Below are 112983 nucleotides of genomic sequence, written 5' to 3'. Positions count from 1 at the left end.
CATCATGTCGTCCGGGGAGGGCGCGCACAGCAGCCAGACCGTCCGCGGCGGCGGCTCCTCGATGGCCTTGAGCAGCGCGTTGGAGGCGCCCTCGGTGGCCCGGTCGGCGTCCTCGAACAGGACCACCCGCCAGCGGCCCAGCGTCGGCGCCCCGGCGGCGCGCAGGATGAGCTGCCGGGTGTCCTTGATGCCGTAGGACAGGCCCTGCGGGCGGACGGTCTCCAGGTCGGGATGGGAGCCGATCATCACCTGGTGGCACATGTCGCAGTGGCCGCACCCCCGGTCGGGGCAGAACAGCGCGGCGGCGAACGCCCGCGCCGCCTCCTCGCGACCGGACCCGGGCGGCCCGGTGAACAGCCACGCGTGGGTCATCCCCGTCCCGGCGCCCCCGGCCAGCAGCTCCGCGGCCCCGTCGGCGGCGCGGCGGAGCGTCCGCGCCGCGCGCTCCTGGCCCACAAGGTCATCGAAGACTCCCACGCCGTCCAACCTACCGCCGGGGCCGCCCAGGTCAGTCGCGGATGGCCGGCATGGTCCCGGTGATGTCCTCGGACTCCCGGGGCACCGGGTCGGGCAGGATCTCACGCACCCGGTCGTGGATGGCGCCGGAGATCTCCTCCTGCGTCAGGGTGCCGTCGACGACGAGATAGCGGCCGGGGTCGGCCGTGGCCAGCGCGCGGAACTCGCGGCGCACCCGCTCGTGGAACTCCAGGGGCTCGGACTCGATCCGGTCGGCGGCCCCGCCCAGGCGGGTCAGGCCGACCGACGGCGGGGTGTCGATGAGCACCGTCAGGTCGGGCACCAGCCCGCCGGTGGCCCAGGCGTTGATCCGCGCCACCTCCTCCGGCTTCAGCGACCTTCCGGCCCCCTGGTAGGCGAGGGAGGAGTCGACGTAACGGTCGGAGATCACCATCGCCCCCCGGTACAGCGCGGGGAGGATGACCTTCTCCACGTGCTCGGCGCGGTCGGCGGCGTACAGCAGCGCCTCCGACCGGGCCGACAGCCCCTGGTGCACGGCGTCCAGCAGGATCGCCCGCAGCCGCATGCCGACCTTGGTGGAGCCCGGCTCGCGGGTCTGGACCACGTCGAAGCCCTGGTCGCGCAGCCAGATGGCCAGCAGCCGCGACTGGGTGGTCTTCCCCGACCCCTCGCCGCCCTCGAAGGCGATGAACATCCCGCGCGGCGGCTCGGTCCCCTCCGGCGCCGGCCGCTCGCCCCGGAACGCCGCGATCAGGTCGGTGACGATGGGCACGCCCCTGCGGTCGTCCATCTGCCGCAGCGCGAGGAGGCCGACGGCGACGGCGAGCAGCGCGCCGACCAGCAGCACCAGGTTGGAGCCGTCGAACCGGTAGACCGGCTCCTGCTCGATCCTGATCACCCGCTCGCCGAAGAGACCGGCCAGCGTCGGCACGACGGCGACCACCAGCAGCAGGGTGACCCGGGCGAGCGACTGCAGGAAGGAGAACGTACGGCCCCGCAGGCCGTCCTCCACCTCCAGCCCGATCATGGTGTAGCCGATGATCCAGGCGATGCCCGCGCACGCGCCCAGCGCCACGGTCAGCAGGGCGACGATGACCAGGTTGTGGATGAGCGCGATCGCGGCGAGCACGAACCCGGCCGTGACGATCGACAACCCGAACAGCCGCCGCCGCGACAGCTCGCGCAGCAGTCTGGGCCCGAAGAACATGCCCGAGGCCATGCCGACGAAGACCGCCCCGAACACCACGCCGTAGGCCGCGTCGCCGCCGCCCAGCGCCTGCACGTAGATCTTGGCCACGCCGACCACCGCGCCGCCCGCGGCGAACGCGCCCAGCATGCCGATGACCAGGCCCCTGATGAGCCGGTCGGCGCCGATGAAGCGCCACCCCTCGAAGATCTGCCGCAGCACCGACGGCGTGGCGGCGGTCCCGTCGACGTGGTTGCCCGGGATGTCACGGAGCGTGAAGATGAGGAACGCCGAGACCAGGTAGGCCAGGGCGTTGATGATCAGCGCGAGGTAGGTGTCGCGGTCCTCGAAGTACGGCACGACCGTGCCCAGGGCGTCGTCGGCGACCGACAGCACGGAGAACAGCAGCGCCGCCACCGGGGCGGTGCCGTAGGTGACCAGCAGGTTGAGCTGGTTGGCCTCCTCCAGGCGCTCCTTGGGCACCAGGTTCGGCACCGTGGCGTCCTTGGCCGGGACCCAGAACAGGTTGACGCACTCCACCATGAACGTGGCGATGATCAGCCACGAGTAGTTGGCGCCGGTCAGGGGGATCGACAGCACCAGCGCGAAGCGCAGCAGGTCGGCGGTGAACATCGTCAGCCGCCGGTCGAACCTGTCGGCGAACGCGCCGGCGAGGGGGCCCAGCACGATGGCCGGCAGCATCTTCACGACGAAGACGCCGCCGATGGCCAGGCTCTGCGTCTTGTAGCCCTCGGCCGCGGTGAGGTTGCCCGCCAGCGCGGTCAGCGCCAGGAGGTTGAGCCAGTCACCCAGGCTGCACACCGACATGGCCGTCCACAACTTGCGGAACGGGGCGTTGGCCAGCACGTGAGGGGGCTTGCGGCGCGCGGTGCTCCGGCCGTGGGAGGTCATGATGTCAGCGTATCCAGGTGTTCGCCGGGCTGGGGAAGACACGAGCCAGACTGATATGTCCGGCCGCCCGTCGCATGAGAGTAACGCCTCCCCCTGCTCCCCGTCGGCGGGCCGCGCGCAGAGGGGTTCAGGCGCGCAGTTCGAGGAGGGTGATCTCCGGAGACGCGCCGACCCTGACCGGCGGGCCCCAGAAACCCGCGCCGCGGGTGACGTAGACCTGGGTGCCGTCCACCTCGCCGAGCCCGGAGACCACCGGCTGCTGGAGCGGGACGACGAGGTTGAACGGCACCATCTGGCCGCCGTGGGTGTGCCCGGACAGCTGGAGGTCCACGCCGTACCCGGCCGCCTCGTGCGCCTGGACCGGCTGGTGGGCGAGCAGGACCGTGGACCGGGACCGGTCGCGCCCGCCGAGCGCCCGCTCGAAGTCGGGGCCGTCGTCCACGGTGGCGCCGGTGACGTCGTTGACCCCGGCGAGGTCGAGTACGGCTCCCCCGTGGGCGATCTCGACGCGCTCGTTGCGCAGCGGGCGGATGCCGAGCCCGCGCAGTTCCTCGATCCACTCCTCGGGGCCGTTGGCGGTGTAGTACTCGTGGTTGCCGGTGACGAAGTAGGCGCCGTAGCGGGACTCCAGGTCCGCCAGCGGGCGGGCGAGCGGGCCGAGTTCGGCCACCGTGCCGTCGACCAGGTCGCCGACGACGGCGACCACGTCCGCCTGGAGCGCGTTCACCATCCGGACGATGCGCTCGGAGTGCCTGATGCCGGTGAGCGGGCCGAGATGGATGTCGCTGACCACCGCGAACCGCAGACCGGACAGGCGCGGGTCCAGCCGGGGCAGCGTGACCTTGACCGACTCGACCACCGGGTCGCCCAGGGCCGTCCGGACGCCGGCCCCGACCGTGGCCAGGGCCCCGACCCCCGCGACGGCGGCGGCCGTACGGGCGATGAACAGCCTGCGCCCGATCGCCTCCGGCGCGACCTCCGGCTCCGCGGGGGCAGGCGGGTCTTCCACCCGGTCCCCGTCCTCGGAAGGCGCGGGGACGGTGGAGGCGGGAGCCGGGCCGGTCGCGGTGAGGGCGGCCGTGGCGACGGGAACGGCGTCGGGCCGGACGGCGCTGGAGGCGGCGGCGCGGCGGCGCTCGGAGCGGCGTACGGCCAGCAGGGCCAGTGCCCGGGGGATCTCCAGAACCACCAGGAACACCAGCAGGTAGAACATCAGGGCGATCCAGAAGAAACCCGGCCAGGCCAGGAAGTGCCCCCACTCGGTTCGGGAGCCGATGAGGGTCACCGGGACGAACGCGCCCAGGCCGATCAGGACCCAGGTCAGCACCCGGCGGGTCCGGCCGGGGACGGTGGTGGCCCTGACCAGGCGGCGCCAGAGGTAATAGTGGATCAGCACCGCCACGCTGAAGACCAGTGCCACGAAACCCACGACTGCCATCTCCCGCCCCGCCCTGAACGCCTGCCCGCCGTACCCGGGCGTGTTGGACAGAACGCCGGGAACGGCGGATGCGTTCCCACCGGCCCTGAGAGGGCTCTCAGCTCGGGCGCCGCGGCCTGTACGGCCGAGCCCAGGCGCCCGTGCGATCAGGCCCCGGCGACCGTACGGCCGGGGCCTCGCACCCGTGCGGTCAAGGCCCCGGTGCCCGTACGGTCAGGCCTTCGTGCCCGTGGTCCTGCTGGTCTTGGCGGCACCGGCCTTGGTGGCCGTCTTGGCGGCGGTGGTCTTGGTGGTCTTCGCCGCGGTGGTCTTGGCACCGGTGGTCTTGGCACCGGTGGCCCGCGGCTTCTTGGCCGCCGGTCCCCGCTCGCGGCGGTCGGCCAGGAGCTCGGCCGCGCGCTCGGTGGTGATCTGCTCGACCTCGTCGCCCTTGCGCAGGGAGGCGTTGGTCTCGCCGTCGGTCACGTACGGCCCGAAGCGGCCCTCCTTGACCACGATCGGCTTCTTGGAGACCGGGTCCTCACCCAGCTCGCGCAGCGGAGGCGCCGCGGCGGCCCGGCGGCCACGGGTCTTGGGCTGGGCGAACAGCTCCCTGGCCCGCTCGATCGTGACCGTGAGCAGCTCGTCCTCCGAGCCCAGCGACCGCGAGTCCGTCCCCTTCTTGATGTAGGGCCCGAACCTGCCGTTCTGCGCCGTGACCTCCTCGCCGTCGATCTCCCCGACCGTCCGGGGCAGCGAGAGCAGCTTCAGGGCGTCCTCGAGCGTGACGGTGTCCAGGGACATCGTCTTGAACAGCGAGCTGATGCGCGGCTTGGGGGCGTCGGACTTCTTCGTCCGCTTCTTCGCGCCCTCGGCCGGCGCGGGCTCCTCGGGCAGGATCTCCGTGACGTACGGTCCGTAACGGCCGTCCTTGGCCACGATCGCGTTCCCGCTGACCGGGTCGCGGCCCAGCTCCCGCTCCCCGCTCGGGCGGGCGAACAGCTCCTCGGCCATCTCCGCGGTCAGCTCGTCGGGCGCCAGGTCCTCGGGGATGTTCACCCGGGCGCCGTCACGGTCGAGGTAGGGACCGTAGCGGCCCACCCGGATCATGATGTCGGTGCCCCGGATCGGGAAGGAGCTGATCTCCTTGGCGTCGATGTCGCCGAGGTCGGTGACCAGCTCCTTCAGGCCCTCGTCGCCGTTGTCGCCGAAGTAGAAGCGGCGCAGCTCCGGCACCCGCTCGGCCCGGTCGTTGGCGATGTCGTCGAGGACCTTCTCCATGTCGGCGGTGAAGTCGTAGTCGACGAGGTGGCCGAAGTGCTGCTCCAGCAGGTTGACCACGGCGAACGCCAGGAACGACGGCACCAGGGCCGTGCCCTTCTTGAACACGTAACCCCGGTCGAGGATCGTGCCGATGATCGACGCGTAGGTCGACGGGCGCCCGATCTCCCGGTCTTCCAGCTCCTTGATGAGCGAGGCCTCGGTGTAGCGGGCCGGCGGCTTGGTCGTGTGCGACAGCGCGGTGAGGTCGGCCGCGGTGAGCCGGTCGCCCTCGGTCAGGGCCGGCAGGCGCTTCTCGGAGTCGTCACGGTCGGTCGAAGGGTCGTCCGCGCCCTCGACGTAGGCCTTGAGGAAGCCGTGGAAGGTGATCGTCCGGCCGGAGGCGCTGAACTCGACCCGCTCGCCCGCGCTGGAGGTGCCGCCCACCTTGACGGTGACCGACTCGCCGACCGCGTCCTTCATCTGGGAGGCCACGGTCCGCTGCCAGATCAGCTCGTACAGCCGGAACATGTCACCGGTCAGGCCCGTCTCGCCCGGCGTGCGGAACTCCTCGCCCGAGGGGCGGATCGCCTCGTGCGCCTCCTGGGCGTTCTTCACCTTGCTGGCGTAGACGCGCGGCTTGTCCGTCACGTACGCCGCGCCGTACAGCTTGATCGCCTGGTTGCGGGCGGCGGCCACGGCGGTCTCCGACAGCGTGATGCTGTCGGTTCGCATGTAGGTGATGAACCCGTTCTCGTAGAGCCGCTGGGCGACCTGCATGGTCGACTTGGCGGAGAAGCCGAGCTTGCGGCTGGCCTCCTGCTGCAGCGTGGTCGTCCGGAACGGCGCGTAGGGCTTGCGGGTGTACGGCTTGCGCTCGACGGAGGTGACCGCGTAGGCCGTGCCCGCCAGGCGACCGGCCAGGGACCGGGCGGCCTGCTCGTCCAGGTGGAGCACGTCGGCGTTCTTCAGCGTGCCGGTGCTGGCGAAGTCGCGCCCCTGGGCCACGCGCCTGCCGTCCACGCCGGTCAGCATGGCGGTGAACTCGTGCGGGACCTCGTCGCGGCCGGTGTCGAACAGCGCCTGCAGGTCCCAGTAGTTCGCGCTGGTGAACGCCAGGCGCTCGCGCTCGCGCTCCACGACCAGCCGGGTCGCCACCGACTGCACGCGCCCGGCCGACAGCCGGGGCTTGACCTTCTTCCACAGGACCGGGCTGACCTCGTAGCCGTAGAGGCGGTCGAGGATGCGCCGGGTCTCCTGGGCGTCGACCAGCCGCAGGTTCAGATCGCGCGGGTTGGCCACCGCGTCCTGGATCGCCCGGGGCGTGATCTCGTGGAACACCATGCGGTGGACGGGGACCTTGGGCTTGAGCACCTCGCGCAGATGCCAGGCGATCGCCTCGCCCTCACGGTCCTCGTCGGTCGCGAGATAGAGCTCGTCGGCGTCCTTCAGCAGCTGCTTGAGCTTGCTGACCTGGGCTCTCTTGTCGGCGTTGACGACGTAGAGCGGCTCGAAGTCGCTGTCGACGTTCACTCCCAGGCGGGCCCAGGGCTTGCTCCGGTCCTTGTCGGGGATGTCGTCGGCCTTCTGGGGGAGGTCGCGAATATGCCCGATGCTGGACTCCACGACGTAGCCGCGGCCGAGGTACCCAGCGATGGTCTTCGCCTTGGAGGGCGATTCGACGATCACCAGGCGGGTTCCGCCGGCGTTGCCGTTCTTGGCTGGCACGCTGCTTCCTACCTCGCTGTTCGCATTGGTTCCCCGTTAACTTTCCCTCAGGGTTACCCGATCTGGATCCGGGACACTCCCAAGGAAAGCCGCAAGGACGCAGAATAAGGCCCAATGAGTGCCGACGTCCCCCAGCCCCACCCCTCGGAGACTAATCGCTGTGCTCGACTACTCCTACTTGGTTCTTCGTCTGCCACGCGGCACCTCCCGTGACGTCGCCCGGCAGATACTGACCGAACACGCAGAATACGGCGGATGGGAACTCGACCGTCTGCGACTGTATCCCGACGGTCGCCGGGACGTCCGGTTGCGCCGCAAGGTCATTCGCGCGACCAGGACGATGTGACCACGGATACGGCCCCGGGTATGGCTCTGCCCGTCCCGGGCCGCGCCCCCGGAACGGGCAGAGCGTCTGCGCATCCCCTCCGTGGCGGAGGGGTCGGCTTCCGCCGGGACGGGATCACTCCCGCCTAGATGGTGTGGCCGGCCCCCGCCGAGACGGCGGGGGCGGCTTCCGCCGAGACGGCGGGGTCAGCTCCTGCTGAGACGGAGGCGGAGACGACGGGCCATCGCGAACGTCGCGGCGGAGGCGGAGGCGAGCCCGCCGAGCACCAGGGCCAGCAGCGAGCCGGAGTTCATCCCGGCCAGGGACGCGGGCTGCTCGGCGCTCATCAGGCCGAGGTCGTCCAGGGGCAGGACGCCGTCGGCCGAGAGGGAGGCCGCCCCGTGGTCGTCACGGGCCTGGCCCGGGGCGACGGGGAGCTCGGCCATCGGAGCCAGGTCCTGCACGCCGCCGACGACGGGCAGGGCGGGCCCGTTCGCCCGCTGCGGGAGGACGCCGGTGTTCGCGGCGCCGCCCAGAGCCGGGACGACGGGCAGCGCGGGCATCAGCCCGCTGGTGTGGTGCTTGCCGGACTTGGCGCCCCAGTCACCGCCGTAACCGTGCCCGGGGTGGGAGCCGCCGGGGTGCGAACCGCCCAGGCAGCCCGCGGCGGCGTCGCCGAGGGCGGCCACGGCGTTGCCGCAGGCGACGATCGGGGCGCTGACGGGGGCGGTGAGCTGGTTGCCGCTCGCCGCGCCGTAGCGGCCGTCGGTGGTGTTCCCCTTGCCGTGCCAGCCGTTGTGCGAACCGTGGTTGTAACCACCGGAGCCGGATTCGGAGCCGCCCTTGCAGCCCGAGAACGCCTCGCCGAAGACCGAGACCGAGTTGCCGCAGACGTCGACGGGGGCGTTGACCGGGGCGTTGACCTGGTTGCCGCCGCCGACCGAGGACTCGCCGGAGGTCCGGCCGCCGCCGCTCTTGCCGCCGCCCTTGGTCGACGCGCCGCCCTTGCAGCCCGCGTCGGAGCTGCCGAACAGCGACACCGCGTTGCCGCAGACGTTGACCGGAGCCTTGATCGGCGCCTCGACCTGGTTGCCGCCGCCGACCGAGGACTCGCCGGAGGTCCGGCCGCCACCGCCGCCGCTGCCGCCGCCCTTGGTCGACGCGCCGCCCTTGCAGCCCGCGTCGGAGCTGCCGAACAGCGCCACCGCGTTGCCGCAGACGTTGACCGGGATGCTGACCGGGGCGTCGGCCTGGTTGCCGCCGAGCACGCTGTTCGCCCCGGAGGTCCGGCCGCCCATGCCGCCGCCGCCGCTCTCGGCGGAGGCGCCGCCCTTGGAGCCCGCGTCCGCCTGGCCGAAGACCGCCAGGCCGTTGCCGCTGATGTCGACCGGCAGGCTGATCGGCAGATCGAGCTGGTTGCCGCCGCCGGCCGAGTGGTCGCCGTCGGTGTCGGCGACGGCGGTGCCGCCGCCGAGGACCAGGACGCCCAGCGCGAGCAGCGCCGCGGAACCCGTGCTCTTAACCCGTGTACGCATGGTTCAGTTACTCCTTGGAGTTCTTCAGGGGGAACCTGACATCTCGTGCGCGGCGTGCGGGGGCATGCGGGATCTCGATGGGAGAGCGCGCAGCGGACACCCGGCGACCGTCACGAGAATGGGGAGTTGCTCATCACCCGGGCATGGAGCGGCTCCTCATGGGCGCGCAGCCCGCGGGACGCTCCGCCCGACCGGCCGCCCGACGACAGCGGGAACGGGACCGGCCGAGAAGGAGGGATCAGTCGGGTGAGATGGAAGGGTCGTCCGCCGCTGTGCGGACGACAGGGGGAAGCACGCATGCCCGCGGGACGCAGTGCGCCCTCAGCTGCGGGTCATAGACGAACCGTGCGACATCCCCCACACTCGGCCCGGAAAGGCCGGATCCACCGCCGGTCTGAGGCACGAAGCCGTTGGAGCCCGCGCCGGGGTCAACGGTGGACGGTGCCGGGGAATCCGGCGTCGACTGGCGGGTGAGCCCGTCGACACCTCGCCCGGCCATCGCTTCGGCGTTGCCCGCCGCCGACAGTTCGCCGCTCTCCGTGGGGAAACCGCCGGCCTGGACGGCCGGCTCGGAAGGGGTGACGGCAAGAACGTCGGAAAGGGCTGCTCCCGCTGCCGCGGTGGTGTCCGCGACCGCCGGAGCAGTGCCGAAGAGCCCGAAGACGACGGCGAGCAGCCAACCGGCGGCGACCATGCCGCCGATCGCGAAGACCCGCCTGACCACCTGCCGGACGCCGGTCGCGAACCGCGCCGTCCGGTCGTCCCGGCTGGAGGTCACGTCGCCACCGAGGACGGCCGCGGGCGCACACCGCGTGACGGCGGGCACGAGAGCCCTCCACCGTCTGTGCGGCGTGCGTGCCACGCGACCTCCCGGAATTCGGTGCCGGGACCGCATGGCACGGCCCGGACGTTCAACGGAGAGTTACGTTAGCACCACGTCCTGTCAGTGCAATGGATTTCCGGAGAACGTCTCAGCAGGCGTCCAGGAAGCGGTCAAGGACCCGGACCCCGAACCGGAGCGAATCGACCGGCACCCGCTCGTCCACCCCATGGAACATCCCCGAGAAGTCCAAGTCGGCCGGCAGCCGCAGCGGCGCGAACCCGAATCCGCGCATGCCCAGCCGGCTGAAGGCCTTCAGGTCCGTGCCCCCCGACAGGGTGTACGGCACCGCCAGCGCGCCGGGGTCCTCGGCGACGAGCGCGTCGGCCATGGCCCGTACCAGCGGCCCGTCGAAACCGGTCTCGATCGCGATGTCGTGGTAGACGAACTCCCTGGTCACGTTGGGCCCGAGGAGTTCGTCGACGGTCGCGAAGAACTCCTCCTCGTGACCCGGCAGGAAGCGGCCGTCGACATGCGCGGTCGCGGTCTGCGGGATGACGTTGGCCTTGTACCCGCCCGCCAGCATGGTGGGGTTGGCGGTGTTGCGGAGCGTGGCGCCGATCATCCGGGCCAGCGGGCCCAGCTTGGCCACGGTGGCCTCGGCGTCGTCGGGGTCGAACTCCAGGTCCAGGTTCGCGGAGACCTCGTTCAGGAAGGTCCTCACCGTCTGCGTCAGCCGCACCGGCCACTCGTAGCGCCCGATCCTGCCGACGGCCTCGGCCAGCTCCGTCACGGCGTTCTCGCTGTTGAGCATGGAGCCGTGGCCGGCGCGGCCGTGGGCGGTCAGGCGCATCCAGGCGATTCCCTTCTCCGCCGTCTCGATCAGATAGAGCCTGCGCGCCTCGTCGATGGAGACGCTGAAGCCGCCGACCTCGCCGATCGCCTCGGTGCACCCCTCGAACAGGTCCGGGTGCTTCTCCGACAGCCACTGCGCGCCGTACGTCCCGCCGGCCTCCTCGTCGGCGGTGAACGCCAGCACGACGTCCCGCGGCGGACGGCGGCCCTGGCTGAGGCGCTGCCGGACGACCGCGAGGATCATCGCGTCCATGTCCTTCATGTCGACCGCGCCGCGTCCCCAGACGCAATCGTCGGCGATCTCCCCGCTGAGCGGGTGGTGGGTCCAGTCGTCGGCGTTGAAGGGGACCACGTCGAGATGCCCGTGCAGGAGGAGGGCGTCGCGCGAGGAGTCCTCCCCCGCGATGCGCGCGACCACGTTCGCCCTGCGGTCGTCCGACTCCAATATGCGCGGTTCCAGCCCGACCTCGGCCAGCTTCTCCGCGACGTACTCGGCGGCGGCGCGCTCACCGGGCCCCGCGTTGTCACCGGCGTTGGTCGAGTCGATCCGGATCAGATCACGGCACAGCTCGACGACCTCGTCCTCACCATTGAGCACGGTCATGTCGACTCCTTCGGTTTGGTACGGCTTGCGCCCTCCATCCTGCCGCCGCGGGCACCCGTCCGGCATCCCCGCCCGACCTCGGCGGTTACCGATATGACGTGCGCTCAAAGGTTTGCTAACCTAGGTCCGCCGACGAGGGATGACGGTCTCTCGTGCAGGCACCACGTCCGGGTGGCGGAATGGCAGACGCGCTAGCTTGAGGTGCTAGTGCCCTTTGCGGGGCGTGGGGGTTCAAGTCCCCCCTCGGACACACACTGTGGTACGTGCTGGGCCTGGCCTCGACCGCGACAACTCTCTCTGAGGGGTCGTAGACGAGGTGCAGGCCCATCTGCGTGTAGAGGTCGTTCTTGTCGGCCGGGTCCGCTCTCATCAGTAGCTCGGCGGCCTGTTCCAACTGCGGGATCATCTCCATGATCCCCTTCTCTGTGATCTCCCGTTTCCTGGTGACCGTGCGCATCCGCCCTTCGGCCCGCATGCGCTCCGTTCGGGTCTCGGCCATCCACCTGCCGACCTCCTGCGGGTCTCCGCCGGCATCCAGGACCGAGCGGTAGCCGGCCATCCGCCGGTCGCAGTCATCGATCGTCCTCTTGGCCGCCTCGACGATGATGTGGTCCGTCTCGTCGCTCTGCGCCTCCACGAGCGCCTGGACGGTCTGGCGCAGGTTCGCCGGAGCGAAGATCCGACAGATCCAGGGATCCAGCTCGGCGATGATCTGGTCCTCGCGGACATTGACGCGCGGTTTCCGCTCTGCCGGACATAAAACGGCGTGAGTCGCTGGAGGGACTCCGCGACCGGGAATGTTATGGAGAGGACACGGACCGAACCACGGGCGTACCGGGCAACGGTCCCGAGTGCAAGATCCGCAAGAACGATCTGAACACCTTCCTCGCTAACCATGACATACCTCAGCAGCGGGCGGATGTGGCGAAACTGAAGGCGGAGCTCGACTCTCTCGCGACCGATCACGCCACCGCCGAAACGGAACGCGCGGCGACTCTCAGCGAGAAGATCGCCGAGCATGTTGAGGAGAAGAAGCGGGCCTACACCGACATCGGTCTGCTGGACCGGTGGGAGGCTCTGGGCACGGTCGCCGGCCAGAGCGGCATGGTCAACTTCGCCCACTGGTTGTTGCGCATCATCTTCGTCCTGCTCGATTGCATGCCGATCATCTCGAAGATGCTGAACGGCAAGACCGAGTATGACCGTCTTCTCACTCAGGAGTTGCGCGCGAGCTCGGCATGTCATGAGGCTGAACTTCACCACCCGGCAGACGACCGGCAAGTACGAGATCAGGCTGCGTGAGGAGGAGCGCCGGTTGAAAGCCGAGCGCGGCCGGATCGACCGAGATCAGCGCGTCGACGAGGCATCTAGGGACGACGAAATCGACCGCCTCGCCCGCACTTTTATGACTTCGATGCCTACGCAACGATAACGACCGGCGCCTCCCCATCGTGTGGCGCTTGCCACGACCAAACCTCTCTCGGTTCGATCTCCACACTACGAGGGACAGCCCATATGGGTTCTTCCCACTCAAGATCATTTAGCGTGTCCGCGGGCAGCCTTGCAATTGATGTACGTGATTACGTACTCTCTCAGGAGAGGGGAGGTACGATGCACCCGATGTCCGCGAGCGAGTTCCGCTCGAACCTGGCAGCGGCTCTGGACCGCGTCACCGAAGATCTCGACGAGATCGTGGTGACCCGGCCCAACCGTGAACCCGCCGTCGTGATCAGTCTGCGCGAGTACGAGTCCCTGAAGGAGACGGCCTTCCTTCTCGGCATTCCCGCCAACGCCCGCCACCTCGCCGCGTCCATCCAGAGTCTGCGCGGCGGCCAGGCTCAGCCGCGCGAACTCATCGATGACGGCGGCCAGGAAGGCGAGTGAAGATCCTCTTCACACCGGAAGCCTGGGATGACTATCTCTGGTGGCAGCAGAACGACCGCGTGACCCTCAAACGACTGAACCGGCTGATTGAAGACATCTGCCGCAACGGTTACGAAGGCATCGGCAAACCCGAGCCTCTCCGACAGAACCTGTCGGGCTTCTGGTCACGCCGAATCACCACCGAACACCGCATCGTCTATGCCATCGAAGCCGACACCGTCCAGATCATCGCCTGCCGCACCCACTACGAATGACCGGATCGGCCCCCGCACCCTCCCGTCTCTGAGTGACCATAGCGACCGACTCCTCCGGGAACCGTGCCCCTATCGCCTCAAACCAGGGATGGTGTCGCTGCCAGCGTGATGTCGGATGGGGTTCTGATCTCGAACGTATGATTTGCATGCGACCGGATTCCCCAGGCACGGTCGGCCGATCCCGTCGGGCGTCATCCCCAGGACCGGGAGGACGAGCCGAGCCGACACGGTGAACGACATGTACATATCGAGCGTGTCCATCCTCGGACACCATGATCATTCATGGGATCGCGTAGTCATGCGAGATCGAGCTGACGCTCGGGTGGTTTCCGCCCGGGCGTTTTGTCTTTCCCCTGCTCAGCCCGCCCTGGTCCCGCCTGCGTGGGCAGCGGCTCACAACGCGGGCAGCGATTCACAACGCGGGCAGCGGCTCTTCTCCAGGTCCGGGCAGTCCAGGTGGGAGGCCACGATCCGGGCGTCGTACATCTCCTCCGGATACGCTTGCAAGGCCTGTTCCCAGTGGCGGCGGGCACCGGACAGGTCGCCGCGGGCCAGACAGAGGTGGGCGAGCCCTTCGTTCGCCCGGGCGACGTGCCGGGTGGCCCGGTGGCGGTCGGCGAGCGCCTGCGCCTGGCGGAACAGGTCCTCCGCCGTGGCGTGCCGGCCGAAGGCCGTCAGCGTCTCGCCCAGGACGTTCAGTGCGGCGCACTCCAGGTCGTAGAGCCTCGACCTGCGGGTGAGCGTCAGCGCATCGCGCCCGTACGCGAGTGAGACCTCCAGCTCACCGATCGACCGATGGCAGGAACAGAGCCCCACCAGGGTGAAAGCCTCGCTGTACAGGTTGCCGACCGAGCGGCCGGCGGACAGGATCTCCTCGAACTGCGCGATCGCTTCGTGGTTCCTGCCCTGCAGATGCAGGAGCATCGCGATGTTGCCAGCCGTCAGCACCTCCGTCTGACGGGTGTCCCCGGCCCGGTCCAGCATCTGGGTGCGCCGGAAGTACCGCAGCGCCTCGTCGAACCTGCCCAGGTCCCGGCAGATGACGCCCAGATTGTTGGCCAGATCGGCCTGGGCGCCCTCGTCCCCGATCTCATCCGAGATGGCCAGCGCGGCCGAGAAGCTGGATACGGCCTCACCGAACTGGTCGTCGTTGGCGTGCATGATGCCCAGCAGGGTGAGCTGCCGTCCCTCGCCGGCCTTGTCGCCGAGGTTCCGGCTGATCTCGATGGCCTGCTCCAGCAGCTCACGGCCCTTCGCGTTGGCGCCGCGGGCCCGGTGGACCGAGGCCAGGCCCGCGAGGCAGGCCGCCTCGCCCGGCAGGTCCTGCTGTCTCCTGGCCGCCTGCAGTGCGCTCGTGTACAGCTCCAGGGCCGCACCGCCGTAGTTGGTGTGGCTGAAGTACGGCCGCAGCACGCAGGCGAACTGCCAGGTGTGCGTGATCCAGCCGTGCTGGCCGGCGTACTGGGCGGCCCTGACCAGGTTGCGGTGTTCGACATCGAGGACCCGGAGCGCATCCGTGTCCGCCCGGCACTCCTTGACCTGCATCGGCAGGTGTGCGACCTCCAACTCGAACGTGTAGGGAGCCGCGGCTATCGGCCGGCACCACAGAGAGGCCGAGTACAGGTAGTAGTCCAGGACGCGGTGGATCGCGTCCTGCTTGCCGGCGTCGTCCTCGAACTGGTCGAGCAGTTCCCCGGAGCAGTCCCGGACCAGGTCGTGGAACTCGTAGCGCCCTGGGACGCGCTGAAGCAGCAGGTGATTCTCGAACAGCACCTCCAGGTCGCGCTCGGCCTCCTCCAGGCCGCAGCCGGCCAGGGCCGCCGCCGCGTACGCGTCGAAGTCGTTGCCCGGATGCAGGCTCAGCAGGCGGAACATCCTGCGCTGGGCCTCGTTGAGATAGCGGTAGGAGACCACCAGGGCGCGCATCACGCTGCGGTCCCCGGCGACGAGGAATTTCATGCGATGCTGCTGATCGCGTAACCGTTCCACCAGATGGGCGACCGTCCAGCCCTTCCGGTCGCGCAGCCGTGCGGCGGCGATTCTGATCGCGAGCGGCAGTTGGCCGCAGAGCCGCACCGCCTCGTGCACAGCCTCCGGTTCCGCCTCGGCACGATCGGCGCCCACGATCGAGGTGAAGAGGTTGACGGCCTCGTCGAGCGGCATGAGGTCGAGGGAGAGGGACAGGGATCCGTCGAGAACCGTCAGACGGCGACGGCTGGTGATGATGACCAGCATGCCGGCCGATCCCGGCAGCAGGGGGCGGACCTGCGCGATGTCGGCGGCGTTGTCGAGCAGGAGCATGGCCCGCTGCCCGGCAGTCCTGGCGCGCCACATCGCGCTGCGCCCTTCGAGGTCCGGCGGTACCAGCTCGGGGGGAACGCCTCCGTCGCGGAGCAGCAGCTCCAGCGCATGGGCGGGGGCGAGCGGCTCCATGCCGGCGCTGAAGCCGCGCAAGTCGACGAAGTACTGGCCGTCGGGGTACTCACGCGCGAGTTCATGGGCGAGATGGACGGCGAACGTCGTCTTCCCGACGCCTCCCATGCCGTCGATGCCCGAGATGACCAGGGCGCCCGGGGGGCGGCCCCGTACCTGTCGCAACACCTCGTCGATCTCGGCCGCGCGGCCGGTGAAGTCCCCGATGTCGTGCGGCAGGTAGTTGGCCGGACCCGGCTGCTCGGCCGGGGGGTGCAGGGCGGTCTCCCGCCCGGCGGCATAGTCGGCGTCCAACGTGCCGCTCAATATCTGCGCGTGGATGTAGCGGAGCTGAGGTCCCGGGTCCACGCCCAGTTCCTCGGCGAGGATGCGTCGCCCGTTGTCGTAGGCCGACAACGCATCGGCTTGCCGTCCGCTGCGGTAGAGCGCCGCCATGAAAGTGGCCCGGAGCGACTCCCGCAGCGGATGTTCGGCCACCAGCTCCATGAGTTCGCTCACCAGCGAGCCGGCCTCGCCCAGTTCCAGGCGTAGCGCCATCAGCCGTTCGACGACGGCCAGCCGGTCCTCCTGCAGGCGGGCCGCGATGTTCATCAGCGGCCGGCTCTGCAGTCCCGCCAGGGCCGGTCCGCGCCACCATCCCAGCGCCTCCCGCATCAGCCGGACGGCCTCACCGGGCACGCCGGAAGCCTCGGCCTGCTCGGCGCCGCGGATGGCGGCCCGGAAGCGGTACAGGTCGACCCACGTCTCGGGAACGGTCATGCGGTAGCCGACGTCGACGGTCTTGATCTCAATGGCGCCGCCCAGAGGCGACAGAGCGCGCCGCAGGGAACCCATCACGTTGTGAATCTGCTGCCTGGCCGACTGTGGAGGAACCTCCCAGAGGAGGTCGACGAGGCGGTCGAAGGGCACCATGGCGTTCGCGTTCAGCAGCAAGCCGGCCAGCACCTTGTCGGAACGCGAGCCTCCGAGGTGGAGGAGACGGCCGGACCACTCCACTTCCAGCGGGCCCAGGATTCGGAAAACGGCACCGCGGTCGTCAACCTCACCCGGCCGGGACATTCCACTGCTCGCCGATTCCCGCAGCTTTCCCCCCGATTACTTCTCTGCGCTATATATCCATAAATGGCCATACAGCATACCAAAATATTTAAGATCTCGCAATAATCGACAGGGGCCGCCAATCAACGCCTGTCGAGTAGATATATAGTACAAGTAGGTGCATAGTAGTGGTTTAGTAGTAGCCTCCCACATACTGGACGGCACAACAGCCCGCCTCCGCCCCAAGCCGGGCAGGCCGATCCGGCATCCGCCGTCCCGAGGCCGCGAGGAGAAGCCCGCACACCTGTCGCACACCCGAAAAGTAAACGTTTCCAACGAATTCCATAAATGACATACGGTATGATCAATAACGCTGCAGGGCCCGCCGTGTAGCCGAAACCCGGGAACACAAAGAGGACCAGGCAGCTCAACCGAGATTTCCGATGACAAATCTCGACCTCTTGCCCGGTCAGAAGTCAATGAACGAGAAAAAAGACGGTGTTCGTAATGAAGAAATTAACGGCAACCCTGATCGCCACCATTACGGCCCTGCTGGCCATCGCCCTGGCCGGAAGCACCTCGGAATCGACGACGGTGCCGGTCAAACCGCTTTCCGGCGCTGCGGGCATGAGAGCGCTGTAAGCCCGGAAAATGATTCCGCGACCGCCGGCCGAGCGTTTCTGAGAACCGCTACGGCTCTGTTCCTGAGCATGACCGTCGCGTTGGTCGCACAGTTGCCCGGGGAGTTCACGCCCGATTGGCTGCGGCCGTACGGACACGCATACCAGGTCGTCTGGCCGCAGCGGTGGTACTTCTTCTCGAACGCTCCGGAGTCGGAGGCCGTCGTCGCCTACCGCGTGAACACGGCTCGTGCGGACATGGAACCCGCGACCTGGTTGCACATGTCCCATGAGAACCTGTGGGGTCTGCTCCGGGTCGCCGACAGCCAGATGGTGGAGGCCGCATATCTGGCCCGGCGGATCCCGGCCGCGCAGTGGTCGGTCTGCAACGGGTCCCCCTCGCGCGACTGCCGTCACGAGAGCCTGAAGCAGGGCGTGCACGCCCTGGTCAACGACTTCCCACGGCCCACGCTGTGCGGAGTCGTCGTGCTCGCCTACGAGCGGCCGAAGCAGTGGACGCCCGGGGGCCGCTACGGCGCCGACGCGCGAGAACCCGCCAGGGTGTCCGCTCAGCGGCTGGATTGCGTCCGGTGACGAAGGTGACCGGGAGAGTGACGAAGGTGGCCGGGAGACTGGCGGCGCGCTTCGAACCCACCGGCCTGCCGATGGCGCTGGGACGGACGGTCATGTCCCTCGCCCAGTTGTCGGTCCTCCTCTTCACCCCCGACGCCGTCCTCTTCGCAGCGGTGCCGGGCGACCCCGCAGGCGTCGGCTGCGGAGGGCTCGCGAACCTGTCGCTGTGGTGTCTGACCGGGACCTCACCGGCCGCCCTGACGACGAACCGGATCATCGCCATCGTCGTCCTCATGGCGGTCGCGTCCGGGTACCGGCCCCGGTGGACCTGTGTGCCCCACTGGTATGTCACCTTCGGCCTGAGCATCGGCCTGACGATGCCGGACGGGGGCGCACGGGCCGCGCAGGCGGCCACCATGCTGATCATCCCCCTCTGCCTGGCCGACCGGCGTACCTGGTCGTGGGCCGGCCCGCCGCCGGAGATCCCGCCCGCCTGGCGAGGCGCTTCCTACGCGGCGCACCTGGCGCTCCGCTGCCAGATCGCGATCATCTACACCAGCGCCTGCCTGTCCAAGCTCCTGTCGCCGAGCTGGCGGAACGGCACGGCCATGTACGCGATCTCCAACGATCCCTTCTACGGAGCGCCCGACGCGCTCCACGAGCTCCTCGCCCCGCTCTTCCGCTCCTACGCACCGCTTGCGGCGCTCACCTGGTCGGTGCTCGCCGGAGAGCTGGCCATCGCGCTGTGCATGCTGGGGCCGGCCCGGCTGCGTCGCCTCGGCCTGACCATAGCGATCATGTTGCATGCCGCGATCATCGGGGTGATGGGCCTGTTCAGCTTCGGACTGATCATGATCGGCATCGTGACCCTTTCCTGTGCCGGACCGGTGACATCCGGCGATCCCCTCCCGACGAAGGGACCTCCCCATGCCCGTGGACATAGCCCTGCTCGATCTTGAACGGGCCTCCCAGGCGGAACTCCTGGGCCAGTTCGAGCTGGCCCGGGCGGCTTTCGCGGTGGATCGGCCGGACGCGCCGCCGCCGACGTTCGACGAGGTCGTCGACCGGCTCAGGATGCGGCCCGCCGGCATCGGGCGCAAACGTCTGTGGACCGCACACGACACGGGCGAGGTGGTCGGTCTGGCCGTCGTGCTCTTCCCGGAGGCGGAGAACACCGGACTTGCCGTCATGGAGCTCCGCGTTCATCCCCGTTCCCGCAACCGCGGCGTCGCGACACGGCTTCTCCAGGAGGTGCTTCCGATACTGCGGGCCGAGAACCGGCAACTGGTCACCGGAATGGGCGTGACGGCGGGAGGCGACGGGGAACGCTGGGCCGCCGCGTGGGGGTTCACCACCGTGCAGGGATTCGTCTTGCAAGTCCTCACCATCGCCGACGTCGATCCTGCCACCTGGCGGGTTCCCGTCCCGGCCGGTTACCGGCTGGAGCGCTGGCGGGGCACCGCTCCGGAGGCGCTGCTCGCGTCCTACGCGGAGGCACGCAGCGCCATCCACGACGCTCCCACCGGGGAGTCCAGCTACCGGCAGCCGGAGTGGACCCCGGAACGGGTCCGTGCGGCCGAGGAGGAGGCCCGGCGGCGCGGGGCCGAGCTGAGTACCGTCGTCGCGGTGCACGAGGCGACCGGCGCGGTGGCCGGGCTGACCGAGATCGAGACGCATCCCGGCCAGCCGGATCTGGCCTTCCAGGCCGATACCGCCGTCCTGGCCGGGCACCGGGGGCGCGGGCTCGGCCGGACGGTCAAAGCCGCGATGACGCGGTGGCTGGTGGCCGAGAAGCCGGGCATCGCCAGAGTGGCCACCACCACCGACGCCGGCAACGTCCATATGATCAGCGTCAACCACCAGGTCGGCTACCGGACGACGCGCACCATGATCGACGTGGAGGCGCCTCTGGCCACGCTGGAGGCGGAACTCAGGAAGCGGTCGCACGCAGACTGGTCCTGAGGGCTCGATGGCGAGTGCCGCCGGCGGCTCCGGCAGCTCAACCGAGATAGTCCTCCGGCCCGCCGTCGCGCACCGTGTCCAGCGTGACGCAGTGGAAGCCGCCGCCCAGGACCCGCGCGTGCCGCAGCGTGTGCGGGATCACCGTGATCCCGCGCTTCTCCATCGCGGCGATCAGCGCGGTCTGATCGGCGTCCACGATCGCGTGCTCGGGGTCCACCATGAGCAGGTTCATCCCCACCCAGGGGGTGCTGAGCGTGTACGGCAGCGCGGGAACACGCCGTTCCTCGATCGGCGGGCACCAGAGGACGTCCCAGCCCCTCAGCGGCTCCGGGATCGTCTCCGGCGTCACCCGCGCGGGGTTGAGCAGGACCAGCCCCGGCCGCAGGAAGGCGATCGTGCTGTCGATGTGGGTGCCGTTGTACAGCCCGCGGATGGGATGCACCCGCACGTCGCCGAGGAGCCTCAAGGTCGATTCCAGCCAGCGCAGGCCCAGTTCGTTGCCGCTGCGCGAGACCTGGTAGAAGACGTCACGGCCCAGGCGCAGCACGTTGGCCGCCTCGAAAGCGGGTTCGGCCTCGCCGAGGGCGGGCAGCCCGTCCTCGTCGACCAGGTAGAGCTCGTCGCGAAGTTGCGGCTTGGGGGCCGACAGCCAGTTCGCGCCGCGCAGCAGGTAGTCCTGGAACAGCGGGCGCATGCCGAACAGCTCGACGTAGCGGGCCCGCATCGGACTGGGGACTCGATGATGGTCGAGCCGACGACCAGTGCCAGGTCACGCGGGCAGTAGGAGCTGCGGCCCCGGGTGCGCCAGCCGGGATTGCCGTACTCCTGCCCGTGGTCCACGGCCGGGGGCTGGTGCACGGTGACGCCCAGGCCGCGCAGGACGGCGGCCAGCGCGGCCAGGTCCTCGTTGGACTCCTCGATGACGTGCCGCGGGAACAACCCCGCCTCGATCTTCGCCAACTCTGCGGGACTCAGGTCGGGATAGCAGTTCAGCCAGGCCGACGGGTCACTCTGTGCCGGAATCCGGGAGTGCGTGGCGTCACCGACGACGACCTCCCGCAAGGCGGTGAACTCGTCCCAGGAGTTGACCACTGCCCGGTCGGAGTCAGGCGCGACCGGAGCATAGCCAGCAATAGTCATATGTCCTCACATGCTGAAAAAATGGGCAATCTCAGGCGGCGGCGTCGGCCGACAGCAACCGCAGCCGTCGTTCGATGTCGCGTGCCGACTCCACGCCCCGCGCGACGATCGTGTAAGTGATGTTGCCGTTGATCGGCACGTAGTCACCGGTGAACAGGACGCCGAGCCGGGTGTCAGGGTCGTAGGCCAGCCCGCTGGCGTAGAGCCGTTCGAGCGCCTCGGGGAACGAGGTGCCCTTCAGCACGCGGCCGCGCTCCAGCAGGACCCGCTCGTCGCGGTGCTCCTCGCCCACGATCCGCCGGGCGACGTTGACGTGCAGGTGGGTGGAGGCGGTGAGGCGGCCGTTCGTCTCGGTGAAAACGATCTGCCCGTCCCGGGTGAGGATCGCGTCCGCGCAGATGTTCCCGCGGTAGCCCATGAGCCGGAAGAGGTCGCACAGCCGCCGCCCCTCCTCGACCAGGGTGGCCAGGGCCTGCGGGGAGACCGACACCGGCGGGACGATCTCGCCCACCGCGATCGGGTCCATCATGATCTCTCCCGAGCCCCGCAGCTCGCAGCCGTCGCCGGTGGCGTCGAACTCGGCGTAGACGGTCACCGAGCCGGGGAAGAACCGTTCGATCACCAGCCGGTCACCCTTGCCGCCGGTGAGCCACTCCCAGCGCTCCTCCAGGTAGCCGGCGACCGCCGCCTCATCCGGGAGGACGACCACATTGGGTGCGCCCGCGGCCTGCACGCCCGGTGCGGGGCTGAGGATCTCGTTGCCGAAGCCACCGCCGCCGAACTCCCGCTTGACCATGACGTCATAGCCGTCGCCCAGCAACCCGTTGATCGTCCTCTCCGCGTGGTGCCGGTTGCCGGTGACCACGCCGGGTGCGATCGGAATGCCCGCTCCGGCCGCGACCGCCCGGAAAACCGCCTTGCTGTTGACCAGGACGTTGCCGCCTTCGGCGATGAAGGCGCAGCCCGGCAGCGCGCCGTCGATACCGACAGAGGTGACCAGCTCGGGGATGGAGATGTCGGCGTAACAGGCGATGACGCCGTCGATCGTCCGCTCGGCGGCCACCTTGCGCAGTTCCTCACGGAACCCCTCATCGGCCAGGCGGTCCGGCGAGAGCAGGTCGCCGCCCAGCACACCGGGCGGGGGAACGAGGATGGACAGCGAGGACGCCGGGACGCCGGTCGTCGCGACGACGTAGCCGAGGAACGCCGGGTCCGGCTCCGCAGGCAGGATCACGACGTCGCCCTCCTGGGCGTACCACAGCAGCCGCTGCGCTCCCCAGCCGAAGGCTTTCTTCATCTCATCGGACAACTCCGCGAGATCGCCCACGATCTCCTCGGTGCAGTTACTGATGATCAATGTCGCCATTTCATACTCCGGTAGTGGTCAGATCGTCGGGTGTGCGGGCGGGCGCGGGCCGGCCGAGGAGGAAGAGTGCCGCGAAGACGCCGAGCGCGGTGATGCCGAGGGCGGAGACGAGTAGCGTTCCCCGCGCTCCGAACAGGTGGACGGCCGGTGCGCCGAGCATCGCGCCGAGCGGTACCGAGACGCCCATCACCGAGCCGCGCGCCGCCAGGAGCCGCGGCAGGATCTCGGGGGCGGCCAGGCGCTGGAACAACGTGGTGGTGACGGTGGGGAAGGGCCCCCAGATCACTCCGCACAGGGCGAACGCGGCCCAGGCCACCACCGTGGGGACGCCCAGGCCGAGCGGGATCAGTCCCAGGCCGAATCCCAGCACGATGCCGATCGTGGTCGGGATGAGCGGCCACTTCTGCAGGTGCCCCGCGACCAGGGCCCCCAACACCGCGCCGGCGCCGAAGGCCGTGTAGAACCCGGCGAGTGTGGCCGCGGAGGCGTGCAGGACGTCCACGACGTAGAGCGGGATGGCCACGGTCACCGGCCCGTAGAAGAAAAAGAAACCGAACGACAGGGCGAAAAGGATGACGATGTGCCGGTTCCTGTAGATAGCCCGGAATCCCGCCGCCGGCGAGGCGCCCGCCTTCACGCCCTGGCCTCCGGCTTCCGACGGGATCGCGAAACGGTAGGTGGCGGCCAGGGACGCCGAGGTCACGGCGATGATGGCCATCACGTGTTCTGGTCCGCTGTGGGCGATGACCGTGGCGGCCAGCAGCGGGCCGAACACCGTCGACAGCTCCAGCATCACGTTGACCAGCGAATTGCCCGCCAGGTGGTGCTGAGCGGGGAGCAGCTCCGCCAGCATCGTGTATCGCCCGGCCTTGCCCCATGCCGTCAGCAGTGACCCGATGCCCAGCAGGGCGATGTACAGGCCGATGCTCAAGCCGCCCAGCGCGGAGGCGAGGGGAATGGCCGCGAACACGGCCGTTCGCAGCAACGCGTCCCAGCCGGCCAGCTGAGGCCCGCTGCGGCCGTTGAGGAAGCGCCCGAACAGCACCCCGCCGAGCGCCCCGGGCAGGATGTGCGCGGTGATCGTGGCCGCGAGCCAGGCCCCCCTGGTGTCGGCGGGTGCCAGCTCCAGCGCCAGCCAGCTCACCGCCACGGTGGTCATTCCGCCGCCCAGGGCGGAGACCCCCAGCCCCGGCAGCACGCGCCTGAGAAGCGGATGGGTGATGACCGGCCAGTACGGCGATTTGCCGGCCGTCCTGGCCAGAGCAGCTCTGATGGACATCGCCACGGTGTCTACTTTCTTCGTATCGCTGGAGCCGGCCCTGCTCGCGCCCGGGGTTCATCCCATTCCTGCGGGAGCGGTCAGACTGGATGTCCGGTATCCACCGGACATACGCCCGCGCGAGAACATGATGAGGATGAGCACCCGCGTAAGAACGTGATGAGGATGAGCACCCCGCAAGAACGTGGTGAGGATGAGCACCCCGCAAGAACGTGGTGATCCTGAATCAATGCGCGCCGGCGGGGCGGGCGCATTCCCCGCCTCACCGGCGCGCTCTCATGCCCGGCCCTCACCGCTCGATGTCGAGCCGGCCTGGTATTCATGTCCTAACCGGCGAACGGCAGCTTCTTCACGTGCGGCACCTCCTTCCGCGTCAGCGGCAATCTAGGAGCTCCGCCTACCGGCCGACTACTGCACGACTACCGGGAGAATGGGCGCTGCCCGGCCTCGGCCTTTCTCGGTGAGTTCCACCGGATTCGATCCGGTGAGGCGGCCGGTAGACAGCGGTTAGCGGTCTGGTAGCAGCCGCGCGCATTATGGTTCCCGCCGATGGCGACCAGGACGAATACCGCTGATGCCCCGCGCACCCAGTTCAGCCCTTCAAGGAGTCACCATGGTGATGACCACGACCGGCAAGCCGAGTCTTTCGACGCGAGAAAGTGAGGTCTTGCAGCTCCTCGCGGATGGGTGCACCTATCAGCAGATCGCCCACCGCCTGGGGATCAGCGTGCATACCGTCAACACCCACCTGCGGAGGATCCGGGCCAAGAGCGGGGTGTGCACCAAGGTCGAGTTGGCCAAACTCGTGTTCACCGGAAGAGTCCAGGCGCAATGATGCACCCGTTTCTCTGAGAAAGGCTCCGGAGGACAGCGGCGTTCACGCCCGACCGGCCCCCGGAGCCTTTTCAGGATTCAGTTCTCATCCGGCTCGCGTTCACACGCCGGCCGCAACCCTTTCCTGGTGCGCAGGGGTGTTCTCCGCGATGAATATCTCCCGGACGGGTCCCCATAGCCATGGCGAAATCGCCGCCAGCTCAGCGAGCCCCAAGTAGACGAAGAACATCCCCTCGCTCTGCGTCCCGGAGGCGGCCCACCAGTCGTAAAGGAAACCCCCCGCGGCGAGGGCGAATGGATAGGGCCCCTGGGACAGGAGCCGCCGGCAACCGGTGACGACGCCCAGCGACTCCACCGGAGCCTGCCGTTGCCAGATGGCCGTCATCGGACCGCCGGTGATCTGGAGCATGGCGTTCCGGCCGAATGAGCCAAAGTACCACAGCCAGTGAAGACCCGGAACGACAAGCAGGATCCGTCCGATCACGGCGGCGATGCCCTGACTCACCGGAAGGAGCACTTCGTTCCTGTAGGGCCGTCTGCTCACGGTCATGAACAACGCGCCGGCCATCAGCCCGACGCCGCCCAACGCCGAGTAGAGCCCCCACCCCGCGGCGGAGGCGTGGCCCGTCACGTAGGCGACGAGTCCGCCGGCCGACAACCCGTTGAACAGATTGAGCGCACTGTACGAGAGCTGAAGCCGTCGCAATCCGCAATTGCCCCAGATGAATCTGAACCCCGTCATCACGTGGGCGTACGGCGTCCCCCCACCGCCTTGGTCGACGACGGGCAGAGAGCGCGCGAACACCCCCATGAGCGAGACGGACAGGGCCAATGTGATCACACTCGCGCCCAGTACGGTGCCCGGCCCGAACACCCCGTAGGCCCACGCGCCTCCGGCGGGCGCGAGGACTTGCGGAACGCTCTGCACCAGGTAGACCAGCGAGTTGGACCGGACGAGCTCGGCATCGGTGGCCAGGTGCCGGACGATGCTGACGATCAGCGACTGCGCCACGCTGTCGGCCAGTGCCTGGACGACGAAGACGGCGGCGATGAGCGCGAAGTCGACCCGTCCGGCCTGCGCCATCCAGAAGAGTGCCGCCACTGTGGCACCCAGCACGGCGTTGGCGGCCAGGAGGACCCGCCGCTGGCTGAAGCGATCGACGATCACACCGGCGAAGGGGGAGAAGAAGATGCTGGTGAACATGCGGACAGCGAGCAGCGTCGCCAACGTGCTCGCCCCGTCCGTCTCCTCGTACACCATCAATGTCACAGTGATCGCCGCCATTCCCGCGCCCAGGAGATTGACGAACTCCGACAGCAGGACCATCAGAAAAGTGACGCGCTTGGCAGCAGACGAACCGATCAAGCGATGACTCCAGGGTTTCGCAGGCGCGACAGGAACGAACGGTGGCCGCTCACGCGCTCAGGGCCGGTCCGCCGCGAACGGTTCCGACACGGCGTCGAGCCGTGAGACCTCCCCGCCGGAAAGGTGTACATCCGTCATGACGTCCGGCAGCTGGCCGACGGCGCTGACGCTCACCGCGGGCGACGTCACATTCCCATGGGAACGAGCCCAGCTCAGGGCCACCGCGGCAGGCGTGACACCGTGTGCGCCGGCGATGTCCAGCAGCTCGTCGAGGACCTTCCATCCCTCATCGGTGAAGTACCGGGTGACGATCCCCGAACGCGCGCTCTCGGCCTTCGACTCTCTTGTGTACTTTCCCGTGAGGAATCCGTTCGCCAATGACGAGTGCGGCATGAAGGGAATCGACTCCGCCCGCAGGCGTTCGGCGAGGAAATTCTCGTAGTAGCTCCGGTTGAGAAGGTGGTACTGCCCCTGGTAGAGGATCGGTCTCGGAGCGCCGATCCGATCACAGACGCTCAGCAGCTTCTCAAGCCGCTGCACCGGGTAATTGGAGACGGCCAGATTCCTGACCTTGCCCTCGGCGATCACCTCGGCGGCGCCCCGGACGGAGTCCTCCATGTCCGCGTCCGGATCGTCCATGTGGAAGTACAGCACGTCCACGTAGTCGGTCCGGAGCCGCCGGAGCGAGTTGTCGACGCACGTCCTGATGTTCTCCCGGGACAAGCCCTCGAAGCCGGGCATGCAGCCGACCTTCGTCGCGATGCAGATCTCACCGCGCCGGTCGGCGTTGTCGGCGAGCCATCCGCCGATCCCGGTCTCCGACTCCCCACCGGCGCATCCCGGTGCCCACGACGGATACGTGTCAGCCGTGTCCACATGAGTTCCGCCGGCTCCGATGAACGACTCCAGGATCGGCGGCGCGTCCTCAAGGCGCACCGTCCAGCCGAAGGCGTTGGTCCCCAGAGTGATCAGACCGTTGGTCCGGACGCCGCCCGGGGCGTTCGGGCCGGTCATGCCCGCTCCTCCGCGGCGCCGTCCTGCGCGATGCGCCGACGAGCCTCGTCCAGCGCGCACTTGGTGTAAACGATGGCCATCTCGTCCCTGCCGTCCGCCTCCAGGCCGTCCAGTGCCGTCGTCAGGTACTGAACCGCCTCGCCGTACCGCCCCTCCATGAAAAGGGACTTGCCGTGGTGCTGCAGGACGACGGCCTCATGCGGCGTCCCGACCGCTTCGCCCAGCAGCAGGCTGAAGTGCCGCGCCGCATCGACGTACCGGCCCTCCTCCCGGGCGATGTCACCAGTGAAGATCTTCTTGCGCATCGTGTCCGGCGAGATCGCCAGATAGCCCTTGGCCTCCTCGATCTCGCCGAGGGCGATGGCATAGCCGACCCTGTCGAGCGGGTTGTCCGTCCGGTCCATCGCCTCCCGGACGATCGCCGGATCGGTTGCCACCATCTTCTGGGTGACCCGGTGCACTCCCCAACCCGGGCCACCCTCGATGACCATGTCCACATCCACCATCGTCAACATCCTTTCTCTACGGGAATTCACCAGACTCTGACCCGCTCCGCCGGAGCAAGCCACATCTCGTCATCCGGTTGCACGTCGAACGCCCAATGGAACTCATCGAGGTTCCTGACCACCTGGTTGCAGCGGATCTCGCCCGGTGCATGCGGGTCGCTCCGGCCGGAGACCGCCGCGACCCGCGGGCTGACCTTCTGCCGCCACAGTCGCGCCCAGTTGCGGAAGAGCTCTCTTGCGCCGTCCTTCCGCTCGGCCTCGGACGCACCGGCCTCGTCGCAGTAGCGGAGGTAGGCGCCGACCGCGACGGAGAGACCGCTGAGGTCAGCGATGTTCTCGTTCAACGTCAACCGGCCGTCGACGGCGATCTCCGGGAAATCCGTCCTCCGCGCGCCGTCGAACTGCCTGACCAGTTCAGCCGTCCTGCTTCTGAACGCTTCCTCCTCCTCCGGCCCCCACCATGAGCCGACGATGCCGTCCGCGCCGAGCCGCACCCCGCGCTCATCGAATGCATGAGTCAGCTCGTGCGCGATGACGGCCCCCAGTCCCCCCATGTTCCGGGCGACCGCGCTGACGCTGAAGAAAGGCTCCTGCAGAATGGCCGCGGGAATGGCGATCCGGTTGGTACGGATATCGTAGTAAGCATTCACCTGGATAGGGTTTATCCACCAGTGGTCGGGGGACGCCTCTCTGCCGATTCGCTTGACATCGCATCCCACCTCGTGTTCCACGAGGGCGTGATAGTTGTCGAGCAACCGGTCTTCACGCAGCTCGGCAGCGCTGTAATCCCTCGCCGAGCTGGGCGCGACAAAGGCGACCCCCATCCTCTCCAGTTTCTCCAGGGCGGCGGTTCTGGCGGCCGGACCGAGCCATTCGCAGGCTCTCAGCACCTCCCCGTACTGCACGACGATGCGTTCCACGACACGCCATGCGTCGTCTCTGCTCGCCCCGTCGACGTGCCGGGCCGCATAGATCTCGCCGAGAGCATGGCCGAACGCCCGGTGGGTCAGGTACTCGCCTTGAGCACGCCGGCCCCGGCGCAGCCACCGCTGCGTTCCCGCCCGTTCGTTCAATGTCGTCCACACCGACGCGATCGACGTCGGCAGATACGGCGCCAATGAGGTAAGGACGCACCACAGCGCATAGCTCCGCAGCGTCGGCCCCGGCGTCCGGCCGAGAAGCGCCGCCAGGCCGTCGAACAGGTCCGGCTGCTCGACGTTGACGCGGTCGTGGGGACCGAGCTCGATTCCCGCCCCGTCCAGGAAGAGGACCAGGGTGGGATGAAGGGAGCGCAGCTCATCCGCCCCGAGCGTCTCGGCGGGACGTGCCGGACCGGCTGCGGCACGGTAGAGCACCGACAGCTCGGTTTCGAGGCCGACGACCTCCGCCGCCCACGCGTCGGCGTCGGGCCTCCCCGTGGCCGAGCTCATCAACCGCTCGATGTCCCGGCGATAGGAGTCGAGCTCTGCCCGGTTCGCCGGTTCGTAAGCATCGAGGGGCAGCGGCAGGACCGACCCGGTGAAGTTGCTGCGGTACAGCCGGCCGTCGCCGAGGACGACGTCCACATAGTGACGCACAGGCATGACCACGCCTCTGCGGTAGAACTCCCCGCAGAGCCGGTAGAAGTCCTCGTGATCACGGATGCGGTGGATCCGGTCGAGCAGCGGATCCAGCACCGCACGGCCCAGGACCTCGACTCCGTCCCGGTCGAGCCAGCTGCGCTGGAACGTCTCCGCCATGGGAACGACGCCCCCAGCGGGTGCGTCTCCCGTCTCGTCGAGAAGGCTCCGCACCGCCCGTTCGGTGGCGAGCTGCACCTGTGTGAAGGTGGAGACCATCGACTGCGCCGCCCCCAGCGGCGTATCCGCCTCCCACTCCGCGTTGACGCAGGCGTACAGGTCGTCCTGGGCTCTTCGTCCGGGCCTGCCGGCCGTCTTCGTCTCCCCATCGCGCACGTACTGTCCGCCCTACTGCTGAGACGACAACATGAAGCCGATGGACATGAGCCGCACGAACTCGCCGTCGACCAACGGGGTACGGCGATGCGGGGTCGCGTCACCCTTGAAGAGGAGGACCTCTCCGACATCGAGATCCACTTCCTGCACCTCCCCGGAAGCGGTGTAGAGCTGCAGGGCCGAGCTCCTGGTCTCCGACCGTTCCAGCATGATGAGGCAGTTGAGCGCGACCTTGTTCGGCTTGTCGATGTGCCATGGGAGATGATCCGTAGGCCGGTTGTACTGGAACGTCACCTTGCGGATGTGAGGCGCGAGCTTCAGTCCGCAGCGGTCGTCGATCCACTGCTTGAACTCGGTCCACCGCTCGATGTACGCATCCACCTCCGGTGACACTTCGGCGTACTCGACAAGGGTGTAGCGTTCGAACCCGCGGTGGAAAGCTGCGGCAGTCGTCTTCCGGAGATACTCCAGCGCCTCATGCGTCAGCCAGTCCGGCCGCCCCCGGTACAGGACCGACCGTCCCGGAATGCTGTCGAGGTAGCTGCCGATCGCCTTCATCGCGATCCGGCGGCCGAGAGTGGCCGGTTGCGGCAGCACCGAGTTCAGTACCTGCGCCATCACCTCGGAGAACCAGACCCGCTCGGTGATCGGCCGGCTGCCGATTGCGTCGAGCAGCCGGACGGGGACCGTGATGTCGCCGTCGTGATGTGCCTCGCCGCGACGGGAACGCAGTTCTCCGGAGATGGCAGTGATCCAGTGGAGGAATTCGGTGTCGGACTCGAGTTCCGGCAACCTCGCCTGCTCCACCGCCGCCGCATCCGCGATGAGCCGGACCACGTCGGCACGCCGTTCACGGGTCAGACCGACGCCGACCATGTCACGGTCCAGTCCATCGAGGACGGCGGACAGGGCCTCGTCGAGCAGGGCCCTGCCGTGCGGGTCCCGCCCGATCCGCCGCGCCTCCTCGACCAGCAGATCCCTGATTTCAGCGGCCACTCCCGACACCGCCTTCCATCGGGGCGATCGCCCGGCCGCCCTGAAGGGTCACCTGCAGAGCCTCCTGGAAGACCTGCGTCAATCCGATCAGCTCGCCGACCCGCATCGCTCCGGTGCTGCTGAAGGCCGAGGCGTGAGCCTGCAGCGCGGCCGACAGCTCGCTCACCACGGTGAGCGAGTCGACCGACGCCTGATGAATCGTCCGCCGCGTGAGATCATCCGTTCCACCGTGCCGGAGGATCCTGAGGCGCCAGGCGATGAGATGCCCGTACACCATCGCCGCGTGGAAGACGCGGTCGAGTTGCCACTGCTGCGGTGAACCATCGCTCTTTTTGCGCCACGATATGTCGACCAGCGGACTGGTGCGTGAATCGTAATCCCCGGTGAATACGCCTTCGGTGATGATCTGGTGATTGACATGCTGGTGAACGGACTCGTGATAGATGTTCTCAGCGAGGAGGAGCACCGATTCTTCGAGACTGACGCTCAATGGCGGGATATGCTTCAGCGCCACCCGGGAGAAGAACATGCACAGCGGAATGTCCGGAAGCGAGCACGAAGTGATGGGCCGCTGCCCGGCCGCGTGCTCGTCGAGCTCGATCAGCGCAAACGACGTGATGTAGGTCCGGACCATGGCGAATGCCCATGGAACCCCGGAGAGCGCGGTGAGCGCCTCGTGGACCCTTCGCCGGATCGGCTCATCCGGACTCGTCACCCGGTGGCCTTCCAGGCCGACTTCGCGATTCAAATCGCCGTCGCCGCTCGGGTGGATCCACCAGAATCGCTCGCCGGCCACGTCGAAAGGATGTGCTTCCGCTCCGGCGCGTGTCCTCCGGTCGTCTCGGCCGAGCATCAGGTCATGGATGTCAAAAGGCACCAGACCGGACAGCTCGCCACTCAGCCCGAAGCTGTCGGCCACTTGACCGCGTGAACCGGCGCGCGGCGCCAGAGGACGGTAGAGGTGGTCGGGCAGGGCCAAAGCCGGCATGATCTGCTCCTATTGCCAGTGATGAGGTGACAGGCCGATGTCCGTTGCGCGGAAGTCGCCCATGGTTTCGAGCTTCACGATGAAGGGCGCGTCTCCGGGAACGAGTTCGTGCACCCTCGCGATGAGCAGGTCAAGCTTCTCCTCAGAGGTCATTCCCTCGTCCGGGACGAGTTCGTCCAGCCGCCGACGCAATTGCACCAGCTTGTTGCGCGCGCTCCTGCGATGAGCCGACTGAAGCTGGGAAGTGGGAACCACACGGGCTATGCGTTCCAGCCGCTCGTCGGGCCCCAGCGACGGATCAGGCAGATTGGCGAGCAGTTTGACGCTGAGCCTCACCAGCTCGTTCACGACGTCAAAATGATTCTCTTGCTGCGGGGGGACGTAATCCTCGTCCTTGAACGGCCGCCTGAGCCGGGGCGGCACCATGCCGGGTGCCGGCGGATTGTATTCGAGCTTAATTTCCATTGCCGGCTCCAGCACCGATCGTCGTTCCCGCCGCCTCGATCTCGTCTCTCGTCGGCGGCGCCGAGGGTGCGTCCTGGACGTTCCACAGCGCCCTCGACTTGGTCTTGAAGCTGAAGCTGACCAGGATGACCTCCTCGCCTTCCGCCAGTGGCGTCCTGCCGTGCGGCGTGAAGGCCCCGTCGAAGAGGACGAAGCTTCCCGTTTCGAGTGGGCACGACCGGTACCCGCCGGACTGGATGAAAACGGTGGCGCTCGGGTTCCGCGTGGAGTCGGGCACCACATGGCGGAGGCAGATGATGAGGTTCACCTCGCCGTAGTGGAAGTCGTCCAGATGGAAGTCCAGATGCCCGCCCGCTTCGAAATAGGCGATGTACGTGGCGCCCTGCGGCTCCTCCACATCGACACCCGTCAATTCCGAGACCAGCTCGGACAAATGGTGGCGGTCGACGAAATCAAGGGCCGCAGGGCCCACGGGGGCATTCCATTTCCCATTGTGGATGAAGCCCTCGGAGCGCAGTGCCGCCACGGCCTCCTCGGTCATCCCGGAGATGCTCTCCAGTGTGAACAGATCGTGATCGGCGACGAACCGGGGCGTGATCCGCATATTCCTGTCAAGCTTCATAATCTCTTCGGAGATCGCGGGGAAGGTGCCCTCCCAGTATTCACGCCCACTCCTGACGGTAGTCCTCTCGCGGAGCCAGGTGGTCCAGCGCTGGCTCCATGAGAGTTCTCCCGTCTCCGACGTAGCCGTCACGTCCTCACTCCTTCAGCGGTCCATGGAATGCGGTTTCAGAGCACTGGTCAGGCGTCGTCGCCCGGCGTCTCAGGGGCGTCGACCTCTTCCGCGGAGGTGATGGTCGCAAGCATCCTGGGCTCGGGGACCATGTGGTCGAGACGACGGGTGAGGCGCTCCACGGAAACGTTGGAGATGTCCTTGCTCATGATCACTCCATCTCTGGATTCGACATCCGAGCTTTTCTCGTTGTCGGTGGTGACAAGTTTCCCGATGCCGGGTCGCCGCCATAAGTCGCCTGGATTCGCGACTTGACCTCCGTAACCCGGTGAGTGCGGCGGTCCTCTCCTCGGCGTCCGGGGCATCCGCCGGGGCGGCCCCGGGCGGGCGCCCGCGCGGGGCCACAGGTGAGATGCGGGCCCAGCTGCCGGTAGAAATCCTCACTTCCCGGAGGCCGCGACGGCGCAGACCCCGTCCCTCCCGGCCGAGGAGCGCCCGTATCGCTCCCTGACCTGGGCGGACACCTCACTCGCCGCGAGCCTCGAGGGAGTTCCCCATACTGAGCCGATCAGAAGTTTCGGTACTTGCCAGGGGGCGGCGAGAGATCGCGTTCCGGCCGGGACATGCTGGGAGTATGGCCAGAAAAGGTCGCAGAGCGACGTTCGAGGAGAAGGTCTTCGCCCTCCGGCTGCTGAAGCAGGGCATGTCCCCGGATCGGGTGGCCGAGGCGTTGGATGTGGGCCGCGAATCGATCTTCCGGTGGAAACGCCAGGCGCGCACCGGCGGCACCGAGGCATTGCGGATCAAAAAGGCGCCGGGACGGCCCCGGAAACTGCGGCCCGGCCAGGAGCAGACCGTCAAGGCGCTGGTGCGCGATATCACGCCGCGCCAGGTGCTGGGCACCGCCACCGCGCTGTGGACCCGGGCGCTGGTGGCGATGGTGATCGCGGCCTGGTTCGGCATCGGGATCTCGGTGACCTCGGTCGGGCGGCTGCTGCACCCAGGTCAACCAAGCTCACCAGCCAGACCTGCCTTCTTGATCCAGCGACCCCATCGGGCGCTGCGCTCAAACTGGGACGCAATCGACTTGCCAGAAGGAAGGGATCCATCTGGAAGACGGTTCGATTGTGCCCATCGCCATGCCGACCGATGGAGATCCACGATGTCCTCGTCACGCAGCCGGAAGCGCCCCTCCGGTGCCGGTCGAACGCCCTCCGCCTCGGCCTCCTCAGCAGCGACTTCCGACCGCTCGTCATTCGCCGGTCTTGACGCCACTCGGCGGATCTGAGCCATCAGCAGTTCGTAGCTCCCGATCAGGGCGGCGCTCGGCCAGGCGGCGATGATGCGGCCGATCAGGGTGGGTTCGGCGACGGCGACGTTGGCACCCAGGCTGGCCAGGCTGCCGACCACGAGCAGCATCCAGGCCAGGGCGCCGCTGCGGGAGCCGTACCGGTTGGCCAGCAGGATCGACATCGAGGCGACGACGATGGTGCCGTCGACGGCGAGCGGGATGAGCACGGCCGCCAGGTGGTCCTCGCCGTGGCGCAGGCACAGCTCGTGCATGTGCCGGAAGGAGACGACCGCCGCGATCATGGCCAGGAGCGCGACGCCGCCGACGGTCGTGCGCTGGATGCGGCGTACCGCGTGAGAGTCCGGTGCCATCGCCGCTCACCCCTGTCCGAGCGGGAAGCGGGTGGTGAGGGCGAAGGGGTGTGCGATTGGTTCGGCTCCCCCCTCGGACACACACTGTGGTACGTGCTGGGCCTGGCCTCGACCGCGACAACTCTCTCTGAGGGGTCGTAGACGAGGTGCAGGCCCATCTGCGTGTAGGGGCCGTTCCGGTCGGCCGGGTCCTCTCATCAGCGACGCGACGGGATCCGGATCCAGGGCGTTGAGCGCCGGACCGATCACCGCGACGCCGGCAGCGGGCCCAGGGCGGCCGCCAGGTCGGCGGGCCCGCCGTACACCACACCGGTCATACCGAGCTCGACCGCGGCCGCCTCCAGCACGGCGTCGATCTGCGCGGTCGAGCTGGAGACCAGCACGACGGGAACGTGCCTGCGCACCCGCCCAGCCGGTCCCGCCGGGGATGCGCACCGTACGCGATCTCCAGAGCCTCGTCCAGCCACTTGAAACGGGCCGCGGGCCGGGCCGGCTCTGTTCGCTGAGCGTCCACTGAGCCGGCTCGGCCGATCAGGCCTGTCCGCCGCCGAACACCTCGCCGATGAGCCGCTGCGTCGCCTGCTGGAACGCCGCCCCCAAGGACAGTTCGGCGTCGTCGACGTAGTTCAGCGTGGCGGTCAGGGTCGTGCCGCCGTCGGGCGTGCTGTACATCAGCGCCGCGTGGCCGGAGATGCCGCCGTTGTGGGAGATGACGGTGCCGCCGTCGTCCGTGGTCACCACGAACACGCCCAGGCCGTAGCCCATGTTCGGGATGCCCGTCGGGTGCGGAGTGAGCATCTCGGCCAGCAGCGCGTCCGGCAGGAGCCTGCCGCCCACCAGCGCGGAGATGAACGTGTGCAGATCCCGGGTGGTCGAGATCATGTCGCCGCCGCTGGAGATCCAGGAGGGGTTCTGGCGGGTGACGTCGACCGTCTCGTGCCGGCCGTCGTCCTCGTAGCGGTAGTAGGCGTGGGCGTGCGGCTCGGGGAGGTCCGGCTCGGTGCCGGGCACCACGGTGCCCGACAGTCCGAGCGGGCCCAGGATCAGCCGCTGCATCTCCTCGGCGCAGGTGCGGCCGGTGACCTTCTCGATCAGCAGCCTGGCCAGCACGTAGTTGGTGTTGGAATAACTCCACTCCGTCCCCGGCTCGAACCGCGCCGGCTTGGACAGCGCCAGCCGTACCAGCTCCCCTGGGCGGTAGGTCCTGAACCGGTCCTCCACCCACTCCTTGCCCGACCAGACGACCCCGGCCACGAAGTCCGGGTAGTAGTCGCCGGTGTGGTTGAACACCCCGCTGGTGTGCTGCAGCAGCATCCGCACCGTGATCCGCCGGTCCAGGCCGAACTCGGGCAGACAGTCGTCCACCGGGGTGTCCAGCCCGATCCTGCCCTCGGCCACCAGCTGCAGCACCAGGGTCGCGATGAAGGTCTTGGTGTTGCTGCCGATCCGGATGTGCCCGTCGGCCGGGGGTTCGGCGGTCCCGCCCAGCTCGGCCGCCCCGGCGCCGCCGACCCACTCGCCCCGCTCGTCGTGCACGCGCAGCGACACCCCGACGAAGCCGGAATCGACGATCTCCTGGATGGCCTTCTGCAGCTCCGGGCGATCCTGCCCGGCAAGGGTGGTGGACATGGTGGTGCGCTCCTTCGAATCTTCTGAATCCGGTACGGGGTTCGGTCGTCAGGCGGCGTCGAGAGCCTCGGTGATCTTGCGGGCCATCTCGGTCATGGTGGGGCTGGGCGCGCCCTTCTGCGGCCGGGCGGCCGCTTCGACGGCGACGATGACGGTGCGGCGGAAGTTGTCGGCCTCGGCCGGAGCGTGCTGCTTGAGCAGGCCCATGGAGGCCGTCAGGGCCGGCAGCACCTGGTCGGCGAGCTCGGCGGTGGACTTGGCGTTCAGGCCCTTCGGCGCCTTGGCGAGCACGTGCCCGACCGGACCGGTCGCGGAGGTCAGGGCGATGGAGGCCTCGGTGGCGGCCTTGTGGGGCGAGCCGGCGGCGCCGGCGGCGGCCATCAGCGCGACGGCGCCCCAGCCGGCGGTCCGCAGGGTGATGGCGTCCTGGTCGGTGAGGGTGACGGACATGGTGGGTGCTCCTTCAAAGCTGTTACGGAGTTCGGCGGGGTTCGGCCGGCCGGGCGGCCGGCCGAACCGTTCATGGCTCAACCATCGCGGGCGGCTCTGATACCGGGCCGTCGCCGTCCTGACGCGGCCGCTGACACGACGGCGTGCACGGGCACGCCCGGGATCAGCACATGCCGGGATGGCCTCCGGGCGCGATCCGCTCTCGCGGCTGTGCTGACCGCAGGCCCGACGTCAGACGGGCGGGCAGGCGATGGCGGGGCGGAGACGGCACCGGCTCACGTGGACCGGGAGAAGGGTGACGGCCTCGCCCATGGCCGTGGTCGGGACGATCTCGATGTCCTGTGGCGCTACGAGCCCCATTTCACCTGTTTGCGCTGCATATGGGGAAAGTTTGGTCCATCAGCGTCAGGAGGTCGTTCAGCGTTCGCGCCAGCCGCCGTGTCCGGCGACGAGCGCGTCGGCGGCGGCCGGTCCCCACGTGCCCGGTGGGTACGGCTGGACCGGCGGCGGGGCCGTGATGAGGGGTTGCATGATCCGCCAGGTCTCCTCGACCCCGTCCTGGCGCTGGAACCTGGTGCTGTCTCCGATCATGGCGGCGTGGAGCAGCACCTCGTACGGCGTCGGTCCCTCGCCGCCCTCCTGTGCGAACGCCATGTCCAGCGTGATCGGCTCGGGGCCGGGGGCGTCGGAGCGGTGCGCCTGCAGCCGGAACCGGATGCCGGTGAAGGGGTCGAGCCTGATGACGAGTTCGTCCGGTTCGGGCTGGTGGAGGCCGGGGAGCCGCAGGCCGAGCCGGGGCGGCCGCCGGAAGATCAGGCGGAACTCGGTCTCGGTGGTCGGCATGTGCTTGCCGGCGCGGATGAAGAAGGGGACGCCGGACCAGCGCCAGTTGTCGATCTCCAGGCGGAGGGCGGCGTACGTCTCGGTCGACGAGTCGGCGGCCACCCCCGGGACGTTCCGGTAGCCGTCGTACTGGCCGCGTACGGTGTGAGCCGGGTCGGCGTCCCCGACGGCCCGCCACAGCGCCAGCTGGGCGTCCTTGATGGTGTCGGAGCGGCCGCCGGCGGGCGCCTCCATCGCGCCGGCCGCGACGACCTGCATGAGGTGGTTGACGATCACATCGCGTACGGCGCCGACCGGGTCGTAGAAGTGCCCCCGGTCGTCGACTCCGAAGCTCTCGGCCATGGTGATCTGGACCGAGTCGACGTAGTTGCGGTTCCAGACCGGTTCCAGCATGGTGTTGGCGAACCGGAAGTAGATCAGCTCCTCGAGTCCCATCTTGCCGAGGAAGTGGTCGATTCTGTACAGCCGGGGTTCGGCGATGTGCCGGTGGATGTCCTCGGCCAAGGCGACGGCCGAGTCCAGGTCGTGGCCGAAGGGCTTCTCCACGACGACCCGCCCGGACCTGACCAGGTCGGCCTCCGCCAGACCCCGGGTGACGCGGCCGAACAGGAACGGCGGTATCTCGAGATAGAACACCGGGGTGGCGGCCGCGCCGATCTCGGTCGCCACCCGCTGGTAGGTGGACGGCGCGTCGAAGTCGCCGGCCAGGTACGTCATGCGTGTCGCGAGGCGGTTGAACGCGTCTTCGTCGATCTTCTCACCAGTGCCTTCGATCGCCGCGCGCGCGTGGGCGGCGAGGTCGTCGTGGCTCCAGTCGTCGACGGCCACGCCGACGATCGGGCAGTCGAGCAGTCCGCGTTGTTCCAGGCGGTAGAGCGAGTGGAAGGTCATCACCTTCGCGAGGTCGCCGCTGATGCCGAAGACGACCAGGACGTCCGCGGGCTGCGGGGCCTCGTTCCGAGAATCTCGTGCCATCCTGAGCCTGCCTTCCGGTGGTCAGCCGCCGCTCCAGTCGATGCGCGGCGTGTCGATGGTGGACGGGTCCAGCAGGGCGGCGGAGCGGTGTCCCGGTCGCAGGTAGAAGTCCTCCGCCCAGGCGAGGAACGCCTTCATCTCGGCGCCGGCGTCGGCCAGCAGGTGCGCGTGTACGCCGAGCCAGGCGGCGAACGCGAACCGGCCGTCCAGCTCGTGGCGGTGCGGGCCGATTTCGGCGACGGCCGCCTTCCGGCCGATCATCGCCATGATGCCCTTGTCCTTGTACCGGAACGGCTGCCGGTCGTCGCCTTCGATTCCGGCGATGATGTTGCGGGCCGCCCATTCGCCCGTCTGCTGGGCCACGCTGCCCAGCTGGGGCAGCGGGCTGCCGTCCGTGTCCGGGACGTTGGCGGTGTCGCCGAGCGCGTACACCGCGGGGTACCCCGGCACGGTCAGATCGGGCCGGACGTCGATGCGCCCGCCGCGGCCCTGCGGCAGCCCGGACCGGAACGCCAGGGGCGCGGCCATCTCGCCGCCGCCCCAGATGACGAGCCGGGTCCGGATGACCGTGCCGTCGCCGAGGACGACCCGCTCCCCGGTCACCTCCTTGACGGGGACGCCCAGGCGCAGCTCGACGCCCCGGCGCCGCAGCTGTTCGGCGGCGTAGGCGTGGGCCCGGTCGGAGAAGGGCGGGAGCACGGTGTGTTCGAGGTCGACGAGGACGACGCGGGCCGCGGCGGCGGGGAGGTCCGGGTACCGGTGCGGCATGACGTCGCGGGCGAGTTCCGCGACGGCGCCCGCGGTCTCGACGCCGGTCGGACCGGCTCCGACGACCACGACGGTGAGCGCGTCCTCGCCGGCCGGCCCGGGCCCGGCCGCCGCGTCCCGGAACAGTCCGAGCAGGCGGGCGCGGACCCGTTCGGCGTCGTCGAGGCTGTACAGCGGCAGGGCGAACTCCTCGGCGCCCGGGGTGTGGAAGAAGTTCGGCTGCGCGCCGACGCCGAGAACCAGGATGTCCGCCTCGACCGTGCCGGCGTCGGCGAGGGTCACCGACGGCGTGGCGGGGTCGAGCGAGACGACCTCCGCGGTCCGGGCCTCGACGTTGGGGTGGCGGGCGAACATCCCGGACAGGTCGAAGCGGATGTCGGCCGGCGCCAGCTCGGCGGTCGCCACCTGGTACAGCAGCGGCTGGAACTGGTGGTATCCCCGGCTGTCGAACAGCGTGACGCGCGCCCGGGGTTCACCCGCGAGCCGCTTCGCGCAGGCGACCCCGGCGAATCCCGCCCCGACGATGACGACCCGGGTGATCCCGCGCGGATCGTCCGCTGACCCTGGCGTGCCGCGCATCGGCGGCCCCCTTCCCGTCAGACCGGCCGTACGGGCGCGTTGCATGCCCCGGCGTCATCGTCGGCCGGCCGGCGGCGCGGTGATTCACCCGGTGTGGGTGAAACCGCCGCGGTTCCCCCGCCGATTCACCCGTGCCGAGTGATGGCGGCCCTCCGGCCGGGGCCGGAGGGTGACGATGAGCGGTCCCGCGCGGCGACGGGCATCTGTACTGACTCACCGCCGTACTGGAGGTCGATCATGCTCCCGATTCGGCTGCCGTCGTCCCGCGGCCCGGTGAGTCCGCCGTGAACGCGCTGATGTCGCTGGTGGAGCCGGCACAGCTGCTCCCCGCCCGCCAGCAGATGGCGTTCACGCTGATGTTCCACATCATCCTGGTGCCGCTGGGAGTGGCGCTGCCCACGATGATGCTCATCGCGAACTACAAGGGCCTGCGGCACTGCGACTCCGTCGCCCTCACCCTGGCCCGGCGCTGGTCGCACGTGGCCGGGCTGACCTTCGCGGTCGGCGCGGCCTCGGGCACGGTGCTGTCGTTCGAGATGGGCCTGCTGTGGCCGGGGCTGACCGGCCGGTTCGGTGAGGTCTTCGGGCTGCCGTTCGCGATCGAGGGCGTCGCGTTCTTCCTGGAGGCGATCCTGGTCGCCGTCTACATCTACGGCTGGCGCCGCATGCGGCCGTGGACCCACTTCTGGCTGGGGGTGCCGATCCCGTTCATCGCGTTCGGCGGAGCGTTCTCCATCATCTCGGCCAACGCGTGGATGAACATGCCGGCCGGGTTCACCCTCGACTCCGCCGGCCGGCCCGTCGACATCGACCCCGCCGCGGCGATCCTGAACAAGGCGCTGCCGTACGAGCTGGCCCACTTCATGCTCGCCGCCTACATGGCCTGCGGGTTCACGGTGGCGTCCGTCTACGCCGTCGGGTGGCTGCGCGGCCGCCGGGACCGCTACCACCGGCTGGGCATCCTCATCCCGTTCACGATCGCCGCCGTGCTCACGCCGGTGCAGTTCGTCGTCGGCGACCGGGTCGCAGTCGCGATCTTCTCCGACCAGCCGGCGAAGTTCGCCGCCATGGAGGTCGTCACGACGTCCGGCTCCAACCAGCCCGAGATCATCTTCGGGCGCTATGACAGCGCGACCAACACGGTGACCGGCGGCATCCGCATCCCGGGGCTCGACTCCTGGCTCGCGGGCGGCAGCACGGACACGTACGTGAAGGGGCTGGACAGCTTCCCGGCCGCCGACCGGCCGCCCAACGTGAACATCGTGCACTGGGCCTTCGACATCATGGTGGGCATCGGCACGCTGCTGATAGGGCTGGCCCTCTGGTTCGCCATCGCCTACTGGCGGCGACGGGACGTGCCCCGCTCCAGGCTCTTCCTGTGGTGCGCCGCCGCCGCCGGGTTCCTGACCTACGTCGCCCTCGAGGCGGGCTGGATCGTGACGGAGGTCGGCCGCCAGCCGTGGGTGGTCTACAACATTCTGCGCACCGAGGACGCGGTCACCCCCGCCGAGGGCGTCTGGGTGAGCTTCATCGCCGTGATCGTGCTGTACCTCGTTCTCGGCGCGGGAACCGTGGCCGCGCTGCGGGCGATGTCCCGGCGGTGGCGGCGCAGCGACCGGACGGTCGACGCGGACGCGGTGTACGGCCCGCGACCGGCCGTGGTGCCCGAGGCCGGCAGCGGCGACGCCCCCGCCGGAGAATCGGAGGTCACCCGATGAGTACGGCGACCGCCGTGGCGGGCGTCATGGTGATCGCCATCACCTTGTACGCCTGCTCGGGCCTGGCCGACTACGGCGCCGGCCTGTGGGATCTGACCGCCGGAGGACGCGAGCGGGGACGGCGCCCGAGGGCGCTCATCGACGCGGCCATCACGCCGGTGTGGGAGGCCAACCATGTCTGGCTGATCTATCTGATCATCCTGTGCTGGACCGCGTTCGGCGCCGCGTTCGCGCCGATCATGACGACCCTGTTCATCCCGCTGGCCCTGGCCGCCCTGGGCATCGTGCTCCGCGCGGCGGGTTTCGCCATGCGCAAGGAGGCCGCGCGGGCCCGGGCCAGGCACCTCGCGGGCTGGCTGTTCGGCATCGGCTCGATCCTGACCCCCTTCTGCCTGGGCGCGGTGCTCGGCGCCATCATGGCCGGCCGGGTGCCGGCCGGCGCCACCGGCGACGAGATCTCCAGCTGGTGGAACGCCACGTCGATCGTGTTCGGCCTGGTGGCGGTGTCCATCGGCGCGTTCGCGGCGGCCGTCTACCTCATCGCCGAGAGCCGCCGTCGCGGCGCCCCTCACCTGCACGGATATTTCCGGACGCGGGCCTTCGTATCCGGCGGGGCGGCGCTGGTGCTCGGCGTGGCCGGCCTGATCGCGCTGCGCGCCGATCAGCGCCAGATGTTCGACCGCGTCGTCGAGCGCGGCTGGCCGCTGCTCCTGCTGAGCGCCGTGGCGCTCGCCGGGGCGTTCCTGCTCGCCGCCCGCGGGATGGTCCGCGGTCTGCGGCTGGTCGCCGCCGCCGGCATCGCCGCCCTGATCTGGGCCTGGGCGGTGGCGCAGTACCCGTACCTGCTGCCGTTCTCGCTGACCGTCGACGCGGGCGCCGCCGCCGGCGTGACGCTGGACTGGATCCTCGTCTGGTTCGCGGTGGCGCTGCTGCTGGTGATCCCGGCGCTGGCGCTGCTGTACGTCCTCGACCAGAAGGGGGATCTGGCCGAGGACCCGGCGACCTCCCTGCCGTCGCACGACGAGGCGACCGGCTGACGGAGCCGGTCAGCGGAGCCGTCCGGCGATGTGGTCGCCGACCCGCAGGGCGTTGGCGATCGCGGTCAGCGACGGGTTCACCGCGCCGATGCTGGGGAAGAAGGCGGTGTCGACGACGTACAGGTTGTCGAGGTCGTGCGCCTTGCAGGTGACGTCCAGCGCGGAGCTGCGCGGATCGGTGCCGAACCGGACCGTGCCGGCCTGGTGCGCGGTCGCCCCGATGGGCATCCCCTTGTGCAGGTAGATGCTGTGGTCGAGCAGCCGGTGCGGGTGCATCCCCAGGTGGCCGAGCATGCCCTCCAGTTTGTGCCGCAGCCGCTTGACCCCCTCGACGTTGTTCTCCTCGTCGAGCGTCAGGCGGATGCGCCCGTCGGCGTCGAGGGTGACCCGGTTGCCTGGCTGCGGGAGATCCTCCCCGCACAGCCAGAAGTCGACGGCGTGGTGCGCCAGCACCTCGAAGGGCATCTCGGGGGAGACCCGGCCGGCCCAGCGCGGCGCGTTGGCCTTGATCTGCTCGGCGTCGGACTTGCCCAGCATCTGGATGCCGCCCAGCGGATAGTCCCAGTCCTCGTCCCCCAGGTACCAGTCGTTGATCGCCAGTGTCTTCTGGAACCGGGTCGGGTTGGGCTCCTTCGACACCGCCATGAGCGCGAGGTTGTTGTGCCGCATGTAGTGGCGCCCGACCACGCCGGAGCTGTTGGCCAGGCCCCCGGGGTGCCGATCGCCGGCGGAGCGCAGCAGCAGCGCCGCCGAGTTCACCGCACCGCACGAGACCACGACGATGTCCGCGCTCAAACGCACGGTCGAACCGTCCCCGAGGTCGGTGACGACCGTGGTGACGGTACGGCCGGACGGATCGGTTTCGAGTCGTTCGACGTACGCGTTGGTGATCAGTCGTACGTTGTCGTGCTTCAGCGCGGGGTCGACGCAGATGACCTGCGCGTCGGACTTGGCGCCGGCCAGGCAGGGGAATCCGTCGACGCGGTCGCAGCGGATGCACACGCTGTGGTGGGTCGCCCGGCCCTGCACGTCCTGCGTGAGGTTCACCCCGATCGGCAGGTGGAAGGGGCGCAGGCCCAGCTTCTCCAGGTCGTCGCTGAGCTCCTGGATGCGTGGTTCGTGCTGCACCGGCGGGAAGGGGTAGGGGGCGCTCGCGGGTCCCTCGGTGGGGTCCTCGCCGCGCTGGCCGTGCACCAGGTACAGCCGCTCCGCCTCGGTGTAGTACGGCTCGAGGTCGTCGTAGCCGATCGGCCAGGCGGGCGAGACGCCGCCCGGATGGCGCAGCTCGCCGAAATCCTCCGGCCGCAGCCGGAACAGGGCCGCCCCGTAGAACTTGGTGTTCCCGCCGACGTAGTAGTTGACCTCGGGCGGGAACTCGTGCCCGTGCCGGTCGAGCCAGAACTCCGGGGCCCGGTACGCGCCCTTGACGAAGACGGCGGAGGACTCCCAGTTGTCCCGTTCGCGGGGGAGGTAGTCCCCGCGCTCCAGCATCAGGATCCGCTTGCCGGTGCCCGCCAGCCGGTACGCCAGCGAGCCGCCGCCGGCGCCCGTGCCGATCACGATCACGTCGAAATGTTCGTCATCCATCTTCCGCCTCCTTGCCGAGACGTCGAATCGGAGCGTTGTCCGGGGTGCCTTCGTCCGGGGTGCCTTCGTCCGGGGTGTCATCACCCGGTTTCCGCGGCCCCCGTCGTACCGGGCCGCCGGTGTCCTCGGCGTGGTAGGCGGCGAGCAGCCGCCGCTCGGCCTCCTTCCTCGGGAACAGGAGGAACACGAGCACCGTGCCGAGCAGGATCGCGATGATCCCGGCGGTGTACGCCCAGTCCGCACCGGACAGGAACGACGCCTTCGCCGCGGCGGTGATCTGCTCGGAGTACTGCGGGTACTGCTGCGCGATGTCGGCGGCGCCGGAGAACGACTTGGTCAGCATGTCCTGGACGTCGCCGGTGACCTGCTGGCTTTCCGGCGAGGCCGCGATCGTCGCGGTGAACGCCGCGGCGTACCCCGCGGTGAGCAGCGCCCCGAAGAGCGACTGCAGGATCGCGCCGCCCAGATCGCGTTGCAGGTCGGCGGTACCCGAGGCCATCCCGGCCCGCTGTACCGGGACCGAGCCGGTGAGCGAGTGCGAGGCCGGCGTGCCCGCGAAGCCGACGCCGATCCCGATGAACGCGTAGGCGAGGCCGATCTGCCAGTACGGGCTGCCCTCCTGCCACAGCAGCAGCATCCAGCCGAAGGCCAGCAGGAGGAACACGTAACCGGTGAGCAGCGTGAACCGGGCCCCGCGCGACTCCACGAGCTTCGCCGAGCGCGGAGCCACCACGATCATGAACACGACGGCCGGCAGGAAGGCCGCGCCGGCGGCCAGCGTCGAGTAGCCGAGCACGTTCTGCAGGTACTGCTGGCTCACGAACGCCGAGCTCATCAGCGAGCCGAACACGATGATCCCCGCGGCCGCCGCGACCCAGAAGACGCGGCGCCCGGCGACGTGCAGGTCGTACAGCGGGTTCTCCGCCCGCCGCTGCCGGATGACGAACCCGATCAGCGCGGCGCCCGCGACCGCCACCGCGCCGAGGGCGAGGGTTCCCTTGTCCGGCACCGGCGCGAAGTTGATCGCCAAGATGAGCGACCCCACCAGGACGACCGACAGGACGCCGCCGAGGTTGTCGACCGGGTCGGTCGTCTCGTTGACGTGACCGGGAACGAGGAAGAACGCCATCACCAGGGCCAGCACCGCCAGCGGCAATGTGACGAGGAAGACCGAGCCCCACCAGAACTTCTCCAGCAGCGCCCCGGCCACCAGCGGCCCGAGTGCCGCGATGCCGCCGCCGACGGCCGACCACAACGCGATCGACCGGGTGCGCGCCGGTCCGTTCCACAGCGCCGTGATCAGCGCCAGCGTGGTCGGATACGCCATGCCCGCGGACACTCCGCCGACCACCCGGGCCGCGAACAGGACGGCGTCGGAGGGGGCGTAGGCGGCGGCCAGGCAGGCCGGGATCGACAGCGCCATGCCGAGGAGGAGCATCATCTTGCGCCCGTACCGGTCGCCGAGCGCGCCGAGGTAGAGGACCGAGGCGGCCAGGCCGAGCGAGTAACCGACCGCGATCAGGTCCAGGGTCGTCTGCGAGGAGTCGAACGCCCGGCCGATCGAGGGCAACGCGACGTTGGCGACGGACAGGTTCAGGTTCGCGACCGCGGCCACGGCGATCAACGAGGTCAGTACCGGGCCGGCCCGGGCCGGTGCCGCGGGCGGTGCGGTTCCGGACATGCCCGTGGTGCGTGATGTCTCAGCCATATCGCTCATCCCCACGCCGACGTGGCAGGGCGCGGCCCATACCGTCGGTCCACCGTGCCGTGGCCGGCGGGGGCCGGCATCCCCCGCCCGGGGTGAGCCGGACACGTGAGCCGGTGAAAAATCAGATGACATTTCACGTCGCGTACCGGAGGGTTGAGCGGTCGACGGGTTTTGTCGGTGGCACCCGTCATTCTTTAGACGACCACAAATCTTGTGGGCAGAGGCTGGGACGCCAGCCGTGATCGTGTCATGTCCGACAACCCGATCGAGGTATCGTGTCCAGCCAATTGCTCGATTCACCCGCCAAGCCCGCGGCCGCCGCTTCCGGTCGCACGCCGCCCGTGATCCGGCTGCTGGTGCTCGCCACGTTCGTGGTCATCCTCAACGAGACGATCCTGATCAACGCGATCCCGGATCTGATGGGGGCGCTGCAGATCACCGCGCAGACCGCGCAGTGGCTCTCGACCGCCTTCATGCTGACCATGGCCGCGGTCATCCCGATCACCGGATGGTTCCTGCAGCGGGTCTCCACCCGCACCGCGTACGCCACCGCGATGGGCCTGTTCCTGCTCGGTACGGCGCTGGCCGCCGTCGCGCCGTCCTTCGCGGTGCTGCTGGGCGCCCGCATCGTCCAGGCGTCCGGGACGGCCGTGATGATGCCGCTGCTGATGACCACGCTGATGCAGGTGGTGCCCGAGTCGGACCGGGGCCGGGTGATGGGCAACGTCACGCTGGCCATCTCGGTCGCGCCCGCGATGGGCCCGGCGATCTCGGGGGTGATCCTCCAGCTCGGGTCCTGGCGCCTGCTGTTCGCCGTGGTGCTCCCCATCGCCGCCGTGATCACCTGGCGCGGCCTGAAGCAGCTCCAGAACGTCGGCGAGCCCCAGTTCAGCACCATCGACTGGTTCAGCGTGGTCACCGCCGCCGCCGGTTTCGGCGGCCTGGTCTACGGGCTCAGCCACTTCGAGAGCGACGTCCGTCTCGCCGCCGTGATCGTGGCGGCCGGCCTGCTCACCATCGTCGTCTTCGTCTTCCGTCAGCTGTCGCTGCAGAAGCGCGGCGTGCCGCTGATGGACCTGCGCACCCTGCGCCGGCGCACCTACACGATCTCGCTGATCCTGATGGCCGTGGCCTTCATGGCGATGCTCGGCGCGATGATCCTGCTCCCGCTGTACCTGCAGACTCTCCGCGGCCTCAGCACCCTGGAGACCGGCCTCCTCGTGATGCCGGGCGGCCTGGCGATGGGACTGCTCGGTCCGACCGTCGGCCGGCTGTTCGACCGGTTCGGCGGACGGGTCCTGGTCATCCCCGGCGCGGTCGGGATCACGCTCGCGCTCGCCGGTTTCACCCAGGTCACCATGACCATGCCCTACTGGCAGCTCCTGGCGCTGCACGCGCTGCTGATGGTGAGCCTGGCCGCGACCTTCACCCCGGTGTTCACCCTCGGGCTCGGCGCGGTTCCCCCGCACCTCTACTCCCACGGCAGCTCGATCCTGAGCACGCTGCAGCAGGTCGCCGGGGCCATCGGCACCGCGCTCGTGATCACCGTGATGAGCGCGCGGGCCGACGCCCTGAAGTCCGCGGGAGTCGCCGAGGCGGCCGCCACCCTCGACGGCATGCGGATGGCCTTCGTCATCGGCGCGGCGCTGTCCGTGATCGTGATCATCGCCGCCCTGCTCCTGCCGGCCCGGGCGGACAGCACCGCCGAGCACAAGCAGCCCGTCCACTGACACCGGCGGCCGGCCCGGCGGCGGCCTCAGGGCCCGGCCGGGCCGGCCCGCCGTACGACCACACCGGTCATGCCCCGCCCGGCCGGGCCGCCACGTCCGCGGCCCGGTCTTCGGCGAACGGGCGGCGGCCGGCGGCGGCGCCCACCTCCCATGCGGCCGCCTGACGGATGCTCTGATCGGGCTCGGCCGTCCTCATCCGGCCGGGTCGTCGACGCCTCAGACGGTGAACCGCTCGACGACCGAGCGCAGCCGGCCGGAGGTCTCGCGCAGCGTCTGGGCCATCTCGCGGGTCTGCGAGGCGCTGGAGGAGGCGGTGTGGGCGGCCTCGGCGACGTCGGCGATGCCGTGGGCGATCTCGGTGCTGCTCGTGGCCGCCTCGTTCACGCTGCGGCCCATCTCGCCGGTGACGGCGGTCTGCTCCTCCACCGCGGCCGCGATCGTGGTCTGCAGCTCGCTGACCTGAGCGATGATCTCGCTGATGTGACCGATCGCACTGACCGCGTCCTGGCTCTCCGCCTGGATCGCGGTGATGCGGGTGCTGATGTTCTCCGTGGCGTCGGCGGCCTGCTGGGCCAGGTCCTTCACCTCTCCGGCGACCACCGCGAACCCCTTGCCGGCCTCGCCCGCCCGGGCCGCCTCGATCGTGGCGTTGAGCGCAAGCAGGTTGGTCTGCTCGGCGATTGCGGTGATCGAGCGGACCACGTCCTGGATCGCGTTCGAGCTCTCGCCCAGCCGCCGGACCGTGGCGTTGGTGTTCGTCGCGGTCTCCACGCCCGAGGCGGCGACCTGCGCGGCCTCCGAGGCGCTCTTGGAGATCTCGGCGATGCTGGAGGTCATCTCCTCCACGCCGCCCGCCACCGTCTGGACGTTCCCGCTCACCTGGCCCGCCGCGGCCGAGACGGCCCCGGCCTGGGAGGAGGCGCGGGTGGCGTTGGCGTCGAGCTCCTCGCTCACCCGGGTGAGGCGCTCGGCCGAGCGGCCCAGCTCGGCCGCGCCGGAGCTCATGCTCCCGATGGCCTCGGCCATGATGTCGACCATCGCGTTGAGGCCGTGGCCGATCTGCCCGACCTCGTCGCGTCCGTCCACTGCGATGCGCGCGGTGAGGTCACGGCTGACGAGGCGGTTCAGGAAGGCCAGCGTCTCCCGCATGGGGCGGGTCACGCTGAGCGAGACCCAGAACACCACCGCGGACACCACCAGCACGCTGACCACGCCGACGGTGAGCTGGGAGCTCACGAACTCGTCGAACTCGGCCGAGGCCAGGTGATCGCGGGCGAAACGCACCGCCGCCACGGTCTGGATGGTGACGACGAGCGCGCTCAGGCTGATGGCCAGGGTCATCAGCAGTGAGCGCAGGCTCGGGAACAGCCTCCACACCCGGCTGAGCCCGGATGCGCTGGAAGAAGGAGAGGTGGTGGGCATACCGGCTTCATCGGCAGGCGGGGCCCGGGGTTGCGGTTTTACGACCGGCCGGTTTCTCGCCTGACCAGGCCGTTTTCATGACCGGGCCGGTCGTCCGCGCACCGGAAGCCGTACGTGCGCTCCACCCGGGCGATCTCGATGTCGTAGGAGTCATACCGGCGGTCACGGCCGAGCTCGGCCGTGCGGGCGTTCATCGCCCCGTGGTTCTCGTGGTCCTCACCGCTCAGCCGGTGGGCGGGAGGTTCTGCCGGCGCAGGAACCATCCCGCGATGGGAATCACGATCATCGTGCCGATGACGGCTCCGATGATGCCGCCCCAGTCGAAGATGTCCGTGTCGCCGATGCCCAGGAGGACGGTGAAGATGAAATAGCCGACCAGTGCGCCGGCGAGTCCGAGCCCGAGCGAGACCAGCCAGGACATCGGCCCTCCCATGTGGCGGAACGCGTCTCCCGGCATCAGCATGCGCGCGACGACACCCGCCACGAAGCCGAGCAGCAGGGCTCCGATCATTACGGCCTCCTAGGGTTCCGTGACCACGGGGCATCCGATGGTGCCGCCGCCGTACGGCCGGGCGGCTCCCCCACGGCGGGTGATGACGTCCGCACCGGGCCACGCGGAGCTCTCACCCCTCCGACGGAGGGTGGACCGGCAGCCAGTCGTAGATGACCGACGTCCGCAGCACCAGGTCCGCCAGGGACCGGTTGTCACGGCTCACCGCGACCCAGAACAGTCCGATCGGGAAGACGGCGTAGGCGACCGCCCGCACCAGCGCGCCCGCCAGCCGCATCCGTTCACCGCGGAAGTTCACCGCGCGCAGCCCCATGAGGTGGTTGCCGAAGGTGCGGCCCGTCGTGGCCCAGCAGCCCGCGAGGTAGAGGACGAGGATGACGAATCCCGTCACGATGGAGAGGCGCACCGGTGCCCGCGGAAAGCTGAACCCGAGCGGATCGAGAAGGAACAGCAGCGTCGCCCAGACGGCGTACACCCCCACCACGGCGCCGATCACGACGGCCAGGTCGACGGCGGCGGCCAGGAAACGGCTCACCACCCCGGCACGGTGACCCTGGTACGGCCTCGCCTCCCGCGGCACGGGCGAGACGCCGTGCGGGGTCATCCCCGCCCCTGCCCGGACGCCGGCCCGGACGCCGGCCCGGGAAGGTCCTGCCCGGCGACGGACGATCCCGGGACGACGGAGAATCCGCCCGGAGGCGTCACGGCCGCCGGAGTCCCGTCCGGGAACACCGTGGCCGTGGGAATCCCGGCCGGGGAACCGTCCGGAGGCATCGCGACCGTGGGAGTTTCCTCTAGGGACGCCGTGGCCGTGGGGGTGCCGTTCGGGGAGGCCGGGGTGGCCGGGGATCCGTCCGGGGGCGCGGGGGAACGGCGGCGGCGGAGGATCCGGCCGAAGACGCGCGACACCGTCTCGTCCGCGCCGATGCTCTGCATGCGCACGCCGCGCACCACGCCTGAGGTCATCGACCCGGTGGAGTCCCGGATGATCTCCGGCAGGTCGATGGCGTCGAGGATCTGCTCGGTGAGACCAACGAGGTCGATCCGCGCGATGATCGACTCCAGGTCCAGACGGCGGGCGATCGCGTCCACGTCGATCCGCGTGGCCGCGGCGTCCAGATCGACCCGCGCGGCAGCCGTGTCCAGGTCGATGCGGGCGGCGACCGCGTCCAGGTCCACACTGGCGACCAGCGCGTCCAGGTCGACGTTCTCGGCCACCATGGCCGTCAGGTCCAGACGGCGCAGTACCTGTTCCACGACGACGGGAACCAGGGCGTCGACCACTTCTTCGAGGTCGCGTTCGCCGCGCAGCCGTACCCGGCGCCCGCGGTCGGCGGCCTCCTCCACCCAGCGCGCCGGATGGTACCGCGGTGCCAGCACCGGCGGGTGGAGGACCACGCGGGCGACCGGACGCGTCACGGTCACGACCAGCCGCCCCAGCCTGCCGATTCCCGCACCGGCGAGGCTGCCCGCCCCGACCACGACGTCGAAGGCCCGATCCGGTCCGCCGGGCGCCCTCCCGAGCGCGGCGCGCAGTGCCGTCGCGGCGACGTGCGCGACACCCACCGCGAGCCCGGCCGTCCGCCGGAGATCGCTCGCCGCCTCCCGGAACGCCGGCCCGTCACTCGGCGATCCTTGAGCCGCCGGTCCATCGCTCAACGGCTCCCGGGACACCGGTCCATCACTCGACGACTCTTGAGTCCCCGATCCACCACTCGACGCCCCCGGAGTCACCGGTCCGCCACTCGACGACCCTTGAGTTCCCGGTCCATCGCTCGACGGCTCCCGGGACACCGGTCCGCCACTCAACAGCGTCCAGGTCACCGGTTGATCATTCGACGACCCCTGAGTCGCCGGTCCGTGGCTCAACGGCCCCCGGACCGCCGGATCGGCCGTCTCGCCATCGGGTCTCATCTCGACTCCCGGGCCGGGGCCGGCCGGATCGTTCCCGGAGCGGTCCCGTCGTCATGGTGTGGTGCCTCGTGCCGGCTCCCTCCGTCGCCGTCGCCCGCCCGGCCGGGGGCCGCACCGCCGGCCGGTACGGTGCGATCGCCGATGAGCACACCGTCCACTCGCGGGCACCGGCCCCAGACCACCCGAAAAGGGTGACCGCCCGCCCCGGACGGGCTCAGCGATCGATCGTGTAGGTGGACTGGACGAGACCGGCGCCGAGGTCCCTGGTCGAACGGTGGGTCAGGGCGACGTCGCCGCCGAGGGGGCCGAAGAGGGGAAGCCCCGTTCCCAGCAGGACCGGGACCGTGGTGATCGTGAGCCGGTCCAGCAGGCCCGCGCGCAGGAAGCTCTGGATCACCTGGCCGCCGTCCGCGTACACCCGCTCGGTCCCCCGGGCGGACAGCCCGCGTACGAGCTCGTCCAGATCCCGGTAGACGGTGACGCGCGGGTCGGCGCCGGCCTCCAGGCGGGTGCTGAGCACGGCCACGTGCCTGCCGCCGTACGGCCAGTCGTCGGCGCCGAAGGTCAGGACCTTCTCGTAGGTGGCGCGGCCCATCACCACCGTGTCGATGCCGTCCATGAACTCGTGGTAACCGGTGTCGCCGGCGGCCTCCCCCCTGCTGGTGAGCCAGTCGATGTCGCCGTCGGCGCGGGCGATGAACCCGTCCAGGCTGGTTCCGATGAACACCGACGAGGTGAACGGCCGGTGGGAGATCACGCGTACCCCGCTCTCATCCTGCGGCGGGTCCCGGGCAGGGAAACGCCGCAGGTCGACAGTTTGTGAATGAGTGTTCGGTAACCCTATCCGGTGAGTCCCAATTTGTAAACGAATAATCATTTACTAACTGGCTCCGCGACACCGCGCGGGACCGCCGTCCGGCGGGTCAGGCGCGGTAGGGCCGCAGCAGCCGGTCGAGATCCGAGCGCAGCGCGTCGACGAGCGAGCCGTCCGCCGTCATGGCCCACAGGATCAGCGTGCCGTTGTAGGTGACGTGCACCGCCCGGGCCAGCTCCTCCACGTTCTCGCCGGGGGCCAGCTCGCCCGCCGCCACGGCGTCGGCCAGGAGTCCGGCGATCTCGCGGCGCGTCTCACGCGTGTGCGCGACCGCGTGGGCGCGGAAGTCGGAGTCGGTCAGGTCGAGCTGGAGGAAGCCGAGGCTGTTGGCCATCTCCTCGGGCGTCCGCACATCGGCGGCCAGGCCGGACAGGGCCGCGTACAGGGCGGCCAGGGGCGAGTCGTGCTCCCGGCGCGCGGCGCCGAACGGGACGCCGGCGACCCGCGCCGCCTGCTCGGCCACCGCCAGCAGCAGCCCGCGTTTCGAGCCGAAGCGCTGCACGAGTGTGGCGGGGGAAAGTCCCGCCTGCTCGGCCACCGCCGCCAGCGTCACCCCGGCGGGACCGTGGCGCCCGATCGCCCGGCCGGCGGCGGCCAGGATCGCCTCGTCGCTGGTCGTCCGGGGCCTCGCCACGGCGCCCTCCCTCGTTAGCGTCCGGCGGTACGGCGGGCTGCCACCGTATACCCCGTGCGCCCGAGTTCGTAAACGAACGGACATTTACCGTCGGCGAGAAGGTGACCCGCGGCATCCCAGCACCGCCCCGCCCGATGCCGTCCCGTCCGACACGGTCTCGCACGCACCGCTCCGTCCCGCCCGACACAGCCTCGCCCACGCCGCTTCCCGCGCGGCGCGGCCTATCCGAACCGCTTCATCCATAACGCCAGGTGGCCGCAGAGCTCCTCGAACAGGCCGGCCTCGGCCAGGCTGAACGTGCCTGCGACGCCCGTCCTGCGTACGGCGGTGACGGCGCCGAGCGGCTCGTTCCCGGCGACCAGCGGGGCGCATATCAGCGAACCCGCCTCCAGCCTCGTCGCCAGGCAGATCCCGTCGTCGTCCCGCCCGAGGACGGAGGGATCGTCGAGATGGGCACCGAGGAAGGGCTGCCTGGACCCGCGGACCCGCCGCGACAGCTCGGCCGGGCCGGACACCGCGCGCAGCAGCTCGTCGGAGGCCCGGTCCTGGTGCAGGACGACCTCCCGCCGCCACTCCTCCCCCTCGCCGGCCAGGTCGATGAAGATCCAGTCAGCGAAGTGGTCGAGCAGCGTCTGACCCGCCTGGCGCAGCGTCATGTTCTCCGACAGCAACTGCCGGGTGAACGCGCTGATGAGGTCACCGCGTTCGGCCTGGTTCCGGCACTCCTCCAGCGTCGCCTCGCGCTCGGCCGCGGGCCCCCCGGCCCCTTCGACCCCCTCGACGAGCGGGATCATGACCAGGGTCATGGTCCGGGCGGCGCCCCGGATGTCCAGCCGGGTCATGGCGAGGGTGAGGTCGACCGGGTGCAGACGGCGGCGGATCACCCGGCTGCGCACCGTCCGGACGGCGTCCGTACGGCCCGCGGCGGCCAGGGCGGAGCGCAGCGCCGCCCTGAACTTCAGATCGACGAAGACGGGGAACGGCCGTCCCACCACGTAGGCGTGCGAGACGTCGAGCAGTTGCAGGGCGCGGAGGCTGGCCCGCCTGATGACCGCCCCCTCCCCCTCCAGCAGGAGGATCGGGACCGGCGCGTTCACGAACGCGGCGTGCAGGAGCCGTTTCTCCTCGTCCACGGTGCTCTGCGCCGCCAGCAGCTGCTCGGTGGACTCGTTGACCTCCTCGTGGCGCACCCTCAGTTCCTCGAAGGCGACGTCGAGCTCCAGCAGGGCCGCGTCCATGAGGCCCATGACCTCCTCGGAGCCCTCCACGAGGGAGCGCGACTCCCGCAGCTGGGAAAGCCGCTGCTGGAAACGGAGGATCTCCTGCTCGAAAGCCCTCGATTCCTGAGAGGCGATCACTGACTTCTCCTCCGACTTTCCCTATCGTGAACAACCCGGCGTCGTGAGGACTCGCATGGAACCGCACACCGGACGATCGGGCTTAGAGCACCACTCATATCAGCAGCAGTGGCGAAAAATCCCGAAGGTCGCGTCATGGAAAAGTCAGGTCTTGAGACTCCGGACGACACCCCGGCCGGAGCGTTGAGCGCTCTCACCCGGCAGGCCGCCTCGGTGGCGGGGGTGTGCGGCGCGTCGGCCGCGGTGCTCCACGCCGGAAGCGACCCCCTGCTGGTCGCCTCGTACCCGGAGCTGGGGGAGATCGCCGAACTCGAACTGGAGCTTCACGAGGGTCCCACCTGGGACGCCCTGGCCCGGGAGGCGCCCATCCACGTGACCGACGCCCTGCACGAGAGCCGCTGGTCCCGCTTCTGCGAGGCGATGGCGCGGCGCGGGGTGCGCTCCTGCGTGGCCGCCGTCGCCTCCCTCCAGGAGACGACCACCGCGGTCACCCTGTACGGCCTGCGTCCCGGCGTGCCCGGCCGGGTCGACGGCGCCCTGGCGACGGCCTTCGCCCGTCAGGCGGCGCTGCTGAGCATCGGCTTCGACGTCAGGGACCGGGGACAGCGGACCGTCGAGGAACTGCGCAAGATCCTCGCCTCCCGCTGGCCCATCGAGCAGGCCAAGGGGATGATCATGCAGGCGCTGGGCTGCGACGCCGACGAGGCGTTCGCCGAGCTGCGCAGGACGTCCCAGAACTCCCACCTCAAGCTCCGGGAGGTCGCCCGTCTGCTCATCAACCGGGACCTCGGGCAGGAGACAGAAAAGAGGGTTCGGCCCGAGGAGATGGGGTAGACAACCCCGCGCAGCACAAAAGCGCGCTGACGACTGCCTTTACAAACGGAAACCGTTGTGAATTTGCGCTTCAACGTGCGTGCGCGTACCGATCGTGTCGTAGTGGACGTCGCAGGTGAGATCGACACCGAAACGGCGCTCGATCTCCAGGACTTCCTCCTCACCGTGGTCGAACAACGCGGACCGAGGCTGGTAGTGAAGCTGTCGCAGGTGACCTTCATGGATTTCACCGGTATCGCGGCTCTCCTCCATGTCCGGACCGCCACCCGCTTCCGCGGGGGCGATCTGGCCATCATCGCTCCCAGCAGGCCGATCCAGCTCCTGTTGCGTGCTGCCTGCGTTGACCAGGTCTTCACCCTGCTGTCCTCCGACCGAGGAGCGATACCTGCGGGATGAGATCCGGCGGCGCCGGAACACCACGGGTGACACGCGGGCCCCGGCCCGAAGCGGGGACGACCCCGGTCGCGGACCGGGGTCGTCCCCGCCGCACGCCCGCCCGTCGGGCAGCACCGAGCAGTGCCGGACAGCGTCGGGCGGTGCCGGGCGGCTCAGGCCTGGTCCGGCCGGGGGGCCTCGCCCTCCTGGGGCGCGATGTCGTCCAGCCAGGTCTGGTCGCCCTGGGCGGCGACCGCGTCGAGGAGTTTCAGGTACTCCCGGCCGCGGTTGGTGATCCGGACGTAGTCCTGGAGGTCGAATCTGTCGTCGGGCGCCTCGTGGTCCCTGCGGATGGCGTTGATCCCCGCCTGCTGCACCGGGACCACGAACCGCATGGCGTCCAGCCTCTCCAGTTCCCTGACCATGTGGTTGGAGTACTGCACGTCGAAGGGCCCTTCGGAGTCCAGCCCCCGCAGGTGCCGGAGCTCGTGCTTGGTCACGATGCCCGACAGCGCCACCTGCAGGACCTTGATGTCCGACTCGATGGCCCGCTGGCGGTTCTCGATGCGGCGCAGCCGGATCCTGCTGGCCCCGCTCGCGTCGACCGTCAGGTCCTCGACGGAGTACTGCGACAGCACGATGACCGCCACCGCGAGCAGGATCTCCGGCGTCGAGAGCCGGTGGTCCTGCTCGACGAACCCGAGCGGCACCAGGACGAGATAGACGACCAGGAACGTCGCCGCCACCACGGAGACGGCCTGCCGTACCAGCAGGCGGCGCGGTGTACGTGATCCGGAGGACATCCGCCGTCACATCCCCTCGGCCGGCCCGGCCATCGGCGTCATGACGAGAGGACTCCCGTTCGGGGGAGCGGTCAAGCCTTCCGGGCCCTCCGCGTCCGGAGGCGCGGTCTGCGGGTGGACGGCACGCGAATGTGATTGGATTTCATGTCAATAAGCCGACGGCGGCCGTTCATTCCCACTCGCGGAGTGAATAAATCATTCCCGAATGATCTACATATCCTCGCACCCGGAGGCTCTCCAGAGAAGTCCCGGAAACAGGCCGGCTGTCGGCAACGGTGTGTCCGATATCGCTTTTCGGCCGGTCCACATTCCCCTATTCATGGCATTTAGATGGAGTAAGCCCTAAATGCCAATAACTCCCCTTATTTACCTTCCGCGGGAATCGCTGTCAGTCTAATATCTGGATCTATGCCGCAGAATGCGTCAGATCCACCGGACAAGGCCGTCCGGCTCTCTGAGCACACCGGCACCCGTGCCGGGCGCGGCTTTCAGGACGACTTCCTGGATGACCTCCGGGACGACTTCCAGGACGACGGGCAGTGGGAACCCGAACGTCTGCCCACCTCCGGGTGGAGGAAGGTCGTCCTGTCCGGAGCGGCACTGGCGGTCGTGGGCGGCGTGGGGACATGGGCCGCCGTATCCGATCCGCCCGAACCGGCGGCAGAACCTGTCCGCTCCGCCGCTCCCGCCGGGACGCCCCGGCAGACGGTCGTCCCCCCGTCGGCGGAGTCCCCGCCCTCCCGCATCACCGTCGAGGAGGCACGGCGCGTCCACGACCGCTACACCCGTGACCTCTCGATCGCCCAGGCCACCAGGAACGCCCGGGCCATGGGCGGGCTGGAGCAGGGCCTGGCGCTGGAGATGTCGCGGGCGAGCTTCGAGACCGCCCGCATGCGTGGCGAGAAACCGGCTTCCGGGCTCTGGCCCGAGCCGGAGCTGCTGGTCCCCCGGGACGCGGGCGGGACCACCGGCTGGTTCGCGGCCGTCTCCTACCAGAAAGGAGTCGCCCGGATCAGCGAGGTACTGACCGCCACCCCGGACGGATGGCGGGCCACGGCGTTCACCGCCGACACCCGCACGCCGCCGGCGCCGCTGCCCGGCGTCGCGACCGACTCCGGCGGCTACGCCACGAGCCTGCCGGAGAACGCCTCCGGCCTGCTGGCGACACCGCGTCAGGTCGCCCGGGCCCATCTGGCGAGCCTGGAGAGCGCCACCCCCGACCCCCGCTTCGCCGACGGTCCCTGGACCGGCCGGGCCGTACGGTTCTGGCAGCAGGAGCGGGCCCGTCTGGAGCGGGCCGGATGGAGGCTCACGCTCTCCTTCCGGCCCGAGGGTCCGGTGCGCTCGCTGATGACCGACGACGGAGGCGCTCTGATCTGGTACGGCGCCCGGTCCACCGATCTGCGCCAGGCCCGCAGGGCGGGCGCGAAGGTCGCGTTGAAGGGATCGGCCGCCGTCCGCACCGACGGCAAGGCGTTCGCCCGTACGGCGAGCGCGACCTACGGCCGCATCTATGTGGCCCATGTACCACCAGCGGGTTCCAGTGAAAGGGTCCGCGTGCTCGGCGAGTGGTCCGAAGTCCTGGAGAGCCACGGCACCTGACGTCCCCGGAAAGGAGCGGAAGGTTCACATGACGGCACCATCACGCAGACCATCGCGGGCGACCGTGGTCACCGCGACCGTCGCGGTAGGGGTGTTCGGAGCCGGAGCCGGGCTGGGAATCGTCATATCCGGGCGGTCCCATCCGGATCGGGCGGAGACGGTACGGCTCGCCGCGGGCACCTACGTCCTGAACGCCGGAGCGGGAACATGGACCTCGCAGGCCTCGCAGGCCTCGCAGGAAACCGACGCGCCGCTCTCCCTGACGGGCTCGGACGAGGGCAGCACGATCACGATGCCGGGCGAGGACGACACGGCGCCGGGTAAGGACAAATCGGTCACCGCCTCGGGTGAGGACGAGGCCGCCGGGACCGCGGATGAGAGCGACACGGCCGCCGCCCCGGGCGGGACCGGCCGGGTCTGTCTCACCGTCACCACGGACGGCCGCGCGGTCGACTCCGGTGATTCCGGCTGCACCGCCCTGCCCGCGGTCGGCGGCGTCCTGACCGCCTTCGTACCGGGCAACCCCAGCGGCAAACCCGCCCCGACCAAGAAGACGTCCGCCCCGCCGAAGCAGTCGTCCGCCCCGCCCAAGAAGACGGCGGGCCCGCCCAAGCAGGCCGTTCCCGAGCCGCCGAAGAAGACGACGAACCCCGCGCCCCCGCCCCCGCGGCGCACGACGGCGACCAAGCCCGCCCCCCAGAAGACGAAGGCCGCCCCGGAGAAGACGAAGAAGGAGTCCGTGAAGCCGGAGAACAAGCCCGTGGAGCCCTCCGCCCCGAAGATCACCATCGGGAAAATCACGGACGAGCCCGCTCTCCCCTCCGCCCGCCCGACCGCGTCCCGGAGCGGCGGGGTGCCGGGCCCCTCCACGAGCAACCGGCACCCGTCCCCACCGGCCCCGCCGCCCGTCAAACCCACCCCGACGGCGAGCATCAGTACGGCCCCGCCGCCCACCGCCACCGGCACCCCGACGGCCTCGGCGAGCACGGGGATCCCCACGCCGTCAGCGAGCACAGGCACTCCGACTCCGACACCGTCGATGAGCTCCGGCACTCCCACGCCGGCTCCGACGCCGTCGGCGAGCACGGGCACCCCGACGCCGTCGGCGAGCACCGGTACTCCCACAGCCTCGGCGAGCACGGGCACTCCGGCTCCGACACCGTCGGCGAGCTCCGGCATCCCCACACCGTCGGCGAGCACCGGTACGGCCTCGCCGCCCCCCGCCGACACGGGCAGGCCCGCCCCGCCCTCGGTGGGGACGCTGCGCCCGGCGGTACCGCCCCGGGACGGCCAGGACCCGCCGGATATCCGGATCACACCGACCCCCGGTCCCGGGGAGTCCTCGGCTCCGCCGTCCGGCCGGCACCCCGACGACAGCCCCGCGCCTCCCGACCGGCGCCCCGAAGAGAGTTCCGCGCCGCCTGCGCCGAGTCCCGAAGAGACCTCGGCCGAGTCTCCCGCGCCGCCCGCCGAGAGTTCGGAGCCGGACCAGACCGAGGCTCCGGATCCCGGGGAGGACTCTCCCACCGCCTCGGCCCCGTCCGATGACGGCTCCGTCCACGGCGACCCCTCCCTGCCCGTCTTCCGGAACCCCGAGCTGCTCAAGCGCGCCCGCGAGGCCCTGGGGCTGGACAGGAACATGCGCTACACCGACGCCGAGGGCGTATGGGACCTCGACATCGCCCCGCCCGGCACCCCCGCGTGCCGTGACTACACCGCCGCCGAGCTCCGCGGGTTCCGCTCGTCCCAAAGCGGCGCGGCCTCACCCGAGGGCGGCATCCCCCACGACTCGTGCCAGTGGCCCGCCTTCATCCGCTGGCTCCTCGTGGAACCGGCCCCCGGTGAGGTCAGCAACTGGACCAAGTTCACCGGTCTCCCCGAGCGCGAACTGGAGCTCGTGGTGACGGATCCGCCGAGACCGGGCGCGGATCGCCCGCGCGTGCGGGACAACCGTCCGAAGCCGGACGCCGACCGGCCGGACACCATCGGCGACCCGCCCGTGCAGGACGACCGTCCGGACACCGTCGGTGATTCACCGGCGCAGGAGACCGACCGGCCGGACACCGCGGAGAGCCCGCCGGTGCAGGACGAGGTTCCGGCGACCCCGGACGAGCAGTGGCCGGGATCGGGAGAGGGGCCGCCGGAGCCGGATGAGGGCCGGCCGGACACCGGCGGGTACACGGGCCCGTGAGCCCGCCCGTCCCCTCCGGGGGCACCGCACCCGGCCCCGGTCAGTGGGCGGCCTGGGTGAGCGAGCACGGTGCGCACCTGCTGGACTACGCCGGATACCACCTCGGCGAGGACCGGGCGCCCGCGGCGGTCGCCTCCGTCATCGCGGCGTGCGGTGCCCGGACCGTCCCCGAGAGCGTCCCGGCCCGGGCGTGGCTGCTGGCCGTACTCCGGCGTGAGTGCTCCACCGCGCCCGGCCACAGGGAGGGGTACGCCCCGGGCACCGGACCGGGCCTGCCGGGCGCCGTGCTGATCGAGCGGGCGTGGCGGCTCGCCGATCCGCTGGGCACCGAGGCCCTCCGGCTGATGTTCCGGCACGAGCTGAGCCCGGAGGATCTCTCCCACATCCTCGCCCTGCCCGTGCAGGAGGTCGACAGGCTCGCGACCAGGACACAGGACGTCATCGAGACCCTGGTCAGCGCGCTGGACGGGCTGGCCCACGACCGCGGGTCCTGCCCGGAGCTGCGCCCGCTGGCGGAGTCGGCGTTCCCCGGCGGGAGGCGGGACCCACCGCCCGCCTCCGACACGGCGTTGCCCGACGGACGGCGGAATCCGCTGCCCGCCTCCGAGGCCGCCGGCTCCGATCTGCTGGCCCACATCACCCGGTGTCCCGCGTGCACGCGGCCCATCAACATCCGCTACACGGTCCCCCAGATGATCGCCAACCCGCCGCTCCAGCCCCTGACCCCGGAGGCCGTCCGGCGGCTGACGGCCTCCCTCCTCTCCACGGGCACCCGCTCCCCCGCGGACCCCGGACCGCTCGGAGACCCCCGCCTGGCGGAGGAGGCAGCCCGGTCCGGAGATTTCCGCCCACCCGGAGATTTCCGCCCGCCCGGAGAGACGACCGGTCCTCCCGAGGCCCCGGAGCCTCGCGAGGACCCCCCGCCGCCCGAGGACCCGGGACCGCCCGAGGACACGGGGTCTCCCGGGGATCCGGGGCCGCGGGGAGACGGGAGGGCGTCCACGGCCACCGGAGCGCCCGGGCCACGTCGGGGCACGGCGCCGTACGCGGCGAACGGCCTCGACCCGGACAGGCCGCGCGCAGCGGACAGTCCCGGCCCGGACGAGGCAGCGCCGTACGGGATGGGCGGTTCCAGCCCGGGCAAGACGGCGCCCTATGGAATGGGTGGTTCCAGCCCGAACAGGACGGCACCGCACGCGGCAGACAGTCCCAGCCCGGGCAGGGCGGCGCCGTACGCGATGGGTGGCCTCGGTCCGGCCGGGGCGGCTTCCCCGGAGCCTTCCGTGCGGCCCTCGCGGATCTCCGTCTCCTGGCGGGAGGAGGAGACGCTCCCGTCCATCCCGCGGGCCCGGGCCGGCGGGGTTCACGCCCGGGAGGACGACACCGTCCCGGCCGTCCCCGCCCTTCCCGCAGTCCGGGCGGACCTCGACGTCCCCGCCGATCCCCCGGTCCCCGCGGCTCCCGCCAACCGGGCGAACCTCGATATCCCCGGGCTCATCCCCACCCCCGACACGCGGCCCCTCTCCTGGGAGACACCCGGCCGGGAACGCCGTCGTGACGGGGCCTCCGGGTCCCGGTTCGCCGACGCGCTCGCGCTGGCCGGGGTCAGGGCCCGGGCCACCGCCATGCGGGTCGTCATCGTCGCCGTCGCGGGAGTGGCCGGGACCCTGACCGGGATGAACGTCCTGGGGCCCGCGCTGGGGAACGGGCCCGGAGCCGGGGTCCTGCCCTCGTCCCTGCCCCGGGCCGCCACGACCAGCGTCACTCCCACCGCCCTCACCGGGCGGAGCGTCGTCGCGGCGCCCGGCGTCGCGGCCGGGGAGGGCGGTCTCGCGACCCGGCTGCGCATGCCCGCCGAGGTCGTCCTGGACGAGTACGGCAGGGGCAGCATGATCATCAGCTCCGTGTCGGGAGACGAGGTGCGGTGGCGCCTGTCCGCCCCCGGCCTGGTCGTGAGCCCCGCCGGCGGAACCCTGGAACGGGGGGACGCGGCCGTGATCACCGTTCGCGCCCTCCGGGTCCGCCACTGGTGCGGCGCAGCCGCCCCCGCCGCCGCCCCGATGACCCTCCACGGACCCGACGACTCGATCTCCACGGTGGTGCGCTGGCGCACCTGCTGACCAGCCTCCCGCCCCGCGAAAGGACACCGGTCGTGACAGACACCTCCCCCCAGACCACCCCCGCCTCGCCCGCCCCTCCGCAGGACGGGCCCGGCCCCCGGCCGGATCCCGGACCCGCGACGCGATCGGATCCCGGGCCCGCGACGCGATCGGAATCCAGGCCCGCGACACGGCCGGATCCCGGACCCGCGACACGGCCCGCGGCGGTCCCGCTCACCGCGGAGAACCTCCTCACCAACCGCCGGCCCGAGCCCTCGGGCGGGTGGCGGCGGATCGTCTGGCGGCTCTCCGGCGGGAAGATCACCCCCGCGGAGTCGGCGGCGGAGACCGAGCGGCGCACTCTCATCGCGCACGCCCAGACGCCGGTCACCGGCGGGCACCACCGGATCGCGGTGATGAGCCTCAAGGGCGGGGTGGGCAAGACGACGACGACCGCCGCCCTGGGCAACACGCTGGCCTCCCTGCGGGGGGACCGGGTGATCGCCATCGACGCCAACCCGGACCGGGGGACCCTCGGCCTGAAGGTCGTGCCCGAGACCGCCGCGACCATCCGCACCATGCTCGCCGAGGCGCCCCGCATCCTGCGCTACTCCGACGCGCGGGCGTTCACCTCGCAGTCCCCGGCCCGGCTGGAGATCCTGGCCTCCGACACCGATCCCGCCATCAGCGAGGCCTTCGACGCGGAGGACTACCGCACGATCGCCGGGCTGATCGAGCGTTACTACTCGATCTGCATCACCGACTGCGGGACCGGCCTGCTGCACGGGGCCATGGGCGCGACCCTGGAGCTGGCCGACCAGATCGTGCTGGTCACCCTGGTCGCCGTGGACGGGGCGAACTCCGCCGCGGCGACCCTGGACTGGCTCAACGCCCACGGCTACTCCGCGCTGGCGGACAACGCCATCGTCGTGCTGAACGCGGTGGAGCCGAAGTCCGACGTGAGCCTGGAGGTGCTGGAGCAGCACTTCGCCTCCCGCTGCCGCGCGGTGGTCCGCGTGCCGTACGACCCCCACCTCAAGGAGGGGGCGGAGGTCGACCTGACCCGCATGCGGCCCGCCACCCGGGGCGCCTACCTGCGCCTGGCCGCCGCGGCGGGCCAGGCCTTCGGACTGCGTCCGGCCCGGAGCCGCTGATGCCGCCGGCCGTCGAGGGACCCGTCCTGGACGTCGACCTGGGCCCGCCGGGTCGCGCGTTCCGGCGGCGCGTCCTCGTGGCCCTGGCGGTCGCCGGGGCGCTCGCGGCGGCGCTCTGCGTGTGGCTGCTCCCGGACGCCGGGCCCGGTGCGCCGTCGGCCTCCGGGGCCGGGTCCTCCGGGTCCTCCGGGCCGTCCTGGGTCGTCCTCGCCCGGCCCTCCGGCTACCACGGCGAGGCCGGATATCCCGTCGGCTTCCCGCGGACCACGCTGGGGGCGGTCTCGGCGGCGGCCGCCGCGCTGGAGGCCTCCTGGACCCTGGACTCGGGGCGGGCGGAGCAGGCCGCGGAGCTGTACGCCCCAGCGGAACGGCGCGCGACCGCCCGCGACGACGCGGGCGCCGCCGTCCGCGGCTGGCGGGAGACCCTCGGCCTCCCCCCGGACGGTGATCTCCCCACGGGGGCGGCCCTGCGGACCGAGCCGATCGGCGTCCGGTGGAACGACGGCGCCGGGAGCAGTACCGGGGACAGCGCCGGGGAAGAGGTGCTCGTCTCCCTCCTGGTCCGGGTGAACGCGACCAGGGGGACCGACGAGTCCGGCCCGGCCTACTCCGCCCCGCTCGCCGTGAACATGTTGATGATCTGGCGTCCCGGCGTCCGCGGCGGGAGCGGCGACTGGGTCCGCGCGCTCGATCCCCCGCCCGCGGCCGTGCCCCGCATCGCCGAACCCGGCACCCGCGAGTTCGCCGCCGCCGGGTGGAAGGCCGTCACCGGCTCTCCCCCGTAGACCACCCCCCGCTCACGGATCGAGGAAGATCCCATGTCCCCATACGGCTCCCTGCGGCGCATCGCCCCGGCGGCGGCGCTGGCGGCGGCACTGGCCCTGATCACTCCGGCCGCGGCCGCGGCCCCGGGCGCGGGAACAGGCGCGGCCGCCCTGGCCTGCCCCGCCGCGCCCGACGCCACCAGCGCCGCCGCGGTCCACGGCTGGGGCGCGCCGGACTGGTGCGCCGAGTTCGACGACTACCTGCAGGCCTCCGACTGGGTGTTCTACGACTCGCCCGGGCACGCGGGAAACGGCCGCCGCTCCTCCGGGCAGCTCTACCTGGGCGAGGGGACGCTCTTCCTGTACGGCATGGCCGACGGCACCACGGCGGGCCTCGCCAGCCGGCACGTGCAGGCCTACGGGCGCTGGGAGACCCGCATCCGCCTGTATCCGGGCGCCGGCTCCTATCACCCGGTCGCCCTGCTCTGGCCGCAGGAGGGCGGAGGGAACGTGCGCAGCGCCACCGGCGAGGAGATCGACTACCTGGAGGTCATCGACGACCCGGAGAGGCAGCGGCCGAACTTCTTCCTGCACACCCCGCAGGGACAGGAACAGGCCCACGCCCGGGTGGACATGACCGCCTGGCACACCTACGCCGTGGAGAACGGCCCGCAGGGCGTCGTCGGCTACATCGACGGGCGGGAGTGGTTCCGCTCGGCCAACGCCACGCACAGCCCGATGTCGGCCTGCCTGCAGCTGGACTGGTTCCCCGGGCAGGGCAGCGGGGGAGAGGCCTGGATGGAGGTGGACTGGCTGCGCATCTATCCGATGTCCTCCGGCGGCGCGGGATGACCCGGCCCGGGACGGCTCACAGCCGCCTCTCCAGGATCTGCCCCGGCCACTCGCCGACCGTGAAGGGCTCGGTCCTGGTGAAGCCCTGGCTCTCGTAGTACCTCACCAGCCGGCCGTCGTCCCCGGCGTAGCAGTCGACCCTGACCAGGGAGATCCCCCGGCCGGCCGCCTCGGCCGAGGCCAGCTCCAGCAGGGTCGAGCCGACCCCGCGGCCGTGGAAGCGCCGGTCGATGACCAGGGCCTGCACGTAGAGCTCGGGCTCGGGAGCCGGGGCGATGTACGGCATCGGCCCGCCGAGGACGACGCAGCCCGCGGCCTCCCCGTCGATCTCGGCGATGCGCATCCCCCCGGAGAGCGCCCACCCGGTGATCCGCTCGACGCGGGCGGGATCGGCGGAGAACGGCTCGCTTCCCCACTGGCCGGTACGGCCCTGCTCGGTGAGCCAGGCCACTGCGCTGTCAAACATCCTCAGAACAGCCTGAACATCGCCGACATCACCATTACGGGTAATCACCGGCGGATCGTAACAGGGTCGCCCCAGCTCCGTGCGACACGTGTCATATGCCTGCCGTAGTTCTTATCCGACCCTTATCAGGGATTAGTACACTCGGCCACGGCTGTAACCGACTCCCCAGAAACGGGAGCACGCCTGGCCCGTCCTTTTTTCTGGAGTCACGTGAGCAGCGGTTCGATCGACGCGGCACCGGAGCACGCTCCGCGGCGGCGGCGCCGGTGGGTGTGGTGGCTGGTGGCCGTCGTCACGGTCGTCGTCCTGGCGGTCAGCGCCACGGCGGTCGGCGCGTTCGTCAAGCTGACCGGGAACGTCAAGCACGTCGAGGTGACCTCGGAGGACCTGGGGACCCGGCCCGCCAAGGTCGCCACCAAGGCGATGAACGTCCTCGTCGTCGGCTCCGACCAGCGCGACGGCAAGAACGCCAAGTACGGCAGGTTCGCCGGGGAGCGGACCGACACGATCATGCTCGCGCACATCTCGCCCAGGCGGGACAACGCGATGGTCATCAGCTTCCCCCGCGACTCGATGGTGCAGCTGCCCGCCTGCCGCGCCCGGCAGGGGCTGCCCGGTCAGCAGGCCCACATCGGCATGATCAACGAGTCGTTCAACTCCGGCGGCATCGCCTGCACCTGGAAGACCGTCGAGACGCTGACCGGCATCCACATCGACCACTTCGTGAAGGTCGACTTCACCGGCTTCAAGGACATGGTCAACGCGGTCGGCGGGGTCGAGGTCTGCGTGCCCGAGCCGATCCACGACACCAAGGCCCTGCTGAACCTGCCCGCCGGGCGGCAGACGCTCATGGGCGAGCAGGCCCTCGGCTACGTCCGCGCCCGCTACAGCCTGGGCGACGGGTCCGACATCGGGCGCATCCAGCGCCAGCAGATGTTCATCGCCTCGATGGTCAAGAAGGTCATGAGCGGCGAGACGCTCACCGACCCCACCAGGCTCTTCGGTTTCCTCAACGCGGCCACCAAGTCGGTCACCACGGACCCCGGCCTCACCGTGGGCGTCATGAAGGACCTCGCGGTCAGCGCCGAGGGCCTGGCCGCCGGGCAGATCCACTTCATCACGACCCCGTGGCGCTATTCCCTGGTCCACGCCGGCAAGGTGGAGTGGGTCGAGCCGCAGAGCCGCAGGCTGTTCTCCATCGTGGCCCACGACAGGTCGATCGCCGACGCCGGGGTCAAGGGCGGGCAGACCAAGGTGGCGCGCTCGAAGATCCACATCGAGGTGCGCAACGGGACCTGGCGCTCCGGCCTGGCCACGGTGGTCGCGGCCACGCTGGAGGAGCGGGGCTACCACATCGCCAAGATCGGTGACGCGCCGCGCAAGCCGCAGGCGAGGACCACGATCGCCTACTCCTCCAACGGCGCGACCAAGGCGCCGACCCTCTCCCGCGACCTGCTGGTCTCCCGGGGCCGACTCGTCGAGGCCGCCCGGACCGGGCGGCTCGTCCTGACGATCGGCGACGACTGGCAGGGGCTCAAGGAGCTGTCCCCGGACGACGCCGCCGGCCTGAACGGCTTCGACGCCACCCAGGACTCCTGCGCGAACGCCTGACGGGGTGCGGGGCGGCGGGGCGGGGACGCCTCCGGGAGGGACGTCGGCGCGCAGGCGCCGGCGGGGGCGTCAGCGGGAGGCGGAGGCGTCGGCGGGGGCGGCGCTGAGCGGCTCGGCGATGTCCTCCAGGCCCTTGCCCTCGGCCTTGACCCCGAGGAAGACCTCCACCAGTCCCGCCGCGATCATCAGGAACGCTCCGATGGAGAAGGCCAGCGCGGTGTCCCCGGGCACGCCGCTCTCGACCAGGCCGGCGAAGACGAGCGGACCGGCGACGCCGCCGACGAAGGTGCCGATGGCGTAGAAGAACGCGATCGCCATGGCGCGGGTCTCCATCGGGAAGATCTCGCTGACGGTGAGGTAGGCCGCGCTCGCCCCGGCCGAGGCGAAGAAGAGCACGACGCACCAGCAGGCGGTCAGCGTGACCGAGGTCAGCGCGCCCTGGGCGAACAGCCAGGCGGTGCCGAGCAGCAGCACTCCCGATCCGATGTAGGTCCCGGCGATCATCGGCACCCGGCCGACCGTGTCGAACAGACGGCCGAGCAGGAGCGGGCCGAGGAAGTTGCCGACCGCGATGACCGCGAAGAAGTAGCCGGTGCTCGTGTCGATCCCGTAGAAGGTCGACAGGATCTGCGCGTACCCGAAGGTGATGGCGTTGTAGAGGAACGCCTGCCCGATGAAGAGGGAGAGGCCGAGGATCGTGCGCTTGGGATAGCGGGCGACCATGGTGTGCGCGATCCGGCCGAACCCGATCGACTTGCGCTGGTGGATGGTCATCGACTGCGCGGGCTCCTCCAGGCGGACGTGCTTCTCCTGCTCCACCCGCTCCTCGATCTCGTCGACCAGCCGTTCCGCCTCCCCGTCCCGCCCGTGGATGAACAGCCAGCGCGGGCTCTCCGGCACGTGCCTGCGGACCAGCAGGATCGCCAGGCCGAGCACCACGCCCAGGCCGAAGGCGATGCGCCAGCCGATGTTCACCGCGAAGTTGTTCAGCAGCGGCACGGTCAGCAGCGCGCCGCCGGCCGCGCCGAGCCAGTAGCTGCCGTTGATGATGATGTCGATCCGCCCGCGGTAGCGGCTCGGGATGAGCTCGTCGATGGCCGAGTTGATCGCGGCGTACTCGCCGCCGATGCCGAAGCCGGTCAGGAACCGGAAGAGGAAGAACCACCACGCCGAGAACGACAGCGCGGTCATCGCCGTGGCCACCAGATAGACGACCATCGTGATGATGAACAGCTTCTTGCGCCCGAAGCGGTCGGTCAGCCATCCGAAGAACAACGCCCCCAGGCAGGCGCCCGCCACGTAGAGGGCGGCGGCCGTACCGGCGACCTGGGTCTGGGTGATCTCCAGGCCGCTGCCCTCCTTGGCCAGCTGGGCCGAGAGGTTGCCGACGATGGTGACTTCGAGGCCGTCCAGGATCCAGACGGTTCCGAGACCTATCACGATCATCCAGTGCCATCGTGACCATGGCAGCCGGTCCAGCCGCGCGGGCACCTTCGTCGTCACGGTGCCGATCCCGATCTCGCTCATGACGGCAGCGGCTACCCGGTAAAGAGCTGGCCATGCCAGGGGAGAGAGCGTCTCCTCCGGCGATCTCCGGCTGTGGCGCGCCCGCCGTCGGCGGGTATGCCCCTCCTGAACCGATGAGAACTTCCGCACCATCGGTCCCGCCGCTCCCGCTGACTAGGACAAACACCACTTATGGCTATACATTGCGCAGGCATCGGGAGACTTGGCCGGATTGAGGGGGCGCGATGAAGGCCCGTATCACGGGCGTCGCGACGTATCTGCCCGAACGGACGCTGACCAGCACGGACGTCGAGCGCCGGATCGAGGGGTACGTTCCCCACCGGGGGATCGTCGAGCGGATGACGGGCATCCGCCTGCGGCACGTGGCACGCGACGACCAGCAGGCGTCGGACCTGGCGGTCGAGGCGGTAGGCGGGCTCGGCCTCCGGGACCACCCCGACCTGCTGATCTTCGCCTCGGCGTCGCAGGACATGGTCGAGCCGGCCACCGCGCACATCGTGGCGGCCAAGCTCGGCCTGTCGTGCCCGGTGTTCGACGTCAAGAACGCCTGCAACAGCATGCTCAACGGCATCCAGGTGGCCGAGGCGCTGATCCTGTCCGGCGCCCACCGCCGGGTGCTCGTCTGCTCCGGCGAGACCCCCTCGCGGGCGATCCGCTGGCAGGTCGGGGACCGGGCCCAGTTCGTCGACTCCTTCGCCGGATACACGCTGTCGGACAGCGGGGCGGCCGTGCTGGTCACCGCCGACGAGGAGCGCGGCATCTTCTACCGAGACTTCTCGGCCGACTCCACGGCGTGGGCGATCGGCACCCTGCCGGGCGGCGGCTCGGCGCACCCGCGCGACCCCGAGTACTCCTACTTCCGCGGCGACGGCCGGCGGCTGAAGGAGGCCTTCGAGCGGATCGGCCCCGACATCTTCCTCACCGCCCTCAAGCGCACCGGTCTGAGCTGGGACGACTTCGCCGTGGTGGCGGTGCACCAGGTGGCGCTGCCGTACCTGCACTTCCTGGCGCAGGTGCTGGACATCCCCGCGGAGAAACTGGTGGTCAGCCTGCCCGAGCACGGCAACTGCGCCTCGGCGACGCTCCCGCTCCAGCTCTCGCTGGGCGGCTGGCGGCCCGGGGACCGGGTGGCGCTGCTCGGCCTGGGCGGCGGGGTCAGCATGGGCGTGATGTTGGCGGAGATGTGATGAACCTCTGGGTGATCGTTCCGGCGTACAACGAGGCGGCGGGCATCGAGGCCACGCTGCGGGCGCTGGAGGCGCAGACCGACCGGGACTTCACCCTGGTCGTGGTGGACAACGCGAGCACCGACGGCACCGCCGAGGTCGTCAGGCGGCACGGCGTGGAGGTGATCTCCGAGCCGCTCAAGGGCACCGGGGCCGCCTCCGACACCGGCGTGCGCCACGCCATCGCCAACGGCGCCACGCACGTCGCCAGGACCGACGCCGACTGCCTGCCCCGCGCCGACTGGGTGCGCAACATCCGCCGCGCGTTCGACGACGGGCTGGAGATGGTCGGCGGGAGGCTCCGGCCGCGGACCGACGAGTTCCCGCTGAAGTTCTGGGAGCGGCGGTTCATCCCGCTCGTGGTCCGGGTCGCCGCGACGTTCGGCCGCTTCCGGCCGGGCAACCGGGACCCGCTGTACAAGGGTCCGTACGTGATGATGCCCGGCTGCAACCTCGCCATCACCGCCGACCTCTACCGGCGCGCGGACGGCTTCCCCAGGACCGCCATCGAGGAGGTCCACGAGGACCGCGCCCTGGTCAACCGGGTCCGGAGGATCACCTCCGCGTACGGCTCCCGCCGCGACGTGGTGGTCTTCGGATCCGTGCGCCGGCTGCGGGCCTACGGCCTGGCGGGCACCCTGGCCTGGTACGCCGACCACCGCTACCGTCCCGACGTGGTCGACGTGCGATGACCTCCGCCGCCCGTCCGCAGTCCGGAGCCCGCCGGGGTCCGCTGGACCACGAGGCCCGGCTCTACCTCGCCGCGCACCCCTTCGCCTATCCGCTGATGCGCCTGCTGGCCCGGTTCGGCCCGGTGGTGCGGGTGCCCGGCCTGGGGGTGGTGGTCAACGACGCCGCCGTGGCGCGGGCCGTGCTGACCGACGAGCGCTTCGGCAAGGACGGGCCCGGCTCGCCGGGCGACCTGTGGACGCCGGTGCTGGGGCCGTCGGTGCTGCTGAACATGGAGGGACCCGGGCACCTGGCGCTGCGCAGGAAGCTGACGCCGCTGTTCACCCCCGGCTACGTCTCCGCGATGGTGGCGCAGGTGCTGCGGGGGCCGCTGGCGGAACTGGACGCGCGGCTGGCGCGCGGCGAGACCGTCGATCTGGTGGACAGCATGCGGCTGATGGCCGGTGCGGTGATCTGCCGGACGATCGGGCTGGGCCTGGAGTCGGGCGGGGTGTCCGAGGAGCGGGCCAGGGAGCTGTTCGCCGAGGGGGAGCGGGTCGTCTCGATGGTCTCCCTGCGCTCCCGGCGGCTGTCGGAGCGGCAGGTGGCGGTCGCCCGGCGGGTGCTCGACCGGATCGGGGACATCGCGCAGACCGCGTACGAGGCCGGGGACGAGTCCACGGTCATGGGCCGGATGCGCTCCCTGGGCCTGTCGGCGGCCGAGGCCAGGGGCGCGGCCGGGGCGTTCTTCCTCACCGGGACCGAGACGGTCGCCACCTTCGTGCCCCGCCTGGTCGCGCTCGTCCACGACCACGGCGTCACCGTGGACGACCTCGACCGGGTGATCGACGAGGCGATGCGGGTCACCACCCCGACCCCGCTGATGCTGCGCTCGGTGGCCGCCCCGGTGCGGATCCACGCCGACGGCGAGATCTGCGCGGCCGGGGGTTCCGCGGTCAGCGGGGTGATCGGCGGGGTGGAGCGAACCGGCGGTGTGGTGGCGCGGCCCGGTGACCGGGTGCTGATCGTCACCCACAACTGCGCCCGCGCCCACGGCCCTTTCGACCCCTCCCGCCCGCACCCTCCGCAATTGCGCCACCTGTGGTTCGGCGCCGGCCCGCACTTCTGCATCGGTTACCCTCTCGCTCTGGCCGAGATCCGCGCGGTGGCGTCCGCGGTGCTGTCCCACCGCGTGCGGGTCGTACGGCGGCGCGCGGCCAGAGGGGTACTGATCCCCACCTACGAGCACCTGTGGATCACCGCCTCCTGACCGGCCTGCCCTCGCGGATTGGATCTCCCGCATGAACGACATCATCACCGGGATCATGGCGACCGCCGGGCGGGAGCCGGACCGGACCGCGATCATCGACGGCCGGGGCCGCGAGATCGCCTACGGCGAGCTGGCCCGCCGGGTGGAGGCCGTCCGCGCCGCCATGGACGACCTGCGGCCGGGCGACGGGGTGCTGTTCGCCGTACGGCCCGGCGTGAACGCGGTCGTGACGGCGCTGGGCTCGGTGGCCGCGGGCGGGATGCTCGTCCTCGCCGACCCCGGGCTGGCCCCCGGCGTGCTGGCCGCCCGGATGTCCGCCACCCGGCCGGCGTGGGTGGTGTCCGAGTCGCTGCTGTACACCCTGAGCGGCCCGCTGCAGGGCCTGGCCCACCGCCGCGGCCTGTTCCTGGCCCACCTGCGCCGGCCGTTGCCCGGCCGGCCCGTCCGCCACCTGTACACGGGCCCCTGGCTCCCCGGCGTCCCCCGCGGCGCCGTACGCCTGTCCCGCCTCCTGCGCGGAGCCGTACGACCGGCGGGCCTGCCCGAGAGCTCGGCGGACCAGCCCGCGGCGGTGATCTTCACCTCGGGGACCACCGCCCACCCGAGGGGGGTGGTGCACACCCGGGGATCGCTGGCGGCGGGGCTGGAGCTGTTCCGGGACGCGTTCCCGCTGGGGCCCGGGGACGTCGTGCACACCGACCAGTTGATGCTCGGGCTGCCCGCGCTGATGGCCGGGGCCGCCTGGTCGCTCCCGGGCGGCGGACCGACCGTCGGGGAATTGGCGGCGCGCAGGGCGACCCACGCGTTCGCCGTCCCGGTACGGCTGGACCGCCTGCTCCGCGAGACTCCGCGGTTGCCGGAGACGTTGAGGTACCTGCTGCTGGGGTCGGCGCCCGCGCCCGCGGGGGTGCTGCGCCGGGCGGTCGAGGCCGGTCCCGAGGTGCTGTCGGTCTACGCGATGACCGAGGCCCTGCCCATCTCGATCGCCTCGGCCCGGGAGAAACTGGACTGCCCCGAGGGAGACCTGCTCGGGGCGCCCCTGCCCGGGGTGGGCGTCCGGGTCGCCGAGGACGGGGAGCTGTTCGTCTCGGGGCCGCACGTCGCCCCGCGCTATCTCGGCGAGGAGCCGCTGCGCGAGGTCGCCACCGGTGACCTGGTCCGCATCGACGACGGGCGCCTGATCCTGCTCGGCCGCAAGAAGGACATGATCCTGCGCGACGGGTTCAACATCTATCCCGGTCTCTACGAGCCCGCGATCACCGCGCTGCCCGGCATCGCCGAGGCCGCGATCGTCGGCCTGGCCGACTCCGGCACCGGGGACGAGGAGGTCGTCCTGGCCGTCGTGCCCGACTCCGGCTACGACGAGACCCTCCTGTCCAAGGCCCTGCCGGAGATCGTCGACGCCGGGGCCCTGCCCGACCGCGTCGTCCGCCTGGACGCCCTCCCGCGTTCCGGCCGCGCCGACAAACTCGACCGCGCCGCCCTGCGCGACCTGCTGGCCCGCCGATGAGGATCGCGGTGACGGGGGCGTCGGGGTTCGTGGGCGGGGCCGTGTGCCGGGAGGCCCGGGCCCGGGGGTGGCAGGTGCACGCCTTCGGCAGGCGGCCTCAGGTGGATCCGGGGCACGTGGGCGGCGCGCCGTACCGGTCGTGGGATCTCCTCGGACGGTGGCCGGAGCGGCCGGAGGTGGACGCGGTGGTCCACTGCGCGGGCAGCGTCACGGACTGGGGGCGGCCGGCGGAGATCTGGGCGGCCAACGCGGCCGGGACGCGCAACGCGGTGCGGGCGTTCGCCGGGGCCCGGTTCGTGCACGTCAGCACGGCCAGCGTCTACGACCCCTTCCGGCCGACCGTGATGGCGACGGAGGACGAGGCGCCCGTCGTGCGCTACGTCAACGCCTACGGCGCGTCCAAGGCGGCGGCGGAGAGGGCCGCGGCGCGGGCGGTGGGAGGGGCGGTCATCCTGCGCCCGCACGCCGTCTACGGCAGGGGGGACACCACGCTGCTGCCCCGGGTGCTGGGCGCGGTCAGGGGCGGCAGGCTGCCGGCCGTGGGCGACGGGCGGCAGCGGATCAGCCTGACCTCGGTCGGCAACCTGGTCCGGGCCTGCCTGCTGGCCGCCTCGGCGCCCGCGACCGGCGCCCCGCTGCGCGGCGTCTTCAACGTGACCGACGCCGAACCGGTCGTCCTGGACGACGCCCTGCGCGCGATCCTGAAGGAGCGGGACATCGCCGCCACGCCGTACTATCTGCCGCTGCGGCTCGCGGAACCCGCCGCCGCCGTGGCCGAGACGGCCTTCAGGCTGCTCGGGCGGGCCTCCCCGCCCCGGCTGACCCGCTACGCCGCCGGTCACCTGGCCGTCGAGCGCACGCTGGACATCACCGCCGCCAGGGAGGTCCTCGGCTACCGGCCCGAGGCGACGTCGTTCGCGGGCGCCGCCGGATGGTGAGGCTCCCGCCCCCCGCGCGCCGCACGGTCGGGCGGTCGGGCGGTCGGGCGGTCGGGCGGTCGGGCGGTCGGGCGATCGGGCGATCGGGCGATCGGCTGGAATTTTCCCAGCTCGTCACCGGCGGGTGACATAGGGGCCGGCGCACCGGGGGATGTACCACGGATGACGGGTAAGGGGGCCCGCGGCGGCGTCGGGGTGAGTTTGGCGTTCACGTTCGGTTCGGCCGTGTTGTGGGGGCTGGCGCACCTGCGGGCGGGACGTCACCGGATGGGCGCGTTCTTGATGGCCTTCCACCTGACGTTCGTGGCCGCGGGGATCACCGTGCTGCTCACGGCGGGGCCGTTCCTGGCCGCCCTGGCCGTGCAGCCCGGTTGGTTGTGGTTCTTCGGGCTGCTGGGGATGTCGTTCGCCCTCGCCACCGTGGTCGTGGTCATCCGCTCCTACCAGCTCGTCCGGCCCCGGCCGCTGACCGGGGCCGCGCGCCGTCTGTCGGCGGTCGCGGTCGCGCTGCTGTGCGTGCTGGTGATCGCCCCGGTGGCCTACGCCACCCGGCTCGCCTACATCTCCCAGAAGGTGGTGAACTCGATGTTCACCACCAGCTCCACCCCCGTCACCGCGGACCCGTGGGGCGGGCGCGACCGGCTCGGCATCCTGCTGATCGGCGCGGACGCGGCGCCCAACCGGTTCGGCGTGCGCACCGACAGCATGACCGTGGCGAGCGTCGACACCCGCACCGGCGCCACCGTGCTGTTCGGCGTGCCGCGCAACCTGGAGCACGTCCCGCTGCCGGCCGGCCCGGCGCGCCATCGCTTCCCCTACGGTTTCGGCGGTGAGCCGCCCGGCACGCCGGGCCTGCTCAACGAGGTCTGGCAGTACGCCGAGGACCACCCCGAGATGGTCCCCGGCGCGGCCGACGGCAGGCGGGGTCCCGCGCTGCTGAAGCGGACGGTCGGGGACATCCTCGGGATCGAGGTCGCCTACTACGCGATGGTCGACATGAGGGGCTTCGCCAGGATCATCGACGCGATGGGCGGGGTGCGGGTCACCGTACGCGACCCGATCGTGTACGGCAGGCACAACGAGGGCCTGATCGCGGCGGGCACGCGCAGGCTCTCGGGCGAGGAGGCGCTCTGGTACGGCAGGTCCCGCACCTACAGCGACGACTACGTCCGCATGGGCCGCCAGAAGTGCCTGATGAACGCGGTCGCCGAGCAGGCCGATCCGGTGACGGTGATCAGGAGCTTCGAGCGGCTGGCCGAGGCCGCCGCGAGCGCGGTCTCCACCGACATCCCACGGGAGCTGCTGCCCGCTCTGATCACCCTGGCCGGCAAGGTGAAGACCGCGAAGATCGAGAGCCTCCAGTTCGTCCCGCCGCTGATCAGCACCGCCGATCCCGACTATCACCTGATCCGGCGGAAGGTGACCGCGGCCCTGAGGGACGAGCCCGCCGGGCCCGCCACCGTCACCCGCGGGAACATGGCCGCGGACTCGACGGGTTCCCCCTCGGCGGAGTCGCCTCCGGAAGAGTCGCCTTCAGCGGAGCCGGCTTCGGGGGAGCCGCCTTCGGGGGAGTCGCCGGGGGCGGATCCGGTTCCCGCCGGCAGCCCGGCGGCCTCACCGCAGGAGACCGTCACCCTCGACGACGCCTGCGGCTGACCGCCCGTCAGGCGGGCACTCCCCTGACCCCGGCTCTGGCCATGCGCGTGACCACCAGGTGGTGGAAGGGGCGGATCACGTTGAAGTAGACCGGCCCGGTCCAGCGGTGGTACTTCACGACGGTGACGACCCGGAAGCGGCCCGGCTCGGCGACCACCGCGAGCCACGCGCTCAGGTGCGACTCGGTGGCCCCCGCCACGAAGTACCGGTCCTCCTCCGCCTCGGTCACGGTGAAGAAGGCCAGCTCGCCGCCGGGCGTGAACGGGATGTCCCCGGGACGGATCCCCCGCGCCGACGGCAGCTCGCCCTGGCGCATGCCGAGCAGGCGCACGAACCCCGCACGGATCCGGTAGAGCAGGCGCATCCAGCCGGGCTCGTAGGAGATGAAGCCGGCCAGGAACTCCCTGAGCGAGACGTCGCCCTCGACGGTCTTGACGTCGACGTGGTCCGCGTTTTCGGTCAGTGCGCGGAGCTGCGGGATCACCATGATCACTCCTTGTCGGAGGCGTAGGGACGCAAGGCCAGGTCGTAGACCTCGCGGATTTCCTTGAACGTCAGCGGCGGCACCATGTGGCCGGCGCCGACGAGGATCAGATAGAGCAGCCGCGCCATGGTGTCCGGCTCCTCGCCGCCGCGCTGCTCCCACAACACGCGCAGGTACTCGGTCCTGCGCCGGTCCACCCGCTCCTGGACCTCCCGCGCCTGCTCGTCCTGCTGCGCCCAGGCCCGCACCGCGACCTCCAGGTCCGCCGAGTCACCGGTGCGGCCGACCAGGTCGATCAGCCGCTCCAGCCGTACCGCGGCCGGCAGGTGCGGCTCCGACTCGACGACGTCGATGAGGCTCGTGGTGAACCTGGCCTCGAAGTGGTCGAGCAGCGCGGTCCGGTAGCCCGGCATGCCCCGGAAGTGGTGGTAGAAGGAGCCCTTGGTCAGCCCGAGACGTTCGCAGAGCAGATCGATCGTCAGCGCCGGAGCTCCCAGGGTCGCCAGGATCGCGAGCCCTTCGTCCAGCCAGTGCTGCTTGGTGGCCATGAGAAGACCATGCCATACGGTTTGGTATGGTCCTCGACCGCCCTCCCGGGATGCTCGTTTTCCCAGGTGAACCGGGGTATACGACACCTCTCGCCGTACGGCCCGCCCCGGCTTCCCCGCGCAGCCCCCTCAGGCTTTTCCTCGCAGCCCCCTCAGGCTTTTCCTCACAGCCCGCTCCGGCTTTCCTCGCAGCCCGCGACACGCGCCCCCGCTTTTCCCCGTACGGCCTTGTGCCCGCCCCGCCCCGTGGCATCATGGTCACGCGCAGAAGTTGCAATGATTTTCATAATCAGATTGGATCGCGTCGTGAGAGTGGCATTCGTCGGGAAGGGCGGCAGCGGCAAGACGACCCTGTCGGCGCTGTTCGCCAGGCACACGGCGGCACGCCAGGGCGGGCCGGTCGTCGCGATCGACGCCGACATCAACCAGCACCTCGGCATGGTGCTGGGCCTGGAAGAGGGCGAACTGCCCCCTCCGCTGGGCTCCCACCTGACCGAGATCAAGGAGTTCCTGCGCGGCGCCAACCCCCGGATCGGCTCGGCCGCCGCCATGGTCAAGACCACCCCGCCCGGCCGCGGCTCCCGGCTGCTGGCCCTCGACCCGGCCGACGACCCGATCCAGTCCCGGTTCTCCGCCACCACCCCCGAGGGCCTGCGGCTGATGGTCACCGGCCCGTTCAGCGAGGACGACCTCGGCGTGGCGTGCTACCACTCCAAGGTCGGCGCGGTCGAGCTCTACCTCAACCACCTGGTCGACGGCCACGGCGAATACGTCGTGGTGGACATGACCGCCGGGGCCGACTCCTTCGCCTCCGGCCTGTTCACCCGCTTCGACATGACCTTCCTGGTCGCCGAGCCGACCCGGCAGGGCGTCGGCGTCTACCGGCAGTACCGCGAGTACGCCGCCGACTACGACGTGCCGCTCGCGGTCGTCGGCAACAAGATCCACGGCCCGGACGACGTCGCCTTCCTGCGCGAGCACGTCGGCGACGACCTGCTGGTCTGCCTGGAGCACTCGGCCGCCGTGCGGGCCATGGAGCAGGGCCGCCCGTTCACCCTGGACGATCTGGAGCCGGCAAACGCCGAGGCCCTCGCCGTCCTGCTGAAGCACCTCGACGGCCGGGAGAAGGACTGGGACCGGTTCGGCCGCCAGGCCGTGGAGTTCCACCTGCGCAACGCGCGGGCGTGGGCGAACCGGGCCACCGGTGAGGACCTCGCCGCCCAGGTGGACCCCGACTTCGTCTTCGGGCCCACACGAGTGTCCCCCCATCGCTAGCTGGAAGATCAACACCCCCGCTCTAGTGTCTGAAAGACCCCTTCTGAGAGGAGAACGCAGCATGTCGCTGACCGTTTCGAACGATCTTCTCGACCGGGCGAAGGCCGGTGAGGTGGACGACGCGGCGTTCGTCGCCTGCGTCCGCGACTCGCTTCCCTACGCCTGGTCGGTGATCAGCGAGCTGGTCAGGCAGCGGACGAGCACCGGCGCCGAGTTCGCCGACAACACCGTTCCCCCGCCGGACGAGACCGCCCGCGGCCAGCTCCTGCGCTGCCTGGCCAGCGACTCCATGCGCGGCGCCCTGGAGCGCCACTTCGGAGTGAAGCTGGCCTTCCAGAACTGCCACCGGGTCGCGGTCTTCGACCCGGCCGCCACCGCGGCGCACGCCGAGTTCATCACCGCCAGGTCCCAGATCCTCAACCAGTCACCCGAACTCGTCGACTGCTGACCGACCTCGTATTTCCTCCAGGGCGCGGGCCACCAACCCGCGCCCTTTGATTTTCCGAAGCGGAGCGGAGCTTAGTATCGGGTAGTAGAAGTAATACGTGACTGCTCGAACAGGTGAATCAGAAATGCGGGTCAACAGCAAAGGGCAGGTGACGATCCCCGCTCATCTTCGTGAGAAGTACGGGATCTCCGAAGGCGACGAGGTGGACGTGGTCGAAGTCGGCGACACGCTGACCATCGTGCGCCGCGAGGGCAGCGAGAGCAGGGGGAAGAGGCTCACACGGCACATGCGCGGCAAGGCGTCTATGAGGATGAGCACCGACGAGCTCATGGAGCTACTCCGTGGCGAGTAGGCCCCGTCTCCACCCCGTCTCCCACCGGCCGACCACTCTCATCGACACCTGCGTTCTGCTCGACATCCTGATGGACGACCCGAAATGGGCCGAGTGGTCGGATGACGCGGTGGCCCAGGCGAGAGAAGAAGGTTGGGTGATCATCAATCCGATCATCTACGCCGAAGTGTCCGTCGGTTTCGACACCGTCGAAGACCTCGACGAGGCTCTGCCCGTGAACGAGATAGAACGGCACGACCTTCCCTACGAGGCGGGTTTCCTTGCGGGCAAGGCGTTCGCGGCCTACAAGCAACGTGGCGGCCGTAAGAGGTCTCCCCTGCCGGACTTCTACATCGGCGCTCATGCGGCCGCGCGAAAATATCGCCTGATCACGCGGGATACGGCTCGCTACCGGACCTACTTCCCGACCATCGAACTGATCACTCCGGAGTCGGACGGGTCTTAGTCCCCGCGGCTCGCCGCGCGGCGAAGAGTCCGGCGGGCATGGGGGCGCCCCTGCCCGGAGGACCGTCATCGCAGGCGGGGCAGGACCTCGGCGCCGAGTCTCCGGATGTTCTCCAGGGTCTTGGCGTGCTCGCCGGCGCCCTCGACCATCAGGATCAGGTGGCGCAGGCCCGTCGCGGCGGCGGTGCGCTCGATCGAGGCGACGCAGTGGTCCGCCGAGCCGACCGGGTGGGTCGCGCAGAGGAAGTCGACATATCCGGGAACATCGCGTCGCGGCCGAGGCCGCCCGTCCACCGGCACGTATCCCGCGAGCCCCGGAGCCAGCCAGCGCGGCATGCTCGCCCTCAGCTCCCGTACGGCCTGCGCCGTCGAGTCGGCCACGTATCCCACCGCGGCGGCCATGTGGCCGGGGTCCCCGTCCACGCGAGACCGGTCGCGGTAGGCGCCGATCATAGCGGCCTTCTCCCCGTCCCCCACGTGCATGCCCAGCAGCATCGGCAGCCCCCGGCCGGCCGCCAGCGCCGCCGTCCCCGGCGAGGTGCAGGCCACCACCGGCCGCATCCTGACCGCCGGGACCACCGGCACCTCCCGGAACCGGAAGAACTCCCCGTCCGCCGCGACGCTGTCCCCGCCCAGGGCCGCGCAGAGCAGGTCGAGCGACTCGGCGAAACCCCGCTCGAACCGCTCCAGCCCCGTCCCGAACACCTCCAGGTCCACCCACGGCCCGCCCCGGCCCACGCCGAGGGTGAACCGGCCGCCGGAGACCCGGTCCAGGATCGCCGCCTGCTCGGCCAGGTCCACCGGGTGCCGGGTGGACAGCACGCTCACCGCCGTGCCGACCCCGATCCGGTCCGTACGGCCCAGCGCCACCCCGGCCAGCGTCACCGCCGACGGGCACACGCCGTACGACATGAAGTGGTGCTCGGCGATCCAGGCGTCGTCGAACCCGGCCTCCTCCGCGACGGTCACCGCCTCCACCGTGTCCCGCAGCACCTCGCCCGGGGAGCGGCCGGGGAATCCGGCCGCGACGAGGAAGACGCCGATCCGCACCGGCGCTATCCGAACAGCCCGAGCTGACCGGCTCCGGCCGCGGTGTCGCGGTGCTTCCTGAGGTGGCGCCAGCGGGGCAACTTGTCGAGATAGGACCACGACAGGCGGTGGTGCCCGGTCGGGCCGTGCTCGGCCAGGGCCCGCTGGTGGACCGGGGAGGGGTAACCGGCGTTGCTGGCGAAGCCGTACTCCTCGAAACCGAGGGAGGCCATGTAGGCGTCGCGGCGCACCTTGGCCACCACCGAGGCCGCGGCCACCGAGACGCAGGACAGGTCGCCCTTGACCTCGCACCGGACCTGCCAGGGCGGGCCCAGATAGTCGTGCTTGCCGTCCAGGATCACCGCGTCGGGCCGCACCGGCAGCTCCGCCAGCGCCCGGCGGGCGGCCCGGCGCAGCGCCTCGGTCATGCCGAACGCGTCGATCTCCTCGTGCGAGGCCTCGCCGTACCCGATGCCGGCCGCCCACGCGGTGATCTCCGGGACCATCGCGACGCGCCGGGCGGGGGTGAGCATCTTGGAGTCGGTCAGCCCGGCGGGCGGCTCCGACAGGTCCGTGACCACCGCGCAGACCGCCACCGGCCCGGCCCAGGCCCCCCGTCCGACCTCGTCGATCCCGGCGACCAGCTTCGACCCGCCACCGGACAGCAGGCGTTCGAGCGCGTACGAGGGAGGCATGAGTTGGAGTTTAAGGGGGCTGTGTTCATGGCCGTGCTGCGCACGGCGGCTCGGGGGCTCTTTGGCCCGGCTCCCGCCCTCGTCACGTCCTCGCTGTGTTTATGGCGACGCTGACGCGTCGCAGGCTCGGGGGCTCTTTGGCCCGGCTCCCGCCCTCGTCACGTCCTCGCTTCGCTGCGGGCGTTCCTCGGTTGCTTCACCGGCGCCCCCTCGCGGGTTCACCTGTGGCCGGTTCGAGGGCGGTGAGGTCGGCGGCCAGATAGCGGGCGGCGGTGTGGACGGCGCGCAGGGTGACGGCCACGGCGGGACGGTTGAGGCTGGAGGTGCGGGCGGCGGCGTGGACGTCGCGGCCGGCCGGGGCGCCGGGGATCTCTCTGACGGCGATGCCGCGCACCCCGGCGGCCAGGGCCAGGGCCGGGACCGCGGCGATGCCGACGCCCTTGGCGACCAGGCTCAGGATCGTGCTGAGCCCCTCGAACTCCCACGGCACCGGCGGCGCCCCGCCGACGGCGGCGAGCATGCGGTCGACGGCCAGGCGGGAGGGCTCCCCGTCGGGGGTGGCCATCCAGGGTTCCTCGCGCAGCTCCCTCAGGTCCACCGGCTCCTCGGGGAAGGCCAGGCGATGCTTGCGCGGCACCACCAGCACCAGCGGATCGTGCAACAGCGGGAAGAGCGTCACGGTCTCCGACCCGCGCATCCGGCCGCGCCAGTCGTCCACCAGCGCGATGTCCGCCTCTCCCGACCGCACCTCGTCGATCCCGCCCTCCGGCCTGCTCTGCGCCATCCGCAGGGCCAGGGCGGTGTGCCGCCGCAGCGACCTGACCAGCGCGGGCGCGAAGGCCACGGCGGCGGTGGGGAAGGCGGTGACGGTGACGCGGCCCGAGGGGGTCCCCGCGTGGGCCGACAGGTCGGACTCGGCGTTCTCCACCATGGCCAGGATGCGTTCGGCGTGCTCGACGAGGCGGCGCCCGGCGTCGGTCAGCTCCGCGCTGCGGGCGGTGCGGTCGATCAGGACGGCGCCCGCCTCGCGTTCCAGGGCGGCCAGCTGCTGGGAGACCGCCGAGGGGCTGTAGCCGAGCGAAGCGGCGGTCGCCGCGATGCTGCCTCGCCGGGCGAACTCGCAGATCAAGGCAAGACGACGCAGATCGAGCATCGGATTTCCTTACGCCCACCCACACGAACCGAAGCTTGTACTGATGCCTTCTACCCCTGATTCTGGGAACGTTCCTAAAAGAAGGAGAAACATCCATGAACGTCACACTTTCTGCCACCTTGGCGGCAAACGAGGAGATTGTCCGAAGACGGCGTTCGGGAGAGCGCGTCCTGAACCTCGCCTTCGGCGAGGCCGGCCTGCCCGTGCACCCGTCCCTGCAGGAACGGCTGACGGCCGCGTCCGGGCAGAACGGGTACGGCCCGGTGGCCGGGCTGCCCGCCCTGCGGGAGGCCGCGGCCGGGTACTGGGAGCGCCGGGGACTGCCCACCGACCCCGGAACGGTGGTCTGCGGCCCCGGCAGCAAGCCCCTGCTGTACGGCCTGCTGCTCGCGATCGGCGGGGACGTCGTGCTGCCGATGCCGAGCTGGGTCAGCTACGCCGCCCAGGCCGAACTGGTCGGGGCGCGTCCCCTGCTCGTCCCGGCGCCCCCCGGCGAGGGAGGGGTGCCGGACCCCGAGCGGGTCGTCTCGGCGGTCCTGCACGCGCGCGCCCGGGGACGCGACGTGCGCTCGCTGCTGGTCACCCTCCCCGACAACCCCACCGGGACGCTCGCCGCGACCGACGCGATCAAGAAGATCACCGAGATCGCCCGCGCGCTCGACCTGGTGATCATCTCCGACGAGATCTACCGCGACCTCGTCCACGACGCGAGCACCCCCTTCCTCAGCCCGGCCGAGCTGGCCCCGGAGCGCACCGTCGTCACCAGCGGGCTCAGCAAGAACCTGGCCCTGGGCGGGTGGCGGATCGGCGTGGCCCGGCTGCCCTCGGCCGAGCTGCGCACCCGGCTGCTGGCGGTGGCCAGCGAGATCTGGTCCAGTCCGGCCGCCCCCGTGCAGCACGCGGCGGCCTACGCCTACACCGAGCCCGCCGAGCTCCTGGAGCGGATCGAGCGGAGCAGGCGGCTGCACGGCACGGTGGCGCGGGCGGTGCACGCCCGGTTCGTCCGGGCGGGAGTGACGGCGCACGCGCCCCACGGCGGCTTCTACCTCTATCCGGACTTCACCGGCCTGGACATCGCGACCTCCGACGAGCTGGCCGCCCACCTGCTCGACCGGCACGGCATCGGGGTGCTCCCCGGTCACGCCTTCGGCGACGACCCCGCGGCGCTGCGGGTACGGGTGGCCACCAGCCTGCTGTACGGCGAGACGACCGAGCAGCGGCTGGCCGCGCTGGAGGCTGCCGACCCGCTCGGCCTGCCCTGGATCGCGGCCTCCCTCGACCATCTCGAGGAGGCTCTGGGCGACCTCGGACCGGCGCGTCTGCCGGCGCCGCGGGCGCCGCGACGCGTCCCCGTCCCCGGCCCCGCGGTCGGGTGATCCCGCGGCGCGCATCGGTTGCATAACGGCGCCGCGGGACCCGCCGAGGCGGGGACGGCGACGACCGCTCTGACCTGGCCTTTTACCCTCCCGATCGGCGAAGGTGGGCGGCTTTCCCCGATGCTCACCGAGATGTCGTGTGGCATTTGGTATTAGTCATGCTGGTGAGCCCTCATCATGTGCTCATGCCCGCTTTTGTCACCCTATCTGGGCGCTCCGCGCGCCTGGAGCCGCTCAGCCTCGCGGCCGTCGACGAGCTCGTCGCCGCGGCGGGTGAAGACCGTACGACCTACGCCTTCACCCGGGTTCCCCACGGCAGGGAGGAGATGGTCTCCTACGTGGAGGCCGCTCTGGCTGAGCAGGCGGAGGGCCGCGCCATGCCCTTCGCCATCCGGTGGCTGCACACCGACCGCATCGTCGGTGCCACCCGTCTCATGAACCTGGAGTACTGGCAGGGCCCGATGCCCTGGCCTCCGGGTTCACATGGCGCGGTGGGCGAGGTCCCGTCCGTGGCGGACATCGGTTACACCTGGCTGGCCGCATCGGCCCAGGGCACGGGTGTCAACCGGGAGAGCAAGTACCTGATGCTCTCCCTCGCCTTCGAGACGTGGCAGGTCCACCGCATCACCCTGAAGGCTGACGTACGGAACCTACGATCCCGGGCCGCCATCGAGGTCCTCGGCGCGCACCTGGACGGTGTGCGGCGGGCGGAGAGCCGAGGCGCCGACGACACGGTCCGAGATACCGCGTTCTACTCGATCCTGAGTTCCGAATGGCCGCTCGTGCGAGAACGCCTGCACGCGCGGCTGGGACTGGTCGAGGCCGCGTAGACCGTTCACGTCACTTCGAACTTCATGGAGCATAAGGCCCACCCGATATTTCGGGTGGGCCTTTGTTCATCTATCGGATGAGTGCTCATCTGCCTCTCCGAGATCACCCGGCCCGGCATGACCGCCCCCGTACGGGGTCATGCCCGGCATGCCACAGCATCTCGATCCGGGCTCAACGCCCGATTAACGGGCAATCAACGCGTCAGTTAACAGACTTCGCCGTGTTTAGTACGTGAGCGTTGAAGGATCTATCATTCCGTCATAACCCTTCCCGTTAGGGCGGAGATTTGGAAAATGGCTGTTCAGGGCGGCGAAGGCGGTTTGCGCTTCGCAGTACTCGGCCCTGTCCAGGCCTGGCGTGACGGTGCCGAGCTCGATCTGGGCACCCCGCTGCAACGCTCCATTCTGGCGATGCTGCTCCTGCGCGAGGGCCGGGCGGTGACTCCGACCGAGATGATCGACGCGGTCTGGGGGGAGGAGGCCCCGCCCCGCGCGCTGGGCGCGCTGCGGACCTACGTCTCCCGGCTGCGCGCCGTACTCGAACCGGGGCGGTCGCCCCGCACCCGGCCCGAGCTGCTGACCTCGGTGGGGCGGGGCTACGCGCTCCGCATCGACGACGCCACCGTCGACCTGGCCCTCTTCGAGAAGAAGGCGCAGGAGGCCGAGACGGCCCGGCGCGCCGGCGACCTCGCCGTGGCCGCCGAGTCCCTGCGCTCGGGACTGGCGCTGTGGACCGGCGAGCCCCTGGCCGGGGCCGTCGGCCCCTACGCCGAGCACCAGCGCGGCCGGCTCGCCGAACGCCGGATGAGCGTGATCGAGGCCCTCCTCGACCTCGACCTCGAACTGGGCCGGCACGCCGACGTCGTCTCCGAGCTCGTCGCGCTCACCGCCGACCACCCGCTGCGCGAGCGGCTGCGCGCCCAGCTCATGCTGGCCTACTACCGGTGCGGGCGGCAGGGGGACGCGCTGGCGGTCTTCGCCGACACGCGCCGGGTGCTGGCCGACGAGCTGGGCGTCGACCCCGGCCCCGAGCTGACCGCCCTGCACCGGCGCGTCCTGGCCGCCGACCCCGGCCTCTCCCCCGCCGAACCGGTACGGCCCGCGCCCCCCGCCGCGTCCTCCGCGGGGCCGGCCGCGGACAGGGCGGCCGAGGAGGGGAGCGCCCCGGCCGAGACACCCAAGGTGCCCGACCTGCCGCGCCCGGCCCAGCTGCCGGCCGCGGTCAACGACTTCACCGGCCGCGGGCAGATCGTCACCCGGCTGCGCACGCTGCTGTCCGCGCAGCCCGCCGAGGGCGTCCCGGTGGCCGCGATCTCCGGCATCGGCGGCGTCGGCAAGACGACCCTGGCGGTGCACGTCGCGCACATCATGCAGGACCTGTTCCCGGACGGGCAGCTCTACGCCGACCTGCGCGGCTACGGGCAGGAGCCCACCCCGCCCGAGTCGGTGCTGGCGGCCTTCCTGCGGGCGCTCGGCCTGCCGCCCGACGTCATCCCGGACGGCCCGGCCGAGCGGTCGGCGCTGTTCCGCTCGCTGCTGGCCGACCGGCGCATGCTGGTGCTGCTCGACAACGCCCGCGACGCCGGGCAGGTCGCCCACCTGCTGCCCGGCTCGGCGGGCTGCGCCGCGATCGTGACCAGCCGCCACAAGCTGGCCGACCTGGCCGCGGCCAGGCTGTTCGACCTGGACGTGATGGAGCCCGACGAGGCGCTGACCCTGTTCGGCGCGGTCGCCGGGGCCGAGCGGGTCTCGGCCGAGCGCGCCGTCGCCATGGACGTGGTCGCCTCCTGCGGGTTCCTGCCGCTGGCCGTACGGATCGTGGCGGCCCGCCTGGCGGCCCGGCCCACCTGGACCGTCGCCTCGCTGGTCCCCCGGCTGGCCGACGAGCGCCGCCGGCTGGACGAGATGCGGGTGGGCGACCTGGCGGTGGAGGCGACCTTCGCCCTGGGGTACGGCCAGCTGGAGCAGGCGCAGGCGCGGGCCTTCCGGCTGCTGTCCCTGCCGGGAGGGCCGGACATCTCGGTCTCGGCCGCCGCCGCCGTACTCGACCTGGAGGCGACGGACACCGAGGACATCCTGGAGTCCCTGGTGGACGCCAGCCTGCTGGAGGCCCCCGCCCCGGGCCGCTACCGCTTCCACGACCTGCTCAGGCTCTTCGCCCGGCGCGCCGCCGAGCGCGGTCCCGACGCGCAGGAGGGTCCCGAGGCGCTGCGCCGGCTGCTCTGCTTCTATCTCGCCTCCGCCGGCTCGGCGCACCGGCTGGCCTACGAGGGCAGCGTGGTCGCCGACCAGCTCACCCTCACCGGCCCCGGGCACGTCTTCTCCTCCGCCGACGAGGCCGTCACCTGGCTGACGGTCGAGGCCGACGCCATCTTCGCGGCGATCGCCCAGGCCGCCGGGAGCGCCGCCACCGCCGAGTCGCTGCTGCCCGCGGCCGACCTGCTGCTGGGCATGGAGCCGCTGATGGAGTCCGGCAGCCACGTCCGCGAGTTCGACGTGCGCATCCGGGAGATGCTCGCCACCGCCCGGCGGCTGGAGGCGACCTCGTGCGAGCTGCGCTGCCGCTACATGCTCGGGCGGCTGCTGTTCGGGGCGAACCGGCTGACCGAGGCGGAGGACGAGTTCCGGGCCTCGCTGGACCTGGCGGCCGGAGGCGACCGGATCGTCGCGGGCGAGGCGATGAACGCGCTGGCCGTCGTGGTCGGGCGCCAGCGCCGCCACGTGGAGGCGCTGGCCTGGTTCGACTCGGCCCGCAAGGCCTTCAGGGAGATCGGCGGGCAGGGCGGCGAGGCCCTGACGCTCAGCTACTCCGCCCGCGACCACCTGTTCCTCGGCCAGCCCGAGGAGGCCATCGCCGCCGCCGAGCAGGGCCTGGCGCTGTTCAGCGAGATCGGCTCGGCCGCGGGCACCGCGCGGGCCCGCTATCACCTGGGCATGGTGCTGTCCCGGGTCGGGCGCCTGAACGAGGCGGTCCACCACCACGCCGAGTGCCTGGCCTTCTTCCGGGCGGGCAACCAGCGGGTGTGGGAGCAGCGGGTCTGCTCCCGGCTGGCCGAGACGTTCATCACGGCGGACCGGTTCGGCGACGCCGTACGGCACGCCGAGCAGGCGCTGACCGTGAGCCGCGAGATCGGCCACCCGTACGGCGAGGCGCAGGCGCTGTGGGTGCTAGGCCGGGCCCTCGCCGGGCAGGGCGACCTCGACCGGAGCCGGCACTGCCTGCGGCGCGCCCACGGCCTCTTCGCCCGCCTCGGCGCCCCGGAGGCCGACGACCTGCGCGCTCTCCTCGACCGCGACGAGGTCGGCAACGGTTCCGAGCCCGTCGTATAACTCGTCGTCGAGACGCGCCATCCACATATAGCTGGTCCTCTGTGTCTGTTTGCGACGCTGACGCGTCGCGGCTCGGGGGCTCCTTGATCCGGCTCCCGCCCTCGCAGGCGGACATGGACGAGGTCCGACCGGTCGTCTCGGCCACCGTTCGGCGCGTAGGGGGCCCGGGTTTCAACCGGTGCGCCTTGCGATGGCTAGCCGCCTCATGTCGACGACCGGCCGAACCTCACGAACACGGGCCCTTCACCCCCCGGGTCCGTGCCCATGACAAGAGAGTGGCCCACCGCGTTAAACGTCGAATCAACAACCGATCGCCGGGTTATCCACAGGCTGTGGAGGATCAGGTTGTGGATATGTGGAAAAACCCCTCGGCGATCAGTGGACGGAGGCTCTCCGGGGCCTTTTCCAGCAGGTCATCGGGGCTTTCACCGGTAAGGTCGGCGATGGCGGCGAGCAGGGGAGCCAGTGGATAGTCCCCGTCGCAGACGCCCGCGAGGGCCGCTTCGACCGTGCCCACCCGGGTGCTTCTGCACAGCCCCGAGGTCTGCCGGAGCACGATCGTGGAGGGGTCCTCGGCACCGGGCGGGCCGGTCCGTTCCTCCACCACCCCGCCGGCCACCACCAGGCGCGCCGCGAGCAGTTCGGCGTCGGTCAGCCGGTGCGCGGCGGCGATCGAGCCGAGCACCTCCTCCACGTAGGCGCCCACCGGGAGCTCGACCCGCCGGGCGTACTCCTCCACCCGCACCACCGGGTCCAGGCTTCCGGAGTCGTGCAGGGTGATCCAGCCGAAGCCGATCCCCGTGACGCCCGCCTCCTCGAACCAGCCGAGCCACTCGTCGTAGAGCTCGCGGTAGCGGGAGGTGCCCTGCTCGGCGGCGTCGCGCAGCCACAGCTCGACGTACTCCGCCGGGTCCTGGACGTCCCGCTGCACCGCCCAGCCGTCGCAGCCGGTCCCGGTCAGCCAGCCGCCGACCCGGTCGCGCCAGTCCTCCCCCTCGACGTGCAGCCAGTTGGCCAGCAGCTGGCAGGTGCCGCCGGGGTTGAGGTGGCGGGGCGCCAGCCGTACCAGGTCGCGGCAGAAGCCGTCCGCCTGGAACCCGGACTCGCGGTAGGCGAACCGGCCTCCCGGGGAGATCACGAAGGGCGGGTTGGAGACGACCAGGTCGAAGCGCTCCCCCTCGACCGGGTCGAACAGCGAGCCCTCGCGGGCGTCCACGCCGTCGATCCCGGACAGCGCCCAGCTCAGCCGGGCCAGCTCCAGCGCCCGGGGGTTGACGTCGGTGGCGACGATCTCCCGTGCCCGGCCGGCCAGGGGCAGCACCTGCACGCCGCAGCCGGTGCCCAGGTCGAGGGCGCGCTCGACCGGCCGCCGGGAGGCGAGCTGGGCGAGGTTCGCCGACGCGCCGCCCGCGCCGACCACGTGGTCGGCGCGCAGCCCCGGGTCGCCGGGCCGCACCTTCCGGTCGGAGACGACGTAGCCGCCGCCCTCCCAGGGCTGCAGGTGGACCGTCGCGACGATCCGGTCCCCGTCGGGGGTCACCAGGCCCGCGGCGGCCAGCTCGGCCGCGGGGAGCCCCTCGGGCGCCTCCACCGGGACGCCGAGCCACCACAGCCGGATCAGCGCGGCGAGCGGGTCGCCGTCGCGGGTGGCGCGCAGGGCGGGGACCAGCTCCTCCCGGGCCAGGGCCGTGGCGGCCGTGCCGCCGAGCCGGTCGCGCACACCGTCGAGGGTGTAGCCGGAGACGAGCAGGAGCTCACGGAGCCGGTTCAGCGTGTCCATCGTCTGCGTCATCGTCGCCTCACCAGTCTCTCGACACTCATAGCGACAAACCTGACACAGATCGCCGTAAGGCGCCTGCAAGCGGCTCTCAAGTGCCAAGGTGTACTTCTTCGGGTAGCCGCCATATCCGTCCCTAAGGACACGTCATGTTGATCCCCTGCTTGGCCTGTGAGTCCCGTTTCCGCCCTGATGAGTATTTTCGTGCCTGCCACGACTACCACCGGGGCATGGATCTGGTCTCCTGGACCTGCCCCCGCTGCGGGAACCGTGACGAGTTGCGCGTCCTGCCCGGAGAGCTCGGGTTCGGCTATCCCCGCCACGGCAGGTTCGACGTCAGCGACCGGGTGCGCGTGCCCGGCCTGCAGCGCCGTCGCCAGGACATGAGGCTGGACATCTCCCTCGACCAGAAGGTCTGGCGCGTCCCCACCCGGTTGCGCCAGCTGGCCGGAGCACGCTGAGGCCGGTCCACGGGGAGCACCCCGGCCCCGGCCCGGGTGACCCGGCGTCAGTCCTCGTGACGGCGCAGGCTCTGCCAGGCGGCTTCGCAGAGGCCGGAGATCTCCTCCGGCGTGGGCTGGTGCGCCCCGGCGAACCACAGGCGGCACATCTCCATGGCCGGGCCGAGCCAGAGCACGTAGCACATCGTGGGGTGGACGGGCTGGAGCAGGCCGGCCTTCATGTGCGGCCGCCACCAGTCGGAGACCTGGCGGAAGAAGGTCCGGCGCGACTCCGAGACCTCCACGCCCCCCGGCTCGTCCCGCTTGGGCGGGCGCTCGCTGATCAGCAGATGGGCCCGCTCGCGGTGCTCGCCGCACCAGGTCATGTGCAGGGCCACGATCGCCTCGATGCCCTCACGCGCGCCCTCGTGACGGCGCAGCTCGGTGATGAAGGCGTCCTGGTACTGGTTCAGGGTGTCGGCGTAGAGCACGCCGAAGACGTGTTCCTTGCTGGCGAAGTGATGGTAGAAGCTGCCGACGCTGACCCCGCTCTCCTCCCGGAGGCTGGCCAGAGTGGTCGCCGAGACACCGTCCTGACTGAATCGGCGCAGGGCTCCCTCGACGATCCGGGTCCGGCCGTCGCGTCCGTTCTTGGCACTCTTCACGAGGTCAATGGTGGAGCAACAGAACCTTATTCCGCAAATAAACCGGCACACCTCAGGCCGGGTTGATCATAGCGGAGACCTCCACGGTGCCGGAAGCGGCCCTCACGGCGGCCTCCGGCCACTCCCTGCGGATCATCGCCAGCACCTTGCGGTTGCCGCCGAGCACGTCCATCCCCACGGTCCGCGCCCCGCCCGCGGCCGCGCGCCGCAGCAGCCTGCGCACCAGCCGCGACCCGAGTCCGCGCCCCTGCCAGTCGTCGGTCACCACGACGGCGATCTCGACGTCGGACTCCCCGCCCCGGAAGCTCATCGCGTGCCCGACCACGGCGTCCCCGCACACCGCCAGCAGGACGTCGCGCCGCTCGTCCACCGCGAGCATGGTGCGCACCAGGCTCTCGGCCGGCCGGCCGACCCCGGTGAAGAACCGCAGTGTCTGCGTGTGCAGGGACAGTCCGCCGAGGAAGCGGCGCAGCCGTTCTCCGTCATCCATGCGCGCCGGGCGGATCTCGACGCCGTCGCCCGGCAGGACCCGCGCCGGATCACGGCGGGGCGGTGCCAGCTGGGTTCGTATCATGGACTCAGAGTCTCGGAAAGGTCTGGGTATGTCAAGTAGACTTAGCCGCGTTGGAGGTGACGCCGTGGCCACTTACGATGCGGGCATGAGTGAGGCGACCCTCGGCAACGTGCCCTTCCGGGTGGACAACTGCTCGATCGAGCGCACGCTGGGCATCGTGGGCGAGAAATGGACGTTCCTGGTGCTGCGCGAGGCGTTCAGCGGAGTACGCCGCTTCGCCGACATGCAGGCCGCCACGGGCGCGCCCAGGCAGGTGCTGAGCGCCCGGCTCACCCGGCTGGTGGAGGAGGGCCTGCTGCGCAAGGTCCCCTACCGCGAGCCCGGCCAGCGCCAGCGCGACGAGTACCGGCTGACGGAGATGGGCAGGGACCTCTATCCGATCATGGTGGCGCTGATGCACTGGGGCGACCGGTACCTGTCCGAGCCCGACGGCCCGCCGGTGCTGCTGACCCATCGCGGCTGCGGCGCCCTCATCGAGCAGCGCTTCCGGTGCGCGGACGGCCACGAGGTCGCCGGTCCCCTGGAGGTCACCCCGCTGCCGGGCCCCGGCGCGTCGCTCACCCCGGAAGCGCGCGCAGGCAGCGGCGGAAGCTGAGCACCGAGGCCAGCCCCGCACCGCCGAGCAGGACCGCGACCGCCGAGGTCCGCACGATCAGGTACGTCTCCGTGGACTGGCTGAGCAGCAGCCAGAGGGTCAGCCCGGCGTTGAGGAGCTGGGCGCCTCCCCACAGCACCGACAGCCGGACGTAGAAGCGGCGCATGAGCGGATGCTCGTGCAGATGACCGGGGAGCGGCACCAGGTCGGCCGCCACCCGCTGGATCAGGGGCCGCCGGAGCGGCGCGGTGAGCAGGAAGCCCATGCTCGCGCAGAACACTCCCAGGCACTCGGGGAGGAAGAACAGCACCGCGTTGCCGTTCAGGGCGGCCACGACGGCGCGGACCGTGATGGCCCCGGCCGCCAGCAGCATCATCCCGGAGACCGTCTCGCGCCGCACCAGCCGCCACGCCACCCGGCCGTAGACCCAGGCCGTGGCCGCCGCGAGCCCGCCGTACAGGCCGGTGAAGACCATCGCGACGTAGCAGACCACGACCGGGAGGATCATCCCCTCCAGCACCCGGGGCGTCGCGTGCCTGAGCACCGCTTTCAGCGAGATCGGGGCCAGGGCCGGACGGACGGGGCGAAGTGCCGGAACCGCGGGGGACGAGTGGAGCAGGGTCATGGGGTGGCGGCTCCGCGGGTCGGGGACGGGTCCCAGTGACCGTACGGGATGCCCGAAGTGTCCGGCGGCGTTTCCCGGATTTCGGCGATCGGGCGACCCGGGGACGGGCGGCCGGGGCGACCGCGGGACGGCGGTCACCGGGCGGCGCCGCGGCCGAGACGGGCTCCGCCCGTGGCCGGAGGACGGGGCGGTCGGTGCGGTGCCTACCCTTGGGAGCGTGTACCGGTTCCTGCTGACTCCTCGATGGATCGCGCTTCACGTCGTGGTCCTGCTGGTCATCCCCGCCTTCGTGTTCCTGGGCCGGTGGCAGTTCGGGCGCTTCGAGGAGCGCTCGGCCAGCAGCGAGCAGATCACCGCCAACCTGGAGGCGCCGGCGGTGCCGGTGAACCGGCTCGCCGCGGCCGGCGGCGCCGTGCGCGTGCAGGACAAGTACCGGACGGTGACGGCCACCGGCGTCTTCGACCCGGCCCACCAGTTGCTCGTACGGCGCCGCGTGCAGGACAAGGCCGTCGGCTTCTACGTGCTCACCCCGCTGACCACGGGCACCGGCGAGGCCGTGCTGGTGAACCGGGGCTGGGTGAAGGCCGGCGCGACCGCCGACGCCACGCCCGAGGTGCCCGCGCCGAGCACGGGTGAGGTAACTGTCACCGGAAGGCTACGTCCCTCCGAGACCGAGGAGTCCTCCGGCATCCGCGACCGCCCCGGGCTGCCCGCCGGTCAGGTGCTGCTGATCAACACGGAGTCGATCGGGAAGGGCCTGCCGTACCGGCTGCTGGGCGGGTACGTCGACCTGATCGAGCAGTCCCCGGCCGCCGCCGCGGCGCCCGCGCCGGTGCCCGCGCCGGACGTCGCCGAGGGCGGCGGGCTGAACCTGGCGTACGGCGTGCAGTGGTGGCTGTTCATCGGGGTCGCGATCGGCGGATGGGCGCTGCTGATCCGCCGGGAGGCCGCCGACCTGCGGGCCGAGGCCGCCGCGAAGGGCGAGGAGTCCGGGGAGTCCGGGGAGCCGCGGGAACCGGAGGGCCCGGGCAGGCCCAAGGAGCCCGTGGAGCCTGTGGAGGCCTGAGGCCGGGCTCGGGATCCCAGGCCGTCTCAGGACTCTCAGGCCGTCGCCAGCCCCAGGCCGAGCATCACGGCCACGGCGAGCAGGAACCCGCCCGTCCCGTCGATCCTGGCCCGCGGCGGCAGCACCTCGTACGGCCGCCCCCGCCACAGCGGGTACGGCTCCAGCAGGACGTAGAGGAACGACCCTCCGGTCAGGAACATCCACATCCAGGCGGGACGGCTGGCGTAGCGGTGGTCGCGGCGGGTGAGCATGAGCAGCCAGGCCAGCACCTCGGCCGCCACCGCCACCGGCGCGAACGGCTGCCACCACCGCCCGTAGGCCGGCGAGCCGGTGAACACCGGGAGCCCCCTGAAGCCCCTGCCGCCGTCGGTCCGCACGATCTCGACCGAAGGCCCGGCCGCCGCCCGGACGCGGGCCATGAAGGCCTCCTGGCGCCGTTCGAGGGCCTCGGGGATCAGCCGGGTGGTGACCGGGTCCCAGACGTCGCCGGGCTGGTCGAACCTCGCCTGGCTCCAGGAGAGCGGGCCCCGCGACCACGTCATGGAGCCGTAGGCGGGCCAGCTGCCGTCGTAGACCACCTTGGTCACGACTCCGGCCCGCAGGTCGCCGATGAGCTCCTCGGCGTCCCGCAGGGCCGGGTTCTGGTTCAGGTGGACGATCACAGTCGACAGCGCCAGGACGAACAGCAGCGCGACACGCGCGCCGTACGGCACCGCCCCCCGCACCGGAACAACCGCTTGCACCTGCACTCCTGTCCCCCGTGACGCCGGCTTCCGCCAGGCTGTGGCGCGTGGCGCGACCCATGGAACCAGGATGGCGGTTCGGCCGCCGTAAAGAGACGCGCCCCATCGGAACCACATCTCACAACAAGACCGATATTCCGGTTATATCGGGGTAGGGAGCGTCCTCAGGACCCGCAGCGGGCGGCACCCTCACCGCGGGTCCGCGCCCCGGGGTCGCTTCCCGATCCCCCCTCCGGCGTCTCCGGGGCGCATCCGGCATCAACACGAGACCAAGCGGCTTGTCCAGCGTTATGCCAGCCCCGTACCGTTAATCGCGTGACGACGCCGCTGCTCCCCGACCCCGAGCCCAGGCGGCGGGACTATGTGATCATCTCTGCCGACGATCACCTGATCGAGCCGCCCGACATGTTCGAGGGACGGCTCCCCGAGAAATACGCCGACCTCGCCCCCAAGGTGGTCGAGACCGAATCCGGCCATCAGGTCTGGCGGTACGGCGGGGCCGCCTACCCGTGCGCCGGGCTCGACGTCGGCGCCGGGCTCCCCCGCGAGCAGTGGACGCTCGACCCGGTCCGGTTCGAGCACATGCGGCCGGGCTGTCACGACATCGAGGCCCGCATCCAGGACATGGACCGGGGCGGCATCTGGGCGTCGCTGTGCTTCCCCGGGATGCTGGCCGGGGAGTCCGGCATGGTCTTCGCCAGGACCCGCGACCAGGACCTCGGCCTGGCCGTGCTGCGGGCGTGGAACGACTGGCACGTCGAGGTCTGGGCGGGCACCTACCCCGAGCGGATCATCGCCCTGCAGCTGCCGTGGCTGACCGATCCGGAGATCGCCGCCAAGGAGATCCGCGACAACGCCTCGCGCGGCTTCAAGGCCGTGCTCTTCCCCGAGTTCCCCTCCCGCCTGCGCCTGCCCTCGATCCACAGCGACCACTGGGACCCGTTCTTCCGGGCCTGCGAGGAGACCGGCACGGTCGTGTGCCTGCACACCGGGAGCGGGTCCTGGGTCCCCGTGCCGTCCAAGGACACCCCGATCGAGGCGATCACCACGCTCATGCCGGCCAGCGCCATGTTCGCCTGCGCCGACTGGCTCTGGTCGGGCGTGCCGCTGCGCTTCCCCGCGCTCCGGATCCTGATCGTGGAGGGCGGCGTGGGCTGGCTGCCGATGCTGGCCGAGCGCGCCGACTACGCGCTGGACCACCCGGTCGCCGGGGAGGCGGCCTGGGAGGGCGGCCTGAAGCCCAGCGAGATCCTGCGCCGCAACTTCTTCTTCGGGACGCTCAACGACCACGCCCTGTCGGGCGTGCGCCTGGCCGTCGGCCTGGAGCACGTCCTGCTGGAGAGCGGCTATCCGCACTCCGACTCCACCTGGCCCGACACCCAGGAGTCCGTCACCGGGAACATGGGCAACCTGCCGCCCGCCGACATCGCCCGGGTGGCCTACGGCAACGCCGCCCGCCTGTTCGGCCACCCGCTCCCCTCGCGCGCCTGGCTCAGGATGGAACAGCTGTGACCCCGGCGCCGCCTCAGGAGGGGACGGCCCGCACGCGCCTGCGCTCCCAGTCGACGTAGCGCCCGCTCTCGCCGAGCAGCGAGCCCATCAGCCACAGGAAGACCCCGAAGTCGTCGACCACCCCGACCAGGAGCAGGAACTCCGGGATCACGTCCACCGGCGAGAGCATGTAGAGCACGCCGAGGCCCATCATGGCCAGCTTGCCCCTGCCCATGCCGGGATAGGTCCCGTTCATCACCCCGCCCAGCAGCCGGGGGATCGCCCGCAGCCTGACGCCGATGCCCGGCGACCCCGGCCTCGACACGTCCCTGTACGCCCGCCAGGCCTGAGCCGCTCGTGCCGCCTTCGCCATGGAACCCCTCCTCGGGAGCACGCTGGTCCGGCCGCGTCCCCTACCCGGCCTCGACACGATATAACGCGTGCTCCCGTCGGCGAGTTCCCCGGCGCTCAGCCGGCGTTCGGGGACAGATCCCGTACGGCCTGCGTGATCGGCACCTCGCCGCCGGGGATGGGGGCCAGCACCGGCGTGTCGAGGCCGTTGTCGACGTACTCCCGGATCCTGGCCCGGCAGGTGGCCGCGTCGCCGTGCACGATGAGGGAGTCGACCACCTCGTCGGGGATGGCCTTGAGGGCCGCCTGGCGGTCTCCGGCCGCCCAGGCCTCGTGCATCGGCCGCAGCACCTCTCCGCGCCCCAGCCAGTCGTGGAAGGCCGCGTAGACCGGCACGGTCAGATAGCTGGCGAGCATCCACCGGCCCAGTTCCCTGACCTTCTCGGCGTCCTCGCTGACGCACACGAACAGCCGGGCGATCAGCTCGGTGTCCGGGCCGATCTCGGCGCGGACCTTCCGGACGTCCTGCGGGGAGAGCCAGTTGGTGATCGCGCCGTCGGCCTCCTCGGCGGCCAGGTGGAGCATCCGGGGCCGCAGGGCCGCAAGGACGATCTTCGGCTGCACCTTGGGGGCGTGCTCCAGCTTGAAGCCCTTGACCTCGAACGTCTCGTACTTCTCGGTGACCTTCTCGCCGGCCAGGGCCTTCTTCAGGAAGCGCAGCGTGTCGCGGGTCCGGGAGAAGGGCTTGACGAACTCCCCGGCGTTCCAGCGCTCGACGATGGCCGGGGAGGAGGCCCCGATGCCCAGGACGAAGCGGTCGGGGGCCAGGTCGGCGAGGGTGGCGGCCGACATGGCCAGCAGGGCGGGGCCCCGGGTGGAGACCGGGACGATCGCGCTGCCCAGGCGCAGTCCCGGCGCCCACTCGGAGGCCAGCGCGAGGGGCGTGAACCCGTCCACGCCGTTGACCTCGGCCGACCAGACGTCGGTGTAGCCGAGCCCGGGCAGTTCGGCCACCAGCTCCTTCGACCGGGCCAGTGAGCGGTCGTAGAAGGGGACCGTCATCCCCCAGCGTGCACCCGTCGCCATCGCGCTGCCTCCCATGGTCCCTCGTCGGTCCCCGTCCGGAACGCCGGAGCTCCACGACTCCGAATTCCAGAACGAGATTCTGGTGTAGCTTGCCGCACCCACCCGGGGAGGCGTCAACACATTGACCATACCAACCGGACGGTATGTCACGGGAGAGGGCCTTCCGCCCCCGCGATGACCGGGAACCCGCACCCCGGCGCTCCGCGTTCAGGAACGCAGCTCGTGCACCCCGGCGATGAAGTCCCGCGCGATGCCGCGCAGGCCCGGCAGGTGGGAGAGCCCGACCAGCCGGTCGACCAGCGGCACGGTCAGCTCGATGAGCCGGTAGGTCTTGCGGCACCCCTCGGAGGTGTCGTGCACCCAGAACAGGACCACGCCCATCGACAGCAGCCAGAGCAGCTCGGGCAGCTCCGCCCGCAGCTCGGCGTCCATCCGGTCGGCGGAGCCCTCCACGACCCGGCGGTAGATCGCGATCGACGACTCACGCGCGGGCGAGGACTCGACGCTGAACGGGCTGAGCGGGTTGGTCGGCTCGGCCGCGTGCTTGAAGAACTTCACCGCGAACTCGTGGTACGGCTCGGAGACCCGCACCCACTCGCGCAGGACCCCGCCCAGGCGCCCGGCGAAGGAGCGCTCGGTGGCCAGCAGGTCCTCGCACGCCGCCTGGTGCTCGGCCTGCGCCCGGTCGTAGTAGGCCTGGATCAGCGCCTCCTTGGAGGCGAAGTAGTAGTAGGCGTTGCCCACCGAGACGCCCGCCTCGGCCGCGATGGCCCGCATCGTGGTCGCCTCGTACCCCCGCTCGCGGAACAGCCGGAGGGCTGTTTCCACGATGATCTCTCGGGTCCTTTCAGATCCCCGGGTCCTCTGAATCGGCGCGCCCACGTTCGTCACTGTACGGCCGATGGCCGGGTTAGGTCATCGCGGCTCATCGTGATCGGCATCACAGCACAAAAATCATGCCGTGAGAGGAGTCGGCCGGTTTGGACGGTGGGGATTGCTCCTGTCGGCGGAAGGGCGAACTGCGACAGGGATGAGGAAATGAGAACACTCCCTCGTACACGCCGGACGGGAGCCGGGACCGGCGCGTCCGCACGGGCGGCCGTCGCCGCCGGGACGCTGCTGGTCCTGCAGGCCTCCTTCGTCACGCTCCTGCCGGAGCCCGCGGCCGCGGCCGACCGCCCCGCACGCCTCGACCACGACCAGGCCGTCAAGCGGCTGGAGCGGGCCGGCCTGAGCTGGACGTCCTCCGGGGGGTGCGCCGACCGCCGGAACCCGCGGTGCACCTCCTTCGACGCGTTACGGGCCGTCAGCCTGAGAAAGGTGATCAAGCTCAAACGCCGCAGCGGCTGCCCGATCACCCTCACCGGCGGCACCGAGGCGGGTCACGAGCACGGCCGCTACAGCCACTACACCGGCTACAAGCTGGACATCGCGCTCAGCGGATGCGTCGACCGCTACATCACGCGGAGATATCCCTTCCACGGCCTGCGCGACGACGGCGCCCGGCTCTACCGCGCCCAGGGCGCGCTGTACGCCCGCACGCCGGACCACTGGGACATCCTGCTGCGCTGAGGCCGCCCGGAGGCGGCTCCGGGACACGACCGCGCCCCGGCGCGCCGTACGGGCGGCACCGGGGCGCGACCGGGGCCGTGCGGCGCGACGCGCCGCACGGCCGTGACTCTGCAGGGGCCTCTAGCCCGCGAACTCCGCCGCGACCAGCTCGGCGATCTCCGCCGCGTTGAGGGCGGCGCCCTTGCGCAGGTTGTCGCCGCAGACGAACAGGTCGAGCGTGTTCGGGAAGTCGAGCGCCTGGCGGATCCGGCCCACGTAGGTCGGGTCGGTGCCCACGACGTCCGCCGGGGTCGGGAAGACGCCGGCTGCCGGGTCGTCCATGACGACCACGGTCGGGGCGGCCTCCAGGATGCGGTGGGCGTCGGCGACGGTGATCTCGCGCTCGAACCTCGCGTGCACGGCCAGCGAGTGGGTGGTGATCACCGGGACGCGGACGCAGGTCGCCGAGACCTTCAGGTCGTCGATCCCGAGGATCTTCCGGGACTCGTTGCGGAGCTTGAGCTCCTCGGAGGCCCAGCCGCCGTCCTTGAGCGAACCCGCCCACGGCACGACGTTGAAGGCCACCGGAGCCGGGAACGGCGACTCGTCGTCGCCCAGCTTGTTCTGGATCGCCTTGCGCACGTCGCCGGCGGTCTGCCCGACCGTACGGTCGCCCGCGAGCGCCTCGACCTCGTCGTAGAGACGGGCCGAACCGGCCACGCCCGCGCCGGAGACCGCCTGGTAGGAGGCGACCACCAGCTCGCGCAGGCCGTACTGCTCGTGCAGCGCGCCCATCGCGGCCATCATCGACAGCGTGGTGCAGTTCGGGGTGGAGATGATGTTCCGCGGGCGGTTGCGCGCCGCCTCGGGGTTGACCTCCGGCACGACCAGCGGCACGTCCGGGTCCATCCGGAAGGTGCCGGACTTGTCGATGACGACCGCGCCGCGCTCGGCGGCGATCGGCACCCAGGTCGCGGAGACCTCGTCCGGCACGTCGAAGATCGCGATGTCGACGCCGTCGAAGACCTCGGGGGTCAGCTCCTGGACGACCAGGTCCTCGCCGCGGACCTGCAGCACCTTGCCCGCGGAACGGGCGGAGGCGACGAGCTTGATCTCGCCGTAGACGTCCTCACGGCTGGAGATGATGTCGCGCATGACGGTGCCGACGGCACCGGTCGCGCCGATAAGGGCAAGAGTGGGCTTGCGAGCGCTCATCGCCCGGTACCTCCGTATACAACGGCCTCAACCTGGTCTGCGTCGAGATCGAACGCGCGGTGCGCGGCGCTGACGGCCGCGTCGACCTCGTCCTGCCCGACGATCACCGAGATGCGGATCTCCGAGGTGGAGATCATCTCGATGTTCACCCCCGCGTCGGCGAGGGCTGCGAAGAAGGTGGCGGTGACGCCGGGGTGCGAGCGCATGCCCGCACCGACCAGGGACACCTTCCCGATCTGGTCGTCGAACTGCAGCGACTCGAAGCCGATGCGGTCCTGGACCTTCTTCAGCGCGGACAGGGCCGTGGGGCCGTCGCTCGTGGGAAGGGTGAAGGAGATGTCCGTCCGGCCGGTCGCCGCCGCCGACACGTTCTGAACGATCATGTCGATGTTGATCTCGGCGTCCGCCAGCGTTTTGAAGATCGTGGCAGCCTCGCCGACCTTGTCGGGAACCCCGACAACGGTGATCTTGGCCTCGCTCCGGTCGTGCGCGACGCCGGAGATGATCGGCTGCTCCATCTCTGTTCCCTCACTGTCGGGGTCGGAGACGACCCACGTGCCTTCCTTGGTGCTGAACGAGCTTCTGACGTGGATCGGAAGGTTGAACCTGCGGGCGTACTCGACGCAGCGCAGGTGCAGGATCTTCGCCCCGCACGCCGCCATCTCCATCATCTCGTCGTAGGAGATCTTGGGGATCTTACGGGCGGTCGGCACGATGCGCGGGTCCGCGGTGAAGACGCCGTCCACGTCGGTGTAGATCTCACACACGTCGGCTTCCAGGGCGGCGGCCAGCGCGACCGCCGTGGTGTCCGAACCGCCCCGGCCCAGCGTGGTGATGTCCTTGGTGTTCTGCGAGACGCCCTGGAAGCCGGCCACGATCGCGATCTGACCGTCGTCGAGGGCCTCCCGGATCCGCCCGGGCGTGACGTCGATGATCCGCGCCTTGCCGTGGGTGGAGTCGGTGATGACGCCGGCCTGGGAGCCGGTGAACGAACGGGCCTCGTGGCCCAGGTTCGCGATCGCCATCGCCAGCAGCGCCATCGAGATGCGCTCGCCGGCGGTCAGCAGCATGTCGAGCTCACGGCCCGGGGGCAGCGGCGACACCTGCTGAGCGAGGTCCAGCAGCTCGTCGGTGGTGTCGCCCATCGCGGAGACGATCACCACGACGTCGTTGCCGGCTTTTTTCGTCGCGACGATCCGCTGCGCGACCCGCTTGATGCAGGACGCGTCGGCGACGGACGAACCACCGTACTTCTGAACAACGAGCGCCACGAGATGTCTCCGAAGCAATCTAGGGCTGTGGAGCCATCAGTCTACTGGGGGACCGATATGGTCCCTCTGGTGTAGACCACTATGTGGACGATCACACCGTCGTGCGCTCTTCGGCCACGTCCAGGCGGGTGTGGGCGACGAGCGCCTGCAACGCCCGCATCGCCGCTCCGGCGTGGTTGCCCCAGGTGTTGAAGTAGGAGTACTGCCACCACCACAGGGCCTCCAGCGGACGCCCCGCCCGATAGTGCCGCAGCCCGTGGTTGAGGTCGGCGGCCACCGCGCTGAGATCGTCCGACAGGCGGTACGGCGTGACGGAGGTGTCCTTGTAGGGATCGAACACCTCGGCGTAGTCGTCGACCGGGCCCAGCCGCTCGGCCAGGGCCGTGCGCAGCGGATCCACGTCGGGGTCCTCGCTCAGGTGCGGCTCCCAGTTGCCGGACAGGATCACGTCCTGACTGGCCCCGAGCTGCGCACCGGCCGAGCTGACCTGGGCGACCTCCACCAGCAGCAGCGGCAGGATGGCGTCGCCGCCCTCGCCACCGGCCAGCCGGGTCAGGCCGTCGAGGTAGTTCTGCGCGTGCACCGCGATCCGGTCCGCGAACGCGCCCCATTCATCAGACATCCAGCAGCCTCCGTCCTTCGAACGCGCGGCCCAAGGTGACCTCGTCGGCGTACTCGAGATCACCGCCTACCGGCAGACCGCTGGCCAGTCGTGTGACTTTCAAACCCATCGGTTTCACCAGACGGGCGAGATAGGTCGCCGTCGCCTCGCCCTCCAGGTTGGGGTCGGTGGCGAGGATCAGCTCCGTCACCTGGCCGTCGGCCAGGCGCGTCATCAGCTCCCGGATGCGCAGATCGTCGGGGCCCACGCCGTCGATGGGACTGATCGCCCCGCCCAGGACGTGGTAGCGGCCGCGGAACTCCCGCGTCTTCTCGATCGCCACGACGTCCTTGGGCTCCTCGACGACGCAGATCACGTGGAGGTCGCGCCGGGTGTCACGGCAGATCCGGCACTCCTCCTCGGCCGCCACATTCCCGCAGATCCGGCAGAAGCGGACCTTCTCCTTGACCTCCAGGAGCGCGTGCGCGAGCCGTTTGACGTCGGTCGGCTCCGCGGCCAGCAGGTGGAACGCGATCCGCTGCGCGCTCTTGGGACCGACGCCGGGCAACATGCCCAACTCGTCGATCAGGTTCTGGACGACCCCTTCGTACATGGCTCAGAGCCCGGGAAGCTGGCCGAGCCCGCCTCCGCCGCCCAGACCCTGGGCCAGCGGGCCGAGCTTCTCCTGCTGCAGGTCGGCCGCGGCCCGCACCGCGTCCCTGATGGCCGCGATGACCAGGTCGGCGATGGTGTCGGCCGTCTCCTGCGGGTCGCCGGGGTCGACGGCCTCCGCGCTGATCTTCAGTTCGAGCAGTTCGCCTCCGCCGTTGACCGTGGCCACGACCAGACCGCCGCCCGCCGAGCCCTCGATCTCCGCGTCGTTCAGCTCCTGCTGGGCGCTCACGAGCTGCTGCTGCATGAGCTGTGCCTGCTCCAGCAGCTGCTGGAGGTTGACATCCCCTGGGTTCACCGTCGTGCGCTCCTCGTCCGTGACGTCAGTCGCAACCGAGCCTACGGGGTTGAGGCCGCATCGTGCACCGGCGCGGGTACGTGTTCCCGGCGGCTTCCGCGATGACTTCCCGAGACTCCCCGGCGGCCCGCCGACGGCTCCCTGATGCCTTCCCGGCGGTTTCCCCGGGGACGCGGGCGTTCTCCCCGTCCGTTCCCCCTGGCGGACCCGGATTCCCACCGGGCCCCGGACCCCCCTCCAGACATCCGGGACCCGGCGGCACAACCACCGGAGCGGCCGCGCACGGCGGCGTGTGATTGAAAGGTAACCGAGCGTGAGTTGCATACACGTTGCACCCGTTCGCTCACCCTGCGCGTGCCTGGTTTGCTTCAATTGGCGGACGGGAAGAAGGCCCTACCGCCGGGTCATCCGGCCGTGGGCCGCAGACCGAGTGGGCATCGAGGGGTGATGTATGACCAGCGGCCACCCGAGGTCCGTCCCGGCCCATCGGCAGGACGCCCATCCGACGCGATTACGCCGCCTGTACGAGGCCGCGCTGACCGGGGGCGGCGGGGACGAGGCGCCGCGCGGTGTGATCTCCGACTCCTGGAGGCGCTCCCTCGACGCCGGCGTCGACCCCGGCATCACCGCGGCCCCGCTCGCCCTCGACAAGGACGACGTCCCGGAGGTGTGGTCCGCGCACCCGATGAGCAGGCTGCTGCCGCTCCTCACCGAGAGCCTCCTGCGCACGGCCGACGAGACCGCCCACGTCCTGGTCGTCACCGACGCGGAGGGGCGCGTGCTCTGGCGGGACGGCAACCACCGGGTGCTGAACCGCGCGGACGAGGTGTGCCTGGCCGACGGCTTCCACTGGGGTGAGGGCGTGGTCGGGACCAACGGCATCGGCACCGCCCTGGCGACCGGCCGGCCGGTCCACGTCCGCTCGGCCGAGCACCTGCTCAGCGTGCTCCATCCGTGGTCCTGCTCGTCGGCCCCGATCACCGACCCCGACAGCGGCAGGGTGATCGGCTGCGTCGACATCAGCGGGATCACGCGCGCCCTGCATCCGGCGACCGTCGCCCTCGTCGAGATCGCGGCGCGGCTGGCCGAGAGCCACCTCGCCCTGTTCATGCGCGAGCGCGACGACCGGTTCCGCACCCGCTACGAGGGCCGCCTGCGGGCGCTGCGCGGCGAGCCGGGCGCCCTGGTGACCACGACCGGCCGGATCGTCGCCGGCGAGCCCGCCGGCACGTGGGAGCGGATCGACCTGCCCCACTCCGGGAACACGGTGGTCCTGCCGGACGGCCGCACCGGCGTGCTGGAGCCGCTGAAGGGCGGCTTCCTGCTGCGTCTCCCCAACCGGACGCACACGCCCGTGCTGGCCCTGTCGTTCCTCGGCGCCGAGCACCCCGTGGCGCGCATCGACGGGGCGACGGTGCCGCTGTCCCTGCGTCACGCCGAGATCCTCGCCCTGCTGGCGCTGCACCCCCGGGGCCTGACGGCCGACCAGCTCTCCTTCCACCTGTACGGCGACGAGGGCAACCCGGTGACGATCCGGGCCGAGATCCACCGCCTGCGCGCCCAGCTCGGCCCGGTCATCTCCGCCAAGCCGTACCGCCTGGCCTGCACCGTCGAGGCCGACTTCGTCACCGTCAGGCGCTCACTCACCGGCGGCGCCGCGACCCCGTTCACCGGCGCCTACGGTGGCCCGCTGCTGCCCCGCTCGGAGTCCCCGGCCATCCGCCGCGAACGCGAAGAGCTGGAGGGCCAGATGCGCGCCCGGGTGCTGCGCCGGGGCACCCCGGAGGATCTGTGGGCCTACGCCGAGACCGAGAGCGGCAGAGACGACATCCAGGTCCTCGAACGCCTGACCACCGCCCTCCCCCCCGACGACCCCCGGGCGGCCACCGCCCGCATCCGCCTGAGCACCCTCGACTGACCCGCAGCCCCGAAATCCCCAGCCGCCTTCAACCCGGTCACGGCCACCCGTGGCCCCGCCGCGCAGGGCACCCCACTCCCTGACCCGGTCACGCCCACCCGTGGCCCCGCAACGCCCCACTCCCTGACCCGGTCACGGCCACCCGTGGCCCCGCCGCGCCGGATACCCCCTCCCGGCGCCGGTACGGCGGGGCGTGGTGCGGCGGTCGCCGGCGCCGCCGTACGGCGGTTCAGCTGTGGTCGATCTCCTCGATGATCCGGCCGCCGAGTTCGCGCTGGATGAGGGCCATGCCGGTGAGCTCGTCGACGTCGGCGTTCGCGTCGTTCAGGGGGTCGACCTCGTCGGCCTCGGGAGCGGGTGCGCGGCCGGGGACGGCGTCGGGCCAGGCGGTCTTGTTGCCTCCGGCCCTGGGGCCCGTCTGGGCGGCGGCCCGGGCGGCCGAGCGGGCGGCGGCCAGGCCGGGGTTCGGCGGGGGAGGCGAGCCGAGGTCCTCCGGCATCGGCGCGTCCGGCCAGGACTCGTCCGTGGTGGTCCGGGCGGGAGCGACGTCGACGGCGGTCCCGGCCCTCGGGCTCTCGGGGGCCGGGCGGGCCGTGTTCTGCGGAGCCGGTCCGTTCTCCTGCTCGGGCGGCGCGGCGGGGGCGGGAACGGAGGCGTGGGCCGTCGCCGTCTCGGGCCGCGGGGCCGGGGCCGGTGACGGAGCGGCCGGGGGCTGCGCGGGGGTGGTCGGCGCCGGGGGACGTCCGCCGGAGGCGGGGACCCCGCCTCCGGAGCCCCCCACGACGGCCTCGACCTTCCAGGTGCCGCCCAGGACGTCCTGCAGGGCCGCCGCGACGACCGCGTCCTTGCCGCCGCCGACGAAGCTCCTCATCGCGCCGACCTGGAGGAACCCGAGGGTCACGACCTTGCCCTCGACACCGACGACCTGCGCGTGGCCGTTCAGCTGGGCCCAGGTGAACTTGCTGCGCTGCTTGACGCCCTCCAGCACCTGCGGCCAGGCCTGCTGGACGGCCCCCGCCTCGGACCCGGACGGGGGCGCGGAGGGTGCCTGCTGCGGCCGGCTCTGGGGCTGCTCCTGGGCCCGCGGCTCCGCGGGGGGGACGCCGGGCCTGGCCGCGGTCGGCCAGTCGTCGTCCTGCCGCGCCGGGGCCGGTGAGGCGGAGACCGCGGCGGGCTGCGGAGCGGCCGCCTGGACGGGCGGCGCGGTCACGGCGGGCACGGAGACACTTGAGGCGCCGGAAGCCGGACCGGGCTGGACGGGCGATCCGTACGCCGCCGGAGCGGAGGGCGCGCTGGGGACCGCCGCGGCGGGAGGCACGTACGCCGCGGGGGCGGAGGGCGCGGGGACCGCCGCGGCGGGAGGCACGTACGCCGCGGGGGCGGAGGGCGCGGGGACCGCGGCGGGGGACGCGTAAGCCATCGGGGACGCACCGGAGGACGCGTACGCCGCGGGGGCGGGGGACGCGTATCCCGCCGGGATCGCCGCGCCGCCCTGCTCCAGCCGCTCCAGGCGGGCGAGCAGGGCCGCCTCGTCCTGCGTGGCCGCGGGCAGCAGCACCCGGGCGCACATCAGCTCCAGCAGCAGCCGGGGCGAGACCGCCCCGCGCATCTCGATCAGGCCGGCGTTGAAGACCTCCGCGGCCCGGGTCAGGTCGGCGGGGCCCATCGAGGCGGCCTGCGCCTGAAGGCGCTCCAGCTCGTCGGCCGGACGGTCGAGCAGGCCGCTGCCGGCCGCGCCGGGCACGTTGGCCAGGATCACCAGGTCGCGGAAGCGCTCCAGCAGGTCCATGGCGAAGCGGCGGGGGTCGTGGCCGCCCTCGACCACCCGGTTCACGGCCTGGAAGACCGCGGCGCCGTCCCGGGCCGCGAAGGCCGCGACCACGTCGTCGAGCAGGTCGCCGTCGGTGTAGCCGAGCAGGGAGACCGCGCGGGCGTAGGTGATGCCGTTCTCGTCGGAGCCGGCGTACAGCTGGTCGAGGATCGACAGCGAGTCGCGCGCGGAGCCCGCGCCGGCGCGCACGACCAGCGGCAGCGCGGCGGGCTCGAAGGGGACGTCCTCGGAGGTGAGGATCTCCTCCATGAGCGTGCGCAGGGCCGCCGGCGGGATCAGCCGGAAGGGGTAGTGGTGGGTGCGGGACTTGATCGTCCCGATGACCTTCTCCGGCTCGGTGGTCGCGAAGACGAACTTCAGGTGGGGCGGGGGCTCCTCGACGAGCTTGAGCAGCGCGTTGAACCCCTCGCGGGTCACCATGTGCGCCTCGTCGATGATGTAGATCTTGTAGCGCGCCGACACGGGCGCGAAGAAGGCCCGCTCGCGCAGGTCGCGGGCGTCGTCGACGCCACCGTGCGAGGCCGCGTCGATCTCGATGACGTCGAGGTGGCCGGGACCGGTGGGGGCCAGCGCGACACAGGACTCGCACTCGCCGCACGGGTCGGGGGTCGGGCCCTTCTCACAGTTGAGCGAGCGGGCCAGGATCCGCGCGCTGGAGGTCTTGCCGCACCCGCGAGGACCGCTGAACAGATAGGCGTGGTTGATCCGGCCGCTCCGCAGCGCCTGCCGCAGCGGCTCGGTGACGTGCTCCTGACCCTTGACCTCGGCGAAGGTCCCGGGTCGGTATTTGCGGTAGAGCGCCAGACTCATCCAGGGAGCTCCCGCCTTCGAGGGGTCCTGCAACGAAGGAACCCCTCGCACACCCGCCAGAGCCCGCTTATCCTTGCTGCCTTCCGGCCCTGGGGAGGTTCACAGGATGACGCCGCGCGAGGGGTCCGGACACAGTCTATCCTCCCGCCGCAGTGCTCGGACCCATGAATCCCGCGGACCGCGTCCTTCGGGTCTCCCCCGACACCCCCGAACCGACGCCCCCGGAATGGTGTGCGACGCACTCTCGAAAGTCCGCTAAGCTTTGCGGCGGAGGATTCGCCTAGTTGGCCTAGGGCGCACGATTGGAAATCGTGTTGGGGGCAACCCCTCAGGAGTTCAAATCTCCTATCCTCCGCCATCCCGAAGGGGCCGGACCACTCATGTGGTCCGGCCCCTTCCGGCGTTCGGGGAGGTTCCCCGGCCCGCCCCGGTCACGCTCAGGTGTCCGAGGGCAGTTCCAGGACCCTGGCGTGCAGCACCGAGCGCTGGTGCAGAGCCGAGCGCAGAGCGCGGTGCAGGCCGTCCTCCAGATACAGCTCGCCACGCCACTGGACCACGTGCGGGAAGAGGTCGCCGTAGAACGTGGAGTCCTTGGCGAGCAGGGAGTGCAGATCCAGCACCGCTTTCGTGGTGATCAGGGTGTCGAGCCGGACCTGCCGCGGCGGGATCTGCGCCCACTCGCGGTTGGAGAGGCCGTGTTCGGGGTAAGGCCGTCCATCGCCGACCAGCTTGAAGATCACCCATGTATTTTAGGAGAGATTCCGCCTCTTTGCCTGCCGTGGCATCCCCTTCTTACCTGCTCGGACCTCCCGCCCAGGCCGGAGAAGCCTTTTCAGATCCCTCCGGAGAAGGTGTCGCACCGGTTGGGGTCGCCGGTCTCGTAGCCGGTGGTGAACCACTTGACCCGCTGCTCCGACGTGCCGTGCGTGAACCCCTCGGGATCGACCCGGCCCTGCGCGCGTTCCTGGATGTTGTCGTCACCCACGGCGGCGGCCGCGCTCAGCGCCTCCTGGATGTCGGCCTGGGTGAACGGCTTCTCGAACAGCCCGGTCTCGTAGGCGTTCTTGGCCCACGCGCCCGCGTAGCAGTCCGCCTGCAGCTCCACCCGGACCGACCCGCTCTCGGCTCCCTGCCGGTCGTTCTGCGAGCGGCCGAGGGCGCCGGTCAGATTCTGGATGTGGTGACCGTACTCGTGACCGATCACATAGGCCTGCGCGAACGGCCCGCCCTCGGCCCCGAACCTGCTCTGCAGCTGCTCGAAGAAGCTCAGGTCGAGATAGACCCGCCGGTCGTTCGGGCAGTAGAACGGCCCCACCGAGGAGTCGGCGGCGCCGCAGCCGGTGTTCGTCGCACCGGAGAACAGCACGGTCTTGGCCGGCTGGTACCCGTCGACGACCGTGGGCCAGTACTCCTGGATGCTGTTGACCACGCCGACCACCCGGCACTCCTCGTTCTGGTCGGCGTCCTCTCCCGTCTTGCACTGCGCCCCCAGATTCGAGCTGGGGCTCACCGGCTCGGGGTCTCCGCCGGTGATGTTGCCGGGATTGACCCCGAATATCAGCGCCACGATGAGCGCGATGATCCCCGCTGCGCCACCGCCGACCGCGAGCCCGCCGCCGGGGAGTCCTCCCCGGCCGCCCCTCTCGACCTGCGAGCTGTCCAGCTGGACATCGTCCTTGAAATCCATCGCCGACGTCCCTTCACTCCGCTTGGGCACCTCCTCTGCCCCGAGAAGCGTCCGGCATGCCGCCGGCGGGAACGGCCCTGCGGAGGTTCGTTCCCACTCAACCCCCGACATTCGTCACATTCAGTCAAATCAACGTAGCGTTGAGTGATTATCCCAGCTCAGGGGCGGGTATCCCGGAAATGTCAGACGCGATCGCCCATCCTCCCGGGACACGGCACCGGCCGGTGAGAGCCGTGCGCCCACCCCGTCCCCGCCCCGCCCCGCGCCGTACGGCGCCGCCCGGGGCACGGTCATCCCCCGAGGAGAACCATGACCGACGACACCAAACGCGCAATCCGTACCGCCCTGCAGACCGCCGTGGGCGTCTGCGTGGCGCTCCCGCTGATCGTGGACGCCACGGGCGTCCCCGAGGCGCTGCCCGGCGTCGCGACCGCCCTGGCCGTGGCCGGGGCCTTCGCCCGCGTGATGGCGATCCCCGCCGTCCAGTCCCTGCTTCCCCGCTGGCTGCGCACGGACGCGCCCCCCGCGGCGGCGGAGCAGTAGGAACCCGCCGGACACGGCGAAGGGCCTCCGGCCCGGTTTCCCGGATCGGAGGCCCTCCCGTGGCGGTGGTGGTGGGATTTGAACCCACCCGCTCACCAAGTCTGATCTGTCCGAACTCGAATTTTAGCCGGTCGGAGCGAACCAAGACAGATCCCGCCGGACAACTCCGGACACGATTGGACGCGAGAGTCCCCCAAATGGGGGAACTGACGATCTTTGCGGAATATAAAGCGAAACGGCACCTCCGAATCGGAGTGCCGTCTTCATGTGGACCTCTGCGGTCCGACGTATCTAGCGCGCCTCGAGTGCCGCCTCTTCTGGAGGATCCGGCTCCATGAGCCCGAGCGCTTTCCGTATGGCCGGTAGCTCTTCCTTCGGCCGGTGCCGGCTCGCGTGGCTCATGACGACCCGCCGGTCGTAGCCGGGAAGCATCGCGATGACCACCACGTGACCGTGGCGGCGGATGGAGTACGCGTAGCGCTCGGGGAGAGCACACTCATAAACGCCCGCGACGAGCGTCTTGACCTCGGACAAAGGGACCTACCCCGGGAACGGCCTCGGCGACCATGACATGTGGTGATCGAATCGTAGAGGGTCCCGGCGAGCACCCGTCAAGCTGCTACTGGAACAAAACCCCCAGAAGGCATAAAAAGCCTGATCGGGGTACAGAGGACACCAATACGGGCGTCCGAAACGTCACCAAAGTGACATCCCTAACGTTTACACATCGACGCCCATCTCCCGCAAGGCAGCGCGCATGATCTCGTCGAGCTTGCTCTCCGCCCTCGCACGGTCCTCGTCACTCATCTGGGTCAGGGCATGCTTGACCACAGCAGAGGTTTGGTCGAATTGGTCAGTCACAGTATGTTGAATCGATAATTCCTCGCCATCGACACCTATTTCAGCGAGCGTATCTATGGGTAAGGGTATTGGTTCGCCACCTTCCAGGACAGCCTGAATTGACCCAGGCTTCCATCGGTAGGCATGCTCAGCGCGCAGCAAGGTCGTGTCTTCGTAGCTGTCACGGCGCGACTCTTCCAGGTTGCTAGTAGTGCGCTGCGTCAGCAGGTGAGGGTGGTCGTCGACGAAGTTCTTGCGATACCGCCATCGTGTCTCAACGGCTCTCGATAACTCGATTCGGCGCGCCTTGAGTAGATCGCCCAGCCGCACCCACTGGGGGCCGACACTCATCGCTTTTACTCCTTGCTCAAGGTTGGCGGACCAACCTGTGTCTACAGGTGGGGCTGTACGCACAAGCATGGTCACGCACCGCATCATCTACGGAATCAAAAACTGGCGTCAATGCCCAAACCGGCAACAGTATGCCCACAGCTCAGCGTTCATGCACGTGGGGGGGTACCTCGCGGAAGTTGATTCAAACATGCGTGCGACTTTGCCAAAAATGGCAAGTATGCCTATTGTGGCTCTATGACACATTCGTCCCTCGCTCACAACGGCGAGACGATCCGAGCACTGCGCAAGCTGCACCACCGCACCGTGACCGACCTGGCCGGGGCCGTCGGGATCACCCCCCAGTCGATGAGCAACATCGAGCTGGAGCACAAGACCGCGTCGGCGACCACTCTCAACAAGATCGCGGGGGAGCTCGGCGTGGGCCTCGGCGCCATCTGCCGCACCCGCATCGCCACTGAGCCGTCGCCCGCGATGGCGGACGCCTGATGGCCGCCCGCTCCTGCCGCCCGCTCCTGCCCGACCCCAAGGCCCGCCCGACGATCTCCGTCCCGGAGGCGGGCGAGCTGCTCGGCCTCGGCCGGTCGGCCAGCTATGAAGCGGCCAAGCGCGGCGACATCCCCACCATCTCGATCGGCCGGACTCTCAAGGTCCCCACGGCCAAGGTCCTGCACCTGCTCGGCCTGACGGCCTGACGCAGAAGGCCCTCGGAAGCCGACTGCAACGGCTTCCGAGGGCGCACCCCACCCCGCGCACAGACAACGGATCAGAGAACGGAGAAGGGCCTTGAGCAAACGATATGTCCCCACCCTGGAGGAGCGCATCGCGAGTCTCGGCCACCGCTGGCCCATCGGCACGCTCATCCGCCACTACGGAAGCGGCCTCCGCGGTGTGGTCGTTCCCGTCCGCGACGTGATCGCGGCGCGCTGGAACGACGGCCGCCCGGGGCACGCGGCCCTGCTGCCCTTCCGCGACCGAGACGGCCTCGGCGGGCTGCTGCACATCCGCTGGGAGCACGGAGACGCCTGCTGGGTCCGAGTGGACATGCTCACCATGATCGACCGGACCGGCCTCTACCGGGTGCACGGCCGGATGGGTGCCGCCCCGATGCACCGCCTGGCCAACGACCCGGCTCGTCCCGGCGAGCAGGTCCTGGTCCCACTCGGCCACCCGCTGCCCGACGGTTGGCGCTGGACGGCCCGCGACGAGCAGCTCGTCGGCAGGGGCGGGGCGGCCGCGTGAACCCCGAGGAACCCGGCACCTCGCTGAACCCGGTGGACGGCGTCGAATGACCCCGCTCCGTCCGGCGCCGACTCCGCGACCTCGTCACCGAAGCACCAATGATCGGGGGATCACCACTCATGGCACGTAGCCACGGCCGGGTCTCCACCCGACTCTGGACCCGCGACGAGGACTTCCGCGCACTGTCTCTTCCCGCCCAGTGGCTGTACCTGTTCCTCCTCGCCCAGCCCGACCTCAGCCACGCCGGGCTCATCCCCATGCGGCTGCGCCGATGGGCCGGGGCCGCCGCCGGCCTGACCGTCAGCGACGTCGCCGCGGCGGTGGAAGAGCTCTCCCAGGCCAGGTTCGTCCTCGTCGACCACGACACCGAGGACCTCCTCGTCCGGACCCTGATGCGTAATGACGGTGTCGCCCGGCAGCCCAACGTCTTCAAGGCCGCCGTCGAGCAGATCCGCGAGATCACCTCCCCCGCTCTGCGCGCCGCCATCGCCACCGAACTGGTGAGGATCGACAACGAGGACACGCACCCCGAGGTCAGAGCCCTCATCACCGACCTGCTTCCCACTCTCGGGGAGGGGTCCGCCACCCCTTCCGGCAACCCTTCGGCACCCCCTTCCGGCGGGGTTGCCGCCCCCCTTCCGAGCACCATCCCCGTGCAGACATGTGGAGATAAGTACGGAGAGCAAGTAACAACTGCTTCCCCCTCTCCACATGTCCCTTCGCCCCCGGCGGCCACGCGCGCACCCGCGCGCGACGACGCCCGGCCGGTCCCGGACGAGATCACCAAGATCTGCGAGCACCTCGCCGACCGCATCGCCGCCAACGGCTCGAAGCGCCCCACGATCACCAAGCGCTGGCTTGACGCCGCCAGCCGCATGATCGAAGTAGACGGTCGCCTTCCCGCGGACATCCACGCCGCCATCGAGTGGAGCCAGGACCACGAGTTCTGGCGGGCCAACATCCTGTCGATGCCCAAGCTGCGCCAGAAGTACGACCAGATGCGCCTGCAGGCCGAACGTGGTCGCAACCCCGGCCAGCCTTCCAGCCGATCCACGACCGACGAGCGCGTCCGGCAGGCCCACGAAGCCGGACGCAGCCTCGCCGCGAAAATCGCCACCCAGCACAACCAGCAGACCCGAGGGGAGCTCACATGACCATCGAGGAGACCGCCGACATCCTCGCCCTGTGCGCTGGCTACGACAGCCGCCGCGTCGGCGAGGCCGACATCCTCGCCTGGCACCGCGCCATCGGTGACCTGCTGTTCGAGCAGGCCCGCGAGGCCGTGTTCGAGCACTACACCAACAG

Annotated in this window: 109 protein-coding genes, 2 tRNA genes, 1 other RNA gene and 1 pseudogene (2 of these 113 running past the window's edge); 49 read left to right on the top strand and 64 right to left on the bottom strand. The window is 70.8% G+C overall.

Going from position 1 to position 112983, the window contains the following annotated elements; genetic code table 11:
* The 4 genes from Pta02_RS01125 to topA all read right to left on the bottom strand — a co-directional run.
* Positions 1 to 477, bottom strand: the start of a protein-coding gene (locus Pta02_RS01125; RefSeq protein ID WP_203872709.1) for a DNA polymerase III subunit delta'. 699 nt of this gene lie to the left of the window's left edge; the window shows 477 of its 1176 coding nt (coding positions 1-477); it begins with the start codon at positions 475 to 477; its stop codon lies beyond the left edge, outside the window.
* Positions 478 to 508: 31 nt separating this feature from the next.
* Positions 509 to 2575 (bottom strand): dTMP kinase, encoded by a 2067-nt coding sequence (tmk, locus tag Pta02_RS01120; protein ID WP_203872708.1) that lies wholly within the window; start codon positions 2573 to 2575, stop codon positions 509 to 511.
* A 127-nt stretch (positions 2576 to 2702) separates the two neighbouring features.
* Positions 2703 to 4013, bottom strand: coding sequence for a metallophosphoesterase (locus tag Pta02_RS01115; RefSeq protein WP_203872707.1), 1311 nt, complete (start codon positions 4011 to 4013; stop codon positions 2703 to 2705).
* A gap of 213 nt (positions 4014 to 4226) precedes the next feature.
* Positions 4227 to 6980 carry a type I DNA topoisomerase gene (gene topA / locus Pta02_RS01110; protein ID WP_203872706.1) on the bottom strand — a complete coding sequence of 918 codons (2754 nt, stop codon included), beginning with the start codon at positions 6978 to 6980 and terminating at the stop codon, positions 4227 to 4229.
* Between the two features lie 160 nt (positions 6981 to 7140).
* On the opposite strand from topA, the gene Pta02_RS01105 reads away from it, so the two are divergent.
* A complete protein-coding gene (locus Pta02_RS01105; protein WP_203872705.1) occupies positions 7141 to 7326 on the top strand; it encodes a DUF5703 family protein in 186 nt (61 codons plus the stop codon).
* Positions 7327 to 7511: 185 nt separating this feature from the next.
* Here Pta02_RS01105 and Pta02_RS01100 read toward each other — a convergent pair whose 3' ends face one another.
* From Pta02_RS01100 to Pta02_RS01090, 3 genes are all read right to left on the bottom strand, one after another.
* Entirely contained in the window at positions 7512 to 8840 is a 1329-nt protein-coding gene (locus Pta02_RS01100) for a chaplin family protein (RefSeq protein WP_203872704.1), read from the bottom strand.
* A 238-nt stretch (positions 8841 to 9078) separates the two neighbouring features.
* Entirely contained in the window at positions 9079 to 9666 is a 588-nt protein-coding gene (locus Pta02_RS01095; protein WP_239129197.1) for a hypothetical protein, read from the bottom strand.
* A gap of 145 nt (positions 9667 to 9811) precedes the next feature.
* Entirely contained in the window at positions 9812 to 11119 is a 1308-nt protein-coding gene (locus Pta02_RS01090) for a M20/M25/M40 family metallo-hydrolase (protein ID WP_203872702.1), read from the bottom strand.
* 165 nt (positions 11120 to 11284) lie between these two features.
* Here Pta02_RS01090 and Pta02_RS01085 point away from each other — a divergent pair.
* From Pta02_RS01085 to Pta02_RS01070, 4 genes are all read left to right on the top strand, one after another.
* Positions 11285 to 11369, top strand: a tRNA-Leu gene (locus Pta02_RS01085).
* Positions 11370 to 11866: 497 nt separating this feature from the next.
* Positions 11867 to 12421, top strand: coding sequence for a DUF4407 domain-containing protein (locus Pta02_RS01080; protein ID WP_203872828.1), 555 nt, complete (start codon positions 11867 to 11869; stop codon positions 12419 to 12421).
* 318 nt (positions 12422 to 12739) lie between these two features.
* The gene (locus Pta02_RS01075; protein WP_307837437.1) at positions 12740 to 13003 is read left to right on the top strand and encodes a type II toxin-antitoxin system Phd/YefM family antitoxin; all 264 of its coding nucleotides are present in this window, start codon (positions 12740 to 12742) and stop codon (positions 13001 to 13003) included.
* Positions 13000 to 13257, top strand: coding sequence for a Txe/YoeB family addiction module toxin (locus tag Pta02_RS01070; RefSeq protein ID WP_203872700.1), 258 nt, complete (start codon positions 13000 to 13002; stop codon positions 13255 to 13257). Before Pta02_RS01075 ends, Pta02_RS01070 begins: the two co-directional genes overlap by 4 nt.
* A 393-nt stretch (positions 13258 to 13650) precedes the next feature.
* Here the strand turns inward: Pta02_RS01070 and Pta02_RS01065 are convergent, their stop codons facing one another.
* Positions 13651 to 16623 carry an AfsR/SARP family transcriptional regulator gene (locus tag Pta02_RS01065; protein WP_203872699.1) on the bottom strand — a complete coding sequence of 991 codons (2973 nt, stop codon included), beginning with the start codon at positions 16621 to 16623 and terminating at the stop codon, positions 13651 to 13653.
* Between the two features lie 603 nt (positions 16624 to 17226).
* On the opposite strand from Pta02_RS01065, the gene Pta02_RS01060 reads away from it, so the two are divergent.
* The 4 genes from Pta02_RS01060 to Pta02_RS01045 all read left to right on the top strand — a co-directional run bounded on the left by Pta02_RS01060 (position 17227) and on the right by Pta02_RS01045 (position 19883).
* Positions 17227 to 17370, top strand: a complete 144-nt coding sequence (locus tag Pta02_RS01060; protein ID WP_203872698.1) for a hypothetical protein — start codon at positions 17227 to 17229, stop codon at positions 17368 to 17370.
* A gap of 68 nt (positions 17371 to 17438) precedes the next feature.
* Entirely contained in the window at positions 17439 to 17942 is a 504-nt protein-coding gene (locus Pta02_RS01055; RefSeq protein ID WP_203872697.1) for an SdpA family antimicrobial peptide system protein, read from the top strand.
* Positions 17943 to 17959: 17 nt separating this feature from the next.
* On the top strand, positions 17960 to 18880 hold the full coding sequence (locus tag Pta02_RS01050; protein ID WP_203872696.1) for a sporulation-delaying protein SdpB family protein: 921 nt from the start codon (positions 17960 to 17962) through the stop codon (positions 18878 to 18880).
* Positions 18849 to 19883 carry a GNAT family N-acetyltransferase gene (locus Pta02_RS01045; protein ID WP_203872695.1) on the top strand — a complete coding sequence of 345 codons (1035 nt, stop codon included), beginning with the start codon at positions 18849 to 18851 and terminating at the stop codon, positions 19881 to 19883. The genes Pta02_RS01050 and Pta02_RS01045 overlap by 32 nt, the downstream gene beginning before the upstream one ends.
* 37 nt (positions 19884 to 19920) lie before the next feature.
* Here the strand turns inward: Pta02_RS01045 and Pta02_RS01040 are convergent, their stop codons facing one another.
* The 3 genes from Pta02_RS01040 to Pta02_RS01030 all read right to left on the bottom strand — a co-directional run bounded on the left by Pta02_RS01040 (position 19921) and on the right by Pta02_RS01030 (position 23668).
* On the bottom strand, positions 19921 to 20607 hold the full coding sequence (locus Pta02_RS01040; RefSeq protein ID WP_203872694.1) for a hypothetical protein: 687 nt from the start codon (positions 20605 to 20607) through the stop codon (positions 19921 to 19923).
* A 447-nt stretch (positions 20608 to 21054) separates the two neighbouring features.
* A complete protein-coding gene (locus tag Pta02_RS01035; protein ID WP_203872693.1) occupies positions 21055 to 22389 on the bottom strand; it encodes a preATP grasp domain-containing protein in 1335 nt (444 codons plus the stop codon).
* Between the two features lies 1 nt (position 22390).
* A complete protein-coding gene (locus Pta02_RS01030; RefSeq protein WP_203872692.1) occupies positions 22391 to 23668 on the bottom strand; it encodes an MFS transporter in 1278 nt (425 codons plus the stop codon).
* Between the two features lie 613 nt (positions 23669 to 24281).
* Between Pta02_RS01030 and Pta02_RS01025 the strand changes: the two genes are divergently transcribed.
* Positions 24282 to 24503 carry a response regulator transcription factor gene (locus Pta02_RS01025; RefSeq protein WP_239129196.1) on the top strand — a complete coding sequence of 74 codons (222 nt, stop codon included), beginning with the start codon at positions 24282 to 24284 and terminating at the stop codon, positions 24501 to 24503.
* Between the two features lie 99 nt (positions 24504 to 24602).
* Here the strand turns inward: Pta02_RS01025 and Pta02_RS01020 are convergent, their stop codons facing one another.
* The 9 genes from Pta02_RS01020 to Pta02_RS00980 are packed head-to-tail and all read right to left on the bottom strand — an operon-like array spanning position 24603 to position 32734.
* Positions 24603 to 25868, bottom strand: coding sequence for an MFS transporter (locus Pta02_RS01020; RefSeq protein WP_203872691.1), 1266 nt, complete (start codon positions 25866 to 25868; stop codon positions 24603 to 24605).
* A 57-nt stretch (positions 25869 to 25925) separates the two neighbouring features.
* Positions 25926 to 26882, bottom strand: a complete 957-nt coding sequence (locus Pta02_RS01015) for an aldo/keto reductase (RefSeq protein WP_203872690.1) — start codon at positions 26880 to 26882, stop codon at positions 25926 to 25928.
* The gene (locus Pta02_RS01010; RefSeq protein WP_203872689.1) at positions 26879 to 27379 is read right to left on the bottom strand and encodes a hypothetical protein; all 501 of its coding nucleotides are present in this window, start codon (positions 27377 to 27379) and stop codon (positions 26879 to 26881) included. The genes Pta02_RS01015 and Pta02_RS01010 overlap by 4 nt, the downstream gene beginning before the upstream one ends.
* Positions 27380 to 27414: 35 nt before the next feature.
* Positions 27415 to 29343 carry a M13-type metalloendopeptidase gene (locus Pta02_RS01005; protein WP_203872688.1) on the bottom strand — a complete coding sequence of 643 codons (1929 nt, stop codon included), beginning with the start codon at positions 29341 to 29343 and terminating at the stop codon, positions 27415 to 27417.
* Between the two features lie 12 nt (positions 29344 to 29355).
* Positions 29356 to 30339, bottom strand: a complete 984-nt coding sequence (locus Pta02_RS01000; RefSeq protein ID WP_203872687.1) for a hypothetical protein — start codon at positions 30337 to 30339, stop codon at positions 29356 to 29358.
* Complete coding sequence (locus tag Pta02_RS00995; protein WP_203872686.1) at positions 30329 to 31327, bottom strand: hypothetical protein; 999 nt, start codon at positions 31325 to 31327, stop codon at positions 30329 to 30331. The genes Pta02_RS01000 and Pta02_RS00995 overlap by 11 nt, the downstream gene beginning before the upstream one ends.
* 9 nt (positions 31328 to 31336) lie before the next feature.
* The gene (locus Pta02_RS00990) at positions 31337 to 31792 is read right to left on the bottom strand and encodes a hypothetical protein (RefSeq protein ID WP_203872685.1); all 456 of its coding nucleotides are present in this window, start codon (positions 31790 to 31792) and stop codon (positions 31337 to 31339) included.
* Positions 31782 to 32546, bottom strand: coding sequence for a hypothetical protein (locus Pta02_RS00985; protein ID WP_203872684.1), 765 nt, complete (start codon positions 32544 to 32546; stop codon positions 31782 to 31784). The genes Pta02_RS00990 and Pta02_RS00985 overlap by 11 nt, the downstream gene beginning before the upstream one ends.
* Before the next feature lie 47 nt (positions 32547 to 32593).
* The gene (locus Pta02_RS00980) at positions 32594 to 32734 is read right to left on the bottom strand and encodes a hypothetical protein (protein ID WP_203872683.1); all 141 of its coding nucleotides are present in this window, start codon (positions 32732 to 32734) and stop codon (positions 32594 to 32596) included.
* Between the two features lie 425 nt (positions 32735 to 33159).
* On the opposite strand from Pta02_RS00980, the pseudogene Pta02_RS42240 reads away from it, so the two are divergent.
* Positions 33160 to 33510, top strand: a pseudogene (locus Pta02_RS42240) (helix-turn-helix domain-containing protein); the annotation flags it as partial.
* A gap of 20 nt (positions 33511 to 33530) precedes the next feature.
* Here Pta02_RS42240 and Pta02_RS00975 read toward each other — a convergent pair.
* From Pta02_RS00975 to Pta02_RS00950, 7 genes are all read right to left on the bottom strand, one after another.
* Positions 33531 to 34187, bottom strand: coding sequence for a DUF2637 domain-containing protein (locus Pta02_RS00975; RefSeq protein ID WP_203872682.1), 657 nt, complete (start codon positions 34185 to 34187; stop codon positions 33531 to 33533).
* Positions 34188 to 34432: 245 nt separating this feature from the next.
* The gene (locus Pta02_RS00970) at positions 34433 to 34591 is read right to left on the bottom strand and encodes a hypothetical protein (RefSeq protein ID WP_203872681.1); all 159 of its coding nucleotides are present in this window, start codon (positions 34589 to 34591) and stop codon (positions 34433 to 34435) included.
* 127 nt (positions 34592 to 34718) lie between these two features.
* Positions 34719 to 35816 carry a serine hydrolase domain-containing protein gene (locus Pta02_RS00965; protein ID WP_203872680.1) on the bottom strand — a complete coding sequence of 366 codons (1098 nt, stop codon included), beginning with the start codon at positions 35814 to 35816 and terminating at the stop codon, positions 34719 to 34721.
* A gap of 48 nt (positions 35817 to 35864) precedes the next feature.
* Positions 35865 to 36266, bottom strand: coding sequence for a hypothetical protein (locus Pta02_RS00960; RefSeq protein WP_203872679.1), 402 nt, complete (start codon positions 36264 to 36266; stop codon positions 35865 to 35867).
* Positions 36267 to 36497: 231 nt separating this feature from the next.
* Positions 36498 to 36626 carry a hypothetical protein gene (locus Pta02_RS41765; RefSeq protein ID WP_275423544.1) on the bottom strand — a complete coding sequence of 43 codons (129 nt, stop codon included), beginning with the start codon at positions 36624 to 36626 and terminating at the stop codon, positions 36498 to 36500.
* Between the two features lie 57 nt (positions 36627 to 36683).
* A complete protein-coding gene (gene zwf, locus Pta02_RS00955; RefSeq protein WP_203872678.1) occupies positions 36684 to 38084 on the bottom strand; it encodes a glucose-6-phosphate dehydrogenase in 1401 nt (466 codons plus the stop codon).
* 21 nt (positions 38085 to 38105) lie between these two features.
* Positions 38106 to 39431, bottom strand: a complete 1326-nt coding sequence (locus tag Pta02_RS00950) for an NAD(P)/FAD-dependent oxidoreductase (protein ID WP_203872677.1) — start codon at positions 39429 to 39431, stop codon at positions 38106 to 38108.
* 284 nt (positions 39432 to 39715) lie between these two features.
* On the opposite strand from Pta02_RS00950, the gene Pta02_RS00945 reads away from it, so the two are divergent.
* Entirely contained in the window at positions 39716 to 41149 is a 1434-nt protein-coding gene (locus Pta02_RS00945) for a cytochrome ubiquinol oxidase subunit I (RefSeq protein ID WP_203872676.1), read from the top strand.
* A complete protein-coding gene (locus Pta02_RS00940) occupies positions 41146 to 42186 on the top strand; it encodes a cytochrome d ubiquinol oxidase subunit II (RefSeq protein WP_203872675.1) in 1041 nt (346 codons plus the stop codon). The genes Pta02_RS00945 and Pta02_RS00940 overlap by 4 nt, the downstream gene beginning before the upstream one ends.
* 9 nt (positions 42187 to 42195) lie before the next feature.
* On the opposite strand, the gene Pta02_RS00935 is transcribed toward Pta02_RS00940, so the two are convergent.
* Positions 42196 to 43773 carry a GMC family oxidoreductase gene (locus Pta02_RS00935; RefSeq protein WP_203872674.1) on the bottom strand — a complete coding sequence of 526 codons (1578 nt, stop codon included), beginning with the start codon at positions 43771 to 43773 and terminating at the stop codon, positions 42196 to 42198.
* On the bottom strand, positions 43766 to 45481 hold the full coding sequence (locus Pta02_RS00930; RefSeq protein ID WP_203872673.1) for an MFS transporter: 1716 nt from the start codon (positions 45479 to 45481) through the stop codon (positions 43766 to 43768). The genes Pta02_RS00935 and Pta02_RS00930 overlap by 8 nt, the downstream gene beginning before the upstream one ends.
* 275 nt (positions 45482 to 45756) lie before the next feature.
* Here Pta02_RS00930 and Pta02_RS00925 point away from each other — a divergent pair, with 275 nt between their 5' ends.
* Positions 45757 to 47211 (top strand): MDR family MFS transporter, encoded by a 1455-nt coding sequence (locus Pta02_RS00925; RefSeq protein WP_239129195.1) that lies wholly within the window; start codon positions 45757 to 45759, stop codon positions 47209 to 47211.
* A gap of 216 nt (positions 47212 to 47427) precedes the next feature.
* Here the strand turns inward: Pta02_RS00925 and Pta02_RS00920 are convergent, their stop codons facing one another.
* From Pta02_RS00920 to Pta02_RS00885, 8 genes are all read right to left on the bottom strand, one after another.
* Positions 47428 to 48633 carry a methyl-accepting chemotaxis protein gene (locus tag Pta02_RS00920; RefSeq protein WP_203872672.1) on the bottom strand — a complete coding sequence of 402 codons (1206 nt, stop codon included), beginning with the start codon at positions 48631 to 48633 and terminating at the stop codon, positions 47428 to 47430.
* Positions 48634 to 48671: 38 nt separating this feature from the next.
* Entirely contained in the window at positions 48672 to 48827 is a 156-nt protein-coding gene (locus Pta02_RS00915; RefSeq protein WP_203872671.1) for a hypothetical protein, read from the bottom strand.
* Between the two features lie 29 nt (positions 48828 to 48856).
* On the bottom strand, positions 48857 to 49144 hold the full coding sequence (locus tag Pta02_RS00910) for a GlsB/YeaQ/YmgE family stress response membrane protein (RefSeq protein WP_203872670.1): 288 nt from the start codon (positions 49142 to 49144) through the stop codon (positions 48857 to 48859).
* A 112-nt stretch (positions 49145 to 49256) separates the two neighbouring features.
* On the bottom strand, positions 49257 to 49748 hold the full coding sequence (locus Pta02_RS00905) for an RDD family protein (protein WP_203872669.1): 492 nt from the start codon (positions 49746 to 49748) through the stop codon (positions 49257 to 49259).
* Positions 49745 to 50710, bottom strand: coding sequence for a hypothetical protein (locus tag Pta02_RS00900; protein WP_203872668.1), 966 nt, complete (start codon positions 50708 to 50710; stop codon positions 49745 to 49747). Before Pta02_RS00900 ends, Pta02_RS00905 begins: the two co-directional genes overlap by 4 nt.
* 562 nt (positions 50711 to 51272) lie before the next feature.
* On the bottom strand, positions 51273 to 51815 hold the full coding sequence (locus Pta02_RS00895) for a dihydrofolate reductase family protein (RefSeq protein WP_203872667.1): 543 nt from the start codon (positions 51813 to 51815) through the stop codon (positions 51273 to 51275).
* 166 nt (positions 51816 to 51981) lie between these two features.
* Complete coding sequence (locus Pta02_RS00890; RefSeq protein WP_203872666.1) at positions 51982 to 52566, bottom strand: TetR/AcrR family transcriptional regulator; 585 nt, start codon at positions 52564 to 52566, stop codon at positions 51982 to 51984.
* A gap of 221 nt (positions 52567 to 52787) precedes the next feature.
* Entirely contained in the window at positions 52788 to 53924 is a 1137-nt protein-coding gene (locus tag Pta02_RS00885) for a GAF domain-containing protein (RefSeq protein ID WP_203872665.1), read from the bottom strand.
* 135 nt (positions 53925 to 54059) lie between these two features.
* Between Pta02_RS00885 and Pta02_RS00880 the strand changes: the two genes are divergently transcribed.
* Entirely contained in the window at positions 54060 to 54758 is a 699-nt protein-coding gene (locus Pta02_RS00880) for a GAF and ANTAR domain-containing protein (protein WP_203872664.1), read from the top strand.
* A 57-nt stretch (positions 54759 to 54815) separates the two neighbouring features.
* Positions 54816 to 55154, top strand: coding sequence for an STAS domain-containing protein (locus Pta02_RS00875; RefSeq protein ID WP_203872663.1), 339 nt, complete (start codon positions 54816 to 54818; stop codon positions 55152 to 55154).
* 152 nt (positions 55155 to 55306) lie between these two features.
* Here Pta02_RS00875 and Pta02_RS00870 read toward each other — a convergent pair whose 3' ends face one another.
* Positions 55307 to 55936, bottom strand: coding sequence for a hypothetical protein (locus Pta02_RS00870; RefSeq protein ID WP_203872662.1), 630 nt, complete (start codon positions 55934 to 55936; stop codon positions 55307 to 55309).
* Between the two features lie 408 nt (positions 55937 to 56344).
* Between Pta02_RS00870 and Pta02_RS00865 the strand changes: the two genes are divergently transcribed.
* Genes Pta02_RS00865 through Pta02_RS00840 form a run of 6 tightly spaced genes read left to right on the top strand, consistent with a single transcriptional unit; the run spans position 56345 to position 64598 of the window.
* On the top strand, positions 56345 to 57538 hold the full coding sequence (locus tag Pta02_RS00865; RefSeq protein ID WP_203872661.1) for a DUF8094 domain-containing protein: 1194 nt from the start codon (positions 56345 to 56347) through the stop codon (positions 57536 to 57538).
* 28 nt (positions 57539 to 57566) lie between these two features.
* The gene (locus Pta02_RS00860; RefSeq protein ID WP_203872660.1) at positions 57567 to 59729 is read left to right on the top strand and encodes a hypothetical protein; all 2163 of its coding nucleotides are present in this window, start codon (positions 57567 to 57569) and stop codon (positions 59727 to 59729) included.
* Complete coding sequence (locus Pta02_RS00855) at positions 59726 to 61849, top strand: hypothetical protein (RefSeq protein WP_203872659.1); 2124 nt, start codon at positions 59726 to 59728, stop codon at positions 61847 to 61849. Before Pta02_RS00860 ends, Pta02_RS00855 begins: the two co-directional genes overlap by 4 nt.
* Positions 61850 to 61881: 32 nt before the next feature.
* Positions 61882 to 62982: a MinD/ParA family ATP-binding protein gene (locus Pta02_RS00850; protein WP_203872658.1), complete on the top strand. Its 1101-nt coding sequence runs from the start codon at positions 61882 to 61884 to the stop codon at positions 62980 to 62982.
* Positions 62982 to 63767, top strand: coding sequence for a hypothetical protein (locus Pta02_RS00845; protein ID WP_203872657.1), 786 nt, complete (start codon positions 62982 to 62984; stop codon positions 63765 to 63767). Before Pta02_RS00850 ends, Pta02_RS00845 begins: the two co-directional genes overlap by 1 nt.
* Positions 63768 to 63800: 33 nt before the next feature.
* Positions 63801 to 64598, top strand: coding sequence for a glycoside hydrolase family 16 protein (locus Pta02_RS00840; RefSeq protein WP_203872656.1), 798 nt, complete (start codon positions 63801 to 63803; stop codon positions 64596 to 64598).
* 16 nt (positions 64599 to 64614) lie between these two features.
* Here the strand turns inward: Pta02_RS00840 and Pta02_RS00835 are convergent, their stop codons facing one another.
* Entirely contained in the window at positions 64615 to 65064 is a 450-nt protein-coding gene (locus Pta02_RS00835; protein WP_203872655.1) for a GNAT family N-acetyltransferase, read from the bottom strand.
* 210 nt (positions 65065 to 65274) lie between these two features.
* On the opposite strand from Pta02_RS00835, the gene Pta02_RS00830 reads away from it, so the two are divergent.
* On the top strand, positions 65275 to 66675 hold the full coding sequence (locus Pta02_RS00830; protein ID WP_203872654.1) for an LCP family protein: 1401 nt from the start codon (positions 65275 to 65277) through the stop codon (positions 66673 to 66675).
* A gap of 69 nt (positions 66676 to 66744) precedes the next feature.
* Here the strand turns inward: Pta02_RS00830 and Pta02_RS00825 are convergent, their stop codons facing one another.
* Positions 66745 to 68202 carry an MFS transporter gene (locus Pta02_RS00825; RefSeq protein WP_203872653.1) on the bottom strand — a complete coding sequence of 486 codons (1458 nt, stop codon included), beginning with the start codon at positions 68200 to 68202 and terminating at the stop codon, positions 66745 to 66747.
* A 224-nt stretch (positions 68203 to 68426) separates the two neighbouring features.
* On the opposite strand from Pta02_RS00825, the gene Pta02_RS00820 reads away from it, so the two are divergent.
* From Pta02_RS00820 to Pta02_RS00795, 6 genes are all read left to right on the top strand, one after another.
* Complete coding sequence (locus Pta02_RS00820) at positions 68427 to 69389, top strand: 3-oxoacyl-ACP synthase III family protein (protein WP_203872652.1); 963 nt, start codon at positions 68427 to 68429, stop codon at positions 69387 to 69389.
* Positions 69389 to 70120 carry a glycosyltransferase family 2 protein gene (locus Pta02_RS00815; RefSeq protein ID WP_203872651.1) on the top strand — a complete coding sequence of 244 codons (732 nt, stop codon included), beginning with the start codon at positions 69389 to 69391 and terminating at the stop codon, positions 70118 to 70120. The genes Pta02_RS00820 and Pta02_RS00815 overlap by 1 nt, the downstream gene beginning before the upstream one ends.
* Positions 70117 to 71367, top strand: coding sequence for a cytochrome P450 (locus Pta02_RS00810; RefSeq protein ID WP_239129194.1), 1251 nt, complete (start codon positions 70117 to 70119; stop codon positions 71365 to 71367). Before Pta02_RS00815 ends, Pta02_RS00810 begins: the two co-directional genes overlap by 4 nt.
* Before the next feature lie 31 nt (positions 71368 to 71398).
* A complete protein-coding gene (locus Pta02_RS00805) occupies positions 71399 to 72877 on the top strand; it encodes a class I adenylate-forming enzyme family protein (protein WP_203872650.1) in 1479 nt (492 codons plus the stop codon).
* Between the two features lie 8 nt (positions 72878 to 72885).
* Positions 72886 to 73815 carry an NAD-dependent epimerase/dehydratase family protein gene (locus Pta02_RS00800; RefSeq protein WP_239129193.1) on the top strand — a complete coding sequence of 310 codons (930 nt, stop codon included), beginning with the start codon at positions 72886 to 72888 and terminating at the stop codon, positions 73813 to 73815.
* 162 nt (positions 73816 to 73977) lie between these two features.
* Positions 73978 to 75471 carry an LCP family protein gene (locus tag Pta02_RS00795; protein ID WP_203872648.1) on the top strand — a complete coding sequence of 498 codons (1494 nt, stop codon included), beginning with the start codon at positions 73978 to 73980 and terminating at the stop codon, positions 75469 to 75471.
* A 7-nt stretch (positions 75472 to 75478) separates the two neighbouring features.
* On the opposite strand, the gene Pta02_RS00790 is transcribed toward Pta02_RS00795, so the two are convergent.
* Together Pta02_RS00790 and Pta02_RS00785 are read right to left on the bottom strand one after the other, a co-directional pair.
* Positions 75479 to 75958 (bottom strand): DUF2867 domain-containing protein, encoded by a 480-nt coding sequence (locus Pta02_RS00790; RefSeq protein ID WP_203872647.1) that lies wholly within the window; start codon positions 75956 to 75958, stop codon positions 75479 to 75481.
* Positions 75959 to 75960: 2 nt separating this feature from the next.
* Complete coding sequence (locus Pta02_RS00785; RefSeq protein WP_203872646.1) at positions 75961 to 76503, bottom strand: TetR/AcrR family transcriptional regulator; 543 nt, start codon at positions 76501 to 76503, stop codon at positions 75961 to 75963.
* 306 nt (positions 76504 to 76809) lie between these two features.
* Here Pta02_RS00785 and Pta02_RS00780 point away from each other — a divergent pair, with 306 nt between their 5' ends.
* The 4 genes from Pta02_RS00780 (at position 76810) to Pta02_RS00765 (ending at position 79023) form a co-directional block, all read left to right on the top strand.
* The gene (locus tag Pta02_RS00780; protein ID WP_203872645.1) at positions 76810 to 77778 is read left to right on the top strand and encodes an ATP-binding protein; all 969 of its coding nucleotides are present in this window, start codon (positions 76810 to 76812) and stop codon (positions 77776 to 77778) included.
* Positions 77779 to 77839: 61 nt separating this feature from the next.
* Positions 77840 to 78226, top strand: a complete 387-nt coding sequence (locus tag Pta02_RS00775; RefSeq protein ID WP_203872644.1) for an SCO5389 family protein — start codon at positions 77840 to 77842, stop codon at positions 78224 to 78226.
* Positions 78227 to 78350: 124 nt separating this feature from the next.
* Positions 78351 to 78578: an AbrB/MazE/SpoVT family DNA-binding domain-containing protein gene (locus tag Pta02_RS00770; protein WP_203872643.1), complete on the top strand. Its 228-nt coding sequence runs from the start codon at positions 78351 to 78353 to the stop codon at positions 78576 to 78578.
* The gene (locus tag Pta02_RS00765) at positions 78568 to 79023 is read left to right on the top strand and encodes a type II toxin-antitoxin system VapC family toxin (protein ID WP_203872642.1); all 456 of its coding nucleotides are present in this window, start codon (positions 78568 to 78570) and stop codon (positions 79021 to 79023) included. Before Pta02_RS00770 ends, Pta02_RS00765 begins: the two co-directional genes overlap by 11 nt.
* 65 nt (positions 79024 to 79088) lie before the next feature.
* Here Pta02_RS00765 and Pta02_RS00760 read toward each other — a convergent pair whose 3' ends face one another.
* The 3 genes from Pta02_RS00760 to Pta02_RS00750 all read right to left on the bottom strand — a co-directional run bounded on the left by Pta02_RS00760 (position 79089) and on the right by Pta02_RS00750 (position 81899).
* Positions 79089 to 80072, bottom strand: coding sequence for an LLM class flavin-dependent oxidoreductase (locus Pta02_RS00760; RefSeq protein ID WP_203872641.1), 984 nt, complete (start codon positions 80070 to 80072; stop codon positions 79089 to 79091).
* A 5-nt stretch (positions 80073 to 80077) separates the two neighbouring features.
* Positions 80078 to 80746, bottom strand: coding sequence for a ribonuclease HII (rnhB, locus tag Pta02_RS00755; protein ID WP_203872640.1), 669 nt, complete (start codon positions 80744 to 80746; stop codon positions 80078 to 80080).
* Between the two features lie 196 nt (positions 80747 to 80942).
* The gene (locus Pta02_RS00750) at positions 80943 to 81899 is read right to left on the bottom strand and encodes a LysR family transcriptional regulator (protein WP_203872639.1); all 957 of its coding nucleotides are present in this window, start codon (positions 81897 to 81899) and stop codon (positions 80943 to 80945) included.
* Positions 81900 to 81994: 95 nt separating this feature from the next.
* Here Pta02_RS00750 and Pta02_RS00745 point away from each other — a divergent pair, with 95 nt between their 5' ends.
* From Pta02_RS00745 to Pta02_RS41760, 3 genes are all read left to right on the top strand, one after another.
* Positions 81995 to 83275 carry a pyridoxal phosphate-dependent aminotransferase gene (locus Pta02_RS00745; protein ID WP_203872638.1) on the top strand — a complete coding sequence of 427 codons (1281 nt, stop codon included), beginning with the start codon at positions 81995 to 81997 and terminating at the stop codon, positions 83273 to 83275.
* Positions 83276 to 83460: 185 nt separating this feature from the next.
* Positions 83461 to 84105, top strand: coding sequence for a GNAT family N-acetyltransferase (locus tag Pta02_RS00740; RefSeq protein WP_203872637.1), 645 nt, complete (start codon positions 83461 to 83463; stop codon positions 84103 to 84105).
* 321 nt (positions 84106 to 84426) lie between these two features.
* Complete coding sequence (locus Pta02_RS41760) at positions 84427 to 87435, top strand: AfsR/SARP family transcriptional regulator (RefSeq protein WP_275423543.1); 3009 nt, start codon at positions 84427 to 84429, stop codon at positions 87433 to 87435.
* A gap of 340 nt (positions 87436 to 87775) precedes the next feature.
* Here Pta02_RS41760 and Pta02_RS00730 read toward each other — a convergent pair whose 3' ends face one another.
* A complete protein-coding gene (locus Pta02_RS00730) occupies positions 87776 to 89227 on the bottom strand; it encodes a DUF7059 domain-containing protein (RefSeq protein WP_203872635.1) in 1452 nt (483 codons plus the stop codon).
* A 215-nt stretch (positions 89228 to 89442) separates the two neighbouring features.
* Here Pta02_RS00730 and Pta02_RS00725 point away from each other — a divergent pair, with 215 nt between their 5' ends.
* Positions 89443 to 89673: a hypothetical protein gene (locus Pta02_RS00725; RefSeq protein ID WP_239129179.1), complete on the top strand. Its 231-nt coding sequence runs from the start codon at positions 89443 to 89445 to the stop codon at positions 89671 to 89673.
* A gap of 47 nt (positions 89674 to 89720) precedes the next feature.
* Here Pta02_RS00725 and Pta02_RS00720 read toward each other — a convergent pair whose 3' ends face one another.
* Positions 89721 to 90317, bottom strand: a complete 597-nt coding sequence (locus tag Pta02_RS00720; RefSeq protein WP_203872633.1) for a TetR/AcrR family transcriptional regulator — start codon at positions 90315 to 90317, stop codon at positions 89721 to 89723.
* Between the two features lie 52 nt (positions 90318 to 90369).
* Positions 90370 to 90891 carry a GNAT family N-acetyltransferase gene (locus tag Pta02_RS00715; protein WP_203872632.1) on the bottom strand — a complete coding sequence of 174 codons (522 nt, stop codon included), beginning with the start codon at positions 90889 to 90891 and terminating at the stop codon, positions 90370 to 90372.
* An 85-nt stretch (positions 90892 to 90976) separates the two neighbouring features.
* Here Pta02_RS00715 and Pta02_RS00710 point away from each other — a divergent pair, with 85 nt between their 5' ends.
* Complete coding sequence (locus Pta02_RS00710; protein ID WP_203872631.1) at positions 90977 to 91486, top strand: winged helix-turn-helix transcriptional regulator; 510 nt, start codon at positions 90977 to 90979, stop codon at positions 91484 to 91486.
* Here the strand turns inward: Pta02_RS00710 and Pta02_RS00705 are convergent.
* Complete coding sequence (locus Pta02_RS00705; RefSeq protein ID WP_239129175.1) at positions 91449 to 92111, bottom strand: VC0807 family protein; 663 nt, start codon at positions 92109 to 92111, stop codon at positions 91449 to 91451. The genes Pta02_RS00710 and Pta02_RS00705 overlap by 38 nt on opposite strands.
* Before the next feature lie 217 nt (positions 92112 to 92328).
* On the opposite strand from Pta02_RS00705, the gene Pta02_RS00700 reads away from it, so the two are divergent.
* The gene (locus tag Pta02_RS00700) at positions 92329 to 93177 is read left to right on the top strand and encodes an SURF1 family cytochrome oxidase biogenesis protein (protein ID WP_203872630.1); all 849 of its coding nucleotides are present in this window, start codon (positions 92329 to 92331) and stop codon (positions 93175 to 93177) included.
* Positions 93178 to 93212: 35 nt separating this feature from the next.
* Here the strand turns inward: Pta02_RS00700 and Pta02_RS00695 are convergent, their stop codons facing one another.
* On the bottom strand, positions 93213 to 93920 hold the full coding sequence (locus tag Pta02_RS00695; RefSeq protein WP_203872629.1) for a hypothetical protein: 708 nt from the start codon (positions 93918 to 93920) through the stop codon (positions 93213 to 93215).
* Positions 93921 to 94235: 315 nt separating this feature from the next.
* On the opposite strand from Pta02_RS00695, the gene Pta02_RS00690 reads away from it, so the two are divergent.
* Positions 94236 to 95432, top strand: coding sequence for an amidohydrolase family protein (locus Pta02_RS00690; protein ID WP_239129172.1), 1197 nt, complete (start codon positions 94236 to 94238; stop codon positions 95430 to 95432).
* A gap of 13 nt (positions 95433 to 95445) precedes the next feature.
* Here Pta02_RS00690 and Pta02_RS00685 read toward each other — a convergent pair whose 3' ends face one another.
* The 3 genes from Pta02_RS00685 to Pta02_RS00675 all read right to left on the bottom strand — a co-directional run bounded on the left by Pta02_RS00685 (position 95446) and on the right by Pta02_RS00675 (position 97676).
* Positions 95446 to 95784 (bottom strand): YkvA family protein, encoded by a 339-nt coding sequence (locus tag Pta02_RS00685; protein WP_203872628.1) that lies wholly within the window; start codon positions 95782 to 95784, stop codon positions 95446 to 95448.
* A 95-nt stretch (positions 95785 to 95879) separates the two neighbouring features.
* Positions 95880 to 96848 (bottom strand): LLM class F420-dependent oxidoreductase, encoded by a 969-nt coding sequence (locus Pta02_RS00680; protein ID WP_203872627.1) that lies wholly within the window; start codon positions 96846 to 96848, stop codon positions 95880 to 95882.
* A gap of 207 nt (positions 96849 to 97055) precedes the next feature.
* On the bottom strand, positions 97056 to 97676 hold the full coding sequence (locus tag Pta02_RS00675; protein WP_239129169.1) for a TetR/AcrR family transcriptional regulator: 621 nt from the start codon (positions 97674 to 97676) through the stop codon (positions 97056 to 97058).
* A gap of 210 nt (positions 97677 to 97886) precedes the next feature.
* Between Pta02_RS00675 and Pta02_RS00670 the strand changes: the two genes are divergently transcribed.
* Positions 97887 to 98420, top strand: a complete 534-nt coding sequence (locus Pta02_RS00670; protein WP_203872626.1) for a hypothetical protein — start codon at positions 97887 to 97889, stop codon at positions 98418 to 98420.
* A gap of 120 nt (positions 98421 to 98540) precedes the next feature.
* Here Pta02_RS00670 and Pta02_RS00665 read toward each other — a convergent pair whose 3' ends face one another.
* From Pta02_RS00665 to Pta02_RS00645, 5 genes are all read right to left on the bottom strand, one after another.
* Positions 98541 to 99614: an aspartate-semialdehyde dehydrogenase gene (locus Pta02_RS00665; protein WP_203872625.1), complete on the bottom strand. Its 1074-nt coding sequence runs from the start codon at positions 99612 to 99614 to the stop codon at positions 98541 to 98543.
* Complete coding sequence (locus Pta02_RS00660; protein WP_203872624.1) at positions 99611 to 100885, bottom strand: aspartate kinase; 1275 nt, start codon at positions 100883 to 100885, stop codon at positions 99611 to 99613. Before Pta02_RS00660 ends, Pta02_RS00665 begins: the two co-directional genes overlap by 4 nt.
* 91 nt (positions 100886 to 100976) lie before the next feature.
* The gene (locus tag Pta02_RS00655) at positions 100977 to 101507 is read right to left on the bottom strand and encodes a DUF5063 domain-containing protein (protein ID WP_203872623.1); all 531 of its coding nucleotides are present in this window, start codon (positions 101505 to 101507) and stop codon (positions 100977 to 100979) included.
* A complete protein-coding gene (recR, locus tag Pta02_RS00650) occupies positions 101500 to 102099 on the bottom strand; it encodes a recombination mediator RecR (RefSeq protein WP_203872622.1) in 600 nt (199 codons plus the stop codon). The genes Pta02_RS00655 and recR overlap by 8 nt, the downstream gene beginning before the upstream one ends.
* 3 nt (positions 102100 to 102102) lie before the next feature.
* A complete protein-coding gene (locus tag Pta02_RS00645) occupies positions 102103 to 102456 on the bottom strand; it encodes a YbaB/EbfC family nucleoid-associated protein (RefSeq protein WP_203872621.1) in 354 nt (117 codons plus the stop codon).
* 451 nt (positions 102457 to 102907) lie between these two features.
* Here Pta02_RS00645 and Pta02_RS00640 point away from each other — a divergent pair, with 451 nt between their 5' ends.
* Positions 102908 to 104374 carry a GAF domain-containing protein gene (locus Pta02_RS00640; RefSeq protein WP_203872620.1) on the top strand — a complete coding sequence of 489 codons (1467 nt, stop codon included), beginning with the start codon at positions 102908 to 102910 and terminating at the stop codon, positions 104372 to 104374.
* Between the two features lie 229 nt (positions 104375 to 104603).
* On the opposite strand, the gene Pta02_RS00635 is transcribed toward Pta02_RS00640, so the two are convergent.
* Both Pta02_RS00635 and ffs read right to left on the bottom strand, forming a co-directional pair.
* A complete protein-coding gene (locus Pta02_RS00635; RefSeq protein WP_203872619.1) occupies positions 104604 to 107015 on the bottom strand; it encodes a DNA polymerase III subunit gamma and tau in 2412 nt (803 codons plus the stop codon).
* A gap of 31 nt (positions 107016 to 107046) precedes the next feature.
* Positions 107047 to 107145: signal recognition particle sRNA small type (gene ffs / locus Pta02_RS00630), an RNA gene on the bottom strand.
* 139 nt (positions 107146 to 107284) lie between these two features.
* Between ffs and Pta02_RS00625 the strand changes: the two genes are divergently transcribed.
* A tRNA-Ser gene (locus tag Pta02_RS00625) sits at positions 107285 to 107373 on the top strand.
* A gap of 79 nt (positions 107374 to 107452) precedes the next feature.
* Here the strand turns inward: Pta02_RS00625 and Pta02_RS00620 are convergent.
* On the bottom strand, positions 107453 to 107755 hold the full coding sequence (locus Pta02_RS00620) for a type II toxin-antitoxin system VapB family antitoxin (protein WP_203872618.1): 303 nt from the start codon (positions 107753 to 107755) through the stop codon (positions 107453 to 107455).
* A 92-nt stretch (positions 107756 to 107847) separates the two neighbouring features.
* Positions 107848 to 108702 carry a KPN_02809 family neutral zinc metallopeptidase gene (gene ypfJ, locus Pta02_RS00615; protein WP_203872617.1) on the bottom strand — a complete coding sequence of 285 codons (855 nt, stop codon included), beginning with the start codon at positions 108700 to 108702 and terminating at the stop codon, positions 107848 to 107850.
* 309 nt (positions 108703 to 109011) lie between these two features.
* On the opposite strand from ypfJ, the gene Pta02_RS00610 reads away from it, so the two are divergent.
* Entirely contained in the window at positions 109012 to 109245 is a 234-nt protein-coding gene (locus tag Pta02_RS00610) for a hypothetical protein (RefSeq protein ID WP_203872616.1), read from the top strand.
* A gap of 291 nt (positions 109246 to 109536) precedes the next feature.
* Here Pta02_RS00610 and Pta02_RS00605 read toward each other — a convergent pair whose 3' ends face one another.
* On the bottom strand, positions 109537 to 109779 hold the full coding sequence (locus Pta02_RS00605) for a hypothetical protein (protein ID WP_203872615.1): 243 nt from the start codon (positions 109777 to 109779) through the stop codon (positions 109537 to 109539).
* 186 nt (positions 109780 to 109965) lie between these two features.
* On the bottom strand, positions 109966 to 110436 hold the full coding sequence (locus Pta02_RS00600; protein ID WP_203872614.1) for a hypothetical protein: 471 nt from the start codon (positions 110434 to 110436) through the stop codon (positions 109966 to 109968).
* A 237-nt stretch (positions 110437 to 110673) separates the two neighbouring features.
* Between Pta02_RS00600 and Pta02_RS00595 the strand changes: the two genes are divergently transcribed.
* The 5 genes from Pta02_RS00595 to Pta02_RS00575 all read left to right on the top strand — a co-directional run.
* The gene (locus Pta02_RS00595; RefSeq protein WP_203872613.1) at positions 110674 to 110925 is read left to right on the top strand and encodes a helix-turn-helix domain-containing protein; all 252 of its coding nucleotides are present in this window, start codon (positions 110674 to 110676) and stop codon (positions 110923 to 110925) included.
* The gene (locus Pta02_RS00590; protein WP_203872612.1) at positions 110925 to 111131 is read left to right on the top strand and encodes a helix-turn-helix domain-containing protein; all 207 of its coding nucleotides are present in this window, start codon (positions 110925 to 110927) and stop codon (positions 111129 to 111131) included. The genes Pta02_RS00595 and Pta02_RS00590 overlap by 1 nt, the downstream gene beginning before the upstream one ends.
* A gap of 91 nt (positions 111132 to 111222) precedes the next feature.
* Positions 111223 to 111678, top strand: coding sequence for a hypothetical protein (locus Pta02_RS00585; RefSeq protein ID WP_203872611.1), 456 nt, complete (start codon positions 111223 to 111225; stop codon positions 111676 to 111678).
* Positions 111679 to 111797: 119 nt separating this feature from the next.
* Complete coding sequence (locus tag Pta02_RS00580) at positions 111798 to 112832, top strand: phage replication protein O (RefSeq protein ID WP_203872610.1); 1035 nt, start codon at positions 111798 to 111800, stop codon at positions 112830 to 112832.
* Positions 112829 to 112983, top strand: partial view of a zinc finger domain-containing protein gene (locus tag Pta02_RS00575; protein ID WP_203872609.1) — the start only. Its footprint extends 394 nt past the window's final position; only the first 155 of its 549 coding nucleotides appear in the window; its start codon is at positions 112829 to 112831; its stop codon lies beyond the right edge, outside the window. The genes Pta02_RS00580 and Pta02_RS00575 overlap by 4 nt, the downstream gene beginning before the upstream one ends.

Origin of the sequence: Paraplanobispora takensis (assembly GCF_016863195.1) — a bacterium.
Taxonomy (GTDB): Bacteria; Actinomycetota; Actinomycetes; order Streptosporangiales; family Streptosporangiaceae; genus Planobispora; species Planobispora takensis.
This window is presented reverse-complemented; position numbering and strand designations above follow the sequence as displayed.

Excerpts from the sequence above, each read along its gene's own strand:
- tmk (WP_203872708.1), bottom strand. The coding sequence starts at position 2,575 with ATGACCTCCCACGGCCGGAGCACCGCGCGCCGCAAGCCCCCTCACGTG.
- Pta02_RS01115 (WP_203872707.1), bottom strand. The coding sequence starts at position 4,013 with ATGGCAGTCGTGGGTTTCGTGGCACTGGTCTTCAGCGTGGCGGTGCTG.
- Pta02_RS01100 (WP_203872704.1), bottom strand. The coding sequence starts at position 8,840 with ATGCGTACACGGGTTAAGAGCACGGGTTCCGCGGCGCTGCTCGCGCTG.
- Pta02_RS01090 (WP_203872702.1), bottom strand. The coding sequence starts at position 11,119 with ATGACCGTGCTCAATGGTGAGGACGAGGTCGTCGAGCTGTGCCGTGAT.
- Pta02_RS01075 (WP_307837437.1), top strand. The coding sequence starts at position 12,740 with ATGTCCGCGAGCGAGTTCCGCTCGAACCTGGCAGCGGCTCTGGACCGC.
- Pta02_RS01055 (WP_203872697.1), top strand. The coding sequence starts at position 17,439 with ATGACCGTCGCGTTGGTCGCACAGTTGCCCGGGGAGTTCACGCCCGAT.
- Pta02_RS01045 (WP_203872695.1), top strand. The coding sequence starts at position 18,849 with ATGCCCGTGGACATAGCCCTGCTCGATCTTGAACGGGCCTCCCAGGCG.
- Pta02_RS01040 (WP_203872694.1), bottom strand. The coding sequence starts at position 20,607 with ATGCGGGCCCGCTACGTCGAGCTGTTCGGCATGCGCCCGCTGTTCCAG.
- Pta02_RS01035 (WP_203872693.1), bottom strand. The coding sequence starts at position 22,389 with ATGGCGACATTGATCATCAGTAACTGCACCGAGGAGATCGTGGGCGAT.
- Pta02_RS01030 (WP_203872692.1), bottom strand. The coding sequence starts at position 23,668 with ATGTCCATCAGAGCTGCTCTGGCCAGGACGGCCGGCAAATCGCCGTAC.
- Pta02_RS01025 (WP_239129196.1), top strand. The coding sequence starts at position 24,282 with ATGGTGATGACCACGACCGGCAAGCCGAGTCTTTCGACGCGAGAAAGT.
- Pta02_RS01015 (WP_203872690.1), bottom strand. The coding sequence starts at position 26,882 with ATGACCGGCCCGAACGCCCCGGGCGGCGTCCGGACCAACGGTCTGATC.
- Pta02_RS00995 (WP_203872686.1), bottom strand. The coding sequence starts at position 31,327 with ATGCCGGCTTTGGCCCTGCCCGACCACCTCTACCGTCCTCTGGCGCCG.
- Pta02_RS00990 (WP_203872685.1), bottom strand. The coding sequence starts at position 31,792 with ATGGAAATTAAGCTCGAATACAATCCGCCGGCACCCGGCATGGTGCCG.
- Pta02_RS00980 (WP_203872683.1), bottom strand. The coding sequence starts at position 32,734 with ATGAGCAAGGACATCTCCAACGTTTCCGTGGAGCGCCTCACCCGTCGT.
- Pta02_RS00975 (WP_203872682.1), bottom strand. The coding sequence starts at position 34,187 with ATGGCACCGGACTCTCACGCGGTACGCCGCATCCAGCGCACGACCGTC.
- Pta02_RS00965 (WP_203872680.1), bottom strand. The coding sequence starts at position 35,816 with ATGTCCACCACCCTTGCCGGGCAGGATCGCCCGGAGCTGCAGAAGGCC.
- Pta02_RS00960 (WP_203872679.1), bottom strand. The coding sequence starts at position 36,266 with ATGTCCGTCACCCTCACCGACCAGGACGCCATCACCCTGCGGACCGCC.
- Pta02_RS41765 (WP_275423544.1), bottom strand. The coding sequence starts at position 36,626 with ATGGGGCTCGTAGCGCCACAGGACATCGAGATCGTCCCGACCACGGCC.
- zwf (WP_203872678.1), bottom strand. The coding sequence starts at position 38,084 with ATGGCACGAGATTCTCGGAACGAGGCCCCGCAGCCCGCGGACGTCCTG.
- Pta02_RS00950 (WP_203872677.1), bottom strand. The coding sequence starts at position 39,431 with ATGCGCGGCACGCCAGGGTCAGCGGACGATCCGCGCGGGATCACCCGG.
- Pta02_RS00940 (WP_203872675.1), top strand. The coding sequence starts at position 41,146 with ATGAGTACGGCGACCGCCGTGGCGGGCGTCATGGTGATCGCCATCACC.
- Pta02_RS00935 (WP_203872674.1), bottom strand. The coding sequence starts at position 43,773 with ATGGATGACGAACATTTCGACGTGATCGTGATCGGCACGGGCGCCGGC.
- Pta02_RS00930 (WP_203872673.1), bottom strand. The coding sequence starts at position 45,481 with ATGGCTGAGACATCACGCACCACGGGCATGTCCGGAACCGCACCGCCC.
- Pta02_RS00920 (WP_203872672.1), bottom strand. The coding sequence starts at position 48,633 with ATGCCCACCACCTCTCCTTCTTCCAGCGCATCCGGGCTCAGCCGGGTG.
- Pta02_RS00915 (WP_203872671.1), bottom strand. The coding sequence starts at position 48,827 with ATGAACGCCCGCACGGCCGAGCTCGGCCGTGACCGCCGGTATGACTCC.
- Pta02_RS00910 (WP_203872670.1), bottom strand. The coding sequence starts at position 49,144 with ATGATCGGAGCCCTGCTGCTCGGCTTCGTGGCGGGTGTCGTCGCGCGC.
- Pta02_RS00905 (WP_203872669.1), bottom strand. The coding sequence starts at position 49,748 with ATGACCCCGCACGGCGTCTCGCCCGTGCCGCGGGAGGCGAGGCCGTAC.
- Pta02_RS00880 (WP_203872664.1), top strand. The coding sequence starts at position 54,060 with ATGGAAAAGTCAGGTCTTGAGACTCCGGACGACACCCCGGCCGGAGCG.
- Pta02_RS00870 (WP_203872662.1), bottom strand. The coding sequence starts at position 55,936 with ATGTCCTCCGGATCACGTACACCGCGCCGCCTGCTGGTACGGCAGGCC.
- Pta02_RS00865 (WP_203872661.1), top strand. The coding sequence starts at position 56,345 with ATGCCGCAGAATGCGTCAGATCCACCGGACAAGGCCGTCCGGCTCTCT.
- Pta02_RS00860 (WP_203872660.1), top strand. The coding sequence starts at position 57,567 with ATGACGGCACCATCACGCAGACCATCGCGGGCGACCGTGGTCACCGCG.
- Pta02_RS00845 (WP_203872657.1), top strand. The coding sequence starts at position 62,982 with ATGCCGCCGGCCGTCGAGGGACCCGTCCTGGACGTCGACCTGGGCCCG.
- Pta02_RS00840 (WP_203872656.1), top strand. The coding sequence starts at position 63,801 with ATGTCCCCATACGGCTCCCTGCGGCGCATCGCCCCGGCGGCGGCGCTG.
- Pta02_RS00835 (WP_203872655.1), bottom strand. The coding sequence starts at position 65,064 with ATGTTTGACAGCGCAGTGGCCTGGCTCACCGAGCAGGGCCGTACCGGC.
- Pta02_RS00825 (WP_203872653.1), bottom strand. The coding sequence starts at position 68,202 with ATGAGCGAGATCGGGATCGGCACCGTGACGACGAAGGTGCCCGCGCGG.
- Pta02_RS00820 (WP_203872652.1), top strand. The coding sequence starts at position 68,427 with ATGAAGGCCCGTATCACGGGCGTCGCGACGTATCTGCCCGAACGGACG.
- Pta02_RS00815 (WP_203872651.1), top strand. The coding sequence starts at position 69,389 with ATGAACCTCTGGGTGATCGTTCCGGCGTACAACGAGGCGGCGGGCATC.
- Pta02_RS00810 (WP_239129194.1), top strand. The coding sequence starts at position 70,117 with ATGACCTCCGCCGCCCGTCCGCAGTCCGGAGCCCGCCGGGGTCCGCTG.
- Pta02_RS00805 (WP_203872650.1), top strand. The coding sequence starts at position 71,399 with ATGAACGACATCATCACCGGGATCATGGCGACCGCCGGGCGGGAGCCG.
- Pta02_RS00795 (WP_203872648.1), top strand. The coding sequence starts at position 73,978 with ATGACGGGTAAGGGGGCCCGCGGCGGCGTCGGGGTGAGTTTGGCGTTC.
- Pta02_RS00790 (WP_203872647.1), bottom strand. The coding sequence starts at position 75,958 with ATGGTGATCCCGCAGCTCCGCGCACTGACCGAAAACGCGGACCACGTC.
- Pta02_RS00785 (WP_203872646.1), bottom strand. The coding sequence starts at position 76,503 with ATGGCCACCAAGCAGCACTGGCTGGACGAAGGGCTCGCGATCCTGGCG.
- Pta02_RS00775 (WP_203872644.1), top strand. The coding sequence starts at position 77,840 with ATGTCGCTGACCGTTTCGAACGATCTTCTCGACCGGGCGAAGGCCGGT.
- Pta02_RS00770 (WP_203872643.1), top strand. The coding sequence starts at position 78,351 with ATGCGGGTCAACAGCAAAGGGCAGGTGACGATCCCCGCTCATCTTCGT.
- rnhB (WP_203872640.1), bottom strand. The coding sequence starts at position 80,746 with ATGCCTCCCTCGTACGCGCTCGAACGCCTGCTGTCCGGTGGCGGGTCG.
- Pta02_RS00750 (WP_203872639.1), bottom strand. The coding sequence starts at position 81,899 with ATGCTCGATCTGCGTCGTCTTGCCTTGATCTGCGAGTTCGCCCGGCGA.
- Pta02_RS00745 (WP_203872638.1), top strand. The coding sequence starts at position 81,995 with ATGAACGTCACACTTTCTGCCACCTTGGCGGCAAACGAGGAGATTGTC.
- Pta02_RS00740 (WP_203872637.1), top strand. The coding sequence starts at position 83,461 with ATGCCCGCTTTTGTCACCCTATCTGGGCGCTCCGCGCGCCTGGAGCCG.
- Pta02_RS00730 (WP_203872635.1), bottom strand. The coding sequence starts at position 89,227 with ATGACGCAGACGATGGACACGCTGAACCGGCTCCGTGAGCTCCTGCTC.
- Pta02_RS00725 (WP_239129179.1), top strand. The coding sequence starts at position 89,443 with ATGGATCTGGTCTCCTGGACCTGCCCCCGCTGCGGGAACCGTGACGAG.
- Pta02_RS00715 (WP_203872632.1), bottom strand. The coding sequence starts at position 90,891 with ATGATACGAACCCAGCTGGCACCGCCCCGCCGTGATCCGGCGCGGGTC.
- Pta02_RS00710 (WP_203872631.1), top strand. The coding sequence starts at position 90,977 with ATGAGTGAGGCGACCCTCGGCAACGTGCCCTTCCGGGTGGACAACTGC.
- Pta02_RS00705 (WP_239129175.1), bottom strand. The coding sequence starts at position 92,111 with ATGACCCTGCTCCACTCGTCCCCCGCGGTTCCGGCACTTCGCCCCGTC.
- Pta02_RS00685 (WP_203872628.1), bottom strand. The coding sequence starts at position 95,784 with ATGGCGAAGGCGGCACGAGCGGCTCAGGCCTGGCGGGCGTACAGGGAC.
- Pta02_RS00680 (WP_203872627.1), bottom strand. The coding sequence starts at position 96,848 with ATGGCGACGGGTGCACGCTGGGGGATGACGGTCCCCTTCTACGACCGC.
- Pta02_RS00670 (WP_203872626.1), top strand. The coding sequence starts at position 97,887 with ATGAGAACACTCCCTCGTACACGCCGGACGGGAGCCGGGACCGGCGCG.
- Pta02_RS00665 (WP_203872625.1), bottom strand. The coding sequence starts at position 99,614 with ATGAGCGCTCGCAAGCCCACTCTTGCCCTTATCGGCGCGACCGGTGCC.
- Pta02_RS00655 (WP_203872623.1), bottom strand. The coding sequence starts at position 101,507 with ATGTCTGATGAATGGGGCGCGTTCGCGGACCGGATCGCGGTGCACGCG.
- recR (WP_203872622.1), bottom strand. The coding sequence starts at position 102,099 with ATGTACGAAGGGGTCGTCCAGAACCTGATCGACGAGTTGGGCATGTTG.
- Pta02_RS00640 (WP_203872620.1), top strand. The coding sequence starts at position 102,908 with ATGACCAGCGGCCACCCGAGGTCCGTCCCGGCCCATCGGCAGGACGCC.
- Pta02_RS00635 (WP_203872619.1), bottom strand. The coding sequence starts at position 107,015 with ATGAGTCTGGCGCTCTACCGCAAATACCGACCCGGGACCTTCGCCGAG.
- ypfJ (WP_203872617.1), bottom strand. The coding sequence starts at position 108,702 with ATGGATTTCAAGGACGATGTCCAGCTGGACAGCTCGCAGGTCGAGAGG.
- Pta02_RS00610 (WP_203872616.1), top strand. The coding sequence starts at position 109,012 with ATGACCGACGACACCAAACGCGCAATCCGTACCGCCCTGCAGACCGCC.
- Pta02_RS00600 (WP_203872614.1), bottom strand. The coding sequence starts at position 110,436 with ATGAGTGTCGGCCCCCAGTGGGTGCGGCTGGGCGATCTACTCAAGGCG.
- Pta02_RS00595 (WP_203872613.1), top strand. The coding sequence starts at position 110,674 with ATGACACATTCGTCCCTCGCTCACAACGGCGAGACGATCCGAGCACTG.
- Pta02_RS00590 (WP_203872612.1), top strand. The coding sequence starts at position 110,925 with ATGGCCGCCCGCTCCTGCCGCCCGCTCCTGCCCGACCCCAAGGCCCGC.
- Pta02_RS00580 (WP_203872610.1), top strand. The coding sequence starts at position 111,798 with ATGGCACGTAGCCACGGCCGGGTCTCCACCCGACTCTGGACCCGCGAC.